Origin of the sequence: Klebsiella sp. JB_Kp042 (genome assembly GCF_040065275.1) — a bacterium.
GTDB lineage: Bacteria > Pseudomonadota > Gammaproteobacteria > Enterobacterales > Enterobacteriaceae > Klebsiella > Klebsiella quasipneumoniae.
In genome coordinates, this window is sequence record NZ_JBEAJL010000006.1 from 1 (window position 1) to 111,646 (window position 111,646).

100 protein-coding genes and 2 pseudogenes are annotated in these 111,646 nt (G+C 60.8%); 54 read left to right on the plus strand and 48 right to left on the minus strand.

Features of this window, described 5'->3' with window-relative positions:
* Positions 1-294 precede the first annotated feature (294 nt).
* Positions 295-2,340 carry a phenylacetic acid degradation bifunctional protein PaaZ gene (gene paaZ / locus ABLV54_RS00035; RefSeq protein WP_050534148.1) on the minus strand — a complete coding sequence of 682 codons (2,046 nt, stop codon included), beginning with the start codon at positions 2,338-2,340 and terminating at the stop codon, positions 295-297.
* Between the two features lie 286 nt (positions 2,341-2,626).
* Here paaZ and paaA point away from each other — a divergent pair, with 286 nt between their 5' ends.
* The 14 genes from paaA (at position 2,627) to ABLV54_RS00105 (ending at position 14,196) form a co-directional block, all read left to right on the plus strand.
* Entirely contained in the window at positions 2,627-3,556 is a 930-nt protein-coding gene (paaA, locus tag ABLV54_RS00040; protein ID WP_050534149.1) for a 1,2-phenylacetyl-CoA epoxidase subunit PaaA, read from the plus strand.
* Positions 3,557-3,567: 11 nt separating this feature from the next.
* Positions 3,568-3,855: a 1,2-phenylacetyl-CoA epoxidase subunit PaaB gene (gene paaB, locus ABLV54_RS00045; RefSeq protein WP_023289451.1), complete on the plus strand. Its 288-nt coding sequence runs from the start codon at positions 3,568-3,570 to the stop codon at positions 3,853-3,855.
* A 7-nt stretch (positions 3,856-3,862) separates the two neighbouring features.
* Positions 3,863-4,618 (plus strand): 1,2-phenylacetyl-CoA epoxidase subunit PaaC, encoded by a 756-nt coding sequence (gene paaC / locus ABLV54_RS00050; protein ID WP_050534150.1) that lies wholly within the window; start codon positions 3,863-3,865, stop codon positions 4,616-4,618.
* Positions 4,619-4,629: 11 nt separating this feature from the next.
* Positions 4,630-5,127, plus strand: coding sequence for a 1,2-phenylacetyl-CoA epoxidase subunit PaaD (paaD, locus tag ABLV54_RS00055; RefSeq protein ID WP_023289453.1), 498 nt, complete (start codon positions 4,630-4,632; stop codon positions 5,125-5,127).
* A 7-nt stretch (positions 5,128-5,134) separates the two neighbouring features.
* The gene (paaE, locus tag ABLV54_RS00060; RefSeq protein WP_023289454.1) at positions 5,135-6,205 is read left to right on the plus strand and encodes a 1,2-phenylacetyl-CoA epoxidase subunit PaaE; all 1,071 of its coding nucleotides are present in this window, start codon (positions 5,135-5,137) and stop codon (positions 6,203-6,205) included.
* On the plus strand, positions 6,202-6,969 hold the full coding sequence (gene paaF / locus ABLV54_RS00065; RefSeq protein ID WP_050534151.1) for a 2,3-dehydroadipyl-CoA hydratase PaaF: 768 nt from the start codon (positions 6,202-6,204) through the stop codon (positions 6,967-6,969). Before paaE ends, paaF begins: the two co-directional genes overlap by 4 nt.
* Before the next feature lie 2 nt (positions 6,970-6,971).
* The gene (gene paaG, locus ABLV54_RS00070) at positions 6,972-7,760 is read left to right on the plus strand and encodes a 2-(1,2-epoxy-1,2-dihydrophenyl)acetyl-CoA isomerase PaaG (RefSeq protein WP_348813466.1); all 789 of its coding nucleotides are present in this window, start codon (positions 6,972-6,974) and stop codon (positions 7,758-7,760) included.
* The gene (locus ABLV54_RS00075; protein ID WP_072096691.1) at positions 7,761-9,185 is read left to right on the plus strand and encodes a 3-hydroxyacyl-CoA dehydrogenase; all 1,425 of its coding nucleotides are present in this window, start codon (positions 7,761-7,763) and stop codon (positions 9,183-9,185) included.
* Positions 9,175-9,597, plus strand: a complete 423-nt coding sequence (paaI, locus tag ABLV54_RS00080) for a hydroxyphenylacetyl-CoA thioesterase PaaI (RefSeq protein WP_023289458.1) — start codon at positions 9,175-9,177, stop codon at positions 9,595-9,597. The genes ABLV54_RS00075 and paaI overlap by 11 nt, the downstream gene beginning before the upstream one ends.
* Positions 9,597-10,802 carry a 3-oxoadipyl-CoA thiolase gene (pcaF, locus tag ABLV54_RS00085; RefSeq protein ID WP_050534153.1) on the plus strand — a complete coding sequence of 402 codons (1,206 nt, stop codon included), beginning with the start codon at positions 9,597-9,599 and terminating at the stop codon, positions 10,800-10,802. Before paaI ends, pcaF (ABLV54_RS00085) begins: the two co-directional genes overlap by 1 nt.
* Positions 10,803-10,828: 26 nt before the next feature.
* Positions 10,829-12,145 carry a phenylacetate--CoA ligase PaaK gene (paaK, locus tag ABLV54_RS00090; protein WP_048297408.1) on the plus strand — a complete coding sequence of 439 codons (1,317 nt, stop codon included), beginning with the start codon at positions 10,829-10,831 and terminating at the stop codon, positions 12,143-12,145.
* 99 nt (positions 12,146-12,244) lie between these two features.
* Positions 12,245-13,171, plus strand: coding sequence for a phenylacetic acid degradation operon negative regulatory protein PaaX (gene paaX, locus ABLV54_RS00095; RefSeq protein ID WP_072096693.1), 927 nt, complete (start codon positions 12,245-12,247; stop codon positions 13,169-13,171).
* Positions 13,172-13,180: 9 nt separating this feature from the next.
* Positions 13,181-13,777 (plus strand): phenylacetic acid degradation protein PaaY, encoded by a 597-nt coding sequence (gene paaY / locus ABLV54_RS00100; RefSeq protein WP_023289462.1) that lies wholly within the window; start codon positions 13,181-13,183, stop codon positions 13,775-13,777.
* Between the two features lie 11 nt (positions 13,778-13,788).
* Positions 13,789-14,196 carry a GFA family protein gene (locus ABLV54_RS00105; RefSeq protein ID WP_023289463.1) on the plus strand — a complete coding sequence of 136 codons (408 nt, stop codon included), beginning with the start codon at positions 13,789-13,791 and terminating at the stop codon, positions 14,194-14,196.
* Positions 14,197-14,232: 36 nt separating this feature from the next.
* On the opposite strand, the gene azoR is transcribed toward ABLV54_RS00105, so the two are convergent.
* Positions 14,233-14,838, minus strand: a complete 606-nt coding sequence (azoR, locus tag ABLV54_RS00110; RefSeq protein WP_348813471.1) for an FMN-dependent NADH-azoreductase — start codon at positions 14,836-14,838, stop codon at positions 14,233-14,235.
* A gap of 203 nt (positions 14,839-15,041) precedes the next feature.
* On the opposite strand from azoR, the gene hrpA reads away from it, so the two are divergent.
* Entirely contained in the window at positions 15,042-18,944 is a 3,903-nt protein-coding gene (hrpA, locus tag ABLV54_RS00115; RefSeq protein WP_048334923.1) for an ATP-dependent RNA helicase HrpA, read from the plus strand.
* Positions 18,945-19,004: 60 nt separating this feature from the next.
* On the opposite strand, the gene ABLV54_RS00120 is transcribed toward hrpA, so the two are convergent.
* The 6 genes from ABLV54_RS00120 to ABLV54_RS00145 all read right to left on the minus strand — a co-directional run bounded on the left by ABLV54_RS00120 (position 19,005) and on the right by ABLV54_RS00145 (position 25,302).
* Positions 19,005-19,679: an O-methyltransferase gene (locus ABLV54_RS00120; protein WP_156835225.1), complete on the minus strand. Its 675-nt coding sequence runs from the start codon at positions 19,677-19,679 to the stop codon at positions 19,005-19,007.
* Complete coding sequence (locus tag ABLV54_RS00125; protein WP_050534155.1) at positions 19,680-21,059, minus strand: efflux transporter outer membrane subunit; 1,380 nt, start codon at positions 21,057-21,059, stop codon at positions 19,680-19,682. It lies immediately after the preceding gene.
* Positions 21,056-22,141 (minus strand): HlyD family secretion protein, encoded by a 1,086-nt coding sequence (locus ABLV54_RS00130; RefSeq protein ID WP_050534156.1) that lies wholly within the window; start codon positions 22,139-22,141, stop codon positions 21,056-21,058. Before ABLV54_RS00130 ends, ABLV54_RS00125 begins: the two co-directional genes overlap by 4 nt.
* A gap of 28 nt (positions 22,142-22,169) precedes the next feature.
* Positions 22,170-23,822, minus strand: coding sequence for an MFS transporter (locus ABLV54_RS00135; protein WP_032452666.1), 1,653 nt, complete (start codon positions 23,820-23,822; stop codon positions 22,170-22,172).
* Positions 23,822-24,253: a MarR family transcriptional regulator gene (locus ABLV54_RS00140; RefSeq protein WP_023289469.1), complete on the minus strand. Its 432-nt coding sequence runs from the start codon at positions 24,251-24,253 to the stop codon at positions 23,822-23,824. Before ABLV54_RS00140 ends, ABLV54_RS00135 begins: the two co-directional genes overlap by 1 nt.
* A 134-nt stretch (positions 24,254-24,387) precedes the next feature.
* Positions 24,388-25,302 (minus strand): LysR family transcriptional regulator, encoded by a 915-nt coding sequence (locus ABLV54_RS00145; protein ID WP_023289470.1) that lies wholly within the window; start codon positions 25,300-25,302, stop codon positions 24,388-24,390.
* A gap of 100 nt (positions 25,303-25,402) precedes the next feature.
* Here ABLV54_RS00145 and ABLV54_RS00150 point away from each other — a divergent pair, with 100 nt between their 5' ends.
* Genes ABLV54_RS00150 through ABLV54_RS00180 form a run of 7 tightly spaced genes read left to right on the plus strand, consistent with a single transcriptional unit; the run spans position 25,403 to position 32,885 of the window.
* The gene (locus tag ABLV54_RS00150; RefSeq protein WP_023289471.1) at positions 25,403-26,401 is read left to right on the plus strand and encodes an aldo/keto reductase; all 999 of its coding nucleotides are present in this window, start codon (positions 25,403-25,405) and stop codon (positions 26,399-26,401) included.
* 49 nt (positions 26,402-26,450) lie between these two features.
* Positions 26,451-27,638, plus strand: coding sequence for an MFS transporter (locus ABLV54_RS00155; RefSeq protein ID WP_044522662.1), 1,188 nt, complete (start codon positions 26,451-26,453; stop codon positions 27,636-27,638).
* Positions 27,635-28,699: an aldo/keto reductase gene (locus ABLV54_RS00160; protein ID WP_023289473.1), complete on the plus strand. Its 1,065-nt coding sequence runs from the start codon at positions 27,635-27,637 to the stop codon at positions 28,697-28,699. The genes ABLV54_RS00155 and ABLV54_RS00160 overlap by 4 nt, the downstream gene beginning before the upstream one ends.
* 60 nt (positions 28,700-28,759) lie before the next feature.
* Entirely contained in the window at positions 28,760-30,244 is a 1,485-nt protein-coding gene (locus ABLV54_RS00165) for an FAD-dependent monooxygenase (protein ID WP_135704402.1), read from the plus strand.
* A gap of 2 nt (positions 30,245-30,246) precedes the next feature.
* Complete coding sequence (locus ABLV54_RS00170; RefSeq protein WP_050534159.1) at positions 30,247-31,452, plus strand: acetyl-CoA C-acyltransferase; 1,206 nt, start codon at positions 30,247-30,249, stop codon at positions 31,450-31,452.
* Between the two features lie 13 nt (positions 31,453-31,465).
* Positions 31,466-32,251 (plus strand): AfsA-related hotdog domain-containing protein, encoded by a 786-nt coding sequence (locus ABLV54_RS00175; RefSeq protein WP_023289476.1) that lies wholly within the window; start codon positions 31,466-31,468, stop codon positions 32,249-32,251.
* Positions 32,232-32,885, plus strand: coding sequence for an HAD-IB family hydrolase (locus ABLV54_RS00180; protein WP_050534160.1), 654 nt, complete (start codon positions 32,232-32,234; stop codon positions 32,883-32,885). Before ABLV54_RS00175 ends, ABLV54_RS00180 begins: the two co-directional genes overlap by 20 nt.
* 62 nt (positions 32,886-32,947) lie before the next feature.
* On the opposite strand, the gene ABLV54_RS00185 is transcribed toward ABLV54_RS00180, so the two are convergent.
* The gene (locus ABLV54_RS00185) at positions 32,948-34,222 is read right to left on the minus strand and encodes a Glu/Leu/Phe/Val dehydrogenase (RefSeq protein WP_032452671.1); all 1,275 of its coding nucleotides are present in this window, start codon (positions 34,220-34,222) and stop codon (positions 32,948-32,950) included.
* Between the two features lie 212 nt (positions 34,223-34,434).
* Positions 34,435-34,581, minus strand: a pseudogene (locus ABLV54_RS00190) (hypothetical protein).
* Between the two features lie 169 nt (positions 34,582-34,750).
* Between ABLV54_RS00190 and ABLV54_RS00195 the strand changes: the two are divergent.
* The 6 genes from ABLV54_RS00195 to ABLV54_RS00220 are packed head-to-tail and all read left to right on the plus strand — an operon-like array spanning position 34,751 to position 42,262.
* On the plus strand, positions 34,751-35,956 hold the full coding sequence (locus ABLV54_RS00195; protein WP_050534161.1) for a bifunctional succinylornithine transaminase/acetylornithine transaminase: 1,206 nt from the start codon (positions 34,751-34,753) through the stop codon (positions 35,954-35,956).
* 18 nt (positions 35,957-35,974) lie between these two features.
* On the plus strand, positions 35,975-36,997 hold the full coding sequence (gene astA, locus ABLV54_RS00200) for an arginine N-succinyltransferase (RefSeq protein ID WP_023289480.1): 1,023 nt from the start codon (positions 35,975-35,977) through the stop codon (positions 36,995-36,997).
* A complete protein-coding gene (astD, locus tag ABLV54_RS00205; protein ID WP_023289481.1) occupies positions 36,988-38,454 on the plus strand; it encodes a succinylglutamate-semialdehyde dehydrogenase in 1,467 nt (488 codons plus the stop codon). Before astA ends, astD begins: the two co-directional genes overlap by 10 nt.
* Before the next feature lie 21 nt (positions 38,455-38,475).
* Complete coding sequence (astB, locus tag ABLV54_RS00210; RefSeq protein ID WP_050534162.1) at positions 38,476-39,816, plus strand: N-succinylarginine dihydrolase; 1,341 nt, start codon at positions 38,476-38,478, stop codon at positions 39,814-39,816.
* A gap of 10 nt (positions 39,817-39,826) precedes the next feature.
* On the plus strand, positions 39,827-40,822 hold the full coding sequence (gene astE / locus ABLV54_RS00215; protein ID WP_050534163.1) for a succinylglutamate desuccinylase: 996 nt from the start codon (positions 39,827-39,829) through the stop codon (positions 40,820-40,822).
* 9 nt (positions 40,823-40,831) lie between these two features.
* On the plus strand, positions 40,832-42,262 hold the full coding sequence (locus tag ABLV54_RS00220; RefSeq protein WP_032452677.1) for an amino acid permease: 1,431 nt from the start codon (positions 40,832-40,834) through the stop codon (positions 42,260-42,262).
* 343 nt (positions 42,263-42,605) lie between these two features.
* Here ABLV54_RS00220 and ABLV54_RS00225 read toward each other — a convergent pair whose 3' ends face one another.
* A complete protein-coding gene (locus ABLV54_RS00225) occupies positions 42,606-43,931 on the minus strand; it encodes an MFS transporter (protein ID WP_023289485.1) in 1,326 nt (441 codons plus the stop codon).
* Positions 43,932-44,312: 381 nt separating this feature from the next.
* Between ABLV54_RS00225 and ABLV54_RS00230 the strand changes: the two genes are divergently transcribed.
* Positions 44,313-45,113 carry a YdcF family protein gene (locus tag ABLV54_RS00230; RefSeq protein WP_050534164.1) on the plus strand — a complete coding sequence of 267 codons (801 nt, stop codon included), beginning with the start codon at positions 44,313-44,315 and terminating at the stop codon, positions 45,111-45,113.
* Between the two features lie 61 nt (positions 45,114-45,174).
* On the opposite strand, the gene ABLV54_RS00235 is transcribed toward ABLV54_RS00230, so the two are convergent.
* Entirely contained in the window at positions 45,175-45,312 is a 138-nt protein-coding gene (locus ABLV54_RS00235; RefSeq protein WP_048334914.1) for a hypothetical protein, read from the minus strand.
* Here ABLV54_RS00235 and aldA point away from each other — a divergent pair.
* Entirely contained in the window at positions 45,311-46,750 is a 1,440-nt protein-coding gene (aldA, locus tag ABLV54_RS00240; protein ID WP_348813477.1) for an aldehyde dehydrogenase, read from the plus strand. The genes ABLV54_RS00235 and aldA overlap by 2 nt on opposite strands.
* Positions 46,751-46,798: 48 nt before the next feature.
* Here the strand turns inward: aldA and gap are convergent, their stop codons facing one another.
* Entirely contained in the window at positions 46,799-47,797 is a 999-nt protein-coding gene (gap, locus tag ABLV54_RS00245; RefSeq protein ID WP_016160929.1) for a type I glyceraldehyde-3-phosphate dehydrogenase, read from the minus strand.
* A gap of 282 nt (positions 47,798-48,079) precedes the next feature.
* Here gap and ABLV54_RS00250 point away from each other — a divergent pair, with 282 nt between their 5' ends.
* On the plus strand, positions 48,080-48,238 hold the full coding sequence (locus tag ABLV54_RS00250) for a YqaE/Pmp3 family membrane protein (protein ID WP_002903230.1): 159 nt from the start codon (positions 48,080-48,082) through the stop codon (positions 48,236-48,238).
* A 39-nt stretch (positions 48,239-48,277) separates the two neighbouring features.
* On the opposite strand, the gene ABLV54_RS00255 is transcribed toward ABLV54_RS00250, so the two are convergent.
* The 4 genes from ABLV54_RS00255 to ABLV54_RS00270 form a co-directional block, all read right to left on the minus strand.
* On the minus strand, positions 48,278-48,670 hold the full coding sequence (locus ABLV54_RS00255) for a DUF1398 domain-containing protein (protein WP_050534165.1): 393 nt from the start codon (positions 48,668-48,670) through the stop codon (positions 48,278-48,280).
* 252 nt (positions 48,671-48,922) lie between these two features.
* Positions 48,923-49,156 (minus strand): sulfurtransferase-like selenium metabolism protein YedF, encoded by a 234-nt coding sequence (gene yedF / locus ABLV54_RS00260; RefSeq protein ID WP_004204092.1) that lies wholly within the window; start codon positions 49,154-49,156, stop codon positions 48,923-48,925.
* Positions 49,153-50,364, minus strand: a complete 1,212-nt coding sequence (gene yedE / locus ABLV54_RS00265; RefSeq protein WP_050534166.1) for a selenium metabolism membrane protein YedE/FdhT — start codon at positions 50,362-50,364, stop codon at positions 49,153-49,155. The genes yedF and yedE overlap by 4 nt, the downstream gene beginning before the upstream one ends.
* A 103-nt stretch (positions 50,365-50,467) precedes the next feature.
* Positions 50,468-50,821: a DUF1304 domain-containing protein gene (locus ABLV54_RS00270; protein ID WP_048297423.1), complete on the minus strand. Its 354-nt coding sequence runs from the start codon at positions 50,819-50,821 to the stop codon at positions 50,468-50,470.
* Between the two features lie 239 nt (positions 50,822-51,060).
* On the opposite strand from ABLV54_RS00270, the gene ABLV54_RS00275 reads away from it, so the two are divergent.
* A complete protein-coding gene (locus ABLV54_RS00275; protein WP_348813493.1) occupies positions 51,061-51,540 on the plus strand; it encodes a hypothetical protein in 480 nt (159 codons plus the stop codon).
* A 70-nt stretch (positions 51,541-51,610) separates the two neighbouring features.
* Here the strand turns inward: ABLV54_RS00275 and ydfZ are convergent, their stop codons facing one another.
* From ydfZ to malX, 3 genes are all read right to left on the minus strand, one after another.
* On the minus strand, positions 51,611-51,814 hold the full coding sequence (gene ydfZ, locus ABLV54_RS00280) for a putative selenium delivery protein YdfZ (protein ID WP_004151566.1): 204 nt from the start codon (positions 51,812-51,814) through the stop codon (positions 51,611-51,613).
* Positions 51,815-52,058: 244 nt separating this feature from the next.
* Positions 52,059-53,231, minus strand: a complete 1,173-nt coding sequence (locus ABLV54_RS00285) for a MalY/PatB family protein (protein ID WP_050534167.1) — start codon at positions 53,229-53,231, stop codon at positions 52,059-52,061.
* Between the two features lie 52 nt (positions 53,232-53,283).
* Positions 53,284-54,876 (minus strand): maltose/glucose-specific PTS transporter subunit IIBC, encoded by a 1,593-nt coding sequence (malX, locus tag ABLV54_RS00290; RefSeq protein WP_050534168.1) that lies wholly within the window; start codon positions 54,874-54,876, stop codon positions 53,284-53,286.
* A 173-nt stretch (positions 54,877-55,049) separates the two neighbouring features.
* Between malX and ABLV54_RS00295 the strand changes: the two genes are divergently transcribed.
* A complete protein-coding gene (locus ABLV54_RS00295) occupies positions 55,050-56,078 on the plus strand; it encodes a Mal regulon transcriptional regulator MalI (protein ID WP_048334909.1) in 1,029 nt (342 codons plus the stop codon).
* 39 nt (positions 56,079-56,117) lie between these two features.
* Here the strand turns inward: ABLV54_RS00295 and ABLV54_RS00300 are convergent, their stop codons facing one another.
* Both ABLV54_RS00300 and manA read right to left on the minus strand, forming a co-directional pair.
* The gene (locus ABLV54_RS00300; RefSeq protein ID WP_044522689.1) at positions 56,118-57,677 is read right to left on the minus strand and encodes a YdgA family protein; all 1,560 of its coding nucleotides are present in this window, start codon (positions 57,675-57,677) and stop codon (positions 56,118-56,120) included.
* 86 nt (positions 57,678-57,763) lie between these two features.
* Positions 57,764-58,942 (minus strand): mannose-6-phosphate isomerase, encoded by a 1,179-nt coding sequence (manA, locus tag ABLV54_RS00305; protein WP_050534170.1) that lies wholly within the window; start codon positions 58,940-58,942, stop codon positions 57,764-57,766.
* 201 nt (positions 58,943-59,143) lie between these two features.
* Between manA and fumA (ABLV54_RS00310) the strand changes: the two genes are divergently transcribed.
* Positions 59,144-60,790: a class I fumarate hydratase FumA gene (gene fumA, locus ABLV54_RS00310; RefSeq protein WP_023289495.1), complete on the plus strand. Its 1,647-nt coding sequence runs from the start codon at positions 59,144-59,146 to the stop codon at positions 60,788-60,790.
* A 337-nt stretch (positions 60,791-61,127) separates the two neighbouring features.
* Positions 61,128-62,528 carry a class II fumarate hydratase gene (gene fumC, locus ABLV54_RS00315; protein WP_050534356.1) on the plus strand — a complete coding sequence of 467 codons (1,401 nt, stop codon included), beginning with the start codon at positions 61,128-61,130 and terminating at the stop codon, positions 62,526-62,528.
* On the opposite strand, the gene tus is transcribed toward fumC, so the two are convergent.
* The 4 genes from tus to rstA all read right to left on the minus strand — a co-directional run bounded on the left by tus (position 62,518) and on the right by rstA (position 66,401).
* A complete protein-coding gene (tus, locus tag ABLV54_RS00320) occupies positions 62,518-63,450 on the minus strand; it encodes a DNA replication terminus site-binding protein (protein WP_050534355.1) in 933 nt (310 codons plus the stop codon). The genes fumC and tus overlap by 11 nt on opposite strands.
* Positions 63,451-63,525: 75 nt before the next feature.
* Positions 63,526-64,827 carry a two-component system sensor histidine kinase RstB gene (gene rstB / locus ABLV54_RS00325; RefSeq protein ID WP_032452694.1) on the minus strand — a complete coding sequence of 434 codons (1,302 nt, stop codon included), beginning with the start codon at positions 64,825-64,827 and terminating at the stop codon, positions 63,526-63,528.
* A 264-nt stretch (positions 64,828-65,091) separates the two neighbouring features.
* A complete protein-coding gene (locus ABLV54_RS00330) occupies positions 65,092-65,454 on the minus strand; it encodes a hypothetical protein (protein WP_023289499.1) in 363 nt (120 codons plus the stop codon).
* Between the two features lie 230 nt (positions 65,455-65,684).
* The gene (gene rstA, locus ABLV54_RS00335) at positions 65,685-66,401 is read right to left on the minus strand and encodes a two-component system response regulator RstA (RefSeq protein WP_023289500.1); all 717 of its coding nucleotides are present in this window, start codon (positions 66,399-66,401) and stop codon (positions 65,685-65,687) included.
* Between the two features lie 128 nt (positions 66,402-66,529).
* Here rstA and ABLV54_RS00340 point away from each other — a divergent pair, with 128 nt between their 5' ends.
* Positions 66,530-66,865: a GlpM family protein gene (locus tag ABLV54_RS00340; protein ID WP_023289501.1), complete on the plus strand. Its 336-nt coding sequence runs from the start codon at positions 66,530-66,532 to the stop codon at positions 66,863-66,865.
* Here ABLV54_RS00340 and folM read toward each other — a convergent pair.
* From folM to ydgH, 3 genes are all read right to left on the minus strand, one after another.
* Complete coding sequence (gene folM, locus ABLV54_RS00345; RefSeq protein WP_048334905.1) at positions 66,862-67,584, minus strand: dihydromonapterin reductase; 723 nt, start codon at positions 67,582-67,584, stop codon at positions 66,862-66,864. The genes ABLV54_RS00340 and folM overlap by 4 nt on opposite strands.
* A 36-nt stretch (positions 67,585-67,620) precedes the next feature.
* Positions 67,621-69,003 carry an amino acid permease gene (locus ABLV54_RS00350; RefSeq protein WP_044522700.1) on the minus strand — a complete coding sequence of 461 codons (1,383 nt, stop codon included), beginning with the start codon at positions 69,001-69,003 and terminating at the stop codon, positions 67,621-67,623.
* A gap of 177 nt (positions 69,004-69,180) precedes the next feature.
* Positions 69,181-70,131, minus strand: a complete 951-nt coding sequence (gene ydgH / locus ABLV54_RS00355) for a DUF1471 family protein YdgH (protein WP_004887044.1) — start codon at positions 70,129-70,131, stop codon at positions 69,181-69,183.
* 521 nt (positions 70,132-70,652) lie between these two features.
* On the opposite strand from ydgH, the gene pntA reads away from it, so the two are divergent.
* From pntA to ABLV54_RS00370, 3 genes are all read left to right on the plus strand, one after another.
* Positions 70,653-72,182, plus strand: coding sequence for a Re/Si-specific NAD(P)(+) transhydrogenase subunit alpha (pntA, locus tag ABLV54_RS00360; protein ID WP_048297428.1), 1,530 nt, complete (start codon positions 70,653-70,655; stop codon positions 72,180-72,182).
* 10 nt (positions 72,183-72,192) lie between these two features.
* Entirely contained in the window at positions 72,193-73,581 is a 1,389-nt protein-coding gene (gene pntB / locus ABLV54_RS00365) for a Re/Si-specific NAD(P)(+) transhydrogenase subunit beta (RefSeq protein WP_023289505.1), read from the plus strand.
* Between the two features lie 148 nt (positions 73,582-73,729).
* Entirely contained in the window at positions 73,730-73,918 is a 189-nt protein-coding gene (locus tag ABLV54_RS00370) for a YdiH family protein (RefSeq protein WP_004887037.1), read from the plus strand.
* 119 nt (positions 73,919-74,037) lie between these two features.
* Here the strand turns inward: ABLV54_RS00370 and uspE are convergent, their stop codons facing one another.
* From uspE to ogt, 3 genes are all read right to left on the minus strand, one after another.
* Positions 74,038-74,988 carry a universal stress protein UspE gene (gene uspE / locus ABLV54_RS00375; protein ID WP_004887033.1) on the minus strand — a complete coding sequence of 317 codons (951 nt, stop codon included), beginning with the start codon at positions 74,986-74,988 and terminating at the stop codon, positions 74,038-74,040.
* 138 nt (positions 74,989-75,126) lie between these two features.
* Positions 75,127-75,879 (minus strand): fumarate/nitrate reduction transcriptional regulator Fnr, encoded by a 753-nt coding sequence (gene fnr, locus ABLV54_RS00380; protein WP_004887031.1) that lies wholly within the window; start codon positions 75,877-75,879, stop codon positions 75,127-75,129.
* 193 nt (positions 75,880-76,072) lie between these two features.
* Complete coding sequence (gene ogt / locus ABLV54_RS00385; protein ID WP_023289506.1) at positions 76,073-76,588, minus strand: methylated-DNA--[protein]-cysteine S-methyltransferase; 516 nt, start codon at positions 76,586-76,588, stop codon at positions 76,073-76,075.
* Positions 76,589-76,855: 267 nt separating this feature from the next.
* Here ogt and ABLV54_RS00390 point away from each other — a divergent pair, with 267 nt between their 5' ends.
* A complete protein-coding gene (locus ABLV54_RS00390) occupies positions 76,856-77,014 on the plus strand; it encodes a hypothetical protein (RefSeq protein ID WP_023289507.1) in 159 nt (52 codons plus the stop codon).
* Between the two features lie 32 nt (positions 77,015-77,046).
* Here ABLV54_RS00390 and abgT read toward each other — a convergent pair whose 3' ends face one another.
* From abgT to ABLV54_RS00405, 3 genes are all read right to left on the minus strand, one after another.
* A complete protein-coding gene (gene abgT / locus ABLV54_RS00395) occupies positions 77,047-78,573 on the minus strand; it encodes a p-aminobenzoyl-glutamate transporter (RefSeq protein ID WP_044522707.1) in 1,527 nt (508 codons plus the stop codon).
* A gap of 123 nt (positions 78,574-78,696) precedes the next feature.
* On the minus strand, positions 78,697-80,142 hold the full coding sequence (locus ABLV54_RS00400; RefSeq protein WP_050534354.1) for a M20 family metallopeptidase: 1,446 nt from the start codon (positions 80,140-80,142) through the stop codon (positions 78,697-78,699).
* On the minus strand, positions 80,142-81,452 hold the full coding sequence (locus ABLV54_RS00405) for a M20 family metallo-hydrolase (protein ID WP_044522725.1): 1,311 nt from the start codon (positions 81,450-81,452) through the stop codon (positions 80,142-80,144). The genes ABLV54_RS00400 and ABLV54_RS00405 overlap by 1 nt, the downstream gene beginning before the upstream one ends.
* A gap of 166 nt (positions 81,453-81,618) precedes the next feature.
* On the opposite strand from ABLV54_RS00405, the gene ABLV54_RS00410 reads away from it, so the two are divergent.
* Complete coding sequence (locus tag ABLV54_RS00410; protein ID WP_044522727.1) at positions 81,619-82,527, plus strand: LysR family transcriptional regulator; 909 nt, start codon at positions 81,619-81,621, stop codon at positions 82,525-82,527.
* Between the two features lie 101 nt (positions 82,528-82,628).
* Complete coding sequence (gene smrA / locus ABLV54_RS00415; RefSeq protein WP_032452707.1) at positions 82,629-83,192, plus strand: DNA endonuclease SmrA; 564 nt, start codon at positions 82,629-82,631, stop codon at positions 83,190-83,192.
* On the opposite strand, the gene ABLV54_RS00420 is transcribed toward smrA, so the two are convergent.
* A complete protein-coding gene (locus tag ABLV54_RS00420; RefSeq protein WP_023289513.1) occupies positions 83,189-83,995 on the minus strand; it encodes an IclR family transcriptional regulator C-terminal domain-containing protein in 807 nt (268 codons plus the stop codon). The two genes, smrA and ABLV54_RS00420, sit on opposite strands and share 4 nt — an antisense overlap.
* A 169-nt stretch (positions 83,996-84,164) precedes the next feature.
* Here ABLV54_RS00420 and ABLV54_RS00425 point away from each other — a divergent pair, with 169 nt between their 5' ends.
* Genes ABLV54_RS00425 through pcaC form a run of 6 tightly spaced genes read left to right on the plus strand, consistent with a single transcriptional unit; the run spans position 84,165 to position 89,229 of the window.
* Positions 84,165-84,851, plus strand: a complete 687-nt coding sequence (locus tag ABLV54_RS00425) for a 3-oxoacid CoA-transferase subunit A (RefSeq protein WP_023289514.1) — start codon at positions 84,165-84,167, stop codon at positions 84,849-84,851.
* A 10-nt stretch (positions 84,852-84,861) separates the two neighbouring features.
* Positions 84,862-85,518 carry a 3-oxoacid CoA-transferase subunit B gene (locus ABLV54_RS00430; protein ID WP_023289515.1) on the plus strand — a complete coding sequence of 219 codons (657 nt, stop codon included), beginning with the start codon at positions 84,862-84,864 and terminating at the stop codon, positions 85,516-85,518.
* A gap of 10 nt (positions 85,519-85,528) precedes the next feature.
* Complete coding sequence (gene pcaF, locus ABLV54_RS00435) at positions 85,529-86,731, plus strand: 3-oxoadipyl-CoA thiolase (RefSeq protein ID WP_050534353.1); 1,203 nt, start codon at positions 85,529-85,531, stop codon at positions 86,729-86,731.
* 9 nt (positions 86,732-86,740) lie between these two features.
* Entirely contained in the window at positions 86,741-88,093 is a 1,353-nt protein-coding gene (locus ABLV54_RS00440; protein WP_050534352.1) for a 3-carboxy-cis,cis-muconate cycloisomerase, read from the plus strand.
* Complete coding sequence (pcaD, locus tag ABLV54_RS00445) at positions 88,083-88,850, plus strand: 3-oxoadipate enol-lactonase (protein ID WP_032452712.1); 768 nt, start codon at positions 88,083-88,085, stop codon at positions 88,848-88,850. Before ABLV54_RS00440 ends, pcaD begins: the two co-directional genes overlap by 11 nt.
* Positions 88,840-89,229 carry a 4-carboxymuconolactone decarboxylase gene (pcaC, locus tag ABLV54_RS00450; RefSeq protein WP_023289519.1) on the plus strand — a complete coding sequence of 130 codons (390 nt, stop codon included), beginning with the start codon at positions 88,840-88,842 and terminating at the stop codon, positions 89,227-89,229. Before pcaD ends, pcaC begins: the two co-directional genes overlap by 11 nt.
* Before the next feature lie 611 nt (positions 89,230-89,840).
* On the opposite strand, the gene fumA (ABLV54_RS00455) is transcribed toward pcaC, so the two are convergent.
* Entirely contained in the window at positions 89,841-91,493 is a 1,653-nt protein-coding gene (gene fumA / locus ABLV54_RS00455; RefSeq protein ID WP_123822709.1) for a class I fumarate hydratase FumA, read from the minus strand.
* A gap of 53 nt (positions 91,494-91,546) precedes the next feature.
* Positions 91,547-93,058, minus strand: a complete 1,512-nt coding sequence (locus ABLV54_RS00460) for an anion permease (RefSeq protein ID WP_049092623.1) — start codon at positions 93,056-93,058, stop codon at positions 91,547-91,549.
* 641 nt (positions 93,059-93,699) lie between these two features.
* On the opposite strand from ABLV54_RS00460, the gene ABLV54_RS00465 reads away from it, so the two are divergent.
* Positions 93,700-96,477 carry a flavocytochrome c gene (locus ABLV54_RS00465; RefSeq protein WP_044522748.1) on the plus strand — a complete coding sequence of 926 codons (2,778 nt, stop codon included), beginning with the start codon at positions 93,700-93,702 and terminating at the stop codon, positions 96,475-96,477.
* A gap of 65 nt (positions 96,478-96,542) precedes the next feature.
* A complete protein-coding gene (locus ABLV54_RS00470; RefSeq protein ID WP_050534296.1) occupies positions 96,543-97,493 on the plus strand; it encodes an FAD:protein FMN transferase in 951 nt (316 codons plus the stop codon).
* Here ABLV54_RS00470 and dcuR read toward each other — a convergent pair.
* Positions 97,474-98,193: a two-component system response regulator DcuR gene (gene dcuR / locus ABLV54_RS00475; RefSeq protein WP_023289524.1), complete on the minus strand. Its 720-nt coding sequence runs from the start codon at positions 98,191-98,193 to the stop codon at positions 97,474-97,476. The genes ABLV54_RS00470 and dcuR overlap by 20 nt on opposite strands.
* Positions 98,190-99,806: a sensor histidine kinase gene (locus tag ABLV54_RS00480; protein WP_023289525.1), complete on the minus strand. Its 1,617-nt coding sequence runs from the start codon at positions 99,804-99,806 to the stop codon at positions 98,190-98,192. Before ABLV54_RS00480 ends, dcuR begins: the two co-directional genes overlap by 4 nt.
* A gap of 155 nt (positions 99,807-99,961) precedes the next feature.
* On the opposite strand from ABLV54_RS00480, the gene ABLV54_RS00485 reads away from it, so the two are divergent.
* From ABLV54_RS00485 to ABLV54_RS00500, 4 genes are all read left to right on the plus strand, one after another.
* Entirely contained in the window at positions 99,962-100,282 is a 321-nt protein-coding gene (locus ABLV54_RS00485) for a hypothetical protein (RefSeq protein ID WP_050534297.1), read from the plus strand.
* 199 nt (positions 100,283-100,481) lie between these two features.
* Positions 100,482-101,402: an N-acetylmuramic acid 6-phosphate etherase gene (locus tag ABLV54_RS00490; protein WP_023289527.1), complete on the plus strand. Its 921-nt coding sequence runs from the start codon at positions 100,482-100,484 to the stop codon at positions 101,400-101,402.
* A 306-nt stretch (positions 101,403-101,708) separates the two neighbouring features.
* Complete coding sequence (gene mqo / locus ABLV54_RS00495) at positions 101,709-103,319, plus strand: malate dehydrogenase (quinone) (RefSeq protein ID WP_248860871.1); 1,611 nt, start codon at positions 101,709-101,711, stop codon at positions 103,317-103,319.
* Between the two features lie 157 nt (positions 103,320-103,476).
* Positions 103,477-104,403, plus strand: a complete 927-nt coding sequence (locus ABLV54_RS00500; protein ID WP_348813489.1) for a LysR substrate-binding domain-containing protein — start codon at positions 103,477-103,479, stop codon at positions 104,401-104,403.
* Here ABLV54_RS00500 and mdcH read toward each other — a convergent pair.
* The 8 genes and pseudogenes from mdcH to mdcA form a co-directional block, all read right to left on the minus strand.
* On the minus strand, positions 104,393-105,295 hold the full coding sequence (mdcH, locus tag ABLV54_RS00505) for a malonate decarboxylase subunit epsilon (protein ID WP_050534299.1): 903 nt from the start codon (positions 105,293-105,295) through the stop codon (positions 104,393-104,395). The genes ABLV54_RS00500 and mdcH overlap by 11 nt on opposite strands.
* A complete protein-coding gene (locus ABLV54_RS00510; protein WP_050534300.1) occupies positions 105,295-105,912 on the minus strand; it encodes a malonate decarboxylase holo-ACP synthase in 618 nt (205 codons plus the stop codon). Before ABLV54_RS00510 ends, mdcH begins: the two co-directional genes overlap by 1 nt.
* 3 nt (positions 105,913-105,915) lie before the next feature.
* Positions 105,916-106,867: pseudogene (locus tag ABLV54_RS00515) on the minus strand (AEC family transporter).
* Positions 106,868-107,003: 136 nt separating this feature from the next.
* Positions 107,004-107,804 (minus strand): biotin-independent malonate decarboxylase subunit gamma, encoded by an 801-nt coding sequence (mdcE, locus tag ABLV54_RS00520; protein WP_048334891.1) that lies wholly within the window; start codon positions 107,802-107,804, stop codon positions 107,004-107,006.
* Positions 107,804-108,637: a biotin-independent malonate decarboxylase subunit beta gene (locus tag ABLV54_RS00525; RefSeq protein WP_050534302.1), complete on the minus strand. Its 834-nt coding sequence runs from the start codon at positions 108,635-108,637 to the stop codon at positions 107,804-107,806. The genes mdcE and ABLV54_RS00525 overlap by 1 nt, the downstream gene beginning before the upstream one ends.
* On the minus strand, positions 108,630-108,929 hold the full coding sequence (gene mdcC / locus ABLV54_RS00530) for a malonate decarboxylase acyl carrier protein (protein WP_023289535.1): 300 nt from the start codon (positions 108,927-108,929) through the stop codon (positions 108,630-108,632). Before mdcC ends, ABLV54_RS00525 begins: the two co-directional genes overlap by 8 nt.
* A 17-nt stretch (positions 108,930-108,946) precedes the next feature.
* Positions 108,947-109,789: a triphosphoribosyl-dephospho-CoA synthase gene (locus tag ABLV54_RS00535; RefSeq protein ID WP_048334889.1), complete on the minus strand. Its 843-nt coding sequence runs from the start codon at positions 109,787-109,789 to the stop codon at positions 108,947-108,949.
* Positions 109,789-111,444, minus strand: a complete 1,656-nt coding sequence (gene mdcA, locus ABLV54_RS00540) for a malonate decarboxylase subunit alpha (protein ID WP_023289537.1) — start codon at positions 111,442-111,444, stop codon at positions 109,789-109,791. Before mdcA ends, ABLV54_RS00535 begins: the two co-directional genes overlap by 1 nt.
* Positions 111,445-111,646 lie beyond the last annotated feature (202 nt).

Consider the following 111,646-nt stretch of genomic DNA (forward strand, 5'->3'; position numbering starts at 1 on the left):
GGGTGGCGGCTGCGCCTTACCCGGCCTACCTGTCCGGGTCTGACTGCCAGTAGGCCCGCGCAAGCGCAGCGCCGCCGGGCAAGGACAGCGGGCACGGAGCCGGTTTTGTGCCGGGTGGCGGCTGCGCCTTACCCGGCCTACCTGTCCGGGTCTGACTGCCAGTAGGCCCGCGCAAACTACGCTGAAGCCGCAGATAACATAAAGGACTTCCCGCGGCGAAACCGTTGCAAACCGCTTGCAGTCTCAATGGCTCAAGAAACGGCCAACAGAGCGCCAGCGGTCAATTTTCCGCCATTACGCCGGGAAATCCCCCTGCTGGCGCGCCACCAGGGTCAGAATGGAATACAGCGCCACCGCCTGCTGGTGCTGGTTGAAAATCTCCACCGCCCATTCCACCACGCCGGTAGCTTTCTCCTCGGCGCTACGCTGACGTTTAACGGTTTTCCGCTTACAGGTCAGACGCACCTGGATGGTGTCTCCCGGCTTGACCGGTTCAATAAAGCGCAGGTTTTCCATGCCGTAGTTGGCGATAACCGGCCCGACGCCGGCATCGACGAACAGACCGGCCGCCGCGGAGATCAGGAAATAACCGTGGACCACGCGCTCGCCGAAAATCGAGTCGGCGGCGGCGATTTTGTCCATGTGGGCGTAGAAATGGTCGCCGCTCAGACAGGCGAAGTTAACGATATCCGCTTCGGTCAGGGTCCGCCTCGGGGTCAGCAAACTGTCGCCGGGCTGGATCTCTTCGAAATATTTGCGGAACGGGTGAATGCGGTCTTCGCTCACCTGGGCGCCGCGCACCCACTGCTGGCCAATGGTCGCCAGCATCGTCGGGCTGCCCTGGACGGCGGTGCGCTGCATATAGTGTTTCACCGAACGCAGTCCGCCGAGCTCTTCGCCGCCGCCGGCGCGGCCGGGGCCGCCGTGCACCAGCTGCGGCAGCGGCGAACCGTGGCCGGTTGACTCGACCGAGGACGCCTCGTTCAGTATCTGAATACGGCCATGGGCGCGGGCGGCGCCGAGGATAAACTCGCGCGCCAGTTCGCCGCTGGCGGTGACCAGGGTGCCCGCCAGGCTGCCGCCGCCGGCACGAGCCAGCGCCAGGGCATGCTGGCGATCCTGGTAGGGCATCAGGGTCGCCACCGGACCAAAGGCTTCAATGGCGTGAACCGCCGGGGTTTCATCCGGCTGCGCGCAGTAGAGCAGCGTCGGCGGGAAAAAGGCCCCGGCCGCGCTGAGGTCCGCCTGTCCGCCAAGCAGCGCTTCGCAGCCGGCGGCAATCAGTTTATTGACGCTCTCCTGAACGTCCTGACGCTGCTCGTGATTAACCAGCGCCCCCATCTTAATCCCTTCCTGCGCCGGGTCGCCGACGGTCACTTTATGCAGGCGGGCGATCAGCGCATCGCTAACCGCATTGATCTGCGCCAGCGGGACGATGATGCGGCGGATAGCGGTACATTTTTGCCCGGCTTTTGCCGTCATCTCGCGGACCACTTCCCGGATAAACAGCGCGAACTCCGGCTGCTCCGGCGTGACGTCTTCGCCTAACACACAGCAGTTGAGCGAATCCGCTTCCATGGTAAAGGGAATCGATTTGGCCACCAGGTTGGGGTGCGACCGCAGCTGCTGGCCGGTGGCGGCTGAGCCGGTAAAGGTCACCACGTCCTGGCTGTCGAGATGGTCGAGAAGATCGCCCGCGCCGCCGCAAATCAGGCTGATGGCGCCTTCCGGCACCAGGCCGCTGTCGACAATCGCCTTCACCATGGCCTGGGTGAGCTGGGCGGTGGCGGTGGCCGGTTTAACGATCGCCGGCATGCCGGCCAGCCAGGTGGGGGCCAGTTTTTCCAGCATTCCCCAGCAGGGGAAGTTGAAGGCGTTGATATGCACAGCGACGCCTGATTTTGAGGTCAGCACGTGACGCGCGGCAAAACCGCCCTGTTTAGAGAGCGGGATCAGCTCGTCTTCCGGCCACAGGATATCGTCCGGCAGTTCGCGACTACCGAGCCCGGCATAGGTGAAAAGGGTGCCGATGCCGCCTTCGATATCCACCCAGCTGTCGGCGCGGGTGGCGCCGGTTTGCGCGGAAATCGCGTAGAACTGGTCTTTCTGCTCCAGCAGATGTTTCGCTACCGCTTTTAACATCGCGCTGCGTTCAATAAAGGTCATGGCTTGCAGAGCCTGACCGCCGCGCTCAATTGCGAAGCGGCGCGCCTGCGCCATATCCAGGCCTTCGCTGGTCACCTCCCACAGCGCCGCGCCGGTGATGGCGTGATGGATAGTACGGGCGCGGCCCCGGCCGGTCTGCCAGGCGCCGGATAAGTAGCTGGCTAACTGCTGCATCGCGAATCTCCAAATATGTTACGTGGAATGTCTATAAATAGTTCTTTTATGAATCATAAAATGCAAGCGCGTATTTAATAAATTATTAACATTGTGATCGCGATGACGTTATATTTTCGGCCTAATTAACTGTATTTATTGAGGTTTACAAAAGGTTTTGCGGAGGCTATCACAAAAAGAGCAAACAAAATTTGTGGTTTTCTTTAACCAAAATGTAACCTTCAATAAACAAAGTGATTCACATAAACGATTGTTGTGTGAATATCGGAATCATAAAGGTGATGACGTGACAGAAGAACAACGCTTTGACCAGCGCATCGCGCAGGAAACGGCCATCGAACCGCAGGACTGGATGCCGGATGCCTATCGTAAAACCCTGATCCGTCAGATTGGTCAGCATGCGCACTCGGAAATCGTCGGCATGCTGCCGGAAGGCAACTGGATCACCCGGGCGCCCACTCTGCGCCGCAAAGCGATCCTGCTGGCTAAAGTGCAGGATGAGGCCGGCCACGGGCTGTATCTCTATAGCGCCGCGGAAACCCTCGGCTGCGCGCGGGAAGATCTGTATCAGAAGATGCTCGACGGGCAGATGAAATACTCCTCCATTTTTAACTACCCGACGCTGAGCTGGGCCGATATCGGCGTGATCGGCTGGCTGGTCGATGGCGCGGCCATCGTCAACCAGGTGGCGCTGTGCCGGACGTCCTACGGCCCCTATGCCCGGGCGATGGTCAAAATCTGCAAAGAAGAGAGCTTTCACCAGCGCCAGGGATTTGAAGCCTGCATGGCGCTGGCGCAGGGTAATGACGCCCAGCGGCAGATGCTGCAGGACGCCATTAACCGCTTCTGGTGGCCGGCGCTGATGATGTTTGGCCCCAACGACGACAACTCGCCGAACAGCGCCCGCAGCATGGCGTGGAAAATCAAACTGCACTCCAACGACGAACTGCGTCAACGCTTCGTCGACAACACCGTGCCGCAGGTGGCGATCCTCGGCATGACCGTCCCGGACCCGGAGTTGCACTTTGATGAAGCCAGCGGCCACTACCGCTTCGGCGAGATCGACTGGCAGGAGTTTAACGAGGTGATTAGCGGCCGTGGCGTGTGCAACCACGAGCGGCTGGCCGCCAAGCGTAAGGCCTGGGAAGAGGGCGAGTGGGTACGCGAAGCCGCGCTGGCCCATGCGCAAAAACAGCAGGCCCGCAGCGCGGCATAAGGAGAGACAACATGAGCAAAGTTTACTGGCCGTTATATGAAGTGTTCGTTCGCAGCAAACAGGGGCTTTCCCATCGTCACGTCGGCAGCCTGCATGCCGCTGACGATCAAATGGCGCTGGAGAACGCCCGCGACGCCTACACCCGCCGCAGCGAAGGCTGCTCCATTTGGGTGGTGAAGGCCAGCGAAATCGTCGCCTCGCAGCCGGAAGCGCGCGGCGAATTCTTCGACCCGGCGGAAAGCAAAGTCTACCGTCATCCGACCTTCTATACCGTGCCGGACGGCATGGAACACATGTGAGGCGACGATGAATAACCCCAATCCTGTAGCCACCTACGCTCTGCGTCTTGGCGACAACGGCCTGGTGCTGGCCCAGCGCTTAGGCGCCTGGTGCGGCCATGCCCCGGAGCTGGAGATCGATCTCGCATTGGCCAATATCGGCCTCGATCTGCTTGGCCAGGCGCGCAACTTTTTGAGCTATGCCGCCGAGCTTAACGGCTGCGGCGATGAAGATACCCTGGCCTTTGGCCGCGATGAGCGCCAGTTCAGCAACCTGCTGCTGGTGGAGCAGCCGAACGGCAATTTTGCCGACACCATCGCCCGCCAGTTCTTTATCGACGTCTGGCACGTCGCCCTGTACAGCCGGCTGGTGAACAGCCGCGACGCGCAGCTGGCGGCCATTGCCGCCAAAGGGCTGAAAGAGGTGCGCTACCACCAGCGCTTCAGCCGCGGCTGGCTGGAGCGTCTTGGTCACGGCACCGAGGTTTCAAATCGCAAAATGCAGCAGGCGGTCGACAATCTGTGGCGCTTTACCGGCGAACTGTTCCTTGCCGATGACCTGGAGCTCAGCCTGGCCGGGCAGGGCATTGCGGTTGATCCGCGCGAGCTTCAGGCCGAATGGCAAAGCACCGTACATACCGCGCTGCTTGACTCAGGCTTATCGGTCCCGCAGGAAGCGGCCTTTCGCAGCGGCGGCAAACAGGGGCTGCACAGCGAACATCTCGGCCCGCTGCTGGCGGAGATGCAATATCTGCAGCGTTCCCATCCCGGCCTGCAGTGGTAAGGGAGGGGACGATGCAACGTTTAGATGACATCGCTCCCGCCGAGGTGCGCGCCATCTGGGGAGTGTTAAGCGCGATCCCGGATCCGGAAGTGCCGGTACTCACCATCACCGATCTCGGCATGGTGCGCAGCGTCGCGCGCCACGGCGACGGCTGGGTGATTGGCTTTACCCCGACTTATTCAGGGTGCCCGGCGACGGAGCATCTGCTGAGCGAGATCCGCGCGGTGATGAGCGAGCATGGTTATCTGCCGGTCCACATCGTCCTGCAGCTGGACCCGCCGTGGACCACCGACTGGATGAGCCAGGAGGCCCGCGAGCGCCTGCGCCAGTACGGCATCAGCCCGCCGCAGGGGCACGCCTGCCACGCGGAAATGCCCGCCGAGGTGAGCTGTCCGCGCTGCGGCAGCACCCGCACCTCGCTGATTAGCGAATTCGGTTCCACGGCCTGCAAAGCGCTCTATCGCTGCGACAGCTGCCGGGAACCCTTTGATTACTTTAAATGTATTTGAGGTTGCCATGACGACGTTCCATGCGCTTAAGGTCGCGAGAGTCGAGCCGGAAACCCGCGATGCGGTGACCATTACGTTTGCGATTCCGCAAGCCCTGCAGGCGGAGTACTGCTTTCGTCCGGGCCAGCATCTGACGCTGAAAGCCCGACTGGGCGGTGAAGAGCTGCGCCGCTGTTACTCCATCTGCCGCAGCCCTACGCCGGGAGAGATCAGCGTCGCGGTCAAAGCCATCGACGGCGGGCGCTTCTCGCGCTTCGCCCAGCACGCTATCCAGCAGGGGATGGAGCTGGAGGTAATGGTGCCGCAGGGGCATTTCGGCTATCAGCCGCAGGCTGAACGGCAGGGCGACTATCTGGCGATCGCCGCCGGCTCCGGGATCACGCCGATGATGGCGATCGTTAGCGCCACCCTGGCCACCGAGCCGCACAGCCGCTTCACGCTGATCTACGGCAACCGCAGCAGCCACAGCATGATGTTCCGCCAGGCGCTGGCCGATTTAAAAGACCGCTATCCGCAGCGCCTGCAGGTGGTGCATCTGTTCAGCCAGGAGTCGATGGACAGCGATCTGCTGCAGGGGCGCATCGATGGCGACAAACTGCGCCAGCTCGCGGACCATCTGCTGGATTTCAGCCGTTTCGACGAGGCCTTTATCTGCGGCCCGGCGACGATGATGGATGAGGCGGAAACGACCCTGCGCGAGCTCGGCGTGCCGGAGCACGCCATTCATCTCGAACGCTTCAATACGCCGGGCGGCAGCGTTAAGCGCGCCGCCGGGGTGCAGGCGGAAGGGCGCACGGTAACCATCCGCCAGGACGGGCGCGATCGGCTGATCGCCCTCAGCGCCGAAGACGACAGCATTCTGGATGCCGCATTGCGCCAGGGGGCAGACCTGCCGTTTGCCTGCAAGGGCGGGGTGTGCGCCACCTGTAAATGCAAAGTGCTGCGCGGCGAAGTGGCGATGGCCGCCAACTATAGCCTCGAAGCGGATGAGCTGGCGGCGGGTTACGTGCTGAGCTGCCAGGCGCTGCCCACCAGCGGCGACGTGGTGGTCGACTTTGACGCGCGGGGGATGGCATGAGCGAGCTGATGATCCACCGCCATGGCCGGGTGCTGCAGCTGACGCTCAACCGTCCGCAGGCCCGCAACGCGCTGAACAATGCCTTATTAACCCGGATTGCCGAGGCGCTGGAGGCCGCGGCCGCTGATGACAACGTCAGCGTCTGCGTCATCAGCGGCAATCCGCGCTTCTTTGCCGCCGGAGCCGACCTGAACGAGATGGCGGAGAAAGATCTCCCGGCGACCCTGGATGATATCCGCCCGCGGCTGTGGGCGCGTATCGATGCCTTCCCCAAACCGCTGATCGCCTCGGTCAACGGTTACGCCCTCGGCGCGGGCTGCGAGCTGGCCCTGCTGTGCGACCTGATTGTCGCCGGGGACAACGCCCGCTTTGGCCTGCCGGAAATTACCCTCGGCATCATGCCGGGCGCTGGCGGCACCCAGCGGCTGATCCGCAGCGTTGGCAAGTCGCTGGCCAGCCGGATGGTGCTGAGCGGCGAGAGTATTGACGCCCGTCAGGCGCAGCAGGCCGGGCTGGTGAGCGATATCCATCCGGCGGCGTTAACCGATGAATATGCCCTGCAACTGGCGACCACCATCGCCCGCCACGCGCCGCTGGCGCTCCGGGCGGCGAAACAGTCGCTGCGCCTGTCGCAGGAGGTGAGCCTGCAGGCCGGTCTCCAGCAGGAGCGCCAGCTGTTCACCCTGCTGAGCGCCACCGAAGACCGCCGCGAAGGCATCGACGCCTTCTTACAAAAACGTACCCCGGACTTTAAAGGACGCTAATCGTGGAAGCTTTCATTCTCAGCGCAGTGGAACAGGGCGTCATGACCATTACCCTCAATCGCCCGGACCGCCTCAACAGTTTTAACGACCTGATGCATCAACAGCTGGTGGAATGCCTGAAGCAGGCCGAGCGCGACGACGGCGTGCGTTGCCTGCTGATCACCGGCGCCGGCCGCGGCTTTTGCGCCGGCCAGGATTTGAACGACCGCAACGTCGACCCCAGCGGCCCGCCGCCGGATCTCGGCCTGTCGGTGGAACGCTTTTACAACCCGTTAGTGCGTCGTCTGGCGGCGCTGCCGAAACCGGTGATTTGCGCGGTCAACGGCGTAGCCGCTGGCGCAGGGGCCACCCTGGCGCTGGGCTGCGATATCGTGCTGGCCGCGCGTTCGGCCAAGTTTGTGATGGCCTTCAGCAAGCTCGGGCTGGTGCCGGACTGCGGCGGCAGCTGGTTCCTGCCGCGGGTGGCCGGCCGCGCGCGCGCCATGGGGCTGGCGCTGCTGGGCGATAGCCTCAGCGCGGAACAGGCCGCGCAGTGGGGGATGATCTGGCAGCTGGTGGATGATGCCGAACTGGCGGACACCAGTCTGCAGCTGGCACGCCATCTGGCGGCTCAGCCGACGTTGGGTCTTGGGTTGATTAAAAAGGCGCTGCTGGCGGCGGAAACCAACGGTCTCGACGCGCAGCTGGACCTGGAGCGCGATTATCAACGCCTCGCCGGGCGCAGCGATGATTACCGCGAAGGGGTCAGCGCATTTCTGGCCAAACGGCCACCACAGTTCAGCGGGAAATAGATGATGACGACATCCATAGCCAGCGTGGCGGTGATCGGCAGCGGCACCATGGGGGCCGGCATCGCCGAAGTGGCGGCTGCCGCCGGGCATCCGGTGCTGATTTACGACATCGATCATCAGGCCATCGCCCGGGCGATAGAGGGTATTGCCAGGCGGCTCGCCTCACGGGTCGAGCGCGGCAAACTGGCGTCAGAGCAGGCCGACGCGCTGCTGGCACGCCTGCATCCGGCCCACGATTTAGCCGCGCTGGCCGACGCAGATTTAGTGATCGAAGCGGCCTCTGAACACCTGGAGGTAAAAACGGCGCTGTTCGCGCAGCTGGCGACGATCTGCGCGCCGTCAACGTTGCTCACCAGCAACACCTCGTCGATTTCGATTACCGCCATCGCCGCCGGGGTAAAGCATCCCGAACGCGTCGCCGGGCTGCACTTCTTTAATCCGGCGCCGGTCATGAAGCTGGTGGAGGTCGTCAGCGGCCTGGCGACGTCTGCGGAAGTGGTGGAGCAGCTGTGCCAGTGCGTGAGCGGCTGGGGGAAACGGCCGGTGCGCTGCCGCTCGACGCCCGGCTTTATCGTTAACCGCGTGGCGCGTCCCTTCTACGCCGAAGCCTGGCGGGCGCTGGAGGAGCAGGTGGCCGCCCCGGAGGTTATCGATGCCGCTTTGCGTGACGGCGGCGGTTTCCCGATGGGGCCCCTGGCGCTGACGGACCTGATTGGCCAGGACGTCAACTTCGCCGTGACCTGCTCGGTATTTAACGCTTTCTGGCAGGACCGCCGTTACCTGCCATCGCTACTCCAGCAAGAGCTGGCGCTGGCCGGGCGGCTGGGCAAAAAGAACGGCCATGGCGTCTATCGCTGGCCTGCGGAAGTCAGGACGGCGGTGACGCTGCCGCCGGTTGCCCATGGCGCCCAATCCGTCATCACTATAAGTGACAGTGTCACCGAGCTGGACGAGCTGCTGTTGCTGGAGACCGAAGGCGAGACTGCCCTGGCGCTGAGCGTTAAGCATCGCCGTCCGGTGGTGGTGTATGACCTGTGCGCCAGCGATACGGTGGTGCTGGCCGCAGCGGCGACCAACGCGCCGGCGGCGACGGACAAAGCGGTGCACTACTTCCAGCAGCAGGGCAAGAACGTGCTGCGTATCGCCGATTATCCCGGCCTGCTGGTGTGGCGCACGGTGGCGATGCTGATTAACGAAGCGCTGGATGCACTACAGAAAGGAGTGGCCAGCGCACAGGATATCGATACCGCCATGCGTCTGGGCGTCAATTACCCGCAGGGCCCGCTGGCGTGGGGGGACAGCCTCGGCTGGCGCCGCGTGCTGCGTCTGCTGGAGAACCTGCACCACCATTATGGCGAGGAGCGCTATCGCCCCGGCTCCCTGTTGCGCCAGAAGGCGCTGATGGAGAAGCACCATGAGCAATGACGCCTGGCGCAACGCGCGCGCGATGTACGAAAAAGATACCTGCGCCAGAACGATGGGGATCGAACTCATCGAAATGGACGACGGTTTTGCGCAGATGACCATGACCGTCTCGCCGGACATGCTTAACGGCCATCAAACCTGCCACGGCGGTCAGCTATTTACCCTTGCCGATACCGCTTTCGCCTACGCCTGTAACAGCCAGGGGCTGGCGGCGGTGGCTTCGGCGGCCAGCATTGATTTTCTCCGCCCGGCGTTTGCCGGCGACCGGCTGGTCGCCACCGCCAGAGTCAAACAGCAGGGCAAGCTGACCGGGGTCTACGACATTGAAATTGTTAATCAACAGCAAAAAATTGTGGCCCTCTTTCGCGGCAAATCGCACCGCATCGGCGGCACAATCACAGGAGAAGTGTAATGCGCGAGGCCTTTATTTGTGACGGGATCCGCACGCCGATTGGCCGCTACGGCGGCGCGCTGGCCAGCGTGCGTGCCGACGACCTGGCGGCGATCCCGCTGCGTGCGCTGCTGAGCCGCAACCCCCGGCTTGACCCGACCGCGATCGATGATGTGATTTACGGCTGCGCGAATCAGGCGGGCGAAGATAACCGTAATGTGGCGCATATGGCGACGCTGCTGGCCGGCTACCCGCACACCGTGCCGGGTACCACCCTCAACCGCCTGTGCGGCTCCGGGCTGGACGCCGTCGGTTTTGCCGCCCGGGCGATCAAAGCCGGCGATGCCGATCTGCTGATCGCCGGCGGCGTGGAGTCGATGTCGCGCGCGCCGTTTGTGATGGGGAAGGCCAGCGCGCCGTATCAGCGTCAGGCGGAGCTGTTCGACACCACCATTGGCTGGCGTTTTGTGAACCCGCTCATGGCGCAACACTTCGGAACTGACAGCATGCCGGAAACCGCCGAGAATGTAGCCGAATTGTTAAATATCAGCCGCGCCGATCAGGATGCTTTCGCCTGGCGCAGCCAGCAGCGCACGGCGCAGGCCCAGCGCGACGGCATTCTGGCGCAGGAGATCGTGCCGGTGCAGGTTGTCGGCCGGAAAGGGGCGCTTAGCGACGTGCGCGAGGACGAGCATCCGCGACCGGAAACCACGCTTGAGCAGCTGGCGCAACTGAAAGCGCCGTTCCGTCAAGGCGGCGTCATTACCGCGGGCAATGCTTCCGGCGTCAACGACGGCGCCGCGGCGCTGATCATCGCCAGCGAACAGCAGGCCGCTAGCCAGGGGCTCACGCCGCGGGCGCGGATCGTGGCGATGGCGACGGCGGGCGTCGAGCCGCGCCTGATGGGGCTGGGGCCGGTACCGGCGGTGCGTAAAGTGCTGGAGCGGGCGGGGCTCAATATTAACGATATGGATCTGATTGAGCTGAATGAGGCCTTCGCCGCCCAGGCGCTGGGGGTGCTCAGACAGCTCGGCGTGCCGGACGATGCGGCGCATGTGAATCCCAACGGCGGCGCCATCGCTTTAGGCCATCCGCTGGGCATGAGCGGCGCGCGTCTGGCGCTGAGCGCCAGCCTTGAGCTGCAGCGCCGCGGCGGGCGCTATGCGTTGTGTACGATGTGTATTGGCGTGGGTCAGGACATCGCCATGATCCTCGAGCGAGTGTGAGCTAATTTACCTGCGAGTACCCTACAATGATAACTACTACAAAATTAGACCCGATTGAAACCGCCTCGCGTGATGAGCTGCAGGCCCTGCAAACCCAGCGTCTGAAGTGGACGCTGAATCATGCGTATAACAATGTGCCAATGTATCGTCGTAAATTCGACGCCGCAGGCGTGCACCCTGACGACTTCCGCGAACTGAGCGACCTGACCAAATTCCCGTGCACCACCAAACAGGATCTGCGCGACAACTATCCCTTCGATACCTTCGCGGTGCCGATGGAGCAGGTGGTGCGTATTCATGCCTCATCCGGCACCACCGGCAAACCGACGGTGGTGGGTTATACGCAAAACGATATTGATCACTGGGCCAATATCGTCGCCCGTTCGCTGCGCGCCGCCGGCGGCACGGCGAAAGATAAAATTCACGTCGCCTACGGCTACGGCCTGTTTACCGGCGGCCTTGGCGCGCACTACGGCGCGGAACGCTTAGGCGCGACGGTGATCCCGATGTCCGGCGGACAGACCGAAAAACAGGCGCAGCTGATCCGCGATTTCCAGCCGGATATGATCATGGTGACGCCCTCATACTGTCTGAATCTGATTGAAGAGCTGGAGCGCCAGATGGCCGGCGATGCCCGCGGCTGTTCATTACGCGTCGGCGTCTTTGGCGCCGAGCCGTGGACCCTGGCGATGCGCGCGGAGATCGAGCGCCGGCTGGGGATCACCGCCCTGGATATTTACGGTCTGTCAGAGGTGATGGGCCCGGGGGTGGCGATGGAGTGTCTGGAAACCGTTGACGGCCCGACCATCTGGGAAGACCACTTCTTCCCGGAAATCGTTAACCCGGACGACGGCACGCCGCTGGCCGATGGCGAACACGGCGAACTGCTGTTCACCACGCTGACCAAAGAGGCGCTGCCGGTGATCCGCTACCGTACCCGCGATCTGACGCGCCTGCTGCCGGGCACTGCGCGCACCATGCGCCGTATGGACCGCATCAGCGGACGCAGCGACGATATGCTGATCATCCGCGGGGTTAACGTCTTCCCGTCGCAGCTGGAAGAAGAGATCCTTAAGTTTGAACACCTGGCGCCTCACTACCAGCTGGAGGTGAATCGCCGTGGCCATCTCGATTCGCTGGCGGTGCGCGTGGAGCTGAAAGAGAGCGGGCTGGCGCTGAGTCACGAGCAGCGCTGCCAGATTTGTCACCAGCTGCGCCACCGCATTAAGTCGATGGTCGGGATCTCCACCGATATCACCATCGTCAACTGCGGCAGCATTCCGCGCTCTGAAGGCAAAGCCTGTCGCGTATTCGACCTGCGTAAAGCGGTGGTCAGCGGTTAATTCTCTCCCAGATAACCCGGCTGAGGCCTTTACGCCGTAGGCCGGGAATTTCCTGTGCTATGATTCATAAAGGAAAAATATAACAACAGAATGAATCAGATGAGTAAACTCGACGCCTTTATTCAACAAGCGGTGACGGCGACGCCGATCAGCGGCACGTCATTAATCGCCTCGCTGTATGGCGACGCCTTATTACAACGCGGTGGGGAAGTGTGGCTGGGCAGCGTCGCGGCGCTGCTGGAAGGATTAGGCTTCGGCGAGCGTTTCGTCCGCACCGCGCTGTTTCGCCTCAATAAAGAGGAGTGGCTCGATGTCGTCCGTATCGGCCGCCGCAGCTTCTATCGTCTGAGCGACAAAGGGCTGCGCCTGACCCGACGCGCGGAACATAAAATTTATCGCGCGAACGCTCCGGAATGGGACGGCACCTGGCTGTTGCTGCTTTCGGAAGGCCTGGAGAAAAATGTGCTGGCCGACGTCAAAAAGCAGCTGCTGTGGCAGGGGTTTGGCGCGCTGGCGCCGAGTCTGTTAGCCTCGCCGTCGCAAAAGCTGGCGGATGTCCAGTCGCTGCTCCATGAAGCGGGGGTTGCCGAAAACGTCATCTGTTTTGAAGCCCACTCGCCGCTGGCGCTCTCCCGGGCGGCGCTGCGCAGCCGGGTGGAGGAGTGCTGGCATCTCACCGAACAAAACGAGATGTATGAGGCCTTTATCTCGTTATTCCGGCCGTTACTGCCGCTTCTGCGCGATTGCGACCCCGCGGAGTTAACGCCGGAACGCAGCTTTCAGATCCAGCTCCTGCTGATTCATTTCTATCGCCGGGTGGTGCTCAAAGATCCGCTGCTGCCGGAAGAGCTGCTGCCGGCGCACTGGGCGGGGCAAACCGCCCGCCAGCTGTGTATCAATATTTACCAACGGGTGAGTCCCGGCGCGCTGGCGTTCGTCAGCGAGAAAGGTGAAAGCTCGGTCGGCGAGCTTCCCGCGCCTGGCCCGCTCTATTATCAGCGCTTTGGCAGTTTGCCGGGCGCATAAGGAGGTTGCATGCCGATTTATCAGATTGATGGACTGACCCCGGTGGTGCCGGAGGAGAGTTACGTCCACCCGACCGCGGTGTTGATTGGCGACGTGATCCTCGGCAAAGGGGTCTATGTTGGGCCCAACGCCAGCCTGCGCGGCGATTTTGGCCGCATCGTGGTCAAAGACGGGGCCAATATTCAGGACAACTGCGTGATGCACGGCTTCCCCGGCCAGGATACGGTGGTGGAAGAGGACGGACATATCGGCCACGGCGCTATTCTGCACGGCTGCGTGATTGGCCGCAACGCGCTGGTGGGCATGAGCGCGGTGATTATCGACGGGGCGACCATCGGCGAAAACAGCATTGTCGGCGCCTCGGCCTTTGTCAAAGCCAACGCTGAGATGCCCGCCAACCATCTGATCATCGGCAGCCCGGCAAAAGCGATTCGCGTCCTGAGCGAACAGGAGCTGGCGTGGAAAAAGCATGGCACCCGTGAATACCAGGTGCTGGTGGAACGCTGTAAGCAGACGCTGCATCAGGTTGAGCCATTACGGGAAGTGGAAGAGGGGCGTAAGCGGCTGGAGTTTGATGAAAACCTGCGGCCAAAATCCTCAACCTGAGGGAGAAATATATGGCAGAGAAATTATCCGCTCACTGTCACTGCGGTGCGGTGGCGTTTACCGTTGAACTCAGCGACGGCTTCAATACCGCTCGGCGCTGTAACTGCTCATATTGTCGAATGCGCGGGGCGGTCGCGGTCTCTTCGCCGCGTTCAGGCATAGAGGTGGTACGCGGAAGGGATAAGCTCACCGAGTATCGCTTTAATACAGGTGAAGCCGTGCACTTTTTCTGCTCGGTATGCGGGATCTACACCTTTCATCAACGGCGTTCAAACCCACAGGAGTATGGGGTGAATGTGGCCTGCATTGACGGCGTTTCGCCTTTCGATTTTTCCTGCGTGGAGGTCAACGACGGGGTGAATCATCCAAACGATGGCGGCGGAGGCGTGGTGGGCTATTTGCGCTACGAGAAAAAGTAAAACACTCCTCCCGCAGGAAGCGAGAGGAGTGAAATATTAGTCTGCAACCACGCTGTCGATGGCCGCTTTCGCGTCAGACTGCGCTTTGGCCGCGACTTCCGGGCCGTAAGCGATACCTTCGGCGAACACGAAGTTCACGTCGGTGATGCCGATAAAGCCGAGGAAGGTGGACAGGTACGGGGTGACCAGGTCGGTCGGGGTATCTTTATGGATACCGCCGCGGCTGGTCACGACGACCGCGCGTTTACCGGTCACCAGACCTTCCGGCCCTTTCTCGGTGTAGCGGAAGGTCACGCCGGCGCGAGCCACCAGGTCAAAATAGTTTTTCAACTGCGTCGGAATGTTGAAGTTGTACATCGGCGCAGCGATAACAATCACATCATTGCCTTTCAGTTCGGCGATCAGCTCGTCGGAAAGGGCCAGCGCTTCCTGCTGACGCGGCGTCAGCGGCGCGTCGCTCGGACGCAGGGCGCCAACCAGTTCACCATCCAGAACCGGGATCGGATTAGCGGCCAGGTCACGCACGGTGATCTCGTCGCCCGGGTGTTTTTCCTGCCATTGTTCAACAAAATAGTCGGAAAGCTGACCAGATTGTGAGTACCCTGCCAGAATACTGGATTTCAGAACTAATACTTTGCTCATGGGTGTTTCCTTTTTTAATGTGATTGACGGGTCAGTGCCCTGGTGCTTGATGACACTGTATTCACAATCGCGCCACAGAGATAGCGCAATATATCGAATCCTATGTTCAGATTTTTTGAACAAGGCACGGATGACACAGATGTGGTACTCTAAGGCAATACTTCAAAAGAGATTTTCCCGGCAGAGCTCTGCCCGATAACGCTATGACAGAACAACAAAAAATCACCTTCCCCCAGCTTTATCAACAGCTCGACGGCCTGATGCTGCGCGACAAAACGCGCTTTGCCCGCCGTCTGCACGGCGTGAAGAAGGTTAAAAATCCTGAATCGCAACAGGCCATCCTCCAGGAGATGGCGCAGGAGATAAGCCAGGCAGCCGGTAAAGTCCTGCTGCGCGAAGCGGCGCGACCGGCCATCACCTATCCGGAAAACCTGCCGGTTAGCCAGAAAAAACAAGAAATTCTCGAGGCGGTACGCGATCACCAGGTGGTGATTGTCGCCGGGGAGACCGGTTCGGGTAAAACCACCCAGCTGCCAAAAATCTGCATGGAGCTGGGCCGCGGGCTGAAAGGGCTGATCGGCCATACCCAGCCGCGTCGTCTGGCCGCGCGAACCGTCGCCAACCGTATCGCCGAGGAGCTGCAAACGGAGCCGGGCGGTTGTATCGGCTATAAGGTCCGCTTTAGCGATCACGTCAGCGACAACACCATGGTCAAGCTGATGACCGACGGTATTCTGCTGGCGGAGATCCAGCAGGATCGCCTGCTGATGCAGTATGACACCATCATTATCGATGAAGCGCACGAGCGCAGCCTGAACATCGACTTCCTGCTCGGCTATCTGAAAGAGCTGCTGCCGCGCCGTCCTGACCTGAAAATCATCATCACCTCGGCGACTATCGACCCGGAACGTTTCTCAAAGCATTTCAATAATGCGCCGATTATCGAAGTCTCCGGGCGGACTTACCCGGTGGAAGTGCGCTACCGGCCGATAGTGGAAGAGGCGGATGATACCGAGCGCGATCAGCTGCAGGCGATCTTTGATGCCGTCGACGAGCTGGGGCGCGAAGGGCCAGGGGATATTCTGATCTTTATGAGCGGCGAGCGGGAGATTCGCGATACCGCCGATGCGCTGAATAAGCTGGATCTGCGCCATACCGAAGTGCTGCCGCTGTACGCTCGTTTGTCCAATAGCGAGCAGAACCGCGTCTTCCAGCCGCACAGCGGACGACGCATCGTGCTGGCGACCAACGTGGCGGAAACCTCGCTGACCGTGCCGGGCATTAAATACGTTATCGATCCCGGTACCGCGCGTATCAGCCGTTACAGCTACCGCACCAAGGTGCAGCGCCTGCCGATCGAGCCGGTTTCCCAGGCCTCCGCCAACCAGCGTAAAGGCCGCTGCGGCCGCGTCTCGGAAGGGATCTGTATTCGTCTTTATTCCGAAGACGATTTCCTGTCGCGCCCGGAATTTACCGACCCGGAAATTCTGCGCACCAACCTGGCGTCGGTCATCCTGCAGATGACCGCCCTGGGCTTAGGCGATATCGCCGCCTTCCCGTTTGTCGAAGCGCCGGATAAGCGCAATATCCAGGACGGCGTGCGCCTGCTGGAAGAGCTGGGCGCTATCACCACCGATGAACAGGCCACCGCCTATAAGCTGACGCCGATGGGCCGCCAGCTCAGCCAGTTGCCGGTGGACCCGCGTCTGGCGCGGATGGTGCTGGAGGCACAGAAGCACGGCTGCGTGCGGGAAGCGATGATCATCACCTCCGCGCTGTCGATTCAGGACCCGCGCGAGCGGCCGATGGATAAGCAGCAGGCCTCTGACGAGAAGCACCGCCGCTTCCACGATAAAGAGTCCGATTTCCTCGCCTTCGTCAATCTGTGGAACTACCTCGGCGAGCAGCAGAAGGCGCTGTCGTCGAATCAGTTCCGCCGCCAGTGCCGGGTCGATTTTCTGAACTATCTGCGCGTGCGCGAGTGGCAGGATATCTACACCCAGCTGCGTCAGGTGGTGAAAGAGCTTGGTCTGCCGATCAACAGCGAACCGGCGGAATACCGCGAGATCCATACTGCGCTGCTGACCGGTCTGCTGTCGCACATCGGCATGAAGGATGCCGATAAACAGGAGTTTACCGGCGCGCGTAACGCCCGCTTCTCCATCTTCCCGGGGTCCGGTCTGTTTAAAAAGCCGCCGAAGTGGACGATGGTGGCGGAACTGGTGGAAACCAGCCGGCTGTGGGGCCGCATTGCCGCCCGCATTGAGCCGGAGTGGGTGGAGCCGGTCGCGCAGCACCTGATCAAACGCTCATACAGTGAGCCGCACTGGGAGCGGGCGCAGGGCGCGGTGATGGCGACGGAAAAGGTCACCGTCTATGGCCTGCCGATCGTTGGCGCACGTAAGGTCAACTACAGCCAGATCGATCCGGCGCTGTGCCGCGAGCTGTTTATCCGCCACGCGCTGGTGGAGGGTGACTGGCAAACGCGCCACGCCTTCTTCCGGGAGAACCTGAAGCTGCGGGCGGAAATCGAAGAGCTGGAGCATAAGTCGCGCCGCCGCGACATTCTGGTGGATGACGAGACCCTGTTCGAATTCTACGACCAGCGTATCAGCCACGACGTCATCTCCGCCCGGCATTTTGACGCCTGGTGGAAGCAGGCCAGCCGCGACACCCCGGATCTGCTCAACTTTGAGAAGAGCATGCTGATTAAGGAAGGGGCGGAGCAGGTCAGCAAACTGGACTATCCGAACTTCTGGCACCAGGGCAATCTGAAGCTGCGTCTGACCTATCAGTTCGAGCCGGGCGCCGACGCCGACGGCGTGACGGTGCATATTCCGCTGCCGCTGCTTAATCAGGTGGAGGAGGCCGGGTTTGAATGGCAGATCCCGGGTCTGCGCCGGGAGCTGATTATCGCCCTGATAAAATCGCTGCCGAAGCCGGTGCGGCGCAATTTCGTCCCGGCGCCCAACTATGCGGAAGCGTTTCTTGGCCGGGCGACGCCGCTGGAGCTGCCGCTGCTCGACTCCCTCGAGCGCGAACTGCGGCGGATGACCGGCGTGACCATCGACCGCGAAGCCTGGCAGTGGGATCAGGTGCCCGATCACCTGAAAATCACTTTCCGGGTGGTGGACGATAAAAACAAGAAGCTGCAGGAAGGGCGCTCGCTGCAGGCGCTGAAAGAGGCGCTGAAGGGCAAAGTTCAGGAGACGCTGTCGGCGGTCGCTGATGACGGCATCGAGCAGAGCGGGCTGCATATCTGGAGCTTTGGCACCCTGGCGGAGAGTTACGAACAGAAGCGCGGCAACTATAAGGTGAAAGCCTGGCCGGCGCTGGTGGACGAGCGCGACAGCGTGGCCATCAAGCTGTTTGATAATCCACAGGAACAGCAGCAGGCCATGTGGCGCGGTCTGCGTCGCCTGCTGCTGCTTAACATTCCGTCGCCGATTAAGTATCTGCACGAGAAGCTGCCGAACAAAGCCAAGCTCGGGCTCTATTTTAATCCGTACGGCAAAGTGCTGGATCTGATTGACGACTGCATCTCCTGCGGCGTTGATAAGCTTATCGACGAGGCGGGCGGGCCGGTGTGGACGGAAGAGGGCTTTAGCCAGCTGCATGATAAAGTTCGCGCCGAGCTCAACGAGACGGTCGTGGAGATCGCCAAACAGGTCGAGCAGATCCTCACCGCGGTGTTCAATATCAACAAACGGCTGAAAGGCCGGGTGGATATGACCATGGCGCTGGGGCTGTCGGACATCAAAGCGCAGATGGCGGGGCTGGTTTACCGCGGCTTTGTCACCGGCAATGGCTTCCGTCGTCTTGGCGATACGCTGCGCTATCTGCAGGCGATTGAAAAGCGTCTGGAGAAGATGGCTATCGATCCGCACCGCGACCGCGCGCAGATGCTGAAAATCGAGAGCGTGCAGCAGGCGTGGCAGCAGTGGCTGAATAAGCTGCCGCCGAACCGCCGTGAAGACGACGATGTCCGGGAGATCCGCTGGATGATCGAGGAGCTGCGGGTGAGCTTCTTCGCCCAGCAGCTGGGGACCCCGTACCCTATCTCGGACAAACGCGTGCTACAGGCGATGGAGCAGATTACGCCGTAACCTGGCCGGTTGTCCCCGGTGGCGCTGCGCTTACCGGGGCGACGGGCCAGGCGTCCACGCTTAAGCGTTGACCCACGCCAGGGTAAAGCCGTCCCAGCCTTTCGTGCCCACGGTTTGCAGCGCCGTTGCCGTCAACCGTGGCTCGGCGCCCATCATCTCAATGAACTGACGCACGCCCTGAACGCGCTCGTCGGCGCTCTGTGGGTTGACCACTTCGCCGTCGCGTACCACGTTATCGCCAATAATTAAGGTTCCCGGGCGGGAATAACGCAGCGCCCAGCGCAGATAATGGGGGTTATTCGGCTTATCGGCATCGATGAAGATCAGGTCGAAAGCGGGACATTCGCCAAGCGCCTCCAGGGACTGTAGCGCGGGCCCCTCCCGCAGCGTGACCCGCTGGTTAACACCCGCCAGCTGCAGATTCTCCCGCGCCACGCGGGCATGATGCGCGTCGGCCTCCAGGGTGAGGAGTTGGCCGTCGGCAGGAAGCTCGCGCGCCATCCAGATGGTGCTATAGCCGCCGAGGGTGCCGATCTCCAGGATCCGCTTAGCCTGGGTAAGCCGTACCAGCAGGGCGAGAAACTGACCCTGATTGGCGGCGACATCGTGTGCCGGGAGCCCGGCACGATGGTTGTTTTCCAGTACCCGATCGAGCATAGGATCGCTGGGAATTAAGGCCTCAATCAAATAATTGTCTACTGCAGACCACTGTTGTTGCATATGACGCTTCCCCATTTAGCTCCCTGATGAGTCAGACCAGCCGCCACCCAGCGCCCGGTATAGATCGATCTGCGCCAGCAGCAGGTTATTCTTCACCTGTACCACGCTAAGCTGGGTGGAGAACAGCGTTCGCTGGGCATCAAGCACATCCAGATACGAAGAGTAGCCGTTACGGTAGCGGTTCTGCGCAATGCGCAATGTTTCTTCCGCCACCGCCTCCTGCCCCTGCAGTTCGGTCAGCTGTTCGCCGTAGCGGCTAATGGCGTCCAGGCTGTCATTGACCTCTTTAAACGCGCCGCGCACCGTTTTCTCATAGCTGTACAGCGCCTGGTTGCGCTGGGCCATCGAGACATCCACCTGGGCATTTAACGCCTGGCGGTTAAGCAGCGGCGCCAGGATGCTACCGCCAATGCTCCAGAGTCGCAGCGGGTTGTCCAGCAGATCCGGCAGCGTCCGGTCCTGCAGGCTGCCGGTGGCGGTCAGGTTGATAGACGGCAGCAGCTGCGCCTGGGACGAGGCCAGGGTGGCATCGGCGGCGACCAGCTGACGCTGGGCCTGTACGATATCCGGGCGGCGGTTGAGCAAGGTGGACGGCAGCTGCGAGGGCAGACGCAGCGGGGTGAGCCCGGCGAATTCGCCGCGTTTTATCACGCCGGGGTTATCCCCCAGCAGCACGCTGAGGGCGTTTTCCTGCTGCGCAATCTGGTGCTGCAGCGGCGGGATCTGCGCCCGCGTGGAGCGCAGCTCCGAATCCGCCTGCATCAGCTCAAGGCGCGAGGTATACCCGGTTTCATACTGACGTTTGGCCAGGCGCCAGGCGTCTTCCCGCGCCTGGAGCGTCTGCTGCGTGACCCGCAGTTGCTCATCCAGCGACAGCAGCGTCACGTAGCCCACGGCCACCGAGGCGGCGACGCTCAAATTGGCCGCGTCGGCAGCGGCTTTCTGCGCCTCGAGGCTGGCCCCGGCGGCGCTGGCCGCGCTGCGGTTCGCGCCCCAGATATCGACATCATAGCTGGCGGTCAGGCCGCCTTTATACACCGTACTGTGGATCGGCAGGCCGGTGGCGGCGGACTGCGCGCGGGCGCGGGTGCCGGTCAGGCTGGCATCCAGCGAGGGGAAAAGACTGCTGTCGGCGGCATACGCCCGCGCCTGATACTCATTCACCCGCTCGCGGGCGATGAGTACATCGCTGTTATAGCGCAGCGCCCGGTCGACATACTGATTCAGCGCGCTGTCATGAAAATTGCGCCACCATACGCCTTCCACCGGGCTGGCAGGGCCAACGTCGGCCCGCCAGGCGGCAGGGATGGCGAGCGTCGGCTGGGCGCGCTGCACATCGGCGGTCTGACAGCCGACCAGCGCCAGGACGATGGCAAGGGTGACCGGGCGGATCATGGCTGCTTCTCCGCGCGGGTATCAATGGTCACCTGCACCGACATGCCGGGGCGCAGGCGCTCGCTGTTGCGTTGCCCCTCGTTAACCGTGATGCGTACCGGGATGCGCTGGGCGATCTTGACGAAGTTGCCGGTGGCGTTGTCCGGCGAAATGGCGCTGAACTCCACCCCGGTCGCCGGGGAGATACTCTGCACCTTGCCGTGGAAGGTCTCGCCGTTGAGCGCGTCAACGGTGAAGGTAAGCGGCTGGCCGATACGCACATCGGCCAGCTGGGTCTCTTTCAGGTTGGCGATCACCCAGTGCTGCGGCGGCACCAGCGAAGTCAGATGGGTTCCGGCGCTGACGTAAGCGCCAAGACGCACCGAAATCTGCCCCAGCTGGCCGCCGGTGGGGGCGATGATCTGCGTATTCTGCAGGTCAATCTGCGCCAGCTCGAGGGCGGCTTTGGCGCTGGCCACGTCGGCCTCCAGTGAATCGCGATTGACGATGGTCGATTCGCGGTCCTGGCGCGACATCTCCAGCGCCGCTTTCGCCTGTTCAATATCCGCTGCCCCCTGGGCGGCGCTGGCGCGGGCGGAATCCCGCTCGCGGATCGACAGCGATCCATCGGCGGTCAGCTCCTGCACCCGTTTTAAATCAGCCTGGATTTTCAGATTCTGCGCGCGGGCGTTCTGCAGCGCGGCTTCATTTTTGGCGATCGTCGCCTCGGCGCTTTTGCGCTGCTGCAGGTTGTTGCGCAGCGCCGCCTCCTTCATCGCCAGGGTGGCCTGGGCCTGGTGCACCCGCTGCTTATAGATGCGATCGTCTATCTGGAACAGCACCTCGCCCGGCTGAACGATGGCGAAATCCTTGACGTTGACGGCAGTGATGTAGCCGTTGACCTGCGGACTGATAAAGGTGGTCTGCCCGCGCACGTAGGCGTTGTCGGTAAACTGGCTATGGCGGGTGAACGGCGGCAGTTGCCAGGCATAGAGGATCACCAGTACGCCGACGAGGCCTATCGCCGCGGCGGTAAAAATGGAAACCACGCGAATGTTGTTCCGGGTGTTGGCCTGTTGTTTGGCCGCATCCTGCTGACTCATAACGACTCCAGAGATGAAATGATGATAATTATTTGCTGCCGGTGGCGCGTTTTAAGGCGATACGGGCGGTCAGTCGTAAGCGAATTAAGCGCCAGAAAACCCACACTAACGTCCCGGCGGAGATCGCCGCCGTCAGCAGATAGGTGTCATTCCAGGCGAGAATATTGGCCTGCAGCGTCGCGGCGTTTTGCAGCAGGGTGGTGGCCTGGACGTTAAGCAGCGTGCTGTCGCCGATCTGGCTCTGGTACATCTGGCTGTACTGCTGCAGCCGCTCGACGATCAGCGGGTTCAGGGTGGTGATCTGGTCCGCCAGCTGGCTGGAGTGAAATTTCTCCCGCCAGGTCTGGAAGGTGCCGAGTATCGCCGACCCCAACAGACCGCCGATGTTCTGGCTCATGCCGAACAGCACCGAGAAGCTGACCAGGTTGCGCGGATCGGCGAACACCCCGCCAATACCGGCGAGCATCGCCGGCGCCAGAAAGAAGGCGCTGCCGAAGCCAAGCAAAAACTGGCTGAACATCAGTTGTTCCGGACGGGTGAGGGCGTTGGACTGGCTGTCGAGCAGCGAGGCCACCATGATCAGCGCCAGGGCGGTGGCGGTCGGCCAGTAGAGCTTCTGTGGGTTAAGCGTCAGGCAGCTGGCGATGATCCCGCACAGAATGCCGGCGAAAATTGACCACGCGAGGTTGGTCATCTGTTCGTTTTGCAGGCCAACGTACTGCAGCCAGCCGATCACCCCGGTATTCTGCTCCGCCAGCACGATGCGGATCAGCAGCATAATCAGACCGAGGCGCAGGATACTGCCGCTGGAGAGCCATTTGGTATTGAGCAGAGGATTGCTGCGGTTATGCTCAAAGGCGATGGCGGCGACGATCAGCACCACCGCCGCGGCCAGCGACCAGCCGATCCACGGCGCTTCGAACCACCACTCGAGCCGCCCCAGCGAGAGCACCGCGCAGACCAGCGCCATGCCGGGGGCCAGCAGGAAGAAGGTAATAAAATCCTTCTTCTCGAACACCTTTTTACGATCGCTCGGCGGCAGCTTCAGGGCGATGACGCAGGCCAGCGACACCAGCGCCAGCCCCAGCTCAAAGAAGTAGAGCCCGCGCCATTCATCGATCTGCAGCAGCTCGGTGGAAAAGAGGCGCGCCAGCGGAATGGCCAGCGACGAGCCGGTGATACCGATAGTCAGCCCTTTCAGGCGGTGGCGGGCGGGCCAGGCCTGCACCTGATAGTAGATCCCCAGCGAGCTGAGCGCCGCGGCCACCATGCCGTGGGCGGCGCGGACCATCATCGCCGAGCTGAGATCGTTGACGAACAGGTGGAAGAAGGTGACCAGCACATAGAGCACCAGAAAGCCTTCGGTAAAGGCGCGCAGCCCGAACTGCTGACGAAATTTCACCAGCAGCAGGTTAATGGAGACGTTGGTCATGACATACACCGCCGGCAGCCAGGCGATCTCCGTCGACCAGGCGGCGAAGGTGCCCTGCAGCAGCTGCAGATTGGCGGTGACCACCGCGTTGCCCAGCGCGCCGGTGAGGCACACCAGCAGCCCGACCACCCCGTAGGCCAGGCGCTTCGCCGGGCTGTGCAGCGGCGTCGATGGCGAGCCGAGCAGGGCCGGTTTTTCATGCGGCGCCCAGTCATGAGGGACGTAGGGGTTACTCTGGCGACGGGGCATTATTTCTTCTCCACTTCGCGCAACAGCTTTTCCAGCACCCGCTGAGTTTGTTCCCGCTCCTGCGGCGTGATCGCCGTCAGGATCTCTTCACGCAGATCGTCCGCCACCGTTTTGACCTGCTCGAAGAGGGCCTGCCCCTGGTCAGTGACCACCAGCAGCCGCTTGCGTTTATCGCGGTCGGTGGTGACGCGCTCCACCAGGCCGAGGGCCACCAGGCGGTTGATCAGCGGCACAATGGTCGGGCTCTCCACTCCCAGCTCCTGCGCCAGTTCGCTTTGCGACAGCGGCTGGTGGTGGCGGGCGATGGCGGCGACCGCCACCCAGCTGGCCTGGCTGAGACCGAGGTTTTTCAGCCGACGATTAACCGCCAGCCGCCAGTGATGGGCGGTCAGATATAAAAGATGGGAGAAGTTAAGCTGTCGATGGTCCATAGGTCGTCTGCCAAAATCGTTAGAGCTCTAACGAGTTTATGTCTGACAACCGGCGGAATTCAAGGGAAAGGATAAAAAAGGGTTAACGGTGTGTGCGTTTATTGTGGCGACAGGAGGATACCCCCTCAGGCCATTTACTCATGGAGGATGCTCTTATTCTGCGCCATCACCCAGGTGATAAAAGCGCGCAGGGGCGCAGGAATATGTTTGCGACTCGGATAGTAGACGCAGAAATGATCCGCCGGGTAGCGGTAGCTGGGTAATAAGCGGACCAGACTGCCGGCGTTCAGTTGCGCGGACACCAGCGACTGATAGACAAAGGCGATCCCCAGTCCGCTCTCCGCCGCCTGGATCATCGCCGTATCGGAATCGACGACCAGATCGCCCTTGACGGCGACTTCGCCTGGCTCGCCGTCGGGGCTGATAAATTCCCACCGGTACTTTTCGCCGCTGGGAAAACAGCGGTTGATGCAGCGGAAATTGACCAGCGACTGCGGGGTGTCGGGCGCTCCGGCCTCGTGGAGATAGTCCGGGCTGGCCACCGGGATCAGCGACAGCTTCTCGCCAAAGGGGATGGCAATCATATCTTTGGGCACGTCCCGGGAATAGCGAATGCCAGCGTCAAAACCGGACTCGATAATATTCACTTTCCGATCGGTGGTAAACAGCTCCAGCGTCACGTCAGGATAGGCGGTTTTAAAAGCAATAAAATAGCGCTGAAAGAAAAGGTCGAGAACAATGCGCGGTAAATTGACTTTCACCACCCCTTCCGGGGTCAGACGGTGATAATTCAGACTGTCGACCACCCGGCGATAATCATTCACCACCGGCGTCATATTATTAAGAAATTCCTCACCCACGGCGGTTAAAGACAAACTGCGCGTCGAGCGATTGAGCAGGCGCACGCCTAATTTTTCTTCCAGATGATTAATAGCGCTGGTGAGGGCCGGCGGTGAAAGATTTAATGCTCTGGCAGCTTGCCGAAAACTGCCATGTTTCACTATGAGTATTAATATTTCAATTTGTTGCAAATCAGGCAACGTTTTCATTGTTAATTTCCAGCTAACACCGCGTTCGGAATAGATTAATTGTTATCAATGTAAAAGGGAAGTATATATTTAATAACATTCAGCACGTAAGGAAAATAAGGTGAAAACACGTTATCTCGGAAAAGAGAAGTTCCAGGTTTCCGCATTGGGTCTCGGGTGTATGGGAATGAGTTTCGCCTATGGCGGCGCTGAGGAGTCGCAGGCGATTAATACCATCCATGCCGCAGTGGACATGGGGGTGACCTTCCTGGATTCCGCCGAAGTGTATGGGCCTTTTGACAATGAAGTCCTTGTTGGGAAAGCGATTAAAGGCATCCGCGATAAGGTGCAGATTGCCACCAAATTTGGCTTTCGTATTCTGCCGACCGGCCAGGGGCTGGAGCGGATGGCCGGCGTCGACAGCCGTCCGGAACATATTCGCGAGGCGGTGGAAGGGTCGCTGAAGCGGCTGAATATTGAGACCATCGATCTGCTCTATCAGCACCGCGTCGATCCTGCGGTGCCGGTGGAAGAGGTGGTGGGCACCATGGCCGACCTGGTCAAAGAGGGTAAAATTCGCCATATCGGGCTGTCGGAAGTGTCAGCCCAGACGTTGCGCCGGGCCTGCAAGGTGCATCCGATCGCCGCGGTGCAGACGGAATACTCGCTATGGACCCGTGAGCCGGAGGGCGGCATCCTCAAGGCCTGCCGCGAGCTGGGCGTGGGCTTTGTCCCTTACAGTCCGCTGGGCCGCGGCTTCCTGACGGGCCAGATCACCGACCCCGGCGTCTTCGCAGCCGATGATTTTCGTCGCAATCTGCCGCGCTTCCAGGCCGAAACCATGCGCAAAAACCAGCAACTGCTCGACCGTCTGCAGCAGGTCGCCAGCCGCTACGAGGCCACCCTGGCGCAGATGGCCCTCGCCTGGGTGATGAGCAAAGGGGAAGATATCGTGCCGATCCCCGGGGCGCGAAAAATGAACCATCTGCGCGATAATGCCGCTGCAGCCGATATTATGCTCTCCCCTGAGGATATTCTCGCCATCGATCATATTTTCGCTCCCGAAAACGTCGCCGGATTACGCTATAACCAGGGCGACTTTAATTTAATCGATAAATAATCTCCTGAATACGCTCCTCCCGCCGGTCTGGCGGGAGATAAGGTAACTTATGACTATTGCTGTTTCCCGTCCGGCGGGATTGCCTGCGGCGGTGTATGCGCTTTCCGTGGGTTCATTTGGTATTGGCACCACCGAATTTGTGATTATGGGTTTATTACTCGATGTGGCCCATGACTTTCATATATCCATTACGCTCGCCGCCTGGTCTATTACCGCTTATGCCTGTGGGGTGGTGATTGGCGCGCCGCTGCTTACGCCGCTATTAAGCCGTTATCGCAAAAAACCGGCGCTGTTATTTTTAATGATCTTATTTTCCATTGGAAATTTAGGCTGCGCGATCGCCGGTAATATGACCATGCTAATTATTGCCCGGGTAATAACTGCGTTCGCTCACGCCTCGTTCTTCGGAATAAGCTCGGTCTATGCCGCGGAGCTGGCGCCGGTGGATAAACGGGCTTCGGCGGTCTCCGCCGTGTTTCTCGGCGCCACCCTGGCCAATATTCTGGGCGTGCCGCTCGGCGCCTGGGTGGGGCAGTACCTTGGCTGGCGCTATACCTTCTATATGGTCACGCTGATCGGCATTCTCTCCGCCCTGGCGGTGATCGCCCTGGTGCCTGGCCGTCAGGCGCAGCCGTCGGCCCGGAGTCGGATCCGCGATGAGCTGAAGGTGCTCCGTCATCCCGCGGTGCTGCGCAGCCTGCTGATCACCGCCCTCGGGTTCTCCGGCGTCTTCGCCGCCTTCACCTACATCGCGCCGATGCTGAAAACCGTCACCGGGATGAGCGACCACCTTATTCCGCCGGTGCTGATGCTGTTCGGCGTCGGGATGGTCGCCGGGAATCATCTTGGCGGCCGACTGACCGACGGCGGCGTCCGCCGGGCGCTGCTGCTAACTCTCGCCTTGCTGAGCGTCGTCCTGTGTCTTTTTCCGTGGGCGATTCAGACGCTGCCCGGCGCCTGCGCGGCGGTGTTTCTGCTGGGGGCGGCGATGTTCTCCACCATTCCGCCGCTGCAGATGCAGGCCCTGGACAGCAGTGAGAGCGGCAAAAGCATGGTCTCTTCGTGCAATATCGCCGCCTTTAACCTCGGCAATGCCGGCGGCGCCTGGTTTGGCGGGCTGCTGCTCGCCTCCGGCGTTTCTCTCTCGCACATTCCCCTGGCCGGTGCTTGCCTGACCGCCAGCGGATGGGTTATCGCTAGTGTGACGTTGTCACCTTTAAAAGGAAGTCAAGCATGAAGTATCGATATTTAGGTTCCACCGGGCTGTCGGTTTCGGAGCTCTGTTTTGGCGCCATGACGTTTGGCGAGAAAGGGGCCTTTCTCGGCGCGCCGGGGCGCAACTGGTCGGAATTCGGCGTGGTGCCTGAGCAGACGGCCTACGATCTGGTGTACAAAGCGCTGGACGCCGGGATTAACTTTTTTGATACCGCGGACTGTTATAAGAACGGCCAGGGCGAAGAGCTGCTCGGCAACGCGCTGAAGGGAAAACGCCAGCAGGTGATTATCGGCACCAAAGGACGCTGGCAAACCGACCCCAACCCGAACGCGCTGGGGGCGTCGCGCTACCATATCATCAATGCCGTCGAGGCCAGCCTGCAGCGGCTGAAGACCGATTATATCGATATCTATCACCTTCACGGGTTCGATCCGCGCACCGCGCTGGAGGATACCCTGCGCACGCTGGATACGCTGATCCGCGCCGGGAAAATTCGCTATATCGGGGTCTCCAACTACGCGGCCTGGCAGCTGGCGAAGGCGCTGGGGATCTCGGAGCGCCTTGGGCTGGAGAAATTCTGCGTCTATCAGGGCTATTACAATATCGCCGCGCGTGAACTGGAGCATGAGATTATTCCGCTCAGCGTCGATCAGAACGTCGGCATCACCGTCTGGAGCCCGCTGGCCGGGGGCTTTCTCACCGGCAAATACCCACGCAATCAGGCGTTTCCCGAGGGCAGTCGCCTGGCGAACGCCACGCCGTTCGAATCCGCGCCGATCGCCAACCGCGAGCAGGCCTGGCAGACCCTGGAGGTGATGCAGGAGATTGCCCGCCAGCGCAACGCCAGCGTCGCGCAGGTGGCGCTCAACTGGCTGCGTACCCGTCCGGGGATCGCTTCGCTGGTGATCGGCGCGACCAAACTGGCCCAGCTGGAGGATAACCTGGCGGCGCTGAACTGGACGCTGAGCGACGAGGAGACGGCGATCCTCAACAGCGTGAGCGAGAAAGAGAAACCATACCCCTACTGGCATATCTGCAATGTCGCCGGCGATCGTCGTCTGGCCGATGATATCTATCCCTAATCACCCTACACCCAGGCAACACGCGTATGCCCCGCACGGGGCATACAGAGAGGCTCGATCGTGAAAAAAGTACTCATTGTTGGCGCCGGCCCGGTAGGGTTAATCATTGGCTGCTATCTGAATAAGTATGGAATTGATTTTGATATCATTGATAAAAATACCCACAGCACCACCTGGTCCAAAGCGCTGAGCGTCAGTCCGGCGACCATTAAAGCCTTCCACGGCTTAGGCCTTGCCGGGGAACTGATCGCCCAGGGAAAGCAGGTTCAGTCAGTCTACGCTTACTATAAAAACCGCAAATTTCTGCATATCGATAACCGCCGACTCGCCACTTGCTACCCCTTCCATGTCAGTATCCCGCAGCCGCGGACGGAGAAGATCCTCGAAACGGCGTTGGCCGACGCCGGGCGGGAGGTCAAACGTGGGCACCAGCTGGTCTCCTGGCGCCGGGAGGGGGAACGCTATCACGTCTCCCTGCTCGACGATGCCCGCCGGGCCTGTTCCGCCGCTTATGACTATATTATCGGCGCCGACGGCGCGGCCAGCACCGTCCGCGAGCTGGCCGGGATCGGCTTTAGCGGTCATGACTATCCGCTGCATTTTGTGATGGCGGACGTGCAATTCGACCGCGCGGCGGCGCTCCCGGGAACCTCCTACCATATTGATGAGCAGGGCTTTTTGATTTTCCTGCCCATGCCGGACAATCAGGTCAGGATCGTGATTAAAAAAGCCGGGCGCCTGCCGACGCCGCGTCCGGTGCCGGACCTGCAGGAGATCAACGTCGCGCTGGCGCGCTACTGCCCTCAGGTGCCGCAGGCGCAGACGCTCACCTGGTCTTCCAGCGCCAATTTCTATAACCGCATCGCCGATGACAATCTGCAGCATCATATTATGCTGGCGGGAGATGCCTTCCACCTGTTCAGTCCCATTGGCGGGCAGGGGATGAACACCGGCGTCCAGGATGCGGTGAACCTCGCCTGGAAGCTGGCTTTCTATCTGCACGGCGTGGCCACTGACCGACTGCCAGCGTCCTATCGCGCCGAGCGCTTCGCGGCGGTGAGCGGTGTGCTGCGCTCCACCGATCGCGATACCGGCCTGATTGCCGGTCTGGTGCCGAGAAATCATATCGACGGGGTCTACTTTCCGGAGTTTTGCAACCGTCACTACTATCGTCACCAGCTGCCGCTGCAGTACGCCGGCTTCACCGCGACGCAGGCGCAGCACCCGGACGGCCTGGCAGGGCACCATGTTCCCTGGTACGTTTTTGCCTCGCCGCAGGCGATGTTTCGCAACAGCTATGACGTCTTCGCCAGCGGTAAGGTGGTGATCTTTTCCGCCCGCGCCGCTTGTCCTCCTATGTCCCGCCTGAAGCAGGCCGGCTGGTTTATATTCTGCCCCCTCGAACCGGCGGACGAGGCGTTTCTCGAAGCGCTACAGATCGGCCCCGATGACTATGCGGTGGTCAATCCCGATGGCTATGTGGGCTTTACCGGCAGCGAAGCCGGGACACGGCAGTATCTTTCCTCGCTCTACGTAATGGAATAATCATGAACAAAGTCTATATTGTCGCGGCCTGCCGTACGCCGGTGGGGCGCTTTCTTGGCGCCCTGAAAACGGTCTCCGCGGTGGAGCTGGCCGCGCTCACCGTCAGGCACAACCTGCAGCAGGCCGGCATTGACCCGGCGTGGATCGATGAGGTGATCTGCGGCTGCGTCCTTGCCGCCGGGCAGGGGATGGGACCGGCGCGTCAGGTTGCGCTGCGGGCGGGGATCCCGGTGCAAAAGCCGGCTTACACCCTGAATATGATCTGCGGTAGCGGCATGAAAAGCCTGACCGAAGGGGCGATCCATATCCAGAGCGGTTATGCCGACCTGGTGGTCGCCGGCGGAATGGAAAATATGAGTCAGGCGCCGTTTTTGCTGCGGGGAGAGATAAGGGGCGGGATGAAATTCGGCGCGTTCAGCAGTGAGGATGTGATCCAGCGCGACGGATTAACCGATCCGCTGCTGCAGATCCCGATGGGGGAAACGGCGGAGGCCATCGCCGCGCAGGAGCAGATCTCGCGCGCGGCGCAGGACCAGTATGCCCTGGAAAGCCATCACAAAGCCTCCGCCGCCAGCCGCGCCGGCTTTTTTGTCGATGAGATGGTGCCGGTGACGGTCAGCGCGAAGCGGGGCGTCAGCACGGTTCGCGAAGATGAGCCGATCCGCCATGATCTTAGCGCCGAGCAGCTGGCGGCGCTGAAACCGGCCTTTCGCGCTGACGGCAGCGTCACGGCGGGCAATGCCTCCGGGCTGAACGATGGCGCCGCGTCGGTGATCCTCGCGTCGGCGCGCGCCGTTGCCCGCTATGGCCTGCAGCCGCTGGCGGAGATTGTCTCCTTTGGCGAGGGCGGCGTTGACCCGTCCATGATGGGGCTTGGCCCGCTGCCGGCGATAGCGTGCGCCCTGCGCCGCGGGCGTTTTCAGCTCAGCGATATGGCCCGGCTGGAGATCAACGAAGCCTTTGCCGCGCAGGTGCTGGGGGTGGTCAAGGGACTGGCCAGAGCGCATCAGATGACGGAGGAGGAGATTGCTTCCCGGCTGAACGTCCACGGCGGCGCGATCGCCCTCGGCCATCCGCTGGGCAGTTCCGGGACGCGGATTGTGGTCAGCCTGGTGCACGCGCTGCGCCGGGAGAATCAACCGACCGGCCTGGCGTCGCTGTGCATCGGCGGCGGGATGGGGATTGCGTTACTGGTGAAAACGATCTGAGGAGACAAGCGCCATGGAAAAATTAATTGTGGTGGGTGAGAAATTTACCGATTTTGCCCGGCGGCATGAGAATGTGCTGACGGTGAATGAGTTTGAGCGGTTTGTCTGGAGCGGCGAGCTGGCCGGGGTCGATAAAATCGTTATCGGTCAGGGGGTACAGCTCGACGACATCTCCCGCACCATCTGCATTATTCGTCAGCACTATCCGGACACAATGCGCCAGATCGTCAATCTGCAGGATCTCTATTATCAAAACAATCGCGATCATCAGCGGCTGGTACATAAACGTAAAAAAGCGAATATCCTCATCACCTCGCCGGAAAAACGCGATGAGGATAGCTATTGCGCGCGCCTGATCCTGCAGGATGCCTCGGAGCTGCTCTGCGACCACCAGACCGGGCAACATATTCAGGGGATGGTGCTGATCGAGGCGGCGCGGCAGACCATCATCGCCACCACGGAAAAATTCCTGCTGGCGGAGGCCGGCGTGGCGATGGCGGAGAAGTACTTTACCCTGAGCTCGCTGCAGGTGGCCTTTTCCTGCTTTGTTTTTCCGCTGCCGGTGACCATCGTCCTCAACGTGGTGTCGCGCAAAAGTTCAGCCCATGGCCGCTTCACCTGTGAATGCTCGGTGGGGTTTGACCAGACCGGCACCCGCAAAGCGGAAGTTGGCTTTAGCTTCAGCGTCTATGACCTTAACTACATCACTCGCAAAGAGTGCGAGCAGGCGGCGCAGTGCCATCAACATTATCTGGTCAGTATTGAGCAGGGGGACGGGGATGAGCATCGCCTTTTTTGATGTGGATGAAACGCTGATTACCGGCAAAAGTATGTTCCTGTTTCTGCACCGCTATGCCGCGGAATATCCGCTGCAGTGCGGTTTGACGGCCGCGGCGATTGTCCGGCAGCTGCAGGCGCTCAGCGAAGCAGGTCAGCCGCGGGAGGCGATCAACCGCTACTATTACTCGCTGTTTCGCCACGAGTCGCGCCCCCGGGTGCGGGCGGTCGCCGAGAGCCTGTATCGCGAAGGCGGATATGGTTTTCACCGCGAGGTGGCGGCGCGCCTCAGGCAGCACCAGGCGCGGGGGGATGACGTGGTGTTTGTCTCCGGGTCGATGACCGACATTCTCTGGCCGGCGATGGCGGCGCTGGGGGTGGAGCATGCCCTGTGCTCAGAGCCGGTCGTGGTGGATGACCGCTATACCGGCGAGCTCTGGCGGACCGCCATCGGCGAACACAAGGCGGCGCATGCCCAATGCTATGCGCAGGAACAGGGCCAGCCGCTGGCGGCATGCTACGCCTTCGGCGATCATATCTCGGATCTGCCGCTGCTCGCCGCGGTCGGCCACCCCTGCGCGGTGAATCCCTCTCCGGGGCTGCTGGCGGAGGCGCAGCGTCGGGGATGGCCAGTGCTGTGGTCCACCGGCGGCTGACGGCGCGACGGCAAAAAAAAGGGGCGGCGCAATGCCACCCCTGATTCGCTCCCTGACGGGGATCAGCCCGGGTAGATGCCGCGGTCTTTACGCGCCATCAGGATGCGCTCGCAGGCCACGATATAGGCGGCGGTACGCAGGGTACATTCTTTCTCGGCCGCTTTATCGCAGACGTGAATAATAGCGTCGGTCATGATGCGGTCCATCTTGGCGTTGATCTCCTCTTCGCTCCAGAAGAAGCTGGCCATGTCCTGCACCCACTCAAAGTAGCTGACGGTCACCCCGCCGGCGTTGCAGATAACGTCCGGCACTACGATCACCCCGCGCTCGGCCAGCACATCGTCCGCTTCCGGATAGGTTGGGCCGTTAGCCCCTTCCAGCACCAGTTTGCAGCTCAGCTTCTCAGCGCGCTCGCGGGTGATTTGCCCTTCCAGCGCCGCCGGGATCAGGATGTCCATCGGGGTGGTCCAGAACGCCTCTTTATCGATCTCCTGGGCGCCCGGGAAACCGGCGATCTGCTTTTTCTCCGCCTGCCAGGCGGTGAGGGCGGTCATATCAATCCCGCCTTCGTTGTACAGGGTGGCGGTGTGATCCTGAATGACCACTACGCGGGCGCCGACGCCGGCGAACAGGCGCGCCGCTTCGCTACCGACGTTACCAAAGCCCTGCAGCGCCACTTTAGCGCCTTCAATTTCGATGCCGGCGCGACGGGCCACTTCCCGGCCGGTGACGAACACGCCGCGTCCGGTGGCTTTTTCACGACCGAGGGAGCCGCCGAGGTGGATCGGCTTGCCGGTGACCACGCCGGTGATGGTGGTGCCATGGTTCATGGAGTAGGTGTCCATCATCCACGCCATCACTTTGCCGTTGGTGCCGACGTCCGGCGCCGGAATATCTTTCTGCGGCCCGATGATAATGCCGATTTCGCTGGTATAGCGGCGAGTCAGGCGTTCCAGTTCACCTTCCGACAGCGAGAAGGGGTCGACGCGGATGCCGCCTTTGGCCCCGCCGTAAGGAATATTGACCGCGGCGCACTTAATGGTCATCCAGGCAGAAAGTGCCATGACTTCGTTAAGATCAACATCCGGATGGTAGCGAACACCACCTTTACCCGGCCCACGCGAAAGATTGTGCTGAACGCGATAGCCCTCGAAGTGGCGAATGGTGCCGTCGTCCATCTGCACAGGGATGTCGACGATCAGCGCACGCTTCGGATGGCGCAGGGTTTCCACCCAGTAGGCAAGATCGCCGAGATAAGGCGCGACACGGTCGATCTGGCGCAGGTAGGTGGTCCATGGAGATGTACTACTTTCAGATGCGTAAGATAACTTTTCCATAAGAGTCCTGTTTCTCAGTGTTGTTTATGTCGTGTAAAACCGTGGAATAGCTACAGCAGTAAACTCTGTGCAATGAATGGTATCACCAATTTTATAAAGCGGTATTTGACGGCAATTCCGATTTTTAAATTTTTGTTAGAAATTTTATTTTTTAAGTGAATAACTACGCACGAGAACCACCCGCAAGCTGTGCATTTTAATTCACTTTTTATTCACTTAAGTGCATAAGAAAATATTTTTTCTATGTTTTTCATTATCTTGATGATCTTCAAAAAGTGAATAAATTGCGTTTCCCCATATTGACAATCTTATTGTTCACAGGCCAGCATTAGCCCACACAACAACATGGCGTTAACCATGAATTAACAAATACCCGCAAAAAGAATAGGGCTTAAGTTTTCTGTGGTGAATATTTTTACCATCGCAGCGGGCGCGCTCGTGCCCAAAATAAGCCGAGGGTCAGGGTTAATGTCGATTGTCCAACGCGGCGGGAGCGTTTTCCGTCGTCTTACGTTCCGGAGATGAATGATGTCAGGCAGTATGACTCGCGAAGATTTTGACGCTTACCTGGTTCCCTGTTTTGCCCCCGCGCCGTTTATTCCGGTGAGGGCGGCGGGCTCCCGCGTCTGGGACCAGCAGGGGAAAGAGTATATCGATATGGCCGGCGGCATCGCAGTGAACGCCCTCGGCCATGCCCACCCGGCGCTGGCTGAGGCCCTGCATGGGCAGCTGGCGAAACTGTGGCATATCGGCAATGGCTATACCAACGAACCGGTGCTGCAGCTGGCGAAAACCCTGGTGCAGTCCACCTTTGCCGACAAGGTGTTCTTCTGCAACTCCGGCGCTGAAGCGAACGAGGCGGCCCTTAAGCTGGCGCGGAAATATGCCCACGATAAGTTCGGCGGTGAAAAAAGCGAAATCATCGCCTTCAACCACGCCTTCCATGGCCGCACGCTGTTCACCGTCTCCGTCGGCGGCCAGCCGAAATATTCCAGCGATTATGCGCCGCTGCCGCAGGGCATTACCCATCTGCCCTATAACGATATCGAGGCGGTCACCGCGGCGATCTCCTCACGTACCTGCGCGGTGATCGTCGAGCCGATTATCGGCGAAGGCGGGGTGATCCCGGCGGACCCGGCGTTCCTCCAGGCGCTGCGCGCCCTCTGCGATCGCCATCACGCCACCCTGATATTCGATGAGGTGCAGACCGGCGCCGGGCGTACCGGCCATCTCTACGCCTACCAGCATTACAACGTCGTCCCGGACATCCTCACCAGCGCCAAAGGGCTGGGGGGCGGCTTCCCGATCGGCGCGATGCTGGCGAAAGAGGCCTGGGCGCAGGTCTTCCAGCCAGGCACCCATGGCACCACCTTCGGCGGTAACCCGCTGGCGGCGACCGTCGCCAACGCCGTGCTGGCCCATCTGGATGCGCCGCTGCTGGCGGGCGTCGGCGAGCGCCATGCGCTGATCGTCGACCAGCTGAATGCCCTCTCTGCCCGCTACGATGCGTTCAGCGCCGTGCGCGGCGCCGGTCTGCTGATCGGCGCCGAGCTGGCCGGACCGCTGCGCGGGAAGGCCAAAACCCTGACCAACCTGGCGGCGGAAGAGGGGGTGATCGCCCTGATTGCCGGTCCGGACGTGCTGCGCTTCGCGCCGGCGCTCAATATCCCGCTGGCGGATATTGCGCAAGCCTTCGTGCGCCTTGATCGCGCCGTTGCCCGCTTAACCCGCTAACCGGGAGGACGGCCTGTGATGCTATTTCGTCCCGTAAGGGAAAACGATCTTGACGACATCGTCCGCCTTGCCGCGCGGGCGGGGGTCGGCATGACCTCTTTACCCCATGATGCCGGGCGCCTGGCCGCCCGGATACGCCGCAGCATTGACACCTTCGCCGGCGCGCTGCCGCGCGGCCAGCAAGGCTTTCTGTTTGTGCTGGAAGACACCGCGCTGGAGCGGGTGGTGGGGGTCAGCGCCATTGAGGTGGCGGTGGGCCTGGACGAGCCCTTTTACAATTTTCGCATTCAGAAAACGGTTCGCGCCTCGAAAGCGCTGGGAGTCTATAAGCCTCAGGAGCTGCTCAATCTGAGCTATGACCACACCGGTCACAGCGAGCTGTGTACGCTGTTTCTCGACCCCGGGTATCAGCGCAACCGCAACGGTCTGCTGCTCTCCAAGGCGCGGTTTTTGTTTATCGCCGCCTTCCGCGAGTGGTTTTCGCCGCACCTGTTTGCCGAACTGCGCGGCTGCAGCGATGAGCAAGGGCAGTCGCCGTTCTGGGATGCGCTGGGCCATCACTTCTTCGAGATCCCGTTCGCCGATGCCGACCGGCTGACCGGCACCGGCATGAAAACCTTTATTGCCGAGCTGATGCCGGCGTACCCGATCTATATCTCGCTGCTGCCGGAGAATGCCCGTCAGGTCATCGGTCAGGTGCATCCCAACACCGCCCCGGCGCGGGCGATCCTCGAGAAAGAGGGATTTAGCTGGCGCGGCTCGGTGGATATTTTCGATGCCGGTCCGGTGCTGGAGGCGGAGACCGATCAGATCCGCGCCGTGCGCGACTGCCAGTGCCTGCCGGCTCAGCAGCTGACGGGCACGCTGTCGGCGCCGACGCTGGTCGCCAACGGTCAGTTCGACAATTTTCGGGCGCTGCTGGTGGCCCACGAAGAGCAGGTCTCACTGGACGCCGCCGCGCTGGATGCGCTGCAGGTCACTGAAACCGACCGCGTTTACACGGTAACCCTGAACCCAGAGGAAAACAGATCATGGCGGTAAAAGCACAGTTCATAGCCGGGCAGTGGCAGCCGGGCAGCGGCGCTACGATGAGTAAACTGGCCCCGGAGGATCAATCTCTGCTGTGGCAGGCGGCCAGCGCGGGGGCCGACGACGTCCAGGCGGCCTGCGCCGCGGCGCGGGCGGCGTTTTATCCCTGGTCGCACCGCCCGCTGGCCGAGCGTATTGACGTCGTCCAGCGTTTCGCCGCGCTGCTGGAGACGCACAAAGAGGCGCTGGCGACCCTGATTTCCCGGGAGACCAGCAAGCCGCTGTGGGAGACCCGCACCGAAGTGCAGGCGATGATCGGCAAAGCCGCCATCTCCGTCGAGGCCTATCACCAGCGGACAGGATTTCACGAGTCGACCCTGCCGGACGGTAAAGCGCAGCTGCGCCACAAGCCGCACGGCGTGATGGCGGTCTTCGGTCCCTACAACTTCCCGGGCCATCTGCCCAACGGGCATATCATTCCGGCGCTGATCGCCGGTAACACCGTGGTGTTTAAACCCAGCGAGCTGACGCCGGCCACTGCGGAACTGACGGTCCAGCTGTGGCAGCAGGCGGGTGTCCCCGACGGGGTGATTAACCTGCTGCAGGGCGGGAAAGCCACCGGCCAGGCGCTGCTGGAAAACCGCGATATCGACGGCGTGCTGTTCACCGGCAGCGCGGCGGCGGGTTTCCACTTCCATCGCTACTTCGGCGGTCAGCCGGAGAAGATGCTGGCCCTCGAGATGGGCGGCAACAACGCGCTGATCGTGGCCGACGTGGCCGATGTCGATGCGGCGCTGCACGTGATTATCCAGTCGGCGTTTATCTCCGCCGGACAGCGCTGCACCTGCGCGCGCCGGCTGATCGTTCAGCGCGGCGAGCAGGGGGATGCGCTGCTGCGGCGACTGGTGGAGGCCAGCGCGCAGATCCGCGCCGGGAAATGGGATGACCAGCCGGCGCCGTTTATGGGCGGGGTGATTTCCCTTGAGGCGGCGCAGAACATGCTGGCGGCGCAGCAGAAACTGGAGGCGCTCGGCGGCAAGGTGCTGCTGCGTATGCGCCAGCCTGACCCGCACTCCACGGTGCTGACCCCGGGGATCGTTGACGTCACCGGTATCGAGGTGCCGGATGAAGAGTACTTTGGTCCGCTGCTGACGGTTATCCGTTACGACGACTTCCCGGAGGCGATTCGCCTCGCCAACCAGACCCGCTATGGCCTGGCCGTGGGGCTGATCTCCCGCGATGCGGCGCAGTTTGACCAGCTGGCGGACGAGGCGCGAGCCGGGATCGTCAACTGGAACAAGCCGCTGACCGGCGCTTCCAGTAAAGCGCCGTTTGGCGGGGTGGGCGCCTCCGGCAACCACCGGGCGGCAGCGTGGTACGCCGCCGATTACTGTGCCTGGCCGATGGCCTCTCTGGTCAGCGACACGCTGACGCTTCCGGCGAACGTATCGCCGGGCCTGCCATTCTGATAACGGATCCTGTGAGGACATATGTCTGGTTTTGAAGCTAACTTTGATGGCCTGGTCGGCCCGACGCACCACTACGCCGGACTCTCCGTCGGCAATGAAGCCTCGCAAAATAACCGCGATGGTCTCTCTAACCCTAAAAAGGCCGCGCTGCAGGGGCTGTATAAAATGAAAGCCCTGGCCGATCGCGGATTCGTGCAGGGGATCCTGCCGCCGCAGCCGCGGCCGAACCTGCGCCTGCTGCGCGACCTGGGATTCGAGGGCAGCGATGAGCAGGTCATCCGCCAGGCGGCCCAGGCGGCGCCGCAGCTGCTCTCCGCCTTCAGCTCCGCCTCGTCGATGTGGACCGCCAACGCGGCGACCGTTTCGCCGTCGGCGGACAGCGCCGATGGCAAAGTCCATTTCACTGTCGCCAACCTGAACAATAAGCTGCACCGCATGCAGGAGGCGCCCATCACCTCGGCGATCCTGCGCGCCACCTTCGCCGATCCGCGCTTCTTCGCCCACCACGCGGCGCTGCCGCAGCATGGCGACCTCGGCGACGAAGGGGCGGCCAACCATAACCGCTTCTGCCGGGAGTACGATCGTCAGGGCGTGCAGCTGTTTGTCTACGGTCGACGCGCCAGCGGCGGCATCGCCCCGGTGAAGTATCCGGCGCGGCAGACCCTGGAGGCCAGCGAAGCGGTGGCCCGTCTGCACCAGCTGGATCCGCGCTATACGGTGTTTGCCCAGCAGGCGCCGCAGGCTATCGATCGCGGCGTGTTTCATAACGACGTTATCGCGGTCAGCAATCGCCATGTGCTGTTCCACCATCAGCAGGCGTTTGTCGATCAGTCGACAGTATTGGCGACGCTGCGGGCAAAAAGCGACCGTCTCGATATCCCGTTTACCAGCGTGGAAGTGCCGGACGAGCGGGTGTCGCTCGATGACGCCGTGGCCTCCTATCTGTTCAACAGCCAACTGCTGAGCAAACCCGACGGCAAGATGCTGATCGTGGTGCCAGAGGAGTGCCGGCAGCGGGAAAACGTCTGGCGCTACCTGGGCGACCTGGCGGCTGACAGCGCCTCGCCGATCGATGAAGTGGCGGTTTTTGACCTGCGGGAAAGCATGCGCAACGGCGGCGGCCCGGCCTGCCTGCGGCTGCGGGTGGTGCTCAACGAGGCGGAGCGCGACGCGGTCAACGCCCACAGCCTGATGAACGACGAGCGTTATCAGCAGCTGACGGCGTGGGTGGAAAAACACTACCGTGACCGGCTGCACGCCCGCGATCTGGCGGACCCGCAGCTGCTGCGCGAGGTTTATCAGGCGCTGGATGAGCTGACGCAGATCCTGCGTCTGGGCCCTGTCTATGATTTTCAGCGTTAAGGAGCGGCAGATGGAGCATCTGGTTAACGATTTACTGCACTGCCGCCTGCAGGGGTGGACCTTTCCGGCGGACATCGAGGCCCGCTGGCTGGGCGAGGGCATCCTGCAGCTGCTGCCGTCCACGCCGTGGCGTCAGGCGACGATCCTCTCCGCTGGCGTCCATGGCAATGAGACCGCGCCGACCGAGCTGCTGCTGCAGCTGACCCACGATCTGAGCCAGGGGCGGCAGCCGCTCACCCAGGCGCTGCTGATCGTCTTTGGTAACCTGCCGGCGATCCGCGCCGCGCGTCGCTATCTGCACAACGACCTCAATCGCCTGTTCGGCGGTCGCCATCTGGCGGTCTCCCCGGGCAATGAGTCGCGGCGGGCTTTTGCCCTCGAGCAGGCGGTGCAAGCCTTCTATCGCGCCGCCGACGCGGCGGGGCCGGTCAGCCGCAGTCATCTCGATATGCATACCGCCATTCGCGGGTCGCTGTATCGCCAGTTTGCGCTGCTCCCGGCCCACGCGGAGGATTTTTCGCCCGACTTCTACCAGCTGCTGCAGACCAGCGGGATGGACGCCATCGTGCGCCATACCGAAGCGGGCGGCACCTTCACTCATTTCACCTGCGAAAAGTTCGCCGCGCAAAGCGCCACCCTTGAGCTGGGAAAAGTGATGCCGTTCGGCGCCAACGATCTCAGCCTGTTCGCCGCCGCCGACGCGGCGATCCGGGCCTGGATTTCTGACGCGCCGCTGCCCCCGCGCGACAAAGCGCCGGTGGATTACTTCCTGGTCGAGGAGAGCATCATCAAGCGCGAAGGGGAATTTACGCTCAATCTGGCGGCCAACGTCGAGAACTTCACCGCGCTCCCGGCAGGGTATGAGATCGCCCGCCAGGCAGAGAAACGGTGGGTGGTGCAGGCCCGGGCCCCCTATATCCTCTTTCCCAATGCCGGGGTCGCCACCGGCCAGCGCGCCGGGCTGCTGCTCCGCGCCGCGGCGCTTCGCCTCCCGCAACCAGCCTGAGGAAACACCATGACTGAACATCAACATCAGGCGCCATCTGCCGCCGGAGGTGAAGGCGCGTCACAGCTTAAGCGCGGACTTGGCGCCCGCCATATCCAGATGATCGCCCTCGGCGGCGCCATCGGCACCGGGCTGTTTATGGGGGCGGGGCGCAACATCGCCGTCGCCGGCACCTCGATTCTGGTTATCTATGTGCTGGTCGGGTTCTTTACCTATATGGTGATGCGGGCGATGGGGGAGCTGCTGCTCACCCGCCATGACTACCGCTCGTTTGCCGACTTTGTCGGCGAGTATCTCGGACCGCAGGCCAGCTTTTATCTCGGCTGGACCTACTGGCTGAGCTGGGTGGTGACCTGTATCGCCGACGTGGTGGTGTGCGGGAGCTATATGCAGTACTGGTTCCCCGAGCTGTCGGCGTGGATGCCGGCCCTCAGCATGCTGGCTATCCTGTTCCTGCTCAACCTGCTGTCGGTGAAGATGTTTGGCGAGGCGGAGTTCTGGTTCGCCCTGATCAAGGTGATCACCATTATCGCCCTGATCGCCACCGGCGGCTGGATGATTGCCACCGGCTGGACCTCTCCGGACGGCGTGACGGCTTCTCTGAGCCATCTCACCGACCCGACGGCCTTTATGCCTCACGGTATCACCGGCTTTTTCGCCGGCTTCCAGATAGCGATCTTCTCCTTTACCGGCATCGAACTGCTGGGGACGATGACGGCGGAGACCCGCGATCCACAGCGCATTTTGCCCAAGGCGATCAATGCCCTGCCGCTGCGGATTATCATCTTCTATCTGCTGTCGATGGTGGTGATCATCGCTGTCGCCTCCTGGCCGGGAGTGTCGGCGGAGACCAGCCCCTTCGTAACGCTGTTTGCCAAAGCCGGGCTGCCCGCGGCGGCGGCGGTGATTAACTTCGTGGCGCTGACCTCGGCGATGTCCTCGGCCAACAGCGGGGTCTTCTCCAGCACCCGCATGCTGTACGGCCTGTCGGTGGAGAAGCATGCGCACTGGCAGTTCCGTATTCTGTCGCGCAGCACCCGTATCCCGGTGCGCAGCCTGCTGTTTTCCTGCTTCTGTATGCTGATCGGTACGCTGCTGCTGTTCCTGGTGCCGAATGTGATGACCCTGTTTACCATCGTCTCGACCCTGGCGGCGATTATGGTGGTGTTCAGCTGGGGGATGATCCTCGTGGCGTATCTGGTTTATCGCCGTCAGCGTCCGGACCTGCACGCCGGTTCGATCTTTAAGATGCCCTTTGGCGTGGCGATGAGCTGGGTGAGCCTGCTGTTCTTCGCGTTCGCCATCTTCATCATGATCTTTGACCCGGACACGCTGCTGGCGCTGCTGGCTTCTCCGCTGTGGTTTATCGCGCTGTGGGCCTTCTGGAAGCTGAAGCAGCGGCGCGAGGGGCAGCTTCAGCTGGACAATCAGAGCGCCTGACACCCGCCGGCCCTGGCGGCCGGCTACAACTCGTCTTAACCGTTGTTCTCGTTTGTCTGCCCGGTGGCGGCTGGCGCCTTACCGGGCCTGGATGCTTACCGGGCCCGGAAGGTTGCAGTTTCCCCCGCGGTATGATCCCCCCGTAGGCCCGCGCAAGCGCAGCGCCGCCGGGCGGGATAGTCGGCTTCGCAGCAGCTTTACTGCCCGGTGGCGGCTGGCGCCTTACCGGGCCTACTGTCTTACTGAGCCTGGGATGAGCGGTTTCCCACGTGGCGCGATCTCCCTGTAGGCCCGCGCAAGCGCAGCGCCGCCGGGCAGGATGGTCGACCCGGACCGGCTGCGGTTAGGCGCTTTCCGCCCGGGGGCGCGCCGCGCCAGGGACGGATTTCATCCGGCTGGCGCAGAATATCGCCAGCAGCGAAATCGCCACCGTAACGCCCAGGTAGATGGCCACCGGTCGCCAGTCACCATCGTATTTCGCCAGCAGACCGGTGGCGATAAGCGGCGCGGTGCCCCCGGCCAGCGCGGCGCCCAGCTGGTAACCCAGGGTGATCCCGGTGTAGCGCACATTGGCGCTGAAAATCTCTGAGCACAGGGTACCCAGCACCGCGGTCACCGGCGCCCACAGGATGCCGAAGGCAACGATCGTCGCCAGCATAATGCCCCAGCTGGTGCCGGTGTCGAGCAGCAGGAACCACGGAACGATAAACAGCCCCAGCAGCACCACGCTCAGGGTGTACATCTTTTGCCGGCCCACCTTGTCGGACAGCAGCCCCATCAGCGGGATCATCACGGTGGCCACCAGCGCGCCGAGGGTGACGGATTCCAGCGCCTGCGACTTCTGATAGCTCAGGGTGGTAGTGGCGTAGCTGACCACAAAGGTAGAGAAGATATAGAAGGGGGCGGTCTCCACCACTTTCAGACCCGCGGCGATCAGCACCTCCCGCCAGTGGTGTTTGAGCGTCACGCGCAGCGGAGCCTTCGCCACCTGGCCAGACTGTTTCACCTGCTTAAAGGCGGGCGTTTCGTCGATATCTTTGCGGATCCACAGGCCGAGGAAAACGAGGACGGAGCTGAGCAGGAACGGAATGCGCCAGCCCCAGGCAAGAAACTGCGCCTCATCGAACAGGGTCATCAGCGAGACGATAAAGGTCGCCATCAGCATGCCGATGGTCACGCCGGCCTGAGGAATACTGCCGAAAAAGCCTTTCCGCTTTTCCGGGGCGTATTCGTAGGCCAGCAGCAGCGCGCCGCCCCATTCGCCGCCGATACCCATGCCCTGAATAATGCGCAGGGTAATCAGCAGGGCGGGCGCCCACAGGCCCACCATTTCGTAGGTGGGCAGCAGGCCAATGGCCACCGTGGCGCTGCCCATCAGCGACAGGGTCAGCACCAGCGTCTTCTTGCGACCGATGCGATCGCCGATGTGGGCGAAAATGACCCCGCCGATGGGGCGGATAAAAAAGGTGAGCGAAAAGGAGAGCCAGGAGAGGATCAGACCGATGACCGGGTCGACCATCGGAAAGAAGATTTTGTTGAACACCAGCGCGGCGGCGGTGCCATAGAGAAAATAATCGAACCATTCGATGGCGCTGCCGGTCAGGCTCGCGATCAGGACCTTCTTGTTTTTCTGCAGAATGGATGCAGTGTTGCTTTCTGGATTGCTCATTACGAAACGTTCTCCCGCCACGGTAAAAGGTCAGGTGTCACTCTGTGCGTGCAGGGTGCAACCTGATGTGAAAAAGGTTGTGTAATTGTTAAGCAACTTAGAGTTGATGGTTACAATTGGCAAGTTATCCCTTGGCAACGCGGGCGAGAAAACGCGCTTTTGTCTGGTGTAACTGCGAGGTAAATTTTTATTTTCCACCTGTTTTTGCTGTTTTTTGTTATTTTCATGGTCAGTTATTCAGGTGCAACCCGAGTGTTTTTAGATGTTTCTTGTTATTTCAAAATGGTTACAAATCGACGTCGCTTTGCGCCCCGGCAGGCGGCGTTTATGATGGCCGGACTATCCTCTCTGCGCGGCTGAGAGGTGATTAAGGAGATCAGAATGGCAGAACAATTTCCCCCGCTGTCGGCGACGACGCTGGCGGCGGCTAACCTGACTGGCGGCTGGCTGGCGCAGAACGATTTGGCGACGCTGACCGCGCCGCCGGCAGTGGATGTGGTGGTGCTGGCTGGCAATGCCGTGATCCCCACCATCGACGCCGCCTGCCGGCTGGCGAAGGAGCAGGAGGTTCCGCTGCTGATCAGCGGCGGCATAGGACACTCCACCGGTTTTCTGTATGAGGCGGTGCGCGAGGATCCCCGCTACCGTTCGCTCGCGGTGGAGGGCCGCCCGGAAGCGCATATTCTGGCGGATATTGCGCATGACTTCTGGCACATTCCTCGCCTGCGGCTGGTGGTGGAGGATCGGTCGACCAACTGCGGGGAAAACGCGCGCTTTACCCGCACAATGCTGGAGAGCCGGGGGATCCCCCATCGTCGCGGGATCGTCATTCAGGACCCCACCATGCAGCGGCGGACGATGGCCACCTTCGCCCGCGTCTGGCAGGGGGCGACGACGCCGCCGCAGTGGCTGAGCTTTCCCGGCTGCTCGCCGGTGCTGGAGCAGACCGACGGCCAGCTGGGGTTCGCGGGCGGCGGGGCGGGGCTGTGGCCGGTGACCCGCTACCTCGCGCTGCTGCTGGGCGAGCTGCCGCGCCTGCAGGATTCCCCTGAAGGGTACGGTCCGCGGGGGAAAGACTTTATCAGCCACGTGACCTTCCCGCCGGCGATCCTCGACGCCTGGCAACAGCTGCGGGAGGATGACCGGCTTGCCGGGGCGCTGCAGGCCCGCCTCCTCGGCTGAAAAATGCCCGTTTGCGGCAGATTTATCGCAAACGGGCAATTTGTGTTATTGAAATGTAACCTCAACCGGCCATTTTTGGTCCGGTTTTATGAATCAGCTCACAGAAATGCGCCAACGTGCTGCGAAGCCACGGCTTATCCGCCCGATATTTAACAAAAAAATCACTTGTTAAATACAAATGCACCACAGGAGCAGCCATGACAGCACCCGTTCAACACCCAATGTATATTGATGGCCAGTTCGTTACCGGTCGCGGCGACGGCTGGATCGACGTGCTTAACCCGGCGACTGAAGCGCTGCTGTCGCGGATCCCGGACGGGACCGCGGAAGAGGCGCGGCTGGCGATTGACGCCGCAGAGCGCGCCCAGCCGGCCTGGGAGGCGCTGCCGGCCATTGAGCGCGCGGGTTGGCTGCGCAAAATTGCCGCCGGCATTCGTCAGCGTGCCGACGACATCGCCGGGCTGATCGTCGCTGAAGGGGGCAAGATCCAGCAGCTGGCGGCGGTGGAGGTTGCGTTTACCGCCGACTATCTCGACTACATGGCCGAATGGGCGCGGCGGTATGAAGGGGAGATCGTGCAGAGCGACCGTCCCGGGGAGAATATCCTCGTCTTCAAACGCGCGCTGGGGGTGACCACCGGGATCCTGCCGTGGAACTTCCCGTTCTTTCTTATCGCCCGCAAGCTGGCGCCGGCGCTGATCACCGGCAACACTATCGTCATTAAGCCCAGCGAATTCACGCCCAACAACGCCATCGCTTTCGCCGAGATCGTCCACCAGGTTGGGCTGCCGAAAGGGGTCTTTAACCTGGTGCTCGGCCGTGGGGAAACCGTCGGCCAGGAGCTGGCCGGCAATCCGAAGGTGGCGATGGTCAGCATGACCGGCAGCGTAGCGGCGGGGGAGAAAATCATGGCCGCCGCGGCGAAAAATATCACCAAAGTGTGCCTCGAGCTCGGCGGCAAAGCGCCGGCCATCGTCATGGACGATGCGGATCTGGAGCTGGCGGTGAAGGCGGTGGTGGACTCGCGGGTGATCAATACCGGGCAGGTGTGCAACTGCGTCGAGCGGGTCTATGTTCAGCAGGGGATTTACGATCGCTTCGTCAACCGCCTCGGCGAGGCGATGAAGGCTGTGCAGTTTGGCGACCCGGCGGCGCGCGATGACATCGCCATGGGGCCGCTGATTAACGCCGCCGCGCGGGATCAGGTGGCGCGGAAAGTGGCAAAGGCGGTGACGCAGGGGGCACGTGTCGCGCTGGGCGGTCAGCCGCAGGAGGGGAAAGGCTATTTTTATCCGCCGACCCTGCTGCTGGATGTGCGTCAGGAGATGGATATTATCCATGAGGAAACCTTCGGGCCGGTGCTGCCGGTGGTGGCGTTTTCGACGCTCGATGAAGCGCTGGCGATGGCCAATGACAGCGATTATGGCCTGACCTCCTCGATCTATACCCGCGATCTTAATGTGGCGATGAAGGCGATTAAGGGGCTGAAATTCGGCGAAACCTATATCAACCGCGAGAACTTTGAGGCGATGCAGGGATTCCACGCCGGCTGGCGTAAATCGGGGATCGGCGGCGCAGATGGCCGCCATGGCCTGAATGAGTACCTGCAGACTCAGGTGGTCTATCTGCAGGCCTGAGGCGCTCAATGCAGAATCGGCGGGCAGCGCAGGCTGTCCGCCGTTCACTTAGCGGGCAAATTTCTCCAGCACGCGGATCAACTGGGTGACAAAGCCGTATTCGTTATCGTACCAGGCGACGGTTTTCACCAGCTGTACGCCGCCGGCCTCCACAATCTCCAGCTGGGTGGCATCGTAGATTGAACCGAAATGGCTGCCGATGATATCGGAAGAGACAATCTCTTCTTCGGTGTAGCCAAAGGATTCATTGCCCTCTGCCGCCTGCTTCATCGCCTGATTGACCTCATCCGCAGTCACTTTTTTCTCCAGCACCGACACCAGCTCCGTCACTGAGCCGGTTTTGGTCGGTACGCGCTGGGCATGGCCTTTCAGCTTCCCGCTCAGGGCGGGGATCACCAGGCCGATAGCTTTGGCCGCGCCGGTAGTGTGCGGGATGACGTTTTCCGCCGCCGCCCTGGAGGCGCGCAGATCTTTACCGCGCGGCCCGTCCACCAGCGACTGGGTGCCGGTATAGGCGTGGATAGTGGTCATGGTGCCAACGGTGATGCCGAAGGCATCCTGCAGGACTTTGGCCATCGGCGCCAGGCAGTTGGTGGTGCAGGAGGCGACGGAGATAATGGTGTCATCCGGCGTCAGGGTGTCATCGTTGACGTTATAGACGATAGTTTTCATCTCGCCGGCGGGGGCGGAAATCAGCACCTTGCGCGCGCCGGCCTGGAGATGGGCCTGCGATTTCTCTGCCGAGGTGTAGAACCCGGTACACTCCACAATCACTTCCGCGCCCGCCGCCTGCCACGGAATATGCTGCGCCTCTTTTTCGGCATACACGGTGATGGTCTTACCGTTGACGATCAGCGCATCTTCCGTGAAGTCGACGCTCCACGGGAAGGGGCCGTAGTTTGAATCATGCTTTAGCAGGTAGGCCAGTACTTTTGGCGAGGTGAGGTCGTTGATAGCCACCACCTCGAGGCTGCTGTCGACTTCTAATAAACGGCGTAACACCAGACGTCCGATACGACCAAATCCATTAATCCCAAGTTTACTCATGGATATTCTCCGGTTGGTAAAACGACTCGATGTGATAAAACTCCTCCAGGCTTAGTCCTGACTCGCAGCCAGGTCAACTGACAATCTGTGCGGTTCGCTGCCGGGCCCGCAGCATGAGCCAGAAAAGTGGATGTTTTGGCGGGCTTTTTTATCCGTGACGGCAGGGAATAATTTTTGTTACCGGAGATGAGGGGGCCGCCTGCTGGCGAAGCGGTGAAAAGCGTCTATGCTTAACTATTGAATAACTTAGTAAAATGTTGCCGTTAGATGAAGGGAGAGCTTATGGGATTCTGGAGAATCGTTTTTACTATCATTCTGCCGCCGCTGGGAGTACTGCTGGGGAAAGGTTTCGGCTGGGCGTTTATTCTCAACATTATTCTGACCCTGCTGGGCTATATTCCAGGCCTGATCCACGCCTTCTGGGTGCAGACCCGCGATTAAGGGCTGGCCCCTCAGGCCAGGCTTCCCCCTGGGACCCGCTCAGGGGGGAATCAGGCTCTCTTTATACAGCAGCCTGTTTTCCTTCGACCAGTAGTGGCGAGTCTCCTCGTCCAGGTCGACGCTCCACTTAAACACCCCGGCGCTGGCGAGATCCCTGCAGTACTGTTCAAAGTTGATGGCGCCGGCAAAATGGCGGATGACAGCGGCCGAGGTCAGCCGATGGCTGGGGGCGCTGCGCACGCGCAGCAGGCCGCGGGCGCTTTTTATCGTGATCACCTCGTCGTTGGCCATCACAAAATTCATATTGCCGGTAGAGACAAAGTAGATATAACACGAGACCTGATGCCGACGCAGTTCACTGGCGAAGGTGGCAAAATCGGCATCTGAACGCACTTGCTCAAAAAAATGACTCAGCCTGGCCAGCAGTTCCATTTCTATCCTTATTGTGTTGCGGTGTGCGGCTTTGGCCGGTAGCGGCAGAAACCATTCATGAAGTTACTTATTCGTATTTTAATAATATAGGCGCGTTATATTAATGGTTATTGGATAACTGGAACATCGTTTCAAGTGTTACAATGTATTGCAATCGTTTGCCTGCGCGGCCTCTCTGGTGATGAGGAAATGGCGTGACGGGAGACGGGGAAACCCATGCCGGCGATGAAGGTCGCCGGCGGGGAAACGGGGTTACTTCTGGATCAGATAGCGAATGGTCGGGCCATCCTGCTGAATATCCAGCACCGTATAGCCATGGTTCCGGGCATCAAGCGGAATGTTATTGATCGACTGCGGACAGTCGCTAATCACTTCGAGGATCTCGCCTTTTTGCAGGGAGGGCATCGCCTCCAGGGTAGCGACCGCCGGATAGGGGCAGGGCTCGCCGACCATGTCCAGGCGATAATCAGGGATGATGTTTTTCATGCGCTCTCCTTCGCGGTCCGGACCGCTGCCGACTGGCGGCGGAAAAAATGTCTCTCCCAGGCGATCACCAGCAGCAGGGCGACCAGCAGCAGCAGATAGGTCGCCAGCAGTCCGCCGAAGGGACCAAAAGCGTTCAGCAGGTTGACCTTTTGCCAGTGGGTGGCGAGCGGGGCGGCGATATCGTCCCAGCACCAGGCGAGCAGCGTGGAGCCGATAACGTTGCCCAGCCCCACCCACCAGTAGTGAACCTGGCCTTCCACCGCCCGGTACATCCAGCCGGTTTCACAGCCGCCGGCCAGCACGATGCCAAAGCCAAACAGCAGCCCGCCAATCGCCGCGTTGGGACCGGCCCACATGATTTTCGGCGCCATCCCCAGTTGCACATAGCTGAAGATGCCGATGGCGCTCGCCGCCATGCCGAAGATTATCGCCTTCGCCATCACCGTCCGGCCGGTGATCCACATATCGCGAAAGGCGGAGGTGAAGCAGATCTGCGCGCGCTCGATAAGCAGACCGAAGCCGATGCCGAACAGCATCGCCAGGCCGAGCGCAGGGTGGTCTGCGGCGGTGAGCAGGCCCCAGCCGATCATGGCGAAAAAGATCACCATGCCCAGGCGGAAACGGCGGCGCGCCTGCTGCGGTTTTTGGGTTAACGGCGAAGCAGCGGATACCTTTTGCATTTTTACCGGTATGCGAAAAAGAGGCAGCAGGGTGAAGCGAGCGCCAAACCAGGAGCCGATGGCGGTGGCGATGGCAAACAGCCAGGCGTGCAGGGAGAACTGCGGAATGCCGGTGAAAAAGGCCGCCAGGTTGCAGCCCATCGCCAGCCGCGCGCCGAACCCGGCGATGATACCCCCGGCTACGGCCTGCACAATGCGGATCCGGCTGCGTGGCAAGCGCAATTTGACGTTATTGGCCCACAGCGCCGCCGCCAGGCAGCCGCCGAACATGCCGATGATCATCCTGCCGTCGATGCGGGTCAGCGGCGTCCCGTCGAGATGGATCAGCTGATAATAGCCCCACTGTTCGCTGTGGACCCCCAGCAGCTGCAGCAGCTGGCCACCCCAGCGGGTAAATTCGCCGGTCACCGCCCAGAAGGTGCCGGTGATGCCAAAATAGTAGGTTGAGAGAATGCCCGCGGCGATGACCGCCGGGACGGGGGACCAGAACCGGATAAGCCAGGCCTGTTTGAAGGATTGCCATGTCATAAAAATGCCTCTGAACTCAGAAGGTATTAAAGGTCGATGACCGACCGAAGGGGGCACATAGTATCCGCCTTACCGCCAGCTTTCTCTGTTTTAGATCAAGGCCCTACCCCTGCGTCAGCACCGCCAGCAGCGCCAGCAGCGCGGGCAGCGCCTGAATATAGAGAATTTTGCGGCTGGCGGTCAGCGCGCCGAATATCCCGGCGGCCAGCACGCAGGCGAGGAAAAAGATCACCACCGGCTCGCCGGACTCCCCCAGCCACAGCCCCCACGCCAGGCCGGCGGCCAGGAAACCGTTATACAACCCCTGGTTGGCCGCCAGCACCCGGGTTTCCCGGGCGAAATCGGCGCTGAGGTTAAAGGCCCGGCGCCCGGCGGGCGCTTCCCAGAAAAACATCTCCAGCACCAGGATGGCGAGATGAATAATAGCGACCAGCGCAACGAGGAGAGTGGCTAACACAGCAGTCCTTAATCGATGAGATGAATGTGTCTGCAGTATAGCCGCTGGCGCTCACCAGGCGAGAGGGCGACTGCTATAGTGCATATAGCGTCATTTTTGCCTGCCGCGACGAGCGCCGGTTTATCTGATTGCCCTTTGGTTTAGCTTAGCGGTGATAGTATGCCGGGTTCTTTTTTTACGGGTGTGGCGTAGGTTACTGAATGTTGAATAAATTATGGGTTGTGTTATCCGGGCTGCTGTTGGTTGCCATGCCGTCGGCGCAGGCCGGGGAATTAAATCTCTATTCGATGAATACCGGCTCCTATGTTTATCACATGACCGGCAACCACGGACAATATAACGAGCATTTCAACAACAACTTTTTCTCGGTGGAGCGCAAGTTTTCAGCGGATTCAAAATACAGCGCGCAGATCGGCACCATGAAAAACAGCTTCGACGATCGCTGTCTGACCCTCGGCGTGCGCCGCGACTGGCTGAAAAACGACACCGGCTGGCTGCTGAAAGGGGTGTATGCCTATACCGGGGAATTTTTCTTTGACGCTTTCAGCCACTGCGGCGACTCAGGCACCTACCGCACCGCCAAAAAAATCACCGGCGTCGGTTTTTCGCCCTATATCTATCATGGTCTGCAGTATAACTTTACCGATTATTTCGGCGTCGAGGGCGGGATTATTCTCCCGGCGATCTTTGTGATGAGTATTCAGTGGAGCTTTCGCTAAGCGCCTGTATCAGGCCGGTAAAGGAGAGGCCACCCTGGGTGGCCTGCTCATGTTGCCCTGGCGGCAGGGATTAATGGAAACCGAGACGGATCAGATCTAACGGACAGAAGCGGCCCTCGCAGCCGTCGATTTCCACGCAGTCCGCCCGACGCAGCTGCTCGGCGGTTTTCCCCTCGCCATGGATCGCTTTAATCACGCCCGTCGTACCGTTACCGGCGATCATGACCATACTGCCGGTGGCAATAGCGTTACGATTACGGTCATAGGTTTTCATGCTCTCCTCCTCAATAAACCAGTGTAAGCAATGATTAAGCGGCCAAATTAATACCGCTTCCCGCCTAAAAAAGTTTTGAGGAATATCAAAATTATTTTAATAATGCCGACATCAGCCGGGCGCGAGAGTCATTCATGGCCGCTACAGGGTTTGCCTGCGCCAGGGGGAAAGCCTCGATCATCCTGCCAGCCATCTGGCAGGCAGGATAGGGTTTGACAACCAGATAATTCACTTTGCCGGCGCATCAGATAAGGCTGCGCAGGGCGGCTATCAGCCCTGCGACACCGCGCTCCAGCTTCTCGCGTGGACAGCCGACATTGAGGCGCAGAAAGCCGTTGCCTTCGGGACCATAGGTATATCCCGGCATAATCGCCACCTTCTGCCCGGCGATCAGCGCCTGCTGCAGCGCGCGGTCGTCAATGTTGAGGGGGCGGAGGTCGATCCACGCCAGGTAGGTGGCCTCCGGCGGCTGCCAGCGCAGCGCGGGAAAGGCGCGATTGAGCGTATCAGCCACATAGCGCAGGTTCTCCTGCAGGTAGTCGCGCAGAGCGTCGAGCCAGGGCGCCCCGTCGCGGTAGGCGGCGACATGAGCCACCAGCGCCGGGACCGAGGGCGACGAGAGCCCGTCGCGCGCTTTCAGCGCCTGCAGATAGCTGTCGCGGCAGTTTGCCTCCGGGATAAAGCCATAGGCTCCGGTAAAGGCCGGGATATTGAAGCTCTTCGACCCGGAGGTGAACAGCGCCCACGGCCCCTGAGCCACCTCGCTCCACGGGATATGACGGTGGTCGCCCCAGGTCATGTCCATATGAATTTCATCGCTAATTACCCTCACGCCATGCTTTTGGCACAGGGCCGCCATGGTCTCAAGCTCCTCGCGGCGCCACACTTTCCCCGTTGGATTGTGCGGGCTGCACAGCAGCAGCAGGGTATTCTTCGGCTCCGCCAGCGCCGCTTCCAGGCGCGCCATATCGCAGTGCCACTGATTGTTCGTCAGGGTCAATGGCACCGGGGCAATCTGTCGGCGGTTAGCGGTGATGGTGTTATAGAACGCATCGTAGGCGGGAGTATGGACGACGACGCCGTCGCCTTCTTGCGACCACTGACGGATGGTTTCCGCCACCATATAGATAACCGACGGTCCGTAGACCACCGTTTGCGGATCGATGACGCTGTGAAAGCGGCTGGCGTACCAGTGGGCAATCGCCCCGAGAAACGCCTCGTTCTGCCAGCGGCTGTAGCCGAACACGCCGTGGGCCAGCCGCCGGCTGACGGCGTCGAGAATGCAGGGCGCGGTGGCGAAATCCATATCGGAGATGGTGAACGGCAACAGGTCGGGGACGCCAAACCGGTCAGCGACATAGTCCCACTGCGTGCACCAGGTGCCGTGGCGGTCGATGGGGGTGGAAAAATCAAACATCGGAACTTCCTTAGCGAGGGTCCCCCTCCGTGCCGGAAGGGGACCAGTGGGATCAGGCCTGAACGGTATTCATCAGCATGGCCATCTCATCTTTTACCGACTGCACCTGCGGGCCAATAACCACCTGCAGATTATGCTGGTTGAGCTGAACCACCCCAATGGCGCGATGGGCTTTCAGCGCGGCGGCGTCCACTTTGCTCATATCGTGTACCGACAGTCGCAGACGGGTAATGCAGTTATCCAGCGAGACAATGTTGTCGGCGCCGCCGAGGGCCGCCAGAATCGCCGGCACGTTATACCCGGATTTACCAATGGTGCCAGCGACCGCTTTCTCCACGCTGGCGGCGGTGTCGATATCGCGGCCCGGCGTTTTCAGATTGAAGCGGGTGATGGCGAAGCGGAAGATGGCATAGTAGGCCGCAAACCAGATTGCCGCCACCACCGGCACCAGGTACCACTTGGTCGCCAGACCATGCAGGATGCCAAACACCACGAAGTCGATGATATTGCCGTCGGTGTTGCCGATGGTGACGCCGAGCACCGCCATGAGGGTAAAGCCGAGACCGGTCAGCAGGGCGTGGATGACATACAGCACCGGCGCCACGAACAGGAACAGGAACTCCAGCGGCTCGGTGGTGCCGCCCACCACGCAGGCGATCACTCCGGAGATCAGCAGACCTTTAATTTTATGCCGGTTTTCCGGGCGGGCGCAGTGGTACATCGCCAGCGCGGCGCCCGGCAGGCCGCCGAGGAAGGCCGGCATCTTACCCTGCGACAGGAAGCGGGTGGCGCTTTCGGCGAAGCCGTGGGTGGTCGGGCAGCTTAGCTGCGCCTGGAAGATGGTCAGTGCGCCGCTGACGCTGTGGCCGCAGACGTCAAGGGTACCGCCGGCTTCCGTGAAGCGGATCAGCGCCACCAGGATGTGGTGCAGGCCAAACGGCAGCAGCAGTCGCTCGCCGGTGCCGAAGATCATCGGCCCAAAATCGCCGGCGCTGTTGATCATCTTTCCGAGTGCATTGATCCCCATAGCGAAGACCGGCCACACCAGCGGGATCGCCAGCCCGACCAGACCCAGCACCACGGTGGTGACGATCGGCACAAAGCGGGTGCCGCCGAAGAAGGCCAGGGCGTCCGGCAGGCGAATGTTGTGGAAGCGCTCATGCAGCAGCCAGACGATAATCCCGGCGATAACCGCCCCGAGGATCCCGGTATCGATCGACGGAATACCGATGATGTTCTGGATATTGTTGGCCTTGAGAATAGCGGCGTCGGTGGTGGGCAGAATGCCTTTCGCCGTCAGCCAGAAGTTGACCGCCAGGTTCATGACCGCGTAGCCGACAAAACCGGCGAAGGCGGCGACGCCTTTGTTCTCCCGCGCCAGCCCCAACGGGATGGCGATACAGAACATCACCGGCAGGAAGCTGAAGGCAAAGGAGCCGACTTTGCTCATCCAGATAAAGATGGCCTGCAGCAGCGGTATATCCAGCCACGGCAGCAGGGTCAAAACATCGTGACTGCTTAACGAGCTGCCGATCCCCAGCATGATCCCGCAAAACGAGAGCAACGCCACGGGCAGCATAAAGGTTTTTCCCAGCTGCTGGAAAAATTCCCACAAGGTGATTTTTGGTGCGGTTTTCGCCGTCATAACACGGTTCCTGATTCTCAAGTGGTCGGGAAGAACTAACGCCACGGCAAGATAAAACGTTTTACCACTTTTTAGTGCGATAAAAATCACATATTCAAGCGATAATAAGGTTTATAAAGATCGCACAATGATAAAACGTTTTATCGACAGGCAAGGGAGTCAGCCGGCACGCTATGGCTATCGCAAAAAAGATCACCATCAATGATGTGGCGCTGGCCGCCGGCGTCTCCGTGAGCACCGTTTCGCTGGTGCTGAGCGGGAAAGGGCGTATCTCCAGCGCCACCGGCGAGCGGGTTAATCAGGCCATCGAGCAGCTGGGATTTGTGCGCAACCGTCAGGCCGCCTCGCTGCGCGGCGGACAGAGCGGGGTGATTGGCCTTATCGTCAGCGATCTCTCTAAACCGTTCTATGCCGAGTTAACCGCCGGCCTCACCGATGCCCTGGAGAGGCAGGGGAAAATGGTGTTTCTCACCCAGGGAGGGCGCAGCGGCGAGAAGATGGCGCAGCGGTTTGACACGCTGGCGGCGCAGGGGGTGGATGGGGTGATCATCGCCGGGGCCATCGACCGCGGGAGCGAGCTGCGCGAGCGGGCGGCGGAGGCGGGTGTGCCGCTGGTGTTCGCTTCCCGCGCCAGCTATCTCGACGATGTCGACCTGATCCGTCCGGACAACATGCAGGCGGCGCAGCTGGTGACCGAGCATCTGATCCGCCGCGGCCATCAGCGGATCGCCTGGCTTGGCGGCCAGAGCTCGTCGCTGACCCGCGCCGAGCGAGTCGGCGGCTATTGCGCCACCTTGCTGAAATACGGTCTGCCGTTTCATAGCGAATGGGTACTGGAGTGCGAATCGAGCCAGAAGCAGGCGGCGGAGGCGATGACCGCGCTGCTGGGGCAAAACCCGACCATCACCGCAGTGCTGTGCTACAACAACGTGGTGGCGACCGGCGCGTGGTTCGGTCTGCTGCGCGCCGGAAGGCAGAGCGGGGAAGATGGCGTCGACAGCTACTTCGAGCAGCGGGTGGCGCTGGCGGCGTTCGCCGATGTGCCTGAGGCCGCGCTTGACGACCTGCCGCTCACCTGGGTCACCACCCCGGCGCGCGAGATGGGAAAAACGCTGGCGGAGTCGATGCTGCGGCGGCTGGAGGAGGGCGCGGGCGAGACGCGAAATCAGATCATGCCCCCGCGGCTGGTGACGAGAAAATGACGGAGACGGCGCGCGGTGGCCGTCTCCTGAGCCGATAAATTACGGCTGCGGGGCGGCGTCGTCCTGCTGAGGCGCGGCGTCATCCTGCTGCGGCTGGCCCTCCTGCGGCGCGCTGTCCGGTAACGAAGGCGCTTCGAGACCAAACATCGCGGCAAAATCCTCCAGCGGCATTTTCTGGCCGTTCAGCGTCACCTGGCCGTTCGCGTACTGCAGGCTGCTGCTGATGGCGTTATCTTCCATGGTGGTGATGCGGAACATCTGGCCCATCGCCGCCAGGCCTTTGACCTGCTGATCGGCGAGTTTGGCGGCGTCGGCTGGCTGGTAGCCTTCCAGACCGGCGATCTTAGTCATAAACTCCGTCGCCATATCCACCGGGATCACCACTTTGCCGTCAAGGGACTGCACCACGCGATCCAGGCTGTCCGCCAGGGTCTGCGGCGGGGCGGTCACCAGGGCCGGATCTTTCAGCAGCACCGATAGGTTGAGGCTGCTTTCGCCTTTGGCATTGCGCCAGCTCAGCGGTGAGATAGTCACCGACGGATTGCCCTTAAGCAGGATCGGCAGCGCATTGAACAGGGTTTCGGTAAGCGCCTGCTGGTACAGCTCCGGGTTCTGCGCCAGCTCTGGTTTCGCCAGCAGCGCCTGAGACTGCGCGCTGTACTGCTGGCTGAACTGGTGCCACGCCTGACCGTCGACGTTATCCACTTTCAGCGTCAGTTTGCCGCTACCCATATCCTGACCCTGCAGCTTAAGGCTGTTGACGGTGTAGTTCACCTGGCTGTTCACGCCTTTGCCGTCCTTGGTCAGCGTGGAGCCGCCGTCCAGCGCCATGCCGTCAACCAGCGCCAGCTCTTTGCCTTCGACGCTGATGGCCAGTTTATCGAGGGTCATTTTTTGCTGGCCGATACGCTCGTTGAAGCTGGCCAGCTCGGTGGCGCCGTCGGTGGTCAGGTTGACGAAGCGCAGCTGCACCTTCTGATTATATTCGTTGAGAGCATCGATCTGGCCGCTGCCGGCCTGGCCCTTCAGGCTGATGTTTTTGCCGTCACGGTCGGCGTCGAGCTGGAACTCGCCGCCGCTGAAGGTGACTTTCTCATCCCCTTTGGCGTAGTCGAGGGCATTGAGGACGATCGCCGACTGGCTGTCGCCGCTGTAGGCGATGCGCGTATCGACGGTAAAGGGGGTATTGCCTTTGGCTATTTCGAACAGCGCCTGGCTGGCGTCGTTTTTCACCAGCGTGGTGTGGACCGAGGCCATCGCCGGGGCCAGATTAAAGGTTTTTAACGAGGCCAGCGGGAAGGGGCCGTGATCGACCACCTCGTCAAGCACCACGCTCTGCCCGGCGGCCAGCCAGCCGTTAGCCTGACCGGCGATCGGCTTCACCACCAGCTGCAGATGGCTGCTGAACAGCCCGCGCTGGTAGTCCTGATAGCTCAGCTCCAGACCTGACTCCGGCGCGCTGCTGCGTAACTGCGCGTTAGCCTGCTGCACCATATCGGCAATCCGGCCTTCCAGCTGTTTGCCGGTGTACCAGGCGCCGCCTGTCCATACCACGCCCAGCGCCACGATGATTCCTGCTGCGACCAGCGATTTTTTCATAGCATTTGTCCATAAATGAAGCCAGGCGGAGAGACCGCCTGGCTGAGTTGTCATAATCAGTAAGCGCGACCTGAAAGGTCTGTCGTTTACTGGAGCTTATTGAACACGCGCGCCACGCGGCCATGGCCGCTGACCTGCACCGGCGACTCATTGGCGGCCACAAAGGCCGATTCGCCCGGCTTGAGGGTCAGGCTCTGATCGCCTTTGCGCAGCAGGGCTTCGCCTTCGACGCAGAAAACGATCGCCGCGCTCGTCTGGGCCAGATCGCTGGCTTCGGCGGAGAGATCGTGCAGCGAGAAGGCAAAATCTTCCACCGGGATCGGGAAGTCCAGCTCCGCGCCGTGCCGCTGCGGCTGGGTCAGCAGCTCACCCGCCGGTTTGGCCTCGAACTTGACATTGGCCACCAGCTCAGGGATATCAATGTACTTCGGCGTCAGGCCGGCGCGCAGCACGTTATCCGAGTTGGCCATCACCTCCAGCGCCACCCCCTGCAGATACGCGTGCGGCGTTTCGGCAAACAGGAACATCGCTTCGCCCGGATTCAGCTTCACCACGTTCAGCAGCAGCGGGGAGAAAAGGCCGCTGTCGTCGGGATAAAATTCGGCGATCAGGCGGATGGTCTGCCACGGTTCGCCCTGTTCGCGGTCCAGCACCTCGCGCAGCGCCTGCAACGCCTGCGCTTTTTCCTCGCCCTGCATATTCAGCAGGCTGGCAAACAGCTGGCTCAGGCGAGCCGCGTCCGGCTGCTGCAGGAAGGCGCCGATCGCCGGGTGCGCGTTAGCCACCGGCTGCAGCAGGCTGACAATCTCGCTGAACTCGCGAAACGCGTTCATCGCCAGGAACGGGGTCAGGGCGAAGACCAGCTCCGGCTTGTGGTTCGGATCTTTGTAGTTACGTTCGGCGGCGGAGAGGGGGATGCCGGCGGCGTTCTCGCGGGCGAAACCCTCTTCGGAGGCCTGCTTGTTAGGATGGACCTGAATGGAGAGGGGCTGCGCGGCGCACAGCACTTTAAACAGGAACGGCAGTTCACCGAAGCGTTGCGCCACTTTGTCGCCGAGCAGGGCGGCTTTGTCCGCATCAATCACTTCGCGCAGCGAACGCGGCTGGCCGTCTGCCGCCAGGATCTGCGAGCTGCTCTTCGGATGCGCCCCCATCCACAGCTCTGCCATCGGCAGGTTGTCCGGGTTGGCGATGCCATACAGTTCAGTTAAGGCGGTGTGGCTTCCCCATGCATAGTTCTGCACGGCGTTAATCAGCTTTTGCATTCTCAATCCCTGTTTCAATCAAAGTAAAATTTATCGCCCTATTAAACCAGCAAACGCTGGAGAAGCAACTGCTGAAAGAAAAAGTCGTCCCTGTCTCAGTTTTTGTTAAAAATTTGTGTAAAATTGATCGACTCGCTTTTCTACAGGCACATGGAGTCCCTGCCTGAAACATAATCAGCCAAAGCAGTAAGTGAGAGTACAATGTCGAATAAACCGTTTGTTTACCAGGATCCTTTTCCCCTCAAAAAGGATGACACCGAGTATTATCTCCTCAGCAGTGATTACGTCTCCGTCGCCGAATTTGCCGGCCAGGAAGTGCTAAAAGTTGACCCTCAGGCGCTGACCCTTCTGGCGCAACATGCCTTCCACGACGCCTCCTTTATGCTTCGCCCGGCCCATCAGCAGCAGGTAGCGGATATCCTTAACGACCCGGAAGCCAGCGAAAACGACAAATACGTCGCCCTGCAGTTCCTGCGCAACTCCGATATCGCCGCCAAAGGCATTCTGCCCACCTGCCAGGACACCGGCACCGCCATCATCATGGGTAAAAAAGGCCAGCGCGTCTGGACCGGCGGCGGCGACGAAGCCGCGCTGGCGCAGGGGGTATACAACACCTACATCCAGGATAACCTGCGCTATTCGCAGAACGCCCCGCTGGATATGTATAAAGAGGTCAACACCGGCACCAACCTGCCGGCGCAGATCGACCTCTATGCTACCGATGGCGATGAGTACAAATTCCTCTGTATCGCCAAAGGCGGCGGCTCGGCGAACAAAACCTATCTCTACCAGGAAACCAAAGCGCTGATCACCCCGGCGAAGCTGAAAAACTATCTGGTGGAGAAGATGCGTACCCTTGGTACCGCTGCCTGCCCGCCGTACCACATCGCCTTTGTCATCGGCGGTACCTCGGCGGAAGCGACGCTGAAGACCGTCAAGCTGGCGTCCACCAAATACTACGATGGTCTGCCGACCGAAGGTAATGAGCATGGCCAGGCGTTCCGCGACATTCAGCTGGAGCAGGAGCTGCTGGTGGAGGCGCAAAATCTCGGCCTCGGCGCGCAGTTCGGCGGCAAATACTTCGCCCACGATATCCGGGTGATCCGCCTGCCGCGCCACGGCGCCTCCTGTCCGGTAGGGATGGGCGTCTCCTGTTCCGCCGACCGCAACATCAAAGCCAAAATCAACCGCGACGGCATCTGGATCGAGAAGCTGGAGAGCAATCCGGGGAAATATATCCCTGAGCATTTGCGCCAGGCCGGCGAAGGCGAAGCGGTGAAGGTGAACCTTAACCAGCCGATGAGCGAGATCCTGGCGCTGCTGTCGCAGTACCCGGTCTCCACCCGTCTGTCGCTGAGCGGCACCATTATCGTCGCCCGCGACATCGCCCACGCCAAGCTGAAAGAGCTTATCGATAACGGCGAGGAACTGCCGCAGTACGTGAAAGATCACCCGATCTACTACGCTGGCCCGGCCAAGACGCCGGACGGTTACGCCTCCGGCTCCCTCGGCCCGACTACCGCAGGCCGCATGGACTCTTACGTCGATCTGCTGCAGTCTCACGGCGCGAGTAAGATCATGCTGGCGAAAGGCAACCGCAGCCAGCAGGTCACCGACGCCTGCCACAAGCACGGCGGTTTCTACCTCGGCAGCATCGGCGGCCCGGCGGCGGTACTGGCTCAGCAGAGCATCCGCAGCCTGGAGTGCGTGGCGTATCCGGAGCTGGGGATGGAGGCGATCTGGAAAATCGAAGTGGAAGACTTCCCGGCGTTTATCCTCGTCGATGATAAAGGCAACGACTTCTTCCAGCAGATCCAGACGTCGCAGTGCGCCCGCTGCGTGAAATAAACCTGGCCGCCCTTCGGGGCGGCTCTGGCCGATGACAAACCTGTTTTCGTTATCGTGCGCGCCTTCTGCCGGGTGGCGGCTTTCGCCTTCCCCGGCCTACGAAAACAGCAATATCAACCGGGTATGCCATTCCCTGTCGGCCCGCGCAACCGCAGCGCCGCCGGGCAATTCCTGAAGATGGCACGTTGTCAGCCGTCCGGGCCGTCCTTCGGGGCGGCTTTTTTATGCCGCTTTGCGGCACGAACCACCAAAACAACTTATCAATCTGGCCAATACTTACTCTTTTAAGCAGGTGAGCTTTGTCGCTATGACGCACTTTTCATCCAAGGAGAAAGTAATGACAACGCATCGCAGTGAAAAAGACTCGATGGGCGCCATCGACGTCCCGGCCGATAAACTCTGGGGCGCCCAGACCCAGCGTTCGCTGGAGCATTTCCGCATCTCGACCGAAAAAATGCCCGGGGAACTGATATATGCCCTCGCGCTGACCAAGCGGGCGGCGGCGAAGGTCAATCAGGATCTTGGCCTGCTGACGGCGGAGAAAGCCGGGGCGATCGTCGCCGCCGCTGACGAAGTACTGGCCGGAAAACACCCCCAGGAGTTCCCGCTGGCTATCTGGCAGACCGGTTCCGGCACCCAGAGCAATATGAATATGAACGAGGTGCTGGCTAACCGCGCCAGTGAACTGCTCGGCGGTGAGCGGGGGATGGCGCGAAAAATCCACCCCAATGACGATGTCAATAAAAGCCAGAGCTCGAACGATGTGTTTCCCACCGCCATGTACGTCGCGGCGCTGGTCGCCCTGCGGGAAAAATTGCTCCCGTCGCTGCAGGCGTTGCGGGCCACGCTCAACGAAAAAGCGGTGGCCTTCAGGAATATCGTGAAGATCGGTCGCACCCATCTGCAGGACGCCACGCCGCTCACCTTAGGCCAGGAAATCTCCGGCTGGGTGGCGATGCTGGACCATAGCCTGAAGCATCTTGAAGCCAGCCAGCCGCACCTTGCCGAGCTGGCGCTGGGTGGGACGGCGGTGGGGACCGGGCTCAATACGCATCCGGAATATGCCGTGCGGGTGGCGGCCGAGCTGGCCTCGCTCAGCGGACAGCCGTTTGTCACCGCGCCGAATAAATTCGAAGCGCTGGCCACTGTCGATGCCCTGGTCCATGCCCACGGCGCGCTGAAAGGTCTGGCGGCCTCGCTGATGAAAATCGCTAACGATGTCCGCTGGCTGGCCTCCGGGCCGCGCTGCGGGATTGGCGAAATCGCCATCCCGGAAAACGAGCCTGGGTCATCGATTATGCCCGGTAAGGTCAACCCGACGCAGTGCGAGGCCCTGACCATGGTCTGCTGCCAGGTGATGGGTAACGACGTGGCGGTGAATATCGGCGGCGCCTCGGGTAACTTTGAGCTCAACGTCTATCGGCCGATGGTCATTCACAACTTCCTGCAGTCGGTGCGTCTGCTGGCGGACGGCATGACGAGCTTTAACGAGCACTGTGCGGTGGGGATTGAGCCGAATCGTGAGCGGATCACCCAGCTGCTCAACGAGTCGCTGATGCTGGTGACCGCGCTGAATACCCATATCGGCTATGATAAAGCGGCGGAGATCGCCAAAAAAGCGCACCATGAGGGGCTGACCCTGAAGGCTTCGGCGCTGGCGCTGGGCTACCTGACGGAAGCCGAATTCGATAGCTGGGTGCGCCCGGAACAGATGGTCGGCAGCCTGGCTACTCGCTAGCCAGCCAGAGGTGCAGACGAGGGATCAGTAATCTCAGCGCCTGCGCCTCCGGTTTGTAGCGGTATTGCACATTGTCGGCATCGTAGTTGAGCAATTCCCCAATATCCGGCACGCTGACCCCCTGGCTACCGGACATCAGGGCGATCAGCGGGCTGGGGCAGGCGTACTGCACCTGTTTCTGCTCGCTGGCATACCAGACGCGGGCAATCGGCTGCACTTTCACCGGCCGTTTGATTTTTAGCCGCGCCCGCTGCGGCAGGGCGGCGATATCCTGATACTCCCTTTCCAGTTTGCTCTGCCACTGCTCGCGGGTCCAGGGCGGCACCGCCCGCGGCGATTGCAGGCTTTTTTCCAGCATCATCAACACCTGGTCGCGGGTCAGATTTTTGATCACGTGCTTATTGGCCCAGCCGAAGCGGATAGTGCTCGGGTCGAGGAGGGGCGTTAGCGTGCGATAGGCGCTGAGGGTGATTAACCCAGGCAGATGGCGATGCACCCACTCAAAGCGGGCGGTGGGGGGCAGGCCAGCGTCGACAGTGACGATTTTCTCGAAGGTGGCCTTCAGGGCGTTAATCTGCTGAATGCGCGCCAGCAGCGCCTGCTGTTCCGCGGCGGAGACCTGGAGACAGATAGCGCCCGGCAGGCGGACGGCGGCTTTGCTGCTGCGGGTTTCCGACTGCTGCTGGATAAACAGATGGCCGTAGTGGCGCAGGGCGAGATCCAGCGCCGCCTCGCCGGTGCGCTGGACGACCGTAATGTTCGCCAGCGGGTCGTGCTCGGCATCCTTACTGATCGCCGGCAGCTCAAACACCCGGCCCGCCAGCAGCCGGCAGGTCGCTAACGCCTGGCGCAGCGCCTGCAGCTCCAGCTCGATCTGGCGAAAGGTATCATTCAGACGTTCAACGAGGTCGTAGCTGGCCATCGCCTTCACCTTAGTTACAACATACTATTCGATTTTTGCAGCATACCCAGCCCGCGGCCTCTGCGCAAGTTTTATTCAGGCAGAGGTAAAATCGGGCAACTGATGATAGACCGGCCAGCTAAAGCAGAAGCGGGCGCCGCCGAGTGGACTGGCCTCGCAGCGAACGTCGCCCCCCATCGCCTGGGCGATACTGTGGACAATGGCCAGGCCGAGGCCGCAGCCTCCGGTCGCCCGATCGCGGCTGGGGTCAAGACGAACAAAAGGTTCGAACACCCGCTCGCGCTCCTCGGGGGCAATGCCCGGGCCGTCATCGTCGACCTGCAACGACGCGCGGGAACCCTGCAGGGTCAGGCTGACCGCCACCCGCTGACCGCTGTAGCGCAGGGCGTTGTTCACCAGATTATCCAGCACCCGCTCCATCAACCGCATATCCAGCGCGCCATAGTTGCCGCGGGTCAGCGTCGCCAGGCCGACTTCGCGCTGCGGGTTGACCATCTGGATATCCTCGACGTGGTCGCTGATCCAGGCGGGGAAATCGGGGGTGGTCAGGCTGAGCTCCGTCTGCGGGCGGTCGAGACGGGCGTAGGTCAGGAGCTCTTCTATGAGCGCCTCCAGCTGGCCGATATCGCGGTTCAGCGCCTGCGATTCCGCCTCGGTGAGGTTTTCGCTCATCTCCAGACGGTAGCGCAGGCGCACCAGCGGCGTCCTGAGCTCATGGGCGATGCCGTCAATCAGCTGCTTTTTACTGGCAATGAGGGCGTTAATGTTGTCGGCCATCTGGTTGAAGGCCACCCCGAGCCGCTCAAAGCTGGACATGCTGTCAAAATGAATACGCTCGCTGAGGTGGCCTTCGCCAAAGCGCTGGGCGGCGGTCTCAATGCGCAGCATGTCCTGCCAGTGCGGACGCATCCAGATAAACACCGGGAAGGCCAGCGAGATAGCGATAAACGCCATCAGCGCTACGTCCAGGAGACGCATTTCATGCAGAAAATAGAGATAGGGCACCGGGCCCACGGATAACACATAGTGGCTGCGGGGGATGCGCTGGATAAAGGTGTACTGGTCGTCGAGCGCGACGATATCCCCGGCGCGCAGGTGCTGCATCGAGCTTTCCGACAATTTGAATTTGCTCATCGGCTCGATGTGCAGGTCGAACGACAGATTAAGATCCAGTTCTTTCAGCGTCTTGCTCCAGTCGCGAGGCGGAATTTCCCGCAACTCGCTGCGCATCAGATACAGTGAGCTTTTCATCAGATCGTCAAGCGACTGCCGGCCGGCGCGTTCAGCGGTAAATTTATAGACCAGGCCCACCAGCATGGTCATCACCAGAAAGCAGACGAAGAGCAGAAGGTAGAACTGCACGAACAGCTTTTTCATTACATTACCGCATAGTCAAAAAGAGAAACCTGCCGGCGCCTCGGGACCATCTGCCCGGCGAGGCGGAAACGTCTCGGGTTAACCGGGGCGAGCCGAGGCCCGCGCGGGAGTAACCGATACGCTATCAAAGCAGGGTTTATGCCCCCTGACAATAGCCAGCCGGGGGGAGCGACGTCGTTGAAAATGTGACAGTGTCACTTATTGCGAGCTTACCTCTGCATTAGGCAAGGATTATGTCCAGTGTCATCTGCGCGCCGCTGGGCGCTACTCGCGATAGTAGGGGATATCCACCGGATAGAGGGTGGCCAGGCTCAGCAGTCGACAGCGCACCAGCTGTTTTGCTTCGGCATACCAGTAAGCAAATTCGCCGGTGGTCTGGTGGTAAATCATCTGATCAAGGTTAGCAAACGGGATCACCAGCAGCGGCCCCTGGCGCACGTATCCGCCGCCGGTTTCGAAATGGTGATCTCCCCAGGATTGCTGGGTATGTTGATAGCGGTGGAGGAGCACCTTAATTTGCCCGCGCTGTGGACAGAGGAGCCGGATATCGGCATTGTCGAGGGAAAAAGCCCAGCCAGAGAGTGACGTGAAGAGGGTAAGTGCCAAAAGTACAACGTATTTCATCATGCAAAAGTCCTGTGTTTTCAGGCTTTATGCCATTCTGATAACGGTAAGTCCTTGAGCACAATCATATTGAGGGGTTATGTGATGGGCTTCTGTACGGCGAAACATATTGATTTACTCAATATGACAAACTGGCGGCGGCCCGCCAGCGCGAAGGCGGCGAAAAACGCGATGCGCATGCCGCCGGGGTCAGGCGGTGAAACGGGCCCCTTTCAGGGCCGCAGAAGGACCGCTCAGTTGTCCCAAGCGTGGGGGGCGAAGAGGTAGCCTTTATTGCGTACCGTCTTAATCCGGTAGGGTTCTGTGGCGTTATCGAGCAGTTTTTTGCGCAGGCGCGAGATGGCGACGTCGACGCTGCGATCCATCCCGTCGTAGGTGACGCCGCGTAAATTTTTCAGCAGGGCGTCGCGGTCCATAATCTGCCCGGCGTGGGTAGCCAGCTCCCACAGCAGGTCGAAATCGGCGGTAGACAGGGCGACGCTTTCTCCGCCGAGCAGCACCTGGCGGTTGACCGGGTCAATGGTCAGTGAGCCAAAGGAGATGGTCTTGTGCGGGGTGAGCGTCGCAGGCGCGCCTGCTCCCGCCGGGGCGATATGCTGGCGCAAATGCAGACGCAGTCGCGCCAGCAGCACCGCCGGCGGGGTGGTTTTCAGGATATAATCGCTGGCGCCCATCTCCAGGGAGAGGATATGGTTCATATCGCTGTCGAGCGAGGTCAGCAGGACAATCGGCCCTTGCCATTGCCCACGCAGATCGCGACAGAGCGTCATTCCGTCCTTGCCGGGCAGCATAATGTCCAGGAGCACAAGGTCCGGTTTCTCCCGCGCGATCACTTCCTCTGCGCGGTCGCCGCGAGGCTCGACCACCACATCCATATCATGCTTGCCGAGATAGGCGGCGATCAGCGCCCCTACCTCAGGGTCATCCTCAACAAAAACGATTTTATTCATGTCTATTGCACATCAGTAAAAGAAGTAACATACACCGCGCCTATTTTACCCGCCATTCCTCTTTTATAAACAGCGCTAATTCCGCTATGCTGCGCTAACTTGTTGATTCATTGTTAAGGCATAAGGACATGGGGCTGTTAATCAAAGGGCTGCTGGGCGCGCTGGTGGTGGTGCTGATTGGCGTGCTGGCGAAAACCAAAAACTACGCCATCGCCGGACTTGTTCCGCTGTTTCCCACCTTTGCGCTCATCGCCCACTATATTGTCGCCAGCGAGCGCGGTATTGAAGCCCTGCGCACCACTATCGTGTTCGGTATGTGGTCGATCGTTCCCTATTTTATCTATCTGCTGTCGCTGTGGTACTTCACCGGGATCATGCGCCTGCCGTTGGCGCTGGCAGGCGCAGTGGGGTGCTGGGGGCTGTGCGCGTGGCTGTTGATTGTTGGCTGGAGCCGCTTCCACTAACGCAGAGGGCGACCGCCGTCGACGGCGAATGACCGGCCGGTCACGTAGCGGCTGGTAAACAGATAGTCGATAAGGTCGCTGATCTCTTTCTCGCCCGGGGCGATTTTCATCAGCGACTTATCCAGCGCCTGCTGACGATAAGCCTCGTCGTCACCTTCATTGAAGATGATCAGCGACGGCGCAATGGCGTTGACTTTGATCTCCGGGGCCAGCTTGCGGGCAAAGGAGCGGGTCATGTTGTCCAGCGCGGCCTTGCTGGCGGCGTAGGCGATATGTTTATCGCTCCCGCGCTCCACCACGTAATCGGTGATATGGATAATGTCGCTGGCGGCGTGGCCGTGGCCGCGCAGGAGCTCCTCCAGCGCGTGGTTGAGCAGATAGGGGGCATGGACGTGGATCTGCATCATGCGGTTGATCACCGTGCTGAGCGGTACGCCCGGCTTCTCCGCCATCCAGTCACTGGCGTTGTGGATGATGGCCCGCAGGCCGCTGGTATGCGATTTAACCGCTTCGGCAAAGGTCAGAATGCCGTCATCGCTGCTGAAGTCGGCCTGCAGACAGAGGGCGCCCGCTTCGCGCAGGTCTTCGATCGCCGGATAGGGCGTGCGATAGCTGACGATCACCGGCTGGTGTTGCTGCAGAAAATGGTGCGCCAGCGCGAGGCCGATGCGGCGGCCTCCTCCTGTGATCAGAACCGGGCGGGGCTGTTGTTCAGCCATGGGTATCTCCTTTGATTTCTGCGGCAGGGCGACCGCTTACCCCACCAGCATCCACGTTGCCGGCACAGCGGCAACCAGCAATAAACCAATTAGCGCCAATTCGCGGCGTTTGAGCGAACGATCGTGCTGGTGCGTACGTCGGGCGTACAAAAAGACCAGAAGACCCGGAGCGTAAAGTACCACCGACAACAGCAAATGCACAGGTCCCGACGCGTATAATAACCATAAGCCATAAATGCAGGCGCCGATACCCACCGCTTTATGCAGCGGACGGGTGGCGATTTTGAGCAAAAAGGCGCCGACCAGCAGATAGGGCACGAGGATCATCTCTGAGGCGATGGTCAGCAGGGTGCCGTAGTCCGAACCGGTCAGCCAGATGAGGACCAGCGACGCCTGAACGCTGATATTGGTCAGCCACAGCGAAGCGGAGGGGGCGTTGTTGCGGTTCTGGCGGGCGAACAGGCGCGGGAAGGCTTTGTGAGTGGCGGCGAGGTAAGGCACTTCGGCAGCCATGATCGTCCAGCTGAGATAGGCGCCACACACCGACACGATTAGCCCGGCGGCAATCACAATTTCACCCCACGAGCCCATCAGTCTGACCATCAGTCCCGCCATCGACGGGTTGCGCATTTCGGCCAGTTCGCTACGCGGCACCACGCCCAGCGACAGCAGGGTGACCAGCAGATACACCGCGAGGGCCGAAAGCACCGCCAGCAGCGTCGCGCGGCCAACGTCCCGCTTGTGTCGCGCGCGGGCGGAGACCACCACCGCGCCCTCGACGCCGATAAACACCCACAGAGTGATCAGCATCGTGTTTTTAACCTGCTCCCACACCGGTACGCCCAGCGCCAGGCCGCTGAAATCGAGGCGGAACGTATCCAGCTGAAAGGCCAGGGCGGCGAGGGCGACAAACGCCCCCAGCGGCAACAGCTTGGCGAGGGTGGCGACCAGGTTAATTCCCGCCGCCGTCTGCACGCCACGCAGGACCAGGAAGTGGACCACCCACAGCAGAACTGAAGCGCCAACGATAGACTGCCAGGTGTTGCCATCGCCAAACAGGCGCAGCTCAGGGGTATCGGTGAAGAAACTGAGCGCCGAAAAGACGATCACCAGATAGGAGACATTGGCGATCACCGCGCACAGCCAGTAGCCCCAGGCGGAACAGAAGCCGATCAGCTCGCCGAACCCTTCGCGGGCGTAGGTGAAGATCCCGCCGTCGAGGTCGGGACGAATACGGGTCAACAGCAGCATCGCGAAGGCGAGGAACAGGATCCCGACGCCGGTAATCGCCCAGCCGATGAGCAGAGCGGAAGGGCTGGCCACGGCCGCCATATTTTGCGGCAAACTGAATACGCCAGCGCCGAGCATTGAGCTGAGGACCAGGGCGGTCAGGGCGCTCAGGCCCAGTTTCTTTTCCATTGCATTCCCGAGGTGAAAATGGCTGTTCCAGAATATTTATTTTGCGAAATCGCATAAAAATGGAGGATTGCGCTAAGGCGCGGGATTTTACGGAGTGTCCGGGGGCCATGCAATGGCGGGGGATGAAAAAAAATGAAAAGGCGGCAATGCGCCGCCTTTTTAGCCAGTCAGCAGCGATTATTTGTACAAATCGGCGCTGATGGTGATGTTGCCGCCGCGTTCCTGCCACTGGCGGGTAATGTGATAGTACTTCGCCCCTTTCTTCGCCGCTCGTTTTGCCGTCTGATAGGAGATCTCGGTCATGTTGCCGTAGTTGCCGGTGAACTTGATGTTATCGAACGGCACCATTTGCGCCGCAGTCACTTTGTTCACTTCTTCAACTTTGGTGCCGTCCGGCAGCGTGACAGTGTAACGTCCGCCTTTTGACGACTGGGTCTCGAAGAAACGACCTACGCCGGTGCCGGAGCCAACCGCCGCGGTGGTGGCGACGCCCGGGATTTCGACGTTTTTCGCCGCTTCGCCGCCTTTGGCCAGCGCCGCGCGGCCGGCTTCAGAATCAGCCGGGATAGCGTCCGGGCTCTGCAGAACGCGTTTTTCCGCATCTTTTTTGTAGATATAGGCGGTAATGCGCTGATTGCCGCCCTGGTTGGCGTCGACCTGGCGGACGATGAAGAACGCATAGGCGCCTTTCGCTTTCGCCGCTTTGGTGATGGCGTCGTTCACTTCCGGCTGGCTGCGATAGAAGCCCTGGACGGTGACGGTGTCGTAAGGCATCAGCTCAACGGCCTGATCTTTCGGCAGCTCCATCACGCCATTGATGATGCGATTTTTCGGCGCATCCGCTTTCGGCGCGTCGTCTTTATAGAGGTCAGCCGTGACGCGCCAGTTGCCGCCATTGCCGTAATCCGACGTGTCGACAACATAGAATGAGGCCGCGCCGTCTTTGTCAGCTTTGCGCGATACCGCTTGCACCGCGTCGCCAATGGCATTAAAGCGGCCGGTGACGACAACGCGATCGTAGGGCTTCAGCGCAGCCGCCTGCTCCGGGGTCAACTCGGTCGCTGCGTGGGCAGACAACGTGGCGGTTGTCAGGAGAGCAGACGCCAGGAGGGTGTTTTTAAGCTTCATAAAAATAATCCTTTGCCTTGCGCAAACCATATACTGGTGTTGTTGTTGACTGAAAACGTTTGATTATTGCATTTAATCGCCGTGACTGTCTGCGTCATTTTTTGCGTGCCGCCCGAATCGTATACTACGGAAAGATAACATTTTTCGATATGTTGAAAAAACAGCCGCTTGACCAGCAAAAACGATAATCGATACCACTTTTATTAGTTAATGTAATGTTAATACAATGATCTCAATGGCGATAAATGGCGTTTTATACCACTGGATAAGCGGATTATCAGGCCTGAGAGGCAAATTCAGGTAAATATTGCTGCCCGGAACCATCTGTGCTGACAATAAGCAATAAAATCAAAATTTCTGTTTTATCGCTGTAGATCACAATCGCTATTTTCAGTAGGTTATAAAAAGTTTGTTACTGTTTCATTTTGCAGACAGCGAAAGATGGCGAGGATGATTTTGCCGTCCTGTCGCTGTTGGTCAGAAAAGTAAACCATCATCAAAAACCGATGGAAGGGAAAACTATGCGTATTGGTGTACCACAAGAAAGGCTAGCCCAGGAGACCCGGGCCGCCGCCACGCCGAAGACCGTTGAGCAGTTGCTCAAACTCGGCTTTAGCGTCGCGGTAGAAAGCGGCGCCGGGAAGCTGGCCAGCTTTGACGATGAGGCCTTTGCCCAGGCAGGGGCTGAAATCGTGACCGGCGACGAGGTGTGGCAGTCTGATGTCATCCTCAAGGTCAATGCCCCGAATGACGATGAAATTGCCCTGTTAAACCCAGGAACCACGCTGATTAGCTTTATCTGGCCGGCGCAAAACCCGCAGCTGATGGAAAAACTGGCGGCCCGTAATATCAACGTGATGGCGATGGATTCGGTGCCGCGTATCTCACGCGCCCAATCGCTGGATGCGCTCAGCTCAATGGCCAATATCGCCGGGTACCGCGCTATCGTTGAAGCGGCCCATGAATTCGGTCGTTTCTTTACCGGGCAGATCACGGCGGCAGGCAAAGTTCCGCCCGCCAAGGTGATGGTTATCGGCGCCGGGGTAGCTGGACTGGCGGCGATTGGCGCCGCCAACAGCCTGGGCGCGATTGTCCGCGCCTTCGATACCCGCCCGGAAGTGAAGGAGCAGGTGCAGAGTATGGGCGCCGAGTTCCTCGAGCTGGATTTTAAAGAGGAAGCGGGCAGCGGCGACGGCTATGCCAAGGTGATGTCCGAAGCCTTTATCAAAGCCGAAATGGCGCTGTTCGCCGCCCAGGCGAAAGAGGTCGATATTATCGTCACCACGGCGTTAATACCGGGCAAACCGGCGCCGAAGCTGATCACCCGGGAAATGGTTGACTCAATGAAGTCGGGCAGCGTGGTGGTCGATCTCGCCTCGCAAAACGGCGGCAACTGCGAGTACACCGTGCCGGGCGAAGTGGTGACCACCGCCAACGGCGTGAAAATTATCGGTTATACCGACCTCCCAGGCCGTCTGCCGACCCAGTCCTCCCAGCTCTACGGCACTAATCTGGTGAACCTGCTGAAGCTGCTGTGCAAAGAGAAAGACGGCAATATCGTTATCGATTTCGATGACGTGGTGGTGCGCGGCGTGACCGTGGTGCGCGAAGGCGAAATCACCTGGCCGGCGCCGCCGATTCAGGTCTCCGCTCAGCCGCAGGCCGCGGCGAAAAAAGTGGAAGCGCCGAAAGAAGAGGTCAAACCGGCGTCGCCGTGGCGCAAATATGCGCTGATCGCGCTGGCGATTATCCTCTTCGGCTGGCTGGCCAACGTGGCGCCAAAAGAGTTCCTCGGCCATTTCACCGTCTTCGCGCTGGCCTGCGTGGTGGGTTACTACGTGGTATGGAATGTCTCCCATGCCCTGCATACGCCGCTGATGTCGGTGACGAACGCCATTTCGGGCATTATCGTGGTTGGCGCATTGTTGCAGATAGGCCACGGCGGCTGGGTCAGCTTCCTGAGCTTTATCGCGGTACTGATCGCCAGCATTAATATTTTCGGTGGTTTTACCGTGACTCAGCGCATGCTGAAAATGTTTCGCAAAGGATAAGGGGTAGCACATGTCTGGTGGATTAGTTACAGCTGCATACATTGTTGCTGCAATCCTGTTTATTTTCAGCCTGGCGGGTCTGTCGAAACACGAAACCTCGCAGCAGGGCAACTATTTCGGCATCGCCGGGATGGCCATCGCTCTGATCGCCACCATTCTGGGGCCGGACGCCGGCAACGTCGGCTGGATTATCCTCGCGATGGTGATCGGCGGGGCCATCGGTATTCGTCTGGCGAAGAAGGTCGAAATGACCGAGATGCCGGAGCTGGTGGCCATCCTGCACAGCTTCGTGGGCCTGGCGGCGGTGCTGGTAGGGTTTAACAGCTACCTGCAGCATGAAACCGGTATGGAGCAGATTCTGGTCAATATCCATTTGACCGAAGTGTTCCTCGGCATCTTCATCGGCGCGGTGACCTTCACCGGTTCGGTGGTGGCGTTTGGTAAACTGCGCGGCAAGATCTCCTCCAAACCGCTGATGCTGCCTAATCGCCATAAGCTGAACCTGGCGGCGCTGGTGGTCTCCTTCGTACTGATGGTGATTTTCGTGCGCTCCGACAGCACCGGCACCCAGGTCCTGTGCCTGCTGGTGATGACCGCGATCGCGCTGGCCTTCGGCTGGCATCTGGTGGCCTCTATCGGCGGCGCGGACATGCCGGTGGTAGTCTCTATGCTCAACTCCTACTCGGGCTGGGCGGCGGCGGCGGCGGGCTTTATGCTGAGCAATGACCTGCTAATCGTCACCGGCGCGCTGGTGGGCTCTTCCGGCGCCATCCTCTCTTACATTATGTGTAAGGCGATGAACCGCTCCTTTATCAGCGTGATTGCCGGCGGCTTCGGCACCGATGGTTCCTCCAGCGGCGGCGATGAAGAAGTGGGCGAGCACCGCGAAATTAGCGCCGAAGAGACGGCGGAGATGCTGAAAAATTCGCACTCGGTCATCATCACCCCGGGCTATGGTATGGCGGTGGCCCAGGCGCAGTATCCGGTAGCCGAGATCACCGAGAAGCTGCGGGCGCGCGGCATTAAGGTGCGCTTTGGCATTCACCCGGTCGCCGGCCGTCTGCCGGGGCATATGAACGTCCTGCTGGCGGAGGCCAAGGTGCCTTACGACATCGTGCTGGAGATGGATGAGATCAACGATGATTTCAGCGACACCGACACCGTGCTGGTCATTGGCGCTAACGATACCGTCAACCCGGCGGCGCAGGACGATCCGAAGAGCCCGATTGCTGGTATGCCGGTGCTTGAGGTGTGGAAAGCGCAGAACGTGGTGGTCTTTAAGCGTTCGATGAACACCGGTTACGCCGGCGTACAGAACCCGCTGTTCTTTAAAGAGAACACCCATATGCTGTTTGGCGATGCCAAAGCCAGCGTCGATGCGATCCTGAAAGCGCTGTAATGTAACATTATTGTTTTACAACGTTTGTTTATAAGCCGTCTCCTGTGAGACGGCTTTTTTATATGCAGAAGGATGCCAGGAATTGTTCATAAAATAAGCGGAGAGAGGTGATATAATGTTCCGGTTCTTACATCAGACAGAGGATATTATGGATACCGAGTTAACCCCAACGCAGATGGCCATCGAATTCTTACGCCGCGACACTACCGTCATGACCCCAGCGCAGTATCTGAAAAAACTTAAACTGCTGGAGCTGGAGTTTGCTGACCTGATGGCGCTCTCCTCGCTGGAGCTGAAAGAAGAGATCGATCTGGCCTGGCGTCTGGGTATCCACTGAGTCGTTCATGATCGCCATGTAATGACGGGGCCGCAAGCGGCCCTTTTTTGTGCCTGAGGGAAAGCGGGCAAAAAAATCCCCCGCGAGGCGGGGGAAGGTGAACGTTCCGGGAGGGAAGGTTAATCGTCGTCGTCGTCGTCCAGTTCCACCGGCGTCTGATAGGCCTCTGGTTTAAGCACCAGCAGATCGCAGCGCAGGTGGTCGACGACCTGCTCCGCGGTATTGCCAAGGAACGCCGCGGAGAGGCCGGTGCGTCCGACTGTACCCAGCACCACGATCCCCGCCTGCAGATGCTCGGCGAGATCCGGGATCACCTCCTCAGGCAACCCTTTTTCCACATGGGTGAATTTCTCGTCAATGCCAAACTTCTGCCGCAGCGCTTTCATCGCCAGCAGATGCTGACCGCGAATGGCGTCGTTGTAGACGCTGGGATCGAAATCCGGCAGCTCAATCGCGATATTGATCGGGGTGACCGGATAGGCGCCGATAAGGTGTACTTCAGTGTGGTTGACTTCTTCCGCCAGCGACAGCGTCTCGCGAACCAGCTTCTCGTTGAGGGTGTTGTGATAATTCTCTTCACTGGCCAGATTGACGGCGACCAGCGCTTTACCGCCTTCCGGCCACGGCTGATCTTTCACCATCCAGACCGGGCAGGGGCACTTACGCAGCAGATGCCAGTCGGTCGGGGTGAAGATCACCGCTTCCAGCTTGTCGTGCTGGTGGGCCATCTTCAGCAGCAGGTCGTGTTTCTCACTGATCACTTCCTGAATAATGGCTTCGAAGGGGCGGTTGTGCCACACCACTTTCACGTCAATCGGCACACCGGATTCAAGATAGAATTTCGCCTGCTCGCGGATCCAGGCCGTTCGTTGGGCAATGACGCCCTGACGCATCGCCGTCCGTTCGTCCGGCGACAGCAGGGTGGTCATTTCATAAGAAAAATCATAGATCGGCAAAAAGGCTTTGATGCGTCCACCAATCCGTTGGTGCAGGTACACCGCTCGCCTTAGCGCCGGCTGGTCGTCCTGGTTAGGATCGATTACTACCAGCATGCTCTGATACTTCGCCATACAGGGTCTCCTTACAACTGCAGCTACCGTCAGTTATTAAAAAGATAACCTATATGGATGAATTGAAACAGGGGAGGAGCCTGGTCAGATCAACAAATCTGAAAAAAATGCCGATCCTGACCAGGTGTTGCGCGGAGATTAAGCGACGTTGCGCGCCTGACCGGCCAGCTGGGCCAGCAGGTCGCCGTTTTCAATGGTGATGTATTTGCCTTTCACCGCCAGCATGCCGCTCTTCTGGAAACGCCCCAGCAGACGGCTGATGGTTTCGACGGTGAGGCCGAGATAGTTGCCAATGTCGCCGCGGGTCATGGTCAGTCGGAACTCGCGGGGAGAGAAACCGCGCTGCGCGAAACGGCGGGACAGGTTATAGATAAACGCGGCCAGGCGCTCTTCGGCGTTCTTTTTGGAAAGCAGCAGGATCATATCCTGGTCGCCTTTGATCTCACCGCTCATCAGGCGCATCATCTGCTGACGCAGATTCGGCATTTTTCCGGAAAGATCGTCGAGGGTTTCAAAGGGGATCTCGCACACCATCGAGGTTTCCAGCGCCTGGGCGAAGCTCGGGTGCAGGCCGGTGCCGATGGCGTCGAAGCCCACCAGATCGCCCGCCAGATGGAAGCCGGTAATCTGCTCATCGCCTTGCTCGGTGATGGTGTAGCTTTTGATGGTCCCGGAGCGAATGGCGTACAACGATTTCAGCTCATCACCCGCTTTGAACAAGGTTTGACCTTTCTGGATGGGCTTTTTCCGCTCGATAATATTATCCAGCTGATCAAGCTCATGCTCGTTCAGAGTAAAGGGGATGCAGAGCTGGCTGATACTGCAATCCTGACAATGGATAGCACAACCGCCAGACTGAATGCGTCGAATAATTCGCTTCTCAGGGATCATATGTCTGCTCAGGCCTTAATTGATATTGGTCAATTTTAACATCTTTTTGATGAGCAGGTAAGTCTTCAGGCTCTGAAACACGTAATATCAGCAGGGTAAATCAACACAGGCTGATATCTGCTTGATTAAAAATAGATTATTCAGCCACATTGGATTGTAAAATTACCTGAAAATTCCGAAAACGCATTTTCAGTCAAAGCAACAGATAGCCCTCGTGGCGCAGAAGCCACTCTTTACGCTGCACGCCGCCGGCATAGCCGGTCATCGTGCCGTTACGCCCGATGACCCGATGGCAGGGCACCACAATACTCACCGGGTTGGCGCCATTGGCGGCCCCCACGGCGCGCGCCGCGCCGGGACGACCGAGCGCCTCGGCCAGCTGACCATAGTGCATCACCTGGCCGCAGGGGATTTCGCGTAACGCCCGCCAGACCTGGCGCTGGAAAGGGGTGCCGGCGGTGGCGGTAGGCAGGGTCTCGATGACGGCCAGATCGCCGGCAAAATAGTCGTTCAGCTTACTGCTGAGACCGCCTGGATTGCGGCAGTCGACGCGCTGATAGCCTTCCCGGCGATAGTGTACATCGAGAAGGGTTTCCATCCGATCGCGGTGCTCGTCCCACTCGACGGCGCGCAAATTAAACTGTTCGTCGCAGAGCACCCACAGCGCCCCCAGCGGGGTATCCATTTTATCCTGCAGCAAGGTCAACATCGTTTCGGTCATCCACCATCGTACACGAGGGCCACACGATACCACGCGCCGGCGGCGGTCAACTATACTCCCAAAAGATAAACCCGCATCATCGACCGGCAGCCACTGGCCGTTACGTTGATTTATTTTTGGATCGATCCTGGAGGGTTATCGGGCATGGTTTTTGCTACTTTTAAGCTGACGACGCCGGTCCTCCGCGCAGCTTTGCGCGCCCGGGAAGGTGCCGCCGCGTCGGCGCGGCGCGGTTAATAACTCAGAGGTGGGGCTATGCAATATATACTGACTGGCGTAATCGTATTGATCTTCAGCGGCCTGGTTATCCACGGCCTCACGCTGTTGCTCGAACGCGGGTATCGCGCGCTTTTCGGCATCTTCGCCGGAGCCGCGGATCTCCCCCGCAAGGTCAAAGTGAAGGTGCCGCGTTAAGCGTAAGCCGCCGTCCCTGGCGCTTCAACGGCTTAAGGAAGCCGCGGATAGATGCCAGGGCCGATGGGCAGTCCTGCCAGATACCAGCCCACCAGCAACAGCAGCCAGACGGCGAGAAAAATCAACGGGTAAGGGAGCACCAGCGAATAGTATGTCCCGAGGCGGGCGTCCGGTCGGTAGCGCTGTAAAAAACCGAGAAACAGCGGCACAAACGGTGAAACCGGCGCCAGCGGCAGCACCGATGAATCGGCGATGCGAAACAGGATCTGCGCAAACGCCGGGTGGAAGCCCAGCAGCATAAACATCGGCACGAAGATCGGCGCCAGAATCGACCAGATGGCCGAGCCGCTGGCGATAAACATACACAGAAAAGCCGACAGCAGCGCCAGACCGACAAACGCCGGGACACCGTTCATGCCGGCGCTCTCCAGCAGGTCCGTCAGGCCAACGGCCATAAACTTACCCATATTGCTCCAGTTGAACATCGCCACGAACTGCGCCAGCGGGAAGACCATCACGATAAAACCGGCCATCTCTTTCATCGGCTCAATCATCAGCTGTGGCAGGTCAGCCTGGCGGCGAATTTTGCCGGTCGCGATGCCGTATGCCAGCGACACGACAAAGAAGAAAAAGATAATCAGCGGCACGATGCCTTTGATAAACGGCGAGGGCATGACCGTGTGCTGAACCGGATCGCGAAGAATGCCGTTTTCCGGAACCACCATCAGGGCGATGACCGCCACGAACGCCAGCGTCGCCACGCCGGCGATGCGCAGGCCGAAACGCTCCTCGGCGGTCAGCGTCTGCAGCTTGTCATCACGACTGCCTTGCCATTGGCCCAGCCGCGGCTCCACCAGCTTGTCAGTGATCAAACCGCCGACGAGGGTCAGGAGGATCACTGAGGTCGCCATAAAGTACCAGTTGTCGATCACGCTGACGTGCAGAGAGGCATCGATGGATTTGGCCGCCTCGGTGCTGATCCCGGAGAGCAGCACGTCGGTGGTGACGATCAGTAAATTGGCGGTAAAGCCGCAGCCCACGCCGGCAATGGCCGCCAGCAGGCCGGCGACCGGATGCCGACCGACGGCGAGAAACATCAGCGCCCCCAGCGGCGGCATGATCACCAGCGCGGCGTCGGAAGAGATATGGCTGAAAAAGGCGATAAACAGCACCATATAGCTGGCATAACGGGCGCTAACGTGGGAGGCCATCTTCACCATCAGCGCGGGCAACAGGCCTACCCGCTCGGCAAAGCCGGCGCCCAGCACCAGGGCGAGGATCGCCCCCAGCGGCGCGAATCCGCTGAAGTTTTTAATCACGTTCGGTAGAAACCAGTGCAACCCTTCCACGCTGAGCAGGTTTTTGACCACCACCCGCGACCCGTCCGCAGGGTTTTGGACCCCGACGTTGAAGGCGGAGAGTATCGCCGTGGCGGCGATCAGCGCCACGATGAGATAGATAAACAGCAAAAACGGGTGCGGGACCTTATTACCGATCTTCTCTACCCAGCCATAGCGCTTTCCGGCGGGGGAAGGCGACGGTATGGATGACATACTCATGGGCGTTCCTCTGTTGTCGTTGTTGTGTTAGGCAGGCCTGCTCCCGTACTGCCGGCGGTTATTATGGTCGGTGCGTGCCGCGATGCCGGTCAGCGTCTGTCAGGAGCGGTCTGGTCTGTATGGTTAGCGTAAAACCGACGGTCTCACCTCCGCCGGGATCGGGCAGCGGTAGGGATGTTCGGCCAGCGCTTGCCTGAGCTCTCGCTGGCTGGCCTCCAGCAGCGCGCGGTCGCTGAATAAGCGGATCGCCGTCGCCGCGAGGACTTTCCCCGCCAGCAGCATCCCTTTATGGGCGATGGCGGTGCGTCCCTGGCTCACCAGCTGCCAGCTGTGCAGCGGGGTACCCACCGCGAAGCAGGGGCTGAAGCACTGGGCCACCGGCGCTTTCCAGCTGACATCGCCGACGTCGGTGGAGCCGGCGAGGAGCGTATCCGTGGCCGCCCACGGCGCCACCTCCTCAATCAACAGCGTGTCGCGGTGGCGACGAGCGAAGGTTTTCCCCGCCTCGCCGCCGGTGCCGGCGATATTGTTCAGGCTGTTGTTGATATCGTTGTCGCTGAGCGTGGCGCGGATCGCCGCGGCAAAGGCGCGCTCGTCGTCGCTCCATGCCGGCGTGCCGTAACGGCATACCGCCTGGTACATCGCCGCTTCGAGCGTGCGGTTAGGCAGATAGCCCGAGCAGGCTTTTTCAAAGCGGCAGCTGACGTGGGTCTCGGTCATCAGCGCGGCCCCCTGGGCAATCTTCTCAATGCGGGCGAAAATCTGTTCCACGTCGGCCATCTCCGGCGCGCGGATCAGATACAGCACTTCCGCCTGGGCCTGGACGACGTTGGGCGAGACGCCGCCGGTATCGGTAATGGCGTAATGAACCCGCGCCTTCTCGATAATATGTTCATTCAGGAAGTTGCTGCCGGTGGTCATCAGGGTGACCGCGTCCAGGGCGCTTCGCCCCAGGTGCGGCGAATTGGCGGCGTGGGCGGCGGTGCCGGTAAAGCGCCACGCCGCCTGAATGTTGGCGAGGGTGCGGGTGCTGAACATCCCGGCCCAGGCCTCTGGATGCCAGGTGAGGGCCGCATCGACGTCATCAAACAGCCCTTCGCGCACCATAAAGGTTTTGCCCGAGCCGCCTTCTTCTCCCGGGCAACCGTAGAAGCGCAGGGTGCCTGCGCCGCCGTGCTGCTGCAGCCATTTTTTAGCGGCCACCGCCGCGGCGAAAGCCGCCGTCCCGAGCAGATTGTGCCCGCAGCCGTGACCGTTGCCCCCCGGCGTCGACGATGTCGGCTCCGCGCAGTGGGCCTGCTGGCTAAGACCCGCCAGGGCGTCAAACTCGCCCAGCAGGGCAATAACCGGTTGGCCCTCGCCGACGCTGGCGATAAAAGCATTGGGGATCCCGCCGGCATCCCGGGTAAGCTGAAAACCTTCCGCTTCCAGGGCGTCCGCCAGCCGGCGGGCGGACCAGAACTCCTCAAAGCGCGTCTCCGGGTGATCCCAGATGTCATCGGCGATAGCGCAATACGTCTCGCGGCTTGCCTCAATCACCTCGTCCACAAACTGAAAGATGGGTTCCATCACACCCCCCGCTGCCAGGGAAAGTTAAGCGCGACGCGCGCCAGGGTGTCGACCGCGACCGTCATTACGCTCTCGTCGAAGTCAAACTTCTCGTTGTGGTGACCGGCGCTCAGTTCGGTGCCGAATATCATGTACGAGGCGAGGCCGCCGCGCGCCTGGACCCGGGCCATCATCAGGGTGGCGTCTTCCGATCCCGCCGGGGCGGCGATGCGATCCACCGCCTGCTGCACGCCGGGCACAAGGGCGGCCTGTTCGCGCAGGTACGCCACCCACGCCGGCGACGGGGCGCTGGCGGTGGCCGCGCCCATCATGCGTAACTCGTACCCGGCTTGATGCATTGCCGCGGCCCCGGCGATGACGTGCTGCGCCCGGTCAAAAACATACTGATTGATGGCTTCGCTTTCGCCGCGGGTTTCCACTTTTAACAGGGCCGAAGAGGGCACCACGTTGCGTCCGGTGCCGGCCTGCATCACCCCAACGTTGACCCGCGACGCGCCGGCGCTGTGCGGTGGGATGGCGTGCAGAGCAAGGGCGGCCTGGGCGGCGGCGAGCAGCGCGTTGCGCCCATCTTCAGGCTTACCGCCGGCATGGGCGGCCACGCCGCTAAACTGCACATCGAATTTGGTGGTGGCCATAAAGTTGTCCCCCCCGCACACCACGGTGCCGACCGGAACGCCGGTGCCGATATGGATGGCGGTGAAATAGTCCACCTCGTCCACCACGCCGGCGGCCACCATCGCGCGGGCGCCGCGGGTACCCTCTTCAGCAGGCTGGAAAATCAGTTTAATGACCCCGTTGAGCTGGGCGGCATACTGCTTCAGCACATGCGCCAGACCCAGCCCGATGGCGGTATGTCCATCGTGGCCGCAGGCGTGCATCATGCCGGCGTTGCAGGAGGCGAAATGGTCGCGATGGGGGCGGTGGCTGTCATCGTGCTGCTCATTGAGGTCGAGGGCGTCCATGTCGACGCGAAAGGCCAGGGTTGGGCCGGGACGTCCGGTGTCGAGCGTCGCCACCACGCCGGCGAACCCGCCTTCAAACGCCGGCAACCAGCGTTCCGGCGCCCCTTGCTCGCGGGCGCGCTCGAAAGCCTGGGTCAGGGTCTCCTCATCCGGCAGCCCCATCCGGCTGTCGGCATCGATGACGTCACGCCCCAGCGCCAGCTGGTAGCCGAGCCCGTCGAGGATCTCCGCCACCTTGCTGGCGGTGCGAAACTCCAGCCAGCCGGATTCAGCGTGCAGGTGAAAATCGCGGCGCCATTGGGTCATGGCTGGCGCCAGCTGGCGCAGGTATTCATCAAGTTGCGGCATAGCTTATCCTGTCATAAGTAAAAAATGTGACGGCGTTCACGATGTGATAGCTTTTGTTTATCACTGACGCGCTACAGGCCTTAACGCTCTTAACCTGCCACAGCCTGATGGATTACAGTAGATGTCATTTTCTTCCGTCTGATAAACAACGGTTATCACCAAAAACATGGCATTTCAGATTAAATTTCATCAAATTCGCGCCTTCGTCGAGGTGGCCCGGGAAGGGAGTATTCGCGGCGCCAGCCGCTCGCTGGCGGTCTCGCAGCCGGCCCTGACCAAAGCGATTAAAGAGCTGGAGGAGGGGCTTTCCGCTCAGCTGTTCGTCCGCCGCCGCCAGGGGGTGGCGCTGACTGACGATGGCGAAAGTTTTTATCAACATGCGAGCCTGATCCTCGAGGAGCTGCGGGCGGCGCAGGATGAACTGCTGCAGCGCCAGGGAGAGCAGGCCGGGCAGATCAATATTGGCCTTGGCGCCAGCGTCGCCCGGTCGTTGATGCCGTCGGTGATCTGCCGCTTTCATCAGCAGCATCCGCAGGTGAAGGTGCGGATCATGGAGGGCCAGCTGCTGGCGATGATCAATGAGCTGCGCCAGGGGGAGCTGGATTTCACCATCAACACCTACTATCCGGGGCCGTACGACCATGAGTTCAGCTTTGAAAAACTGTTTGAGAAACCGTTCGCGGTCTTCGCCCGCGCGGGGCATCCGGCGGCGCAGGCCACCTCGCTGGTGGAGCTGATGGATCACCACTGGACCATGCCGACGCCGCGTGGCAGCTACTTTAAACAGCTGCAGGACCGGTTTAATCAGGCCGGGCTGGCGCCAAAGGTGGATATTGTGTGCGAGACCTTCTCGTCGTGCATCAGCCTGGTGGTGAAAAGCGATTTTCTCAGTATCCTGCCGGTGGAGCTCGGCAACGATCCGATGATGGCGGACAAGCTGATGATGATCCCCGTCCGCGAAGCGTTGCCGACGGCGGCCTATTTTCTGATCCAGCGGCGCGACACCCGGCAGACGCCGCTAACGGCGTCATTAATCACCCTGTTTCGCCGCCAGAGTCGACAATTGTTTCCTTAACCGCCCGTCGCGCTCACTTTGCCAGCAGACGGGGCTAAACGCGTTGAGGGGGGAGCGCGAGGCGGCTATAGTAGCTGGCGACAGCCGCTGGAGGAGAGCCCATGAACCTTGATGACAAATCCCTGTTTCTTGACGCCATGGAAGATGTCCAGCCCCTGAAACGTAACAATGACGTGCACTGGCATCCCGGGCGCAACAGTCGCGCCCCGCAGCGCGTCGACACCCTGCAACTGGATAATTTTCTCACTACCGGCTATCTCGATATCGTACCGCTCGCCACGCCGCTGGAGTTTAAGCGCGAAGGGCTGCAGAGCGGTGTGCTGGATAAGCTACGGCGGGGGAAATACAGCCAGCAGGCGAGCCTCTCCCTGCTGCGCCAGCCGGTGGAACAGTGCCGGCAGATGCTCTTCGCCTTTATGGTGCAGGCGCAGAAAGAGGGGTTACGCAATGTGCTGATCGTTCACGGCAAAGGCCGCGACGACCAGTCCCATGCCAATATCATCCGCAGCTATCTGGCGCGTTGGCTGGAAGAGCTGCCGGAGGTGCAGGCCTTCTGCGCCGCGCTACCACATCATGGCGGTAGCGGCGCCTGCTATGTCGCGCTGCGTAAATCGGCCGAAGCGAAGCAGGAGACCTGGGAGCGGCACGCCAAGCGCAGCCGTTAGCGCAGCAGCAGCGTCAGCTCGCGGGCGGCTTTTTGCAGCTCCGGCAGCACGCGGTCGATCATCTCGCGGGCCGACATCTGGCCCGCATGCACCCCGACGTTCAGCGCCGCCTGCGCCTGCCCCTGGGCGTTAAACAGCGGTACCGCGAGGGAGCGCAGGCCCATCTCCAGCTCCTGATCGTTGAGGGCATACCCCTGCTGATGCACCCGTTTCAGCTCGGCGCGCAGCTTCGCCACCGAATCCACCGTCTGCGGGGTATAGCGGATCATGGTTACCCGGGCCAGCATGTCGTTGAGCTTCTCCTCCGGCTGATGGCTGAGCAGCACCCGACCCATCGAGGTCGCCCACGCCGGAAGGCGGCTGCCGATATCGAGGTCGATGGTCATGATCCGCGAACTGGAAGCGCGGGCGATATACAGGATATCGTCCCCGTCGAGGGTGGCGATGGAGCAGGACTCATTGAGCATTTCGCTCAGATGCCGCAGCACCGGCTGCGCCGAACGCGCCAGCGGCGTCGAGGCCAGCCAGGCGTGCCCCAGGGCCAGGATCCGCGGCCGCAGCTGAAAATGCTTACCGTCTTCGGCATAAACGAACCCCAGCTTGCTCAGGGTATACAGGCAGCGGCGCACCGCTGCGCGCGGAATGCCGGTCTTTTGACTGATCTGTGAGATAGACAGCAGGGGCCGCTGCGGCGTGAATGCCTGAATCACCTCCAGGCCGCGCGCCAGCGAGGCCATGAAGTTAGGATCGCCCTTAAACGGATCGCCGTCGCCGGTCAGTAAATCGTCTGGATGCTTGTCCATTTCTGTTCCCCATATTTGCCATCGATCACATTCTTTCGCTAAAGATAACCGATGTTCGATTATCGCACCATATTTCGATTATCGCCCTTGACCGACATCGTTAAGCGGGTCACATTTTGTGCGAACAACGATTAAAAGTGCGATTACCGCACATCAATGGAGCGACCTGATGATTGATAAAAGCGTATCGACGCTGAGCGAGGCCATCGCCGGGATCCACGACGGGGCGACTATTATGATCGGCGGCTTTGGTCCCGCCGGCCAGCCGACCTTTCTGATTGACGCCCTGATTGACCAGGGCGCCCGCGACCTGACCATCATTAACAACAACGCCGGCAACGGCGAAGTGGGGCTCGCGGCGCTGCTTAAGGCTGGCCGGGTGCGCAAAATGATCTGCTCCTTCCCGCGCCAGGTCGATTCCCAGATTTTCGATGACCTCTATCGCCGCGGCAAAGTGGAGCTGGAGCTGGTACCGCAGGGCAACCTCGCGGCGCGGATCCAGGCCGCCGGCGCCGGGCTGGGCGCGGTGTTTACCCCCACCGGCTACGGCACGCCGCTGGCGGAAGGCAAGGAGACACGGGAAATCGACGGCCGCCACTATGTGCTGGAGTATCCGATCAAAGCCGATTTCGCGCTGATTAAAGCCCACCAGGGCGACCGCTGGGGCAACCTGGTGTATCGCAAGGCAGCGCGCAACTTTGGCCCGATTATGGCGACGGCGGCGAAAACCACCATCGTTGAAGTCTCGCAGCTGGTGTCGCTGGGCGACCTCGACCCGGAACACATCATCACCCCCGGCATTTTCGTCCAGCGCGTGTTCTCGCTGGAAAACCTGACTGCCGCACAACGCGCCTGAGGAGCCCGAGATGCAAAAACTGACCCGTGACGAAATGGCCCAGCGCGTGGCCCGCGATATCCCCGAAGGCGCTTACGTTAACCTCGGCATTGGCCTGCCGACCCGGATTGCCAACTACCTGCCTGCCGACAAAGAGGTGTTCCTGCATAGCGAGAACGGCCTGCTGGGCATGGGGCCGAAGCCGCAGCCCGGAGAAGAAGATCCCGAGCTGATCAATGCCGGTAAAGAGTACGTCACCCTCCTGCAGGGCGGCTGCTATTTCCACCATGGCGACTCCTTCGCCATGATGCGCGGCGGCCATCTCGATATCTGCGTGCTGGGGGCCTATCAGGTCTCCGCCAGCGGCGATCTCGCCAACTGGAGCACCGGCGCGCCGGACGCCATCCCGGCGGTCGGCGGGGCGATGGATCTGGCCATCGGCGCTCGCCAGGTGTTTGTGATGATGGACCATCTGACCCGCGACGGCGAGTGCAAGCTGGTGGAACAGTGCAGCTACCCGCTGACCGGCGTCGGCTGCGTGAGCCGGATCTATACCGACCTGGCGGTGATCGACATTACCGACCGCGGCCCGGTGGTGCGGGAAATCTTTAACGGTCTCTCTTTTGAAGAGCTGCAGCGCATCACTCCGGTGACGCTGACCTTTGAACAACTGGCGGAAAGCGCGTAAGGAACCTATGATGAATCAGGCATTTATCTGTGATGCGGTGCGTACACCCTTTGGCCGTTTTGGTGGTACCCTGGCGACGATGCGCGCTGACGACCTGGCGGCGCTGCCGCTGAAAGCGCTGCTGGAGCGTAACCCAGGACTGGATCCTTCGCGCATTGACGATGTGATCTTTGGCTGCGCCAACCAGGCCGGGGAAGACAACCGCAACGTGGCGCGGATGGCGCTGCTGCTGGCCGGGCTGCCGGAGAGCGTGCCCGGCAGCACCATCAACCGCCTGTGCGGCTCCAGCCTCGATGCGATCGGCGTCGCGGCGCGAGCGATAAAAAGCGGGGAGACGCAGCTGATGATCGCCGGCGGCGTGGAGAGCATGTCCCGGGCGCCGTTTGTGATGGGTAAAGCGGAGAGCGCCTTTAGCCGCAGCATGCAGATGGAGGATACCACCATCGGCTGGCGCTTTATTAACCCGCAGATGAAAGCCCTGTACGGCGTGCATTCCATGCCGGAGACGGCGGAAAATGTCGCCGATAAGTTTGCCATTTCCCGCGCCGATCAGGATGCGTTCGCCTTACGCAGTCAACTGCGCACCGCCGCGGCCCAGGAGGCTGGGCGTTTTGCCGATGAGCTGATCGCCGTCCAGGTGCCGCAGCGTAAAGGCGAGCCGCTGCGGTTTAGCCGCGATGAACACCCGCGCAGCACCTCGCTGGAGGCGCTGGCGAAACTGCGCGGCGTGGTGCGCGCCGACGGCAGCGTCACCGCCGGCAACGCCTCAGGCGTTAACGATGGCGCCTGCGCGCTGCTGCTGGCCAGCGAAACCGCGCTGGCGGCCAACGATCTTCAGCCGCTGGCCCGGGTGGTCGGCGTGGCGACGGCCGGGGTGGCGCCGCGCATTATGGGCTTTGGCCCGGCGCCGGCGGTGCGGAAGGTGCTGGCGCAGACCGGTCTGACGTTAGCCCAGATGGACGTGATCGAGCTGAATGAAGCCTTCGCCGCCCAGGCGCTGGCGGTGACCCGCGATTTGGGCTTACCGGACGATGCCGCCCATGTGAACCCCAACGGCGGGGCGATCGCCCTGGGGCATCCGCTCGGCGCCTCCGGCGGCCGCCTGGCGATGACCGCAGCTTACCAGCTAAAACGGACCGGCGGCCGCTACGCGCTGTGCACCATGTGTATCGGCGTCGGGCAGGGGATCGCCCTGATTATTGAACGTGTTTAAGGAGCCAGAATGAGTTTGTTGACCCCGATGCTGCGCAGCAGTCCGCTCACCGACTGGTTCAGCGACGCGCAGCGGGTGCAGGGCATGCTGGATTTTGAAGCGGCGCTGGCCCAGGCGCAGGCCGCCTGCGGGATGGTGCCGGCGGCGGCGGTCGGGCCGATTGTCGCGGCCTGCCGCCACGAGGCGATCGATTTTACCGCCCTGGGCGAGGCGGCTGTGGGGGCGGGTAATCTGGCGATCCCGCTGGTGAAACAGCTGACGGCCCAGGTAAAAGCGCGGGATCCAAACGCCGCGCGCTACGTTCACTGGGGCGCCACCAGTCAGGATGCTATCGACACCGGGCTGGTGCTCCAGCTGCGCGGGGCGCTGGATGCCGCCGAGCAACTGCTTGAGCGACTGTTGGCGGCCCTCGCCGGGCAGGCCGACCGTCATTGCCACAGCGTGATGCCGGGCCGGACCTGGATGCAGCATGCGCTGCCGGTGACCTTTGGTCTGAAGCTGGCGGGCACTCTCGACGCGCTGCTGCGCTGGCAGCAGCGGCTGCGGGAGATGCGTCCGCGTCTGCTGGTGCTGCAGTTCGGCGGCGCCGCGGGGACCCTGGACGCGCTGAAAGCGCAAGGACCGGCGGTTGGCCAGGCGCTGGCGCAGAACCTCGGTCTGTCGCTGCCGGATACCCCGTGGCACAGCCAGCGCGATCGGCTGCTGGAGGCAGGCGCCTGGTTCGCTGGCGTCTGCGGCACCCTGGGGAAATTCGCTAACGACTTCTCCCTGCTGATGCAGACCGAAGTGGCTGAGGTGGGCGAGCCGGTAGCGGAAGGGCGCGGCGGCTCGTCGACGATGCCGCATAAGCGCAATCCGGTGGCCTGCGCGGCGATCCTGACCGCCGCCCAGCGCACCCCGGGTCTGATGGCCACCCTCTACGCCTGCCAGATTCAGCAGCACGAGCGGGCGCTGGGCGGCTGGCAGGCGGAGTGGGAGACCCTGCCGGAGCTGATTACCCTGGTGGGCGGGGCGCTGGCGCAAAGCGAGGCGCTGGTGCGCGACATGCAGGTCTTCCCGCAAAAGATGCGCGCCGACCTCGATATCACCCACGGGCTGATCATGGCTGAGGCGGTGACCCTGGCGCTGGCGGAAGGCATCGGCAAAGCTGAGGCGCACCATCATATTGAGGCGCTGTGCCGTCAGGCGCTGGACCGCCACTGCCCGCTGGTCGATCTGCTCGCGGCGGACCCGCGGGTTAGTCAGTATCTCTCCCGCGAACGCTTAACCACGCTGCTGGACCCGGCAACGGCGACCGGCAGCGCCGAACGCTTTGTGCGCCAGGTGCTGGCGCGTTATCAGGAGCAACATGATGAATCTTGACTATCAACTCGACGGACCGGAAGGTGCGCCGGTTATCGTTCTCTCCAACTCGCTGGGCACCACCCGGGCGATGTGGCAGCCGCAGACAGAGGCGTTAACCGCCCATTTCCGGGTGCTGCGCTACGACACCCACGGCCACGGTAAAACGACGAAAAATGGCAAAGTGACCCTTGCCCAGCTGGGAGAAGATGTGATTGCGCTGCTCGATCATCTGAATATCGACCGCGCCTGGTTCTGCGGGATCTCGATGGGCGGTCTGACCGGTCTGTGGCTGGGCCGCTTTGCGCCAGAGCGTTTTTATGGTCTGGCCGTCGCGAACACCGCGGCGCGCATCGGCGATCAGGCCAGCTGGCTGTCGCGGGCGCGGGCGGTACGCCAGGAGGGAATGGCGGTGGTGGCCGCCGGGGCGGCGGATCGCTGGTTCACCCACGCGTTTCGCCAGAAGGCGCCGGAGGTGGTGGAGGCCCTGTGTCACCAGCTGACCCATACCGACGCCGAAGGCTATGCCGCCTGCTGTGAGGCGCTGGCCGCCGCCGACCTGCGGGGTGAAGTAGGGCAGATCCCGCTGCCGACGTTAATCATTGCCGGGGAAAGTGATCCTGTCACCACGGTCGGTGACGCTAATTTCCTGCAGCAGCAGATCCCCGCCTCCCAGGTGGTAGTTCTGCCGGCATCGCATCTGTCAAACATTGAGGCGGCGAAAAGCTTTACTTCAGCGCTGCTGAGCTTTTTCCAGGGAGAACGCCATGGAGGATAAACAGCGCTATCAGGACGGGTTGGCGGTGCGGCGCAAAGTACTGGGCGACGCCCACGTCGACCGTACGCTGCAGCATCTGACGCCGTTGAACGAAGAGTTTCAGGACTTTATCACCCGCTACGCCTGGGGTGAGACCTGGACCCGTCCGGGGCTCGACCACCACACCCGCAGTATGATCACCATTGCCATGCTGATTGCTCTCAATCGCGAGGCGGAACTGAAGATGCATCTGCGCGCGTCGTTTAACAACGGGGTGACCCGCGATGAGCTGAAAGAGTTGATCATGCACTCTGCGCTGTACTGCGGACTGCCGGCGGCCAATGCCACGATGCATCTGGCGCAGCAGGTGTTTGACGACATTGACGCCGCGCAGGGTTGAGTCGTCGTCCAGGTCGGATTGCCCGGCAGTCGTTGTAGGCCGGGTAAGGAACAGACGCCACCTGGGGAAATAACGGCACAACCGGAAGTGTTCCTGTTCGCACTATGTTGGCAGGGTTACAACGTCTATGTTAACTCCGGGCAGATTGCGCTCCCGGTTGATCTTCAGCGTTATGTCACTCATGGCGCAGGCAGCGCACAGGGGGCGGCCAGTCGCCGCCGCCCCCTGTACCCCCGGCCTTCCGGGAACGTCTCAGCGATGTTGAGGCCGCCAGCACCGGCAGTTTCAGTCGCGCAAGTGGGTTAATTAACGGCTGGCTGCACGGCCCCTGTAGGCCGGGTAAGGTGTACGCCGCCACCCGGCGGAAATGCCGCTACGTTATCCCTTATTTCTCACCCTCCTGCGGCGCGACGGCATGGGGCATCGTCCCGGTCGACCCGAGGGTCAGCATCAACCCGGGAAAGGGAATTATTGTTATTTTTCAGCATCCAAGGGACGACTTGTCGTTGAGCATAGCCGGGCAGGAAGTGAATTCAAGCTGGCGCGGCGCGGGCATAAAAAAAGCCGTCACCTGAACGGCGACGGCCTGCTGTTAGCGCCAGAGGGGGGCGTTAGCCGTGCTGTTTACAGCCGGCGCACTGCTTGTTCTGGATCTGCTGGAAGAAATCGTTGCCTTTATCATCGACGAGAATAAACGCCGGGAAATCTTCCACTTCGATTTTCCAGATCGCCTCCATCCCCAGTTCCGGATACGCCACGCACTCAAGGCTCTTGATGCTCTGTTGCGCCAGCACCGCCGCCGGGCCGCCGATGCTGCCGAGGTAGAAGCCGCCGTGTTTGTGGCAGGCGTCGGTGACCTGCTGGCTGCGGTTGCCTTTCGCCAGCATCACCATGCTCGCGCCATGGGACTGCAGCAGATCGACGTAAGAGTCCATGCGGCCTGCGGTGGTCGGGCCGAGGGAGCCGGAGGCGTAACCGGCAGGCGTTTTGGCCGGGCCGGCGTAGTAGATCGGGTGATCTTTCACGTACTGCGGCAGTTCCTCGCCATTATCGATAAGCTCTTTCAGCTTGGCGTGGGCGATATCGCGGGCGACGATAATAGTGCCGTTGAGACTCAGGCGGGTGGAAACCGGATGGGCGGACAGTTGCGCCAGGATCTCGCTCATCGGCTGATTCAGGTTGATGCTGACCACCTTGCCTTCGCCCTGCTGACGCAGATGTTCAGGGATATATTTTCCTGGATTGCTCTCCAGTTTCTCAATCCAGATACCGTCGCGGTTGATTTTGGCTTTGATGTTGCGGTCGGCGGAGCAGGAGACGCCCATGCCGATCGGACAGGAGGCGCCGTGGCGCGGCAGGCGGATCACCCGGATATCGTGGGCGAAGTATTTGCCGCCGAACTGCGCGCCGAGGCCGAGGTTTTGCGCTTCCTGCAGCAGTTCCTGCTCAAGCTGCACATCGCGGAACGCCTGACCGTGCTCGTTGCCTTCGGTTGGCAGACCGTCGTAGTAGCGGGTGGAGGCCAGCTTGACGGTTTTCAGCGTCGCTTCCGCCGAGGTACCGCCGATGACAAAGGCGATATGGTACGGCGGGCAGGCCGCGGTACCGAGGGTACGCATCTTCTCCACCAGATAGTTTTTCAGCTTCGCCGGGGTGATCAGCGCTTTGGTTTCCTGGTAGAGATAGGTTTTGTTCGCCGAGCCGCCGCCTTTGGCGATACAGAGGAATTTGTACTCATCGCCATCGGTAGCATAGAGGTCGATCTGCGCCGGCAGGTTGGTGCCGGTGTTGACCTCTTTATACATATCCAGCGGGGCGTTCTGCGAATAGCGCAGGTTGTCCTGGATGTAGGTGTTGTATACCCCCTGCGCCAGCGCGGCTTCGTCGCCGCCGCCGGTCCAGACGCGCTGGCCTTTTTTACCCATGATGATGGCGGTGCCGGTGTCCTGGCAGGTGGGCAGAATGCCTTTGGCGGCGATATCGGAGTTGCGCAGGAACTGCAGGGCGACGTATTTGTCGTTTTCGCTGGCTTCCGGGTCGTTAAGGATATCCGCTACCTGCTGCTGATGGGCCGGGCGAAGCATAAAGGAGGCGTCGTGGAAGGCATGTTGCGCCAGAAGGGTCAGCGCCTGAGGGTCAACTTTTAGCACTTCCTGGCCGGCAAATTCGGCGACGGAGACGTGCGCTTTGCTGAGCAGATAGTATTCGGTATCGTCGTGCGCCAGCGGGAACGGATCCTGATAAACAAACGGTTTAGTCGACATAATCACTTACTCCATAAAGATAAAACCGCCGGGGTGGTCCCGGCGGTTATGAATCAGAACATCATGGACATCCACGGATAGCCAATCAGCAGCAGGGCGGCCAGGAAGATGGCGCCAAAGATGGTGCCGAGGCGCCAGTAATCTTTGGTCGGCAGATAGCCGCTGCCGTAGTAGATCGGGCTTGGGCCGGTACCGTACGGGGTGATGATCCCCATCACGCCCAGCGAGGTCACCATCAGCAGAACGAACACTTCCATATTCATCCCCGGAATGGTGGCGGCGATAGTCAGCATGGCCGGCAGCAGCGCGGTAGTGTGCGCGGTGGTGCTGGCAAACAGATAGTGCAGCAGGTAGAACGCCAGCAGCAGGACGATGGTCGCCATCCCCGGGGAGATACCGCTCATCAGCGCGCCGCCCTCTTTACCCAGCCAGGCGATAAAGCCGGTAGAGGAGAGGCCGTCGGCCAGCGCCACCAGGGTGGCGAACCAGACAAAGGTGTTCCACGCCGCTTTGTTGTTGGTGATATCGCTCCAGGAGAGCACGCCGGTCCACAGCATCAGCACGATAACCAGCAGGGCGGCCAGAGCCGGTTCAATCCAGTCGGCTGCGAAGATCCACATCATCAGCGCGAAGCAGACGAACACCAGCAGCAGGATCTCATTGCGCGACAGTTTGCCCAGTTTTTCCAGTTCACGAGCGGCCCACAGCGGCACTTCGTTATTGACTTTCACTTCCGGCGGGTAGAACCAGTAGGCCAGCAGCGGCATGGTCAGGATCAGCAGTACGCCAAGCGGCAGGAAGGCGATGAACCAGGTGCCCCAGGAGATGTTGATACCGACGATGCTTTTTACCAGCGCCAGCGCCAGCAGGTTCGGCGCCAGTGCTGACAGGAACATCGAGCTGGTGATACAGGCGGCAGTGATCGCTACCCACATCAGATAGGAACCGATTTTACGCGCGCTCGGATCGTTTGGTTTTGAACCGTACAGCGGCGGCAGGTTGGCGATAATCGGGTAGATGGTGCCCCCGCTGCGCGCGGTATTCGACGGCGTAAACGGCGCCAGCAGCAGATCCGCGAAGGTGATGGCGTAGCCCAGCGTCAGGCTGCGACGGCCGAGATATTTCACCAGAATCAGCGCCAGGCGGCGGCCGAACTGGGTTTTATCGTAGCCGGCGGCGAACATAAAGGCGCCGAAGATAAGCCACACGGTGGAGTTGCCGAAGCCGCTCACCGCCCACTTAAAGGAGGCGCCGGCCATTTTGAAGCCAGGTGCGGCCATCTGTTCCGGGCTGAACAGCAGCCACTGACTGCACAGGGCGATGACCACCACGCCGGTGATGCCGATAACGGCGCCAGGCAGTGGTTCAAAAATCAACCCGACGATCACCCCGACGAAGATAGCGAAGTAGTGCCAGGCGTACGGCGGCAGGCCGTCCGGGACCGGGACGAAGAGTAACAGCACGGCAACGATAATCGGCAGCGCCATCATCAGGAGACGTTTTTTATTCGCAGTCGTTGGATTGACTGCACCGGCAGGCGGTATGGTTGTCTTTTTCTCTTTCATAATGAGTATCTGCAAGTTGTTGAAAATAACGTTTACGCCAGCGATGCGCTCAGTGGTTTCTTTAATTACAAAAGTTTCTTTAGTTTTTATTTTGCGTTTCTGAGTATCGTTGGGGCGATTATTTAACGCGATTTGATGGGCGTTAAATTAAATTTATTGGTTATTTATATATTGCGCTTTCAATGGCCGTTGCAATTGATCAAGATCAAGAAAAGCAGGTGATTTCACTATTTTTTTATTATCAGTATAACCCTATGTGATGAGGTGTTATTTTGGCGAAAATATCGGTAAATGTTAAAATAAAAATAAGCAATTAATGCTAATTTTTTCCATGAGTTTCGTAAGTTGCTGAATAATAACTGTAATGTGCGCGAGTTTGGTCGTTGTGAATGTTAACGTAAGTATCTGAAATGTTATCGTTCATTTGTATTATGTAAATGCTATTTATTATTTTAATAATACAATAGAGGTAGCGATGTTATTGCTGGGGTTAAATAGTTTTATAACTAACGTAATTGATTTAGTAACTAAAAAACCCGTTATATTATTGGCATGACAACAGGAATTAAAAAACCACAACCATTAATGATTCCGTCACCCCATTCTGAATTTTTAATATTTTAAAATCTGGAGCGTAACTTATGACCAGTAACGAACGAATTCTGCAGCCATTTACTTTACCAAATGGTACGGAGCTGAAAAACCGTTTGCTCATGGCGCCGATGACCACTTGCACCGGTTATTTCGATGGGACTGTCACCAGCGAGCTGGTGGAGTACTATCGCGCTCGCGCCGGCAGCATCGGCACCATTATTGTCGAGTGCTGCTTTATTGATGACTACGGCCTGGCCTTCCCGGGTGCTATCGGTATCGATAACGATGAAAAAATCGCCGGCCTGGCGAAAATCGCCGAAGCGATTAAAGCGGAAGGTTCGAAAGCGATTCTGCAGATCTATCACGGCGGCCGCATGGTCGACCCGCAGCTGATCGGCGGTCGCCAGCCGGTGGCGCCGAGCGCTATCGCCGCCCCGCGTGAGGGCGCCGCGATGCCGCGGGCGCTGAGCGGAGACGAAGTGGAAGGCATGATCGCCAAGTTTGGCGATGGGGTCCGTCGCGCTATCCTCGCCGGTTTCGACGGAGTCGAAATTCACGGGGCTAACACCTATCTCATTCAGCAGTTCTATTCGCCGAACTCCAACCAGCGCGACGATGAGTGGGGCGGTAGCCGCGACAATCGCGCTCGTTTCCCGCTGGCGGTGCTCGACATCACCCATAAAATGGCCCGCCAGTACGCTGACGATGCCTTTATCATCGGTTACCGCTTCTCGCCGGAAGAGATGGAGGTCCCGGGGATCCGCTTCGACGACACCATGTATCTGCTGGAAAAACTGGCCGCTCGCGGCGTCGATTATCTGCACTTCTCGGTGGGCGCGACTCTGCGTCCCTCTATCGTTGATACCTGCGACCCAACGCCGCTGATTGAGAAATACTGCGCCATGCGCTCTGACACTCTGGCTCAGGTGCCGGTGATGGGCGTCGGCGGGGTGGTTAACGTCGCCGATGCCGAGCTGGGCCTCGATCACGGCTATGATCTGATCGCCGTGGGCCGCGCCTGCATCGCCTATCCGGACTGGGCGGCTCGTATCGCCGCGGGTGAAGAGCTGGAGCTGTTTATCGACAGCACCCAGCGCGAGGCGCTGCATATTCCGGAACCGCTGTGGCGCTTCTCGCTGGTGGAAGCGATGATCCGCGACATGAGCATGGGCGACGCCAAATTTAAGCCGGGGATGTTTGTTGAAACCGTTCAGGATGACGCCAATGAGCTGGTGATCAACGTCAGCCTCGAAAATGACCATATCGCCGATATCGAACTGGCGGCGAGCCCGGTGCAGACCGTGGAGTTCACCACCAGCTTCGAAGAGATCCGCGAACGTATTCTGACCGCCAATACCCCGCACGTGGACGCTATTTCCGGGGCCACCAGCCAGAGCGAGGCGGTGAAAAAAGCGGTCGCCAAAGCGATGCTGAAATCGAGCAAAGCGCTGGCGGCGGAAGAGGGCGGCAATGACGCCGCGCCGAAAAGCTATGATGTGGTGGTGGTCGGCAGCGGCGGCGCCGGTCTGGCGGCCGCCATTCAGGCTCACGACGAAGGCGCCAGCGTGCTGATCGTCGAGAAAATGCCGACCATTGGAGGGAACACCATCAAGGCTTCCGCCGGGATGAACGCCGCGGAGACCCGCTTCCAGCGCGTGAAAGGCATTCAGGACAGCAAAGAGCTGTTCTATCAGGAAACCCTGAAAGGTGGGCACAATAAAAACAACCCGCAGCTGCTGCGCCGCTTCGTGGAGAATGCCCCGCAAGCCATTGAATGGCTGGCTGACCGCGGCATTATGCTCAACGATATCACCACCACCGGCGGGATGAGCATTGACCGCACCCACCGTCCGCGCGACGGGTCAGCGGTCGGCGGCTATCTGATTAGCGGCCTGGTGCGCAACATCACCAAACGCGGCATCGACGTCCTGCTGGATACCTCGGTGGAAGAGATCCTGATGAGCGGCGATGAAGTCAGCGGCGTGCGTCTGATCAACGACGAAAACGAGATCATTGAAGTCCAGAGCAAAAGCATTGTGGTGGCCACCGGCGGCTTCAGCGCCAACAGCGCGATGGTGGTGAAGTATCGTCCTGACCTCGAAGGGTTCGTCACCACCAACCACAAAGGGGCCACCGGGAGCGGTATCGCGCTGCTGGAGCGTATCGGCGCCGACACGGTGGATATGGGCGAAATTCAAATTCACCCGACCGTTGAACAGCAGACCTCTTATCTGATTTCCGAGTCGATTCGCGGCGGTGGGGCGATCCTCGTCAACCAGCAGGGTAACCGCTTCTTCAACGAAATGGAGACCCGCGATAAAGTCTCCGCGGCGATTATCGCCCTGCCGGAACACTATGCGTACATCGTCTTTGACGAACATGTACGGGCGAAAAACAAAGCCGCCGATGAGTACATCGCCAAAGGCTTCGTCACCAGCGCCAGCTCGCCGCGTGAACTGGCGGAGAAACTGGGGATGGATTACCATGCCTTCCTCGCCACCCTCGAGTGCTACAACGGGGCGGTGGAAAAACAGCATGATGAACAGTTTGGCCGTACCACCGCGCTGCGCGCGCCGATTAACGAAGGTCCGTTCCACGCCATTCGTATCGCCCCGGGGGTGCACCACACCATGGGCGGCGTGACCATTAACACCGATGGCGAAGTGCTGAACGTTGCCCGTCAGCCGATCCGCGGCGCCTACGCCGCCGGTGAGGTGGTTGGCGGGATCCACGGCGGCAACCGTATCGGGGGTAACGCGGTGGCGGATATCATCATCTTCGGCACCCTCGCGGGCCACCAGGCGGCGAAACGCGCCAGAGGATAACACGCCATTGTTGATGCCGGGCCGGCGCTGTCGCCGCCCGGCTTACCCCTACTAAGGAGAGCCCGATGTCTGATAACCGCGTCTATAGCTACTCCGCCGTTCTGATGGGTTCTCCCATCCTGCTCAAACTCTGCTCCCATGATGAGGCGCTGGCCTCCCGCGTATTTCAGTTAATCAAGCGCTACGAAGATCTGCTTACCGTTAACCGCGCCGAGTCCCAGGTGATGGATATCAACCACGCCGCCGGACGTCACCCGGTGACCGTCAGCCGCCCGGTCTTTCAGCTCATTCAGTGCGCCAAAGCCGCCAGCATGGTGCGCGACAGCGCCTTTAACCTCGCGATTGGGCCGCTGGTGAAGCTGTGGCGGATTGGCTTTCAGGGACACAGCGTGCCTGACGCCGGCGAAATCAGGGCCCGGCTGGCGCTGACCCGCCCGCAGGAGGTGATCCTTGATGAGGCAACCTGCAGCGTGTTTCTTCAGCAGCCGGGGATGGAGCTGGATCTTGGGGCGATCGCCAAAGGCTATATCGCTGACCGGGTGCGTGATTATCTGCGTCAGCAGCAGGTGGAAAGGGCGCTGATCAACCTCGGCGGCAATGTGCATACCCTCGGCGAATGGGCTATTGGCCTGAAAAAACCGTTTGCCGATGCGCAGGCGCTGATCGGCTCCCTGACGGTCAACGGACAGTCGGTAGTCACCTCGGGCACCTACGAACGTTATTTCGAGCAGGACGGCAAGCGCTGGCACCATATTCTCGACCCGCGCAGCGGTTACCCGCTGGACAACGAACTCGACAGCGTCACGGTGATTTCCAGCGATTCTTTAGACGGCGATATCTGGACCACGCTGCTGTTCGGCCTCGGCGTCGAGAAAGGCTGCGCAGCGTTGCGTCAGCGGCAGGATATCGACGCGATTTTCGTCACCAAAAATCGCGACATTATACTGTCAGCGCCGCAGCGCTTGCGCTTTGCGTCGCTGGACAGCGGCTACCGCGTTACTGACTGTACTGCTTAAGCAAGCTGTACTGTTCGGCCACCAGGCGGTAGCGATAGACTGGCCGCCCGGTGGCGCCGTAGTGGATAGTGGTATAGAGAATATTGATCTGCGCCAGCCAGATCAGATACTTGCGGCAGGAAACACGGGAGATATTCACCGCCGCCGCCAGCTCATCGGTAGAGAATTCAACGTCCGGGTGAGCGTCAATCCACTGGCACAGGGTGCGCAGGGTTTGCGCGGTGAGCCCCTTGGGCAGCTTGCGCGCGTCGCTGGCCTCCGGCGCGCCGCCGTGCAGCAGGCGGTCAACGTCGGCCTGCTCGTAATAGGGTTGACCGGTTATCAGCTTGCGCTTCTCCCGCCAGGTGGTGAGCGCCTCTTCAAAACGGGGAAACTGGAAAGGTTTGATCAGGTAATCGACCACTCCGTAATGCATGGCGGTCTGCACCGTGGCGGCATCCGCCGCCGAGGTGATCATGATGACGTCGATGGCGCGCCCCGATTTACGGATAGTCGGCAGCAGATCGAGCCCGCTGTCCTGCTGCATATAGACATCCAGCAGCACCAGATCGATCTCCAGCTGCGGATCGTTAATCATCTCCCGGGCTTGACTGAGCGTCGAGGCGCTCCCGCTGCAACGAAAGCCGGGAACCCTTGCCACGTACAGGCGATTCAGTTCGGCCACCATGGCATCATCGTCAACAATCAACACATTTATCACGCACGTTTCCTTTTACTATCCCAGGGGAGATGAACAAAAAATTGGGTAAATACGCCGGGTTCCGACTCGACGGCGAGGGTGCCGCCCAGCTCGCGTAATTGCTGGTTGGCGAGAAACAGCCCGACGCCGCGATTCTCGCCTTTGGTGGAGAAGCCTTTGTTAAAGATAGCGTCGATGTTGTTTTCCGGGATCCCCGGCCCGTCGTCGCTCACTTCACCGCTTAGCCAGCCGTCCTGATAGTGCAGCAGCAGGCCGATTTCGCCCTCCGCCTGACCGCTCATGGCGTCCAGCGCGTTCTCGATAAGGTTGCCCAGCACCGTCACCAGCACGGTGACCTGCTTCTCATTCGGGCAATCCGGCACCAGGCTCTCTTCCGCCAGCTTAAGGGTAAAGCCGCACTCGGTGGCGCGCTGCATTTTACTTATCAGAAAGCCGGCCACCACCGGGGATTTAATGCGGTGCTGAATATCGCCGATGTCCGCCTGGTAGCGGTGGGCGGTCTGCAGCACGTACTCCTCGAGTTTGCCATAGCTTTTCATATTCAGCAGGCCGAGGATCACGTGCAGTTTGTTCATAAACTCATGTGAGGTGGTGCGCAGGGCATCCACATAGCTCATCATGCCGTCCAGCCGCTGCAGCAGCTGGCTGACTTCGGTCTTATCGCGGAAGGTACAGATGGCGCCGACCACCGCCTCCTGGCTGCGGATAGGCACCGTGTTGCTGATGAGCAACAGGCCATTGCACCCCAGCTCGCGGTCGTACATCGGCTCGCCGCTGTGCAAAACCGTCTGCAGGTCGGCGAGCAGCGGGGTATGCGCGAGGGTCTTGTCCGGCCCGGAAAAGAGAATCTCGCGCGCCGCCGGGTTGATCAGGTTAACCTCACCATGGGCATCGACCGCCACCACCCCCTCCTTGAGGGCGTGAAGCATGGCCTGACGCTGCTGAAACTGAGTGGATATTTCGTGCGGCTCCAGCCCCAGCAGGACGCGCTTCAGGCCGCGCACCAGGCTCCAGGTGCCGATGGCGCAGACCAGCGCGCTGAACAGGATGGTCAGCAGCACGTCCCAGCGGCTGTTGGCGATCTGCTCGTCCACTTTACTCAGCGAAATGCCGACCACCACCACGCCAATCTGCTGATGCTGGTCGTTGAACACCGGGGTAAACACCCGCAGCGCCGGGGCCAGCACCCCGTGGTTAATGGCCACGTTCTCTTTTCCCTGCAGCGTCGGCTGGATATCGTGGCCGATGAAGGGTTTGCCAATAATTGAGCTGTCCGGATGCGAATAGCGAATACCGTGCATATCGGTGACGATAGCGTACAGCAGGTCGTTGCGCCGGGTGATGGCCTGCGCCAGCGGCTGAATAATCTGCTGCTGCGGCGGCGCCGCCAGTCCGCGCTTCACCTGCGGCATATCAGCCATGGTACGCGCCACCGCCAGCGCGGTCTCTTTCAGGCCGTCGCGGGTGGCATTGCTGATCTGCATATACCACAGGGCATAGACCAGCAGCAGCACGGCGCCGATCACGCTGCCAATCATCAAGGAGACGGCGGTGCTCAGCTTTAGCGGTAAGGCGCGTTGACGAACGCGAGGCGGGTGCTCTGATGCCTTCATGACGATCCCGGATAGATTCAGTGAACGATTATTATCGCTGATAGCGCGGCATTCATAAAGCCGTGTAATCAAAGCAAAAGGCCGCTTTTGCTACGGTAGCCTCGGCCCGTCCACGATAAACTGTCGCTTTTCGCCACAGGCTTAAGGCAGACATGATGGAACTGGCATCTCTGGTCCGGGATATCCTCCGGCAACAGCACGTTGAACGACTGGCGCAGCATCGTCAACAGGACCGTGAAGCGGAAGCAGAGTGGGAGATCGCGCGCTGGCGGCATCGCAGCGGGGTGGTGATCCAGCACCGCTACGAGCTCGAGCTTCCGCAACAGGATGCCGCCTCGTGCCCGGAGTGCTGGATCGACTGGCTGGTTATCGATAGCGCCGGCCTGGAGGTGAAGCCAATGCGCAAACAATTTTATAACCTTTGTCAGCAATCCTTCTGGCTGGCCATGCAGGCGGAAGGCGAAGATAAGACCTGAGACAGGATTGCTCAGATAATCGGCAATTGCCCGTGAACGGGCGATCGGGACGGTAAACTGTGACCCCGACGGCGGTAAAGCGCGGAAGATTCCCCTTATAGTGGCGACAGAGGTTAAATAGTCCTGATGAATATAAGGATATGCATCAGGCCGCTGATTTCGCCGAGATGCGCTTTTTCTGTCGTAAATGGAGGTTGTTATGAGCAGTTCGCTAACCGCGTCAATGCAGGCACGTCGTCACCCGGATACCACCCACATCGATCGCCTCGCCACCGCCGACATGCTGGCGATGCTGCATCAGGATGATAAGCAGATATCGGAGGCGGTCGGCGCCTGTCTGCCGGATATCGCCCGGTTGATTGATATCGCCACCGCGACAATGAGCCGGGGAGGGCGTCTGGTCATTATCGGCGCCGGGGAATCAGGCCGCACGGCAGTCCAGGCGGTCAGCGACTACTCTCCGGAAGGCAAACATGCGCTTGTGGGGCTAATTGCCGGTGGCCAGACGGCGGCGATGGCCGAGAGGGAGACGGCAGCGAATAATTACGATCTTGGCGCCTTCGAGCTGCAGTCGCTGGACTTTTCCAGCCACGATATGCTGCTGGCGCTGACCGTTAGCGGCAAGACCCCGTGGGTCTGGGGGGCGATGCGCCACGCCTGGTCGCTGGGGGCCCCGATCGCGGTGGTGACCCAGCAGGCGGCCAGCGAGGCGGCGCAGCTGGCGGATATTGTTATTGCTCCGCAGACCGGGCCGGAAGCGGTGGCGGGCTTGACCAATCCGAAGGCCCGGCTGGCCCAGCGGCAGATCCTTAACATGGTGTCGACGGGCCTTGCTATCCGTGACGGCCGGGTGTACAGCAACCTGCGGGTGGATCTGCAGGCTGACACTCCGCACTGGGCGGAGCGGCAGGTGGCGATTGTTATGGCGGCCACCGACTGCACGCGCAGCGAAGCAAAAGCCGCGCTGACCAGCTGCCACCACCATTGCCGCACCGCGATCCTGATGCTGCTCAGCGGGCTGGACGCCTGGCACGCGCGGGAGCTGCTGACCAAACATCACGATCATCTGCGTCTTGCCCTGCGCGAAGCCCAGCGCAGCGCTGTCACTCCCGCCCATTAAGCCTGTCGCCAGGCGCGCACCAACGGTGTGCGCGTCTGGACTTTATTAACTAAAGAAATCCCTCTTTTCTATTTTCCCCGGCAATCGCGCTGAATTTTCAGCCATAATTTTACGGCGACTTTTATTTTTTGCGTCGTTCTGATTTTTTAAGTTAAATAATTATTTGATTAAAATGCGAGAGTGTAAATGATATTTTAAAATAAAGTAAAAGTGCGTTAATATGCTGCCTCTTATTACCGTGTGCTACGTGATAATTCTATTATGCCTGCAATGAAAAAAACGATTATTTCCTTTACCGCATTAGCGATGTTCGTCAGCGCGGCGACGCATGCTGAAGCGGATACCTCTAAAAAAACTGACTTCCTGCTGATTGGCGGCGGGATCATGAGCGCCTCGCTTGGCACCTGGCTGCAGGCGCTGCAGCCGGACTGGGACCTGACGATGGTGGAGAAACTGGACGGCGTGGCCCTGGAATCTTCCAACGGCTGGAATAACGCCGGTACCGGTCACTCGGCGAATATGGAGTTGAACTATACGCCGGAGCGGGCCGACGGATCGATTGACGTCAGCAAAGCGCTGGATATTAACGAACAGTTTATGATCTCCCGTCAGTTCTGGTCGGCACAGGTGAAGCGCGGTATTTTGCACGATCCGCACTCCTTTATTAATTCCACGCCGCATATGAGTTTCGTCTGGGGCGATAATGTCGACTATCTACATAAGCGTTATACCGCGCTGCAGCAGACCACCTTATTCCAGGGGATGAAATTCTCCACCGACCACGCGCAAATTAAACAGTGGGCGCCGCTGGTGATGGAAGGCCGCGATCCGCAGCAGAAAGTCGCTGCCACCTGGACGCCGGTAGGTACCGACGTTAACTATGGCGAAATCACCCGGCAGCTGATCGGCAGCCTGAAGAAAAACAGCCATTTCACCCTGCAAACCTCCTCTGAGGTCACCGATTTCAAACGCAATGCCGATAACTCCTGGCACGTGACCATTAAGAACGTGCAGAGCGGGGAAGCGCAGACTATTGACGCGAAATACGTCTTTATCGGCGCCGGCGGCGGCGCGCTGAAGCTGCTGCAGAAAACCGGTATTCCGGAAGCGGACAACTATGCTGGCTTCCCGGTGGGCGGTTCGTTCCTGATGACCGAGAACCCGGCGGTCACCGCGCAGCACCTCGAGAAAGTGTATGGCCAGGCTTCGGTCGGCGCGCCGCCGATGTCGGTACCGCACCTTGACGCCCGCTACCTGGATGGCAAGCGCGTGGTGCTGTTTGGGCCGTTCGCCACCTTCTCGACCAAGTTCCTGAAAAACGGTTCCTTCTTCGACCTGTTGAGCACCACCACCACTGATAACGTGCTGCCGATGACCCACGTCGGACTCGATAACTTCGACCTGGTGAAATATCTCGTCAGCCAGGTGATGCTCAGCGATGATGACCGCTTCGCCGCGCTGAAAGAGTACTACCCGGACGCGCGTAAAGAGGACTGGAAGCTGATCCAGGCCGGCCAGCGCGTGCAGATCATTAAGAAAGACGCAGAGAAGGGCGGCGTGCTGAAACTGGGTACCGAAGTGGTGGTCGATCAGCAGAAAACCATTTCCGCGCTGCTCGGCGCGTCGCCGGGGGCTTCCACCGCCGCGCCGATCACCCTCAATGTGCTCAAGCAGATGTTCCCGACGCAGTTTAACTCGCCGGAGTGGCAGACCCGTATCCACCAGATCGTGCCGAGCTACGGCCAGAAGCTGAACGGTAACGTGGCGCTGACCCAGCAGGTTTGGGATGATACCGCCGCGACCCTGCAGCTGACGAAACCGCCGGTGATCCAGATGCCAGCGGCTGCGCCCACCGCGACCGCGAAGCCGGCGGAGCCGCAGCGCGACGCCTCGCCGCAGCATGATATGGCGCTGTAAAAGCAAACTCGATAGAGAACAAAAGGGAAGACCACGGTCTTCCCTTTTTTGCGTTCCTTGCCGGCCTAAGCCGCTCTCTGCCTGCAACTTTGCCGTCATAAACGATATACTGATTTGAATTGAAAAAAGAAAAGCAAATCAGGAGTGTGGAAGGGCTATGCAAGACGATATCAACCAGGAGATCACCTTCCGCAAGCTGTCGGTCTTTATGATGTTTATGGCGAAGGGCAATATCGCCAGAACCGCCGAAGCGATGAAGCTTAGCAGCGTCAGCGTTCATCGCGCGCTGCATACCCTGGAAGAGGGGGTGGGCTGCCCGCTGTTTGTCCATAAAGGGCGCAATCTGCTGCCGCTGCAGGCGGCGTGGACGCTGCTGGAATATTGTCAGGATGTGATGAGTCTGATGAGCCGCGGCCTTGAGGCGACGCGCAAAGTCGCCGGCGTCGGCCAGGGGCGGCTGCGCATCGGCACCCTCTATTCCCTGACCCTGGAAACCGTCCCGCGCATTATCATGGGTATGAAGCTGCGTCGTCCGGAGCTGGAGCTGGATCTCACCATGGGCTCTAACCAGATGCTGCTGGATATGCTGGAAGACGACGCTCTCGACGCTATCCTGATCGCCACCAATGAAGGGGAGTTCAACAATACCGCTTTCGACGTGGTGCCGCTGTTTGAGGACGATATCTTTCTCGCCGCCCCGGCGACAGCGCAGCTGGATAGCACACAGCTTGCTGACCTGCGCGATTACGCCGACCGGAAATTCGTCTCGCTGGCGGAGGGGTTCGCCACCTATGCCGGGTTCCGGGAAGCGTTTCATATCGCTGGCTTCGAGCCGACGATCGTCACCCGGGTGAATGACATCTTTTCGATGATTAGCCTGGTGCAGGCGGGCGTCGGGTTTGCGCTGCTGCCGGGGCGGATGAAAAAAGTCTATGAAAAAGATGTACAGCTGTTAAAGCTGGCGGAACCGTACCAGCTGCGCCAGCTGATCTCGATTGTCTATTCACACCATCGCGAACGCGATGCCGACCTGCTGGCGCTGGCGGCGGAAGGGAGAATGTACGCCCGGAGCCTTAATCGTTAAGCCGCTGCGCCAGATGGCGGGCGACGTCCGCGCCGCTGCGTTCCAGCGAGAGGGTCTCCCCGCGCCAGCCCGCCTGGCGGGTCAGGCAGGTCAATACCCCGCCGGGGGGCATCTCAATGGCTAAGCGCGCGTCGCGCTCATCGGCGGCGATCATCGCCTCCTGCCAGTGGACGGTGCGCGCCATGTTCATCGCCAGATCGTCGGCGATCCGCTGCGGATCCCACAGCACGCGCGCCGTCGAGCCGCTTAAATAGGCGCACTGCGGGCGCGTTAAGGTCACGTCGGCAAAGGCTTTTGCCAGCGCGGCGGCGGGTTTATCCAGCAGCACGCAGTGCGACGGGACGCTGACCGCCAGCCGCTGCGCCTTACTGGCGCCCGCCTGCAGCGCCAGCTGCGCTACCTCGGCCATGGCTTCATCGCGTCCGGCGATCACGATCTGCGTTTCGGCGTTCAGGTTGGCAAGATAGACCTCGTGGCCCTGCATCAGCGCCTCAACCCGCGGGCGGGTCAGGCCCATGATCGCCGTCAGCCCGTAACCTTCGGGATAGGCCTGCTCCATAAGATCGCCGCGCAGGGCCACCAGGCGCAGCGCGCTGGCGAAATCGAGCGCGCCGGCAATCACCGCTGCGGGAAAGGCGCCGATGGACAGGCCGCTGACAATCTGCGGATTGACGCCCTGGCGCTGTAGCTCGCGCGCCCAGGCTACCCCGGCGATCAGCAGGCAGAGCTGGACCGCACGGGTATGTTTTAGCGATCCGGCGCTATCGAGGGCCTCGACTTCATCCCCTACCACGGCGCGCGCCTGGCTGAGGATCGCTTCGCGGTCGGGGATAGCCGCCAGCATGCCGGGACGCTGGGCACCCTGTCCGGGAAAAGTAAACAAAATCTTCATCATTCCTCCCTGCGCCACGGCGCAGCGGTTAAGCGCGCGCCGCGGGACGTTTTCAGCAGCGCTCGCCCATCGCGTAGCCACTCATTGAGGGCGAAGGCGCCGTATTGCGTTTCGACCTGGGTATCGGCGCGGCACGGGAGCTGGGCCACCCGGGACTGCCATTCCAGCAGCGCCTCGCGGGCCAGCGGCTGCGGGGCGCGGATCAGGAGATCCAGATCGCTTGCCGCATGGAGTACCGGGATTTCGGTCGCCAGCGCGTAGCCGGTGCTGCCGGTGACGCCCCAGCGCCAGGGCCAGTCGCCCAGCGTCAGGGCGATGGCCGCCTGGACCGGCGGCTGCGAAACAAAAGGGGAGCCCAGCAGGCGCTCGCGCTCCACCAGCATCTCCGGGGTGACGCTGCGCACGATATTGTGCGCCTGTACCCAGCCGGCGGCGCGCTGTTCGCGTTTCATGCCCCGCACCCCAACCGGGATGCGGGCCTGACCGTCAACATCGCGCCTCACCACCACCGGCAGCGCGGCTCGCCACTGCTGAGCCACCCACGGCTCGACAACATCTTCCAGGGCGCTGGCGTGGTTTAACCACACTAAATCGTGGGGACGCGGTGTTGATGACATGGTTTACAGTCCTGAAGTCAAAGAGATAAATAGCGGTAGCGACAGGATACACAGAACCGAGCTCAACAGCAGCACGGCTTCAGCATCCGGGGACTGCACGCCGAAGCGGTTGCCGAAGACCACGCCGAAGAAGCCGGCGGCCAGGGCAATCATCAGGATCGCGGTAATGGCGATAGAGCCGTGCAGACCCAGCAGCATCACCAGACCCCAGGCAATAAACGGCTGCACCAGCAGTTTCACGATGGTGGAGGTGGCGATCAGCGCATTGAGCTGCAGTTTACGCGCCGAGAGGATCACCCCGGTGAGGAACAGCGCCGCGGCGGTGGCGGCCAGGCCCAACGGTTTGATGGCGGCCAGCAGCAGGTCCGGCATTTTAATGCCGATAGCGGAAAGCACCACCCCGAGCAGCGGGCCCCAGACGATCGGCTTTTTCACCGAACGCCACATCAGCACCGGCAGCATCGCCAGCGTAGAACCGGTGGTTTCCCCCGCGGCGCGGGCTTTTTCACGTTCCAGAATCAGCAGGCAGAAGGGGGTCATCAGTACCGAACCGCAGGCGATAGAGACCGCCACCGACAGCGAAGTCGATGCGCCTTCACCCAGCACGCTGCCGAGGATCGGCAGGCCCAGCGCGGCATAGTTCGGCAGGGCGACGGTGAGGGTCAGCACCGCGGCATCCTGCGGGGTGCGTTTGAAGATGCTGGTGGCGAGGAAGTAAATCCCGGCGTAGGTGATCCACATCGCGCCAGTGAGCACCAGCACCAGCGGTGACTGGGCGACGATACCGGCCCACGGCGTTTGCACCGTGGCGCTGAACAGCGTAGCGGGTAAGGCAAAGTCCATTACAAAGATATTGAGCAGGGAGACATTTTTGTTATCTACCATCCCGGCCTTACCGGCCCAGAAGCATAATGACGAAAATCGGGGCAAGAGCATGAATAATCACATAAGTCATAAATCACCTGTAAATAAAATAGAGTACTGGCGCGATTGTTATTTTTTCTAAAAGCCGTCCCTACCCGGCGCGGTTATGACGCGCTCCGGGGGACGGCTTCCGGCAGGTTTTCTTCTACTACTTACGTACGAACGTGCTACCAGCTGGCGCGCATCAGGTCGCGGACCCGCTGCGAGCTGCGGCGGTTTTCCGCACCCAGGCGGCACTTCAGCGAGGGATCCTGGCGCGCGTCAGCGATGGCGTCGCGCAGGGTGTGGCTGACCAGCGCCAGATCGTGGTCGTCAGGGGCGTCCGGATGGCTGATGTCAAGCAGAGCGGAGAGCAGGCCGAGCGTGGCGTAGTTGCTGACGTCATAGGCCATCGGCGGGATGGTCGCCGCCAGTTTCTCCAGCGCCTCCACGCTGCGCAGGGTAATGCGCGCGGCCGACGCTTTACCCATCGCGTGGACCAGTACGCCGCTGTCGTTAAAGGCGATCAGACGGTTGGCCTGGTAGCCGTGGGCCAGAAACGCGCCGGACATCGCTTTGCCGACGATCAGGCCAATCACCGGGTGGCCGGCCAGACGGGCTTTGGCGTAGGCGCCTGCCGCTCCGGCCAGCGCCTGGTGAATACCAAAGGCTTCTTCGCGACGGCCATAGGCCTGGCTCGGCACATCGATCACGGCGACGATCGGCCGTTTGCGGGCCTGGTCGGCGTCGGCGGCGATGGTTTCATTGACCACTTTCGCCAGCGTCCAGCCTTCCAGCAGGCCGACTTCACCGCCGGCGGCGCGCGGGTAGTGGTTGTTGGCGTCAGGCACCACGGCGATAAAGCGGACGCTTTCGCCATCAATCTGGCCATCTGCGACCTGCACGGAAGGGCACAGGCCGCTCATCAGCGGCGCCTCGGGCGCCAGTTTGTTCAGCCATAGCGCGGCGCGGTTTGGGAACTGACTCATTATTTTTCCTCCCGGGCAAAAAGCTGTTTAATCTGCGCGGTATCCGCCTGCTGGCGGGTGTCGAACTGGCTTAAACGGCGCAGATAGTCGTCATAATTGTCGCTGCGGTGTTGCGCCGGTACGCCTTTGGCGATCGCCGCGTTCATCGCGGTTTTGACGGCCTTGACGCCATCGTTAACCAGCGTGTCGACCAGGCCACTGGCGGCGCGAATTTCACCCCCGGTCATGCTCCAGATAAACGGCCGGTTACGCGAGTCGTACTCTTCAATGCCGGCTTCCTGCTCGATAACCTGCGGGCCGTTGAGGCCGAGACGGGCTTCTCGGGTGACGATGAGATAGCTGCACAGCGCGGCGGCGATGGACATGCCGCCGAAGCAGCCGACGGTGCCAGCGATGATGCCGACTACCGGGGTGTAGCGGCGCAGATCGACAATCGCGGCGTGAATATCGGCGATGGCGGCCAGGCCAAGGTTGGCCTCCTGCAGCCGGACGCCGCCGGTTTCCAGGCACAGGACCGCCTGCGTCGGAATACCGTTGCGGTTATCCTCCGCCGCCAGCTCCAGCGCGGCGGCCATTTTGGCGCCGGAGACTTCGCCCATACTGCCGCCCTGGAAGGTGCCTTCGATGGCAATCACCACCGCCGGCTGGCGGTTGATAGTGCCTTTGGCGACCACCATACCGTCGTCGGACTGTGGGACAATGCCCTGCGCGCCGAGCCACGGCGACATAATGCCGTCAAACGGATCCAGTAGTTCGCGGTAGCTGCCGTCGTCCAGCAGTGCGTGGGCGCGTTCGCGAGCGCGCAGTTCGATAAAGCTGCGATCGTTACGCATGAGCGGCCTCCTCAAAGACTTGTTCGATACGAATACGGGCGACGCCCGGCGTGGCGCCGAAGTCGTGAATAACCAACTGCCCGGCGGGTAGGCCGTTGATCAGGCTCAGCCGGTCGAACAGCGCCTGCCAGCGCGCCTGACTGTTATCCACCGAGGTGGTAATTTGCACGCTGAGCGTATCGCTTCCGGCGGCGGTATAGAGCACTTCCATATCGCCTGAACCTACAACCCCTGCCAGCGCTCGGCCGCGGAGGGCGCGGCTGGCAGGAAATGACAATGTAATCTGTTCCATAACATCCTCTGAATGCGTTAGCCGGCAACCCGGTCGAGAAACAGGGTGGCGGCAAGGAGATCGGCGGCGCCGCCCGGCGAGGCGTTGTGCGCCAGCATCTGCGCGTCAAGCCGCGCCAGGGCGGCGCGTCCGGCGACGCTGGCGCACCCGCCGGCCGCCAGCACCGCGCGGGCGCCCTGCTGCATGGTCTGCAGGCCGGTCATGCCGGCGCGCGACAGCACGCAGGTATCGCTCAGCGAGGTCATGATGGCCATCAGCGCGTCAAGTCGCGCCTGCGGCTCGCTGGCGCCCCGGGCGCGGCTTTGCTGTAACTGCGGCAGCGCCAGGGCGGTGATATGCGGGAAACCGCGCTGCGCCTCTTCGCGCGCGCCCGGCACCTGCCAGCGGCGGCTGGCGCGTAGCCCTTTACTGAAGCTTTTCGGCGCCAGGCCGTCGGGCAGACGGGCGAGGGCGGCGGCGGTGTCGGCGATCGCCTGTGAATGACCCACTCCCCCCAACATCGCTACCGCGCTGACCAGCAGCCCCAGCGCCCAGATGGCGCCGCGGTGGGTGTTGACCCCGCCAGTGGCCTGCATCATCTGCGCTTCGCCTTCCCGGCCGAGGCGGCCGACGGTTTCGCGCAGCGCGATATCCGCCGGGCGGCGCCAGCTTTGCTGGGCCAGCGCGTGGAAGGTCGGCTGCAGGCTGCGGGCGGAGCGTTCCATCAGCGCCAGCGTGAGGTCCTGATGCGCGCCGCTGCCGCGGCTGTCGACCAGACCCGGTTTCGGGCTCAGACGGGCTTCGTCAATCAGACAGGCGCTGGCGGTATCCGCCAGCCAGCTGACGCGGCTTTCTGCGTGCAGGGGGGAGAGAATTTTCATTACCAGCTCCGGAATTTTGCCGGTGGGTTGTACAGTCCGTCGGACCATTCCACCAGGTCGGCGACGCTGCCGGCGGCCAGCAGCGAACGGGTGGCCTCGCTGCGGCGAATGCCGAGATCTTCCGGGTAAACCACTTTGCCGCTCTGACGCAGGGCAGCCACACGTTTCGCGTCCACTCCGAGACCGATGTCGGTGATCCCGGCCACGGCGGCGACCATCGCCCGGCGCTCTTCCAGGCTTTCCGCACGATACAGGTAGGCGATACCCTCTTCGGTCAGCACGTGGGTGACGTCATCGCCGTAAATCATCACCGGCGCCAGCGGCATGCCGGAGGTTTTGGCGACGTCGACCGCGTCGAGAGTCTCAACAAAGGTCGGCTTCACCCCGGCCTGAAAGGTTTCGACCATCTGCACTACCAGTTTTTTACCGCGCTGCATGGGGTCTGGCTCGGTGATCATATTGAGCCAGGCAGGGGTGGCATGGCGGCGGCCGTGCGGATCGTGGCCCATGTTCGGCGCGCCGCCGAAGCCGGAAAGGCGGCCGCGGGTGACGGTCGAGGAGTTAGCCAGACCATCAACCTGCAGGGTCGAACCGATAAACATATCCACCGCGTACTGCCCCGCCAGCTGGCAGAAGGCGCGGTTGGAGCGCATGGAGCCGTCCGGGCCGGTAAAGAAGATATCCGGACGGGCGCGGATGTACTCTTCCATCCCCAGCTCGCCGCCGAAGCAGTGCACGCTCTCCACCCAGCCGCTCTCAATCGCCGGGATCAGCGTCGGATGCGGGTTCAGGGTCCAGTGTTTACAGATTTTGCCTTTCAGACCGAGCTGTTCGCCGTAAGTCGGCAGCAGCAGTTCGATGGCGGCGGTGTTGAAGCCGATCCCGTGGTTGAGGGACTGCACCTGATGCTCGGCGTAGATGCCCTTGATCGCCATCATCGCCATCAGAATGTGTTCTTGCTTAATCAGGCGCGGGTCGCGGGTGAACAGCGGTTCAATAAAGAACGGCTTGTCGGCGACCACCACGTAATCAATCCACGAGCCGGGAATATCGACGCGGGGCAGATCGCACTCGTCGTCCACCAGTTCGTTAACCTGGGCGATAACAATACCGTCGTGGAAGGCGGCGGCTTCCACCAGTGCCGGGGTATCTTCGGTACTCGGCCCGGTATACAGGTTGCCTTTACGGTCGGCTTTGTAGCCGGCGATCAGCGCGACGTTGGGCGACAGATCGACGTACAGGCGGGAGTAGAGTTCGATATAGGTATGAATGGCGCCGATTTCCAGCAGGCCATCTTCCAGCAGCTGCGAAATGCGCAGGCTTTGGGTACCGGAGAAGGAGAAATCAAGTTTGCGGGCGATACCTTTTTCAAACAGGTCCAGATGCTCGCTGCGCCCGACGCTCGGCATGATCATATGCAGATCGTGGATTTTCTGCGGATTGACTTCCGCCAGCATGCGGGAGAGGAAATCGGCCTGCTTCTGGTTGTTGCCTTCCAGCACCACCCGGTCGCCGGGGGCGATCAGGTTTTCCAGTACGCTGACCAGCTGGTCAGTGGGGATGACTTTGCCCGGGATGTTGGCCTCGGCCAGCCGCCGCTGCTTTTCCGTCCGGCGACGGTTCCAGACCCGCCCCGTCGTTTGTTCGGCATTCATTATTAACCTCCTGATTCGACAAATCGTTTTGTTTGTCCTGGTGGAGGTTAGTGTGCGATGCGAGGCGCGGAGCATCAATTAAGCACGGCGGCCAATCGTTAGCCTGAGAGTAACAATTGTGATTGGCCCTTTGTGATGAGGATCAATAATACGAAAGGCGTAGTGGTCTACCACAGGTGTCAGGGAGAGGGGGGGGCCGCCC

What these genes read in the sequence shown, in the direction of transcription:
- ABLV54_RS00330 (WP_023289499.1), bottom strand. Translation starts at nt 65,454, where the DNA reads ATGATGAAATACGTTGTACTTTTGGCACTTACCCTCTTCACGTCACTC.
- ABLV54_RS00535 (WP_048334889.1), bottom strand. Translation starts at nt 109,789, where the DNA reads ATGAAAATTCTCTCCCCCCTGCACGCAGAAAGCCGCGTCAGCTGGCTG.
- ABLV54_RS00430 (WP_023289515.1), top strand. Translation starts at nt 84,862, where the DNA reads ATGCAAAAACTGACCCGTGACGAAATGGCCCAGCGCGTGGCCCGCGAT.
- pntB (WP_023289505.1), top strand. Translation starts at nt 72,193, where the DNA reads ATGTCTGGTGGATTAGTTACAGCTGCATACATTGTTGCTGCAATCCTG.
- rstA (WP_023289500.1), bottom strand. Translation starts at nt 66,401, where the DNA reads ATGAATAAAATCGTTTTTGTTGAGGATGACCCTGAGGTAGGGGCGCTG.
- ABLV54_RS00195 (WP_050534161.1), top strand. Translation starts at nt 34,751, where the DNA reads ATGTCAGGCAGTATGACTCGCGAAGATTTTGACGCTTACCTGGTTCCC.
- ydgH (WP_004887044.1), bottom strand. Translation starts at nt 70,131, where the DNA reads ATGAAGCTTAAAAACACCCTCCTGGCGTCTGCTCTCCTGACAACCGCC.
- fumC (WP_050534356.1), top strand. Translation starts at nt 61,128, where the DNA reads ATGACAACGCATCGCAGTGAAAAAGACTCGATGGGCGCCATCGACGTC.
- ABLV54_RS00130 (WP_050534156.1), bottom strand. Translation starts at nt 22,141, where the DNA reads ATGAGTCAGCAGGATGCGGCCAAACAACAGGCCAACACCCGGAACAAC.
- ogt (WP_023289506.1), bottom strand. Translation starts at nt 76,588, where the DNA reads ATGTTGACCTTGCTGCAGGATAAAATGGATACCCCGCTGGGGGCGCTG.
- ABLV54_RS00340 (WP_023289501.1), top strand. Translation starts at nt 66,530, where the DNA reads ATGGGGCTGTTAATCAAAGGGCTGCTGGGCGCGCTGGTGGTGGTGCTG.
- azoR (WP_348813471.1), bottom strand. Translation starts at nt 14,838, where the DNA reads ATGAGCAAAGTATTAGTTCTGAAATCCAGTATTCTGGCAGGGTACTCA.
- ABLV54_RS00220 (WP_032452677.1), top strand. Translation starts at nt 40,832, where the DNA reads ATGACTGAACATCAACATCAGGCGCCATCTGCCGCCGGAGGTGAAGGC.
- manA (WP_050534170.1), bottom strand. Translation starts at nt 58,942, where the DNA reads ATGCAAAAGCTGATTAACGCCGTGCAGAACTATGCATGGGGAAGCCAC.
- ABLV54_RS00390 (WP_023289507.1), top strand. Translation starts at nt 76,856, where the DNA reads ATGCAATATATACTGACTGGCGTAATCGTATTGATCTTCAGCGGCCTG.
- yedF (WP_004204092.1), bottom strand. Translation starts at nt 49,156, where the DNA reads ATGAAAAACATCATCCCTGATTATCGCCTGGACATGGTCGGCGAGCCC.
- ABLV54_RS00120 (WP_156835225.1), bottom strand. Translation starts at nt 19,679, where the DNA reads ATGGGGAAGCGTCATATGCAACAACAGTGGTCTGCAGTAGACAATTAT.
- ABLV54_RS00485 (WP_050534297.1), top strand. Translation starts at nt 99,962, where the DNA reads ATGGAACTGGCATCTCTGGTCCGGGATATCCTCCGGCAACAGCACGTT.
- mdcH (WP_050534299.1), bottom strand. Translation starts at nt 105,295, where the DNA reads ATGAAGATTTTGTTTACTTTTCCCGGACAGGGTGCCCAGCGTCCCGGC.
- uspE (WP_004887033.1), bottom strand. Translation starts at nt 74,988, where the DNA reads ATGGCGAAGTATCAGAGCATGCTGGTAGTAATCGATCCTAACCAGGAC.
- rstB (WP_032452694.1), bottom strand. Translation starts at nt 64,827, where the DNA reads ATGAAAAAGCTGTTCGTGCAGTTCTACCTTCTGCTCTTCGTCTGCTTT.
- smrA (WP_032452707.1), top strand. Translation starts at nt 82,629, where the DNA reads ATGAACCTTGATGACAAATCCCTGTTTCTTGACGCCATGGAAGATGTC.
- yedE (WP_050534166.1), bottom strand. Translation starts at nt 50,364, where the DNA reads ATGACATGGCAATCCTTCAAACAGGCCTGGCTTATCCGGTTCTGGTCC.
- ABLV54_RS00160 (WP_023289473.1), top strand. Translation starts at nt 27,635, where the DNA reads ATGAAGTATCGATATTTAGGTTCCACCGGGCTGTCGGTTTCGGAGCTC.
- ABLV54_RS00250 (WP_002903230.1), top strand. Translation starts at nt 48,080, where the DNA reads ATGGGATTCTGGAGAATCGTTTTTACTATCATTCTGCCGCCGCTGGGA.
- ABLV54_RS00300 (WP_044522689.1), bottom strand. Translation starts at nt 57,677, where the DNA reads ATGAAAAAATCGCTGGTCGCAGCAGGAATCATCGTGGCGCTGGGCGTG.
- ABLV54_RS00370 (WP_004887037.1), top strand. Translation starts at nt 73,730, where the DNA reads ATGGATACCGAGTTAACCCCAACGCAGATGGCCATCGAATTCTTACGC.
- paaK (WP_048297408.1), top strand. Translation starts at nt 10,829, where the DNA reads ATGATAACTACTACAAAATTAGACCCGATTGAAACCGCCTCGCGTGAT.
- paaF (WP_050534151.1), top strand. Translation starts at nt 6,202, where the DNA reads ATGAGCGAGCTGATGATCCACCGCCATGGCCGGGTGCTGCAGCTGACG.
- pcaD (WP_032452712.1), top strand. Translation starts at nt 88,083, where the DNA reads ATGAATCTTGACTATCAACTCGACGGACCGGAAGGTGCGCCGGTTATC.
- pntA (WP_048297428.1), top strand. Translation starts at nt 70,653, where the DNA reads ATGCGTATTGGTGTACCACAAGAAAGGCTAGCCCAGGAGACCCGGGCC.
- paaI (WP_023289458.1), top strand. Translation starts at nt 9,175, where the DNA reads ATGAGCAATGACGCCTGGCGCAACGCGCGCGCGATGTACGAAAAAGAT.
- paaD (WP_023289453.1), top strand. Translation starts at nt 4,630, where the DNA reads ATGCAACGTTTAGATGACATCGCTCCCGCCGAGGTGCGCGCCATCTGG.
- fnr (WP_004887031.1), bottom strand. Translation starts at nt 75,879, where the DNA reads ATGATCCCTGAGAAGCGAATTATTCGACGCATTCAGTCTGGCGGTTGT.
- ABLV54_RS00405 (WP_044522725.1), bottom strand. Translation starts at nt 81,452, where the DNA reads ATGCCGCAACTTGATGAATACCTGCGCCAGCTGGCGCCAGCCATGACC.
- ydfZ (WP_004151566.1), bottom strand. Translation starts at nt 51,814, where the DNA reads ATGAAAACCTATGACCGTAATCGTAACGCTATTGCCACCGGCAGTATG.
- abgT (WP_044522707.1), bottom strand. Translation starts at nt 78,573, where the DNA reads ATGAGTATGTCATCCATACCGTCGCCTTCCCCCGCCGGAAAGCGCTAT.
- ABLV54_RS00230 (WP_050534164.1), top strand. Translation starts at nt 44,313, where the DNA reads ATGGCAGAACAATTTCCCCCGCTGTCGGCGACGACGCTGGCGGCGGCT.
- ABLV54_RS00480 (WP_023289525.1), bottom strand. Translation starts at nt 99,806, where the DNA reads ATGAAGGCATCAGAGCACCCGCCTCGCGTTCGTCAACGCGCCTTACCG.
- ABLV54_RS00180 (WP_050534160.1), top strand. Translation starts at nt 32,232, where the DNA reads ATGAGCATCGCCTTTTTTGATGTGGATGAAACGCTGATTACCGGCAAA.
- ABLV54_RS00255 (WP_050534165.1), bottom strand. Translation starts at nt 48,670, where the DNA reads ATGGAACTGCTGGCCAGGCTGAGTCATTTTTTTGAGCAAGTGCGTTCA.
- paaY (WP_023289462.1), top strand. Translation starts at nt 13,181, where the DNA reads ATGCCGATTTATCAGATTGATGGACTGACCCCGGTGGTGCCGGAGGAG.
- mdcE (WP_048334891.1), bottom strand. Translation starts at nt 107,804, where the DNA reads ATGAGTCAGTTCCCAAACCGCGCCGCGCTATGGCTGAACAAACTGGCG.
- ABLV54_RS00185 (WP_032452671.1), bottom strand. Translation starts at nt 34,222, where the DNA reads ATGGAAAAGTTATCTTACGCATCTGAAAGTAGTACATCTCCATGGACC.
- ABLV54_RS00460 (WP_049092623.1), bottom strand. Translation starts at nt 93,058, where the DNA reads ATGAAAGAGAAAAAGACAACCATACCGCCTGCCGGTGCAGTCAATCCA.
- ABLV54_RS00400 (WP_050534354.1), bottom strand. Translation starts at nt 80,142, where the DNA reads ATGGAACCCATCTTTCAGTTTGTGGACGAGGTGATTGAGGCAAGCCGC.
- astD (WP_023289481.1), top strand. Translation starts at nt 36,988, where the DNA reads ATGGCGGTAAAAGCACAGTTCATAGCCGGGCAGTGGCAGCCGGGCAGC.
- ABLV54_RS00425 (WP_023289514.1), top strand. Translation starts at nt 84,165, where the DNA reads ATGATTGATAAAAGCGTATCGACGCTGAGCGAGGCCATCGCCGGGATC.
- ABLV54_RS00155 (WP_044522662.1), top strand. Translation starts at nt 26,451, where the DNA reads ATGACTATTGCTGTTTCCCGTCCGGCGGGATTGCCTGCGGCGGTGTAT.
- astE (WP_050534163.1), top strand. Translation starts at nt 39,827, where the DNA reads ATGGAGCATCTGGTTAACGATTTACTGCACTGCCGCCTGCAGGGGTGG.
- paaC (WP_050534150.1), top strand. Translation starts at nt 3,863, where the DNA reads ATGAATAACCCCAATCCTGTAGCCACCTACGCTCTGCGTCTTGGCGAC.
- ABLV54_RS00470 (WP_050534296.1), top strand. Translation starts at nt 96,543, where the DNA reads ATGTCTGATAACCGCGTCTATAGCTACTCCGCCGTTCTGATGGGTTCT.
- ABLV54_RS00145 (WP_023289470.1), bottom strand. Translation starts at nt 25,302, where the DNA reads ATGAAAACGTTGCCTGATTTGCAACAAATTGAAATATTAATACTCATA.
- ABLV54_RS00105 (WP_023289463.1), top strand. Translation starts at nt 13,789, where the DNA reads ATGGCAGAGAAATTATCCGCTCACTGTCACTGCGGTGCGGTGGCGTTT.
- ABLV54_RS00500 (WP_348813489.1), top strand. Translation starts at nt 103,477, where the DNA reads ATGCAAGACGATATCAACCAGGAGATCACCTTCCGCAAGCTGTCGGTC.
- ABLV54_RS00295 (WP_048334909.1), top strand. Translation starts at nt 55,050, where the DNA reads ATGGCTATCGCAAAAAAGATCACCATCAATGATGTGGCGCTGGCCGCC.
- pcaF (WP_050534353.1), top strand. Translation starts at nt 85,529, where the DNA reads ATGAATCAGGCATTTATCTGTGATGCGGTGCGTACACCCTTTGGCCGT.
- paaB (WP_023289451.1), top strand. Translation starts at nt 3,568, where the DNA reads ATGAGCAAAGTTTACTGGCCGTTATATGAAGTGTTCGTTCGCAGCAAA.
- ABLV54_RS00410 (WP_044522727.1), top strand. Translation starts at nt 81,619, where the DNA reads ATGGCATTTCAGATTAAATTTCATCAAATTCGCGCCTTCGTCGAGGTG.
- hrpA (WP_048334923.1), top strand. Translation starts at nt 15,042, where the DNA reads ATGACAGAACAACAAAAAATCACCTTCCCCCAGCTTTATCAACAGCTC.
- ABLV54_RS00525 (WP_050534302.1), bottom strand. Translation starts at nt 108,637, where the DNA reads ATGCGTAACGATCGCAGCTTTATCGAACTGCGCGCTCGCGAACGCGCC.
- ABLV54_RS00175 (WP_023289476.1), top strand. Translation starts at nt 31,466, where the DNA reads ATGGAAAAATTAATTGTGGTGGGTGAGAAATTTACCGATTTTGCCCGG.
- paaZ (WP_050534148.1), bottom strand. Translation starts at nt 2,340, where the DNA reads ATGCAGCAGTTAGCCAGCTACTTATCCGGCGCCTGGCAGACCGGCCGG.
- astB (WP_050534162.1), top strand. Translation starts at nt 38,476, where the DNA reads ATGTCTGGTTTTGAAGCTAACTTTGATGGCCTGGTCGGCCCGACGCAC.
- ABLV54_RS00140 (WP_023289469.1), bottom strand. Translation starts at nt 24,253, where the DNA reads ATGGACCATCGACAGCTTAACTTCTCCCATCTTTTATATCTGACCGCC.
- malX (WP_050534168.1), bottom strand. Translation starts at nt 54,876, where the DNA reads ATGACGGCGAAAACCGCACCAAAAATCACCTTGTGGGAATTTTTCCAG.
- ABLV54_RS00350 (WP_044522700.1), bottom strand. Translation starts at nt 69,003, where the DNA reads ATGGAAAAGAAACTGGGCCTGAGCGCCCTGACCGCCCTGGTCCTCAGC.
- astA (WP_023289480.1), top strand. Translation starts at nt 35,975, where the DNA reads ATGCTATTTCGTCCCGTAAGGGAAAACGATCTTGACGACATCGTCCGC.
- ABLV54_RS00225 (WP_023289485.1), bottom strand. Translation starts at nt 43,931, where the DNA reads ATGAGCAATCCAGAAAGCAACACTGCATCCATTCTGCAGAAAAACAAG.
- ABLV54_RS00285 (WP_050534167.1), bottom strand. Translation starts at nt 53,231, where the DNA reads ATGTTTGATTTTTCCACCCCCATCGACCGCCACGGCACCTGGTGCACG.
- mdcA (WP_023289537.1), bottom strand. Translation starts at nt 111,444, where the DNA reads ATGAATGCCGAACAAACGACGGGGCGGGTCTGGAACCGTCGCCGGACG.
- ABLV54_RS00420 (WP_023289513.1), bottom strand. Translation starts at nt 83,995, where the DNA reads ATGGACAAGCATCCAGACGATTTACTGACCGGCGACGGCGATCCGTTT.
- mdcC (WP_023289535.1), bottom strand. Translation starts at nt 108,929, where the DNA reads ATGGAACAGATTACATTGTCATTTCCTGCCAGCCGCGCCCTCCGCGGC.
- paaE (WP_023289454.1), top strand. Translation starts at nt 5,135, where the DNA reads ATGACGACGTTCCATGCGCTTAAGGTCGCGAGAGTCGAGCCGGAAACC.
- ABLV54_RS00510 (WP_050534300.1), bottom strand. Translation starts at nt 105,912, where the DNA reads ATGTCATCAACACCGCGTCCCCACGATTTAGTGTGGTTAAACCACGCC.
- folM (WP_048334905.1), bottom strand. Translation starts at nt 67,584, where the DNA reads ATGGCTGAACAACAGCCCCGCCCGGTTCTGATCACAGGAGGAGGCCGC.
- ABLV54_RS00135 (WP_032452666.1), bottom strand. Translation starts at nt 23,822, where the DNA reads ATGCCCCGTCGCCAGAGTAACCCCTACGTCCCTCATGACTGGGCGCCG.
- pcaC (WP_023289519.1), top strand. Translation starts at nt 88,840, where the DNA reads ATGGAGGATAAACAGCGCTATCAGGACGGGTTGGCGGTGCGGCGCAAA.
- paaX (WP_072096693.1), top strand. Translation starts at nt 12,245, where the DNA reads ATGAGTAAACTCGACGCCTTTATTCAACAAGCGGTGACGGCGACGCCG.
- ABLV54_RS00125 (WP_050534155.1), bottom strand. Translation starts at nt 21,059, where the DNA reads ATGATCCGCCCGGTCACCCTTGCCATCGTCCTGGCGCTGGTCGGCTGT.
- fumA (WP_123822709.1), bottom strand. Translation starts at nt 91,493, where the DNA reads ATGTCGACTAAACCGTTTGTTTATCAGGATCCGTTCCCGCTGGCGCAC.
- mqo (WP_248860871.1), top strand. Translation starts at nt 101,709, where the DNA reads ATGTTCGTCAGCGCGGCGACGCATGCTGAAGCGGATACCTCTAAAAAA.
- tus (WP_050534355.1), bottom strand. Translation starts at nt 63,450, where the DNA reads ATGGCCAGCTACGACCTCGTTGAACGTCTGAATGATACCTTTCGCCAG.
- gap (WP_016160929.1), bottom strand. Translation starts at nt 47,797, where the DNA reads ATGAGTAAACTTGGGATTAATGGATTTGGTCGTATCGGACGTCTGGTG.
- fumA (WP_023289495.1), top strand. Translation starts at nt 59,144, where the DNA reads ATGTCGAATAAACCGTTTGTTTACCAGGATCCTTTTCCCCTCAAAAAG.
- ABLV54_RS00490 (WP_023289527.1), top strand. Translation starts at nt 100,482, where the DNA reads ATGAGCAGTTCGCTAACCGCGTCAATGCAGGCACGTCGTCACCCGGAT.
- ABLV54_RS00440 (WP_050534352.1), top strand. Translation starts at nt 86,741, where the DNA reads ATGAGTTTGTTGACCCCGATGCTGCGCAGCAGTCCGCTCACCGACTGG.
- aldA (WP_348813477.1), top strand. Translation starts at nt 45,311, where the DNA reads ATGACAGCACCCGTTCAACACCCAATGTATATTGATGGCCAGTTCGTT.
- pcaF (WP_050534153.1), top strand. Translation starts at nt 9,597, where the DNA reads ATGCGCGAGGCCTTTATTTGTGACGGGATCCGCACGCCGATTGGCCGC.
- ABLV54_RS00465 (WP_044522748.1), top strand. Translation starts at nt 93,700, where the DNA reads ATGACCAGTAACGAACGAATTCTGCAGCCATTTACTTTACCAAATGGT.
- ABLV54_RS00075 (WP_072096691.1), top strand. Translation starts at nt 7,761, where the DNA reads ATGATGACGACATCCATAGCCAGCGTGGCGGTGATCGGCAGCGGCACC.
- ABLV54_RS00235 (WP_048334914.1), bottom strand. Translation starts at nt 45,312, where the DNA reads ATGGCTGCTCCTGTGGTGCATTTGTATTTAACAAGTGATTTTTTTGTT.
- ABLV54_RS00170 (WP_050534159.1), top strand. Translation starts at nt 30,247, where the DNA reads ATGAACAAAGTCTATATTGTCGCGGCCTGCCGTACGCCGGTGGGGCGC.